Here is an 83,567-nt window from a genome sequence, read left to right as displayed (position 1 = left end):
GTCGACCGCGTGATGCTGCCGAATGGCGAGATCAAGGCGGTATCGGAAGTGTCGGCTTCTCCTGAATTTAAGCCTGTTGCCGACAAGCTTCAATCCGCGCAGCAGCTGGTGATCGCGACGCCGCGCCGTGCGACGCTTGCGCCGGGCAAGGGCCAGACGATCCGCATCCGCGTGTCGCCGCCGCCGGCGGCTACCGGCGAATATCGCACCCATCTGACCGTCACCACAATTCCGCCCCGCGACGTGGGCCTTACTGCCGAGCAGGCGGCGAACCAGCGTCCCGGCGAACTTAGCTTCCGGATCCAGTCGGTGTTCGGCCTTTCCATCCCGGTGATCGTCCGTCCGGGCGATGTGGACGTGAAGGCCGCCATCGAGAATGTATCGATGAGCTATGCGGACATCTCGCCCGACGGCGTTGCGCCGCCGAAGCGAACGCCGGTCCTCAGCTTCGATCTTACCCGCGCGGGCAGCAATTCGCTGTTTGGCAATGTGGAAATCCATGGCGCTGGCGGGCAGAAGGCGCCGATCGGCCTCGCCCGCGGCGTCGGCGTCTATCCTGAAATTGATCGCCGTTCGATTCGGATCCCCCTCCAGCGCGCGCCGCAGGCGGGCGAACAGCTCAGCATCGTCTTCACCGATGACGACGCCAAGCCAGGGAGTGTGATAGCGAGGTCGTCCTTCACCGCCTCATAAAGATGCTGGGAGGGCTTACTCTCCTCTCGCTGCAATTGGTGGGGTTGGGGGCGGCGGAAGCGCAGCCCGCGCCGGCCGCTGAAGCAGGCGCTACGGCCGTGAGCGAGGAGGAACTCATCCTCTTTGCGGTCAAGCTCGACAATCTGACGCTGACGGAAACGCTCACCTCCTACGGCGATCCGCAGGACCCTCTCCTCCCTGTCGGCGAGCTGGCTCGCCTCCTTGATCTCGACATCAGCGTCTTTCCGCCCGAGCAGCGCGTTACCGGCCGGCTCGGGGAGGAAGCCCGTGCGCTTACGGTCGATCTCCGCCTCGGCCTCGCCCGCATCGGGGGCAAGGATGTGCGGCTTGCGCCTGGAGAGGTGGCCCTATCGCAGACGGATATGTTCATCCGTGCGTCGGCGCTGGAGCGGCTGCTTCCGATCGACATCCAAGCGGATGCGGAGGCGTTGGAGATAAAGCTCATCGCACTCGAAAAGCTTCCGGTCCAGGCGCGGATGGAGCGGGCGGGGCGCCTTGAGGGTATCAACAACAGCCTTGGCACGGTCGAGCCTATGCTCCGCATCGCATCGCCGTACAATCTGTTTACACCGCCTGCTTTCGACATTGCGCTGGAAAGCGGCAGCGACAGCCGCTCGGGCTTCATCCAGCGCCGTTATGACGTGCGGGTTGCGGGCGACGTCCTCTACACCGGCTTCAAGGCTTATGTGGGGTCCGACGAAACCGGCGATCCTTCCACTGCCCGGGTCGAGTTCTCGCGACGCTCTCCGGAAGGCGGCCTGCTGGGGCCGCTCGACGCCACCTATGTGGCGGGGGGCGACGTCTATACGCCGCAGCTCGGCCTCGGTCCCCACAGCGCGGGCGGGCGCGGCATCTCCTTCACCACCGCGAAGCTCGAAAATGCCAGCGTCTTCCAGCGCATCAACCTTCGCGGCGAGCTTCCCATCGGCTACGATGTCGAGCTCTATATCAACGACGTTCTGCGGAGCGGACAGCGCCAGCCGGTGGACGGCCGCTATGAGTTTTTGGACGTGCCGCTGGTCCGCGGTCTCAACGTCATCCGGATCGTCACCTACGGCCCGCGCGGCGAGCGGTCGGAGGAAACGCGCATCATCAATGTCGGCGGCGGTCAGCTCGCCCAGGGCGAGACGGCGATCGACTTCGGCGTTGTCCAGCAGGGCCGGAACGTCATCGATCTCCAGCAGGAATCGGAGATACTGCCCGGCAATGGCGGCGTTCGTGCCGTGGCGAGCCTTGCCTATGGCCTCAGCGAAGAGCTGACGCTGATCGGCGGCGCCGCTCTTTTCCCCGGCGGCGAAGGCCGCGGCAGGCGCGAACTCATGAGCCTCGGCGCTCGAGGCTCCCTGTTCGGACTCGCCGCGCAGGCGGACCTCGCACGCGACTTTGGCGGCGGAACGGGCGCAGCGTTCGGCATTGCGGGCCAGCCGTTCGGCGTCTCGCTGGTGGGGCGGCACGCGGAATATTGGGGCGGTTTTCTGGACGAGACGAACCGCGTCTATGATGCTCGGCGGCCGCTCCGGCGGCATAGCGAGCTGACGCTCGACTTCGCGCTTCCGCCGATCGGCGGGAAGATCATCCCCCTCTCCTTTCGGCTGGAGCGGGACGTATTCCGCGACGGCGGCACGAGCTGGACCGGCCTCGGCCGCGCCTCCACCACGATTGCCCAGACGCTGGTGTCGGCAGGTCTCGACTATACGCGCGACCAGCGTCCGGATTCGGACAGGCAGCAGCGGCTCACCGGCAACATCACGCTTTCCCGCTTCATCGACTTCAAATGGCAGGTGCGAGGCGTGCTAGATTACGATCTGGTGCCGGACAGCAGGCTTCGCGCACTGACGCTCCTCGCCGACCGCAACGTTTCCGAACGCCTCGGCTTTCGCCTGGGCGCCGGCAAGACCTTCGGCGAGGGCAAGGATCTGACAGTGCAGGGCGCGGCCTTCCTTCGCCTGCCCTTCGCCGACCTCGCTTTCAGCGGCGACTACGCCACGGCGCGGAAGGACTGGCGTTTGGGCGTCCGCCTAGCCTTCGGGCTGGCGTTCGATCCCGGTGCGCGGAACTATCGCGTCACAAGACCGGGCCCCGCCGCGGGCGGAAGTGCCGCTTTCCATGCCTTCACCGACAGGAACGGCAATGGCGTCTTCGATGCTGGCGAGGAGCCCGTTGCGGGCGTCGCCATTGACGGCGCCGAACGAAAAGCCGTGACCGGACCCGACGGCCGCGCATTCCTGACGGGGCTTGGCGACTCCGTCACCGGCCGCCTCAAGGCCGACATCGAGAATATCGACGCCTTCTTCGTTACCTCGCCGCCCGGCAATATCGAAATCTCGCCGCGGCCAGGCAAAGTGGTCGAAATCCCCTACCCGCTCGCGCCCATTTCCGAGGTGCTCGTCAGGGTGACGGTGCGGCAAGGCGACGGCCAGCCGGTGGGGCTTTCCGCACTCCGTGTCCGTATGGTTCGCGAAGGCGCGGAGCCGATCGAAGCGGTGACCGAGTTCGATGGATCGGTCGTGATCGGCAATCTTCGTCCCGGCACCTACCGGCTCGAGCTGGAGCCGGATCAGGCGCGGCGGCTTAACATGCGACTGGCAGCACCGGTCGAAGTGACGGTCCGGGAAGATGGTCGAACGCCGGACGTGAACGCAGAAGCGGTCTTCGGCACCCCCGCCGACTAAGCCTTTGATACACCAGCGCTCCCCTCTATAGTGCGCGTGTGGGGATCAGAGGCTGGATCAAACGCGCCGTAGCGCTCGGCATCATGCTGCTTGGCGCGTCTGCGCAGGCTCAGGATAATGACCGCGTCTGGGTGGAGTCGATCGAGACGCCGGCGCCGGTTCTCGGCAACGTCGCTTCGGCCGCATCTGGTACCACCGTCTTCACCGTCTCGCCGAGCACCGGCACCGTCACAAAGGTTAGCGGTAACGGATATCGAGTCAGCAATGCGTCAACTCGCGCGCTGGTGACTGTCGGCTGCGGCGGACCGGGCTATTGCAACAATTTTGAGGCGCGGATCACCGTCCGCTCTATCGGCTCCCCAACAGGACGGGCGGGACAGCTCACGAACTTCACCGTGTCGCCCATCACGGCCACTATCGTCGCACCGCCTTCCGGCACTAATCCGATGACCTTCACGATCGGACCGATCGGCCGCAACAGCACGAAGAGCTTCTATGTGGGCATGGACTTCCCGATCGAGGGCGACAGTAGCGGCAAACCAACAGGCGCAGCCACCAGCGCATTCGAGGTGCAGGTAGAGCTTATCCATACACCTTTCAGCGGTACCCGCTCCGGCCTCGCGACCGCCACCGTCTTTCGCCCGATCACCATCGGTCTCACCTCGAACCTCGCCTTCGGTACCGTGAGCCGGCCCTTCGCCGGCAGCGGCGCGATCAGCGTCGATGCGGCGACCGGCGCGCGGAGCGTCAGCGGCGCGGGCGTGCAGGCGATGAACACGCCCTCCGCAACTCGGGCCACTTACAGCGCCAATGGCGAGGGCGGGCAGGTCTTCTCCGTCTCGGTGCCGCAGACCTTCGCCATGAACCGCGCCGGCGGCGGCAGCCTCACCGTGACGACGAGCAACACGGCGGCGGGTACGCAGATATTGAGCGGCGCGATGGGATCGTCCGGGAGCTACAGCTTCTCAGTCGGCGGGTCGTTTCCGGTCACCGAAGCGACGCCGCTCGGCAATTACAGCGGCGCCTTTGCGGTGATGGTTCAATATAATTGAGGAAGCCTGGTGCCCCCGGTCGGACTCGAACCGACACTCCTCACGGAACTCGATTTTGAGTCGAGCGCGTCTACCAATTCCACCACAGGGGCACGGGCTGAAAGCTGACTAGCCGAGGCCGCCCCTTTCCCGCAACCGCTTGTTGCTTGCGGCCCGCCGAGCCGCCATTGCGGCGGCCATGCCGATCACCCTCATCTGCCTCGATGCCGACGACACGCTTTGGCACAACGAGACTTATTTCCGGCGTACATCAGGCCTGTTCGCCGATTTGCTCGCGCCGTTCGCCGACCGAGAGGAAGCGCTGCGGCAGCTGGAGGAGACCGAGCACCGCAACCTCGGCGCCTATGGCTACGGCGCAAAGGGATACGTGCTGTCCATGATCGAGACGGCGCATGCCGTCGCGGGCGAGCGGCTGCCGGCGGAGGTGGTCGGGCGCGTCCTCGCGCTCGGCAAGGAGATGCTCTCGCACCCGGTCGAGATGCTGGAGGGGATCGAAGCGGCGCTCGACGATTTGGACGAGCGCGGCCGCCTGATCCTCCTCACCAAGGGCGATCTGTGGCACCAGGAGGCGAAGCTCGCCGCCTCCGGCCTCGGCGACTATTTCACCGGCGTCGAGATCGTCAGCGACAAAAAGCCGGAAACCTACGCCCGCATCTTCGAGCGATACGGCGCCGCTCCGCACGAAGCGGTGATGGCCGGCAATTCGATGCGCTCCGACATCCTTCCGGCCCTCGAAGCCGGTGCGTGGGCGGCTTACGTGCCGTTCGAGATCGCCTGGAGCCACGAAGTCGCCGACGCCCCTGATGGTCATCCCCGCTATGTGGAACTTAAGAGCCTCAGCCAGCTGGCCGGTTGGATCGACAGCCTCAACTCCGCGGAACGCTTTCAGCCTTAATGAAGCGATTTTGCCGCACCACAACCCGTTTCGTACGCCAGAATGGCCACCGAAAAACACCGTAGACGCTAAGCGCGCGCCACTTCTCCCCATCCCATCTCTCAAGCTTGCTCTTCTGAAGTAGGTCGCCCCGCCACGTTTCGACGAGACGACACTCCTCTGATAAGCCGAAGGCAACATATTCCAGTGCTTCTTGCCCTTCGTCAAAATGAAGGTGCCCGCCTCCGTCGCCGTAGTAGACTGTCCACTCGTCAACCTCGTCCGATAGCGTGATCGGAAAACCTCCCTCGTCAGTGGCTTCAATTCGTAACCACCGCTGGCCGTCTTCTACACCTTCTTCAAACCTGAGCTCGGGGTAAGAGCCAATCTTCTCACGAAGCCGTTCAATCGGCGCGAGTCGCTCGTCCATGGTCAATTCCGTGGAGCCTGCCGCCGGTAGCTGAGGGCTTCGGCGACGTGGACGCGGGTGACGGTTTCGCTGCCGGCAAGGTCAGCGACAGTGCGGGCGACGCGGAGGACGCGGTGGAAGCCGCGTGCGGAAAGGCGCATCGCCTCCGCCGCCTGGGCAAGGAGCTTCCGGCCGGGCTCGTCGGGTGTAGCGACACTGTCGAGCAGGTCGCCGTCCGCTTCCGCATTGGTGCGGATGCCGTGGCCGGAAAAGCGGGCAGTTTGGATGTCGCGCGCCGCCTTCACCCGCGCCGCGACTTCGGCGGAGCCTTCGCTGGGCGGCGGGAGGACGAGGTCTGCGGCAGAGACGGCGGCGACATCGACGTGCAGATCGATGCGGTCGAGCAAAGGTCCTGATACCTTCGCCTGATAGTCGGCTGCGCAGCGCGGGGCGCGGGAGCAGGCGAGCGCCGGATCACCCAGATGTCCGCAGCGGCACGGGTTCATTGCGGCGACCAGCTGCACGCGTGCGGGAAAGGTCACATGCGCATTGGCGCGGGCGACGCTGACGCTGCCTGTCTCCAGCGGCTGGCGGAGTGAGTCGAGGACGCTGCGCTGAAATTCCGGCAGCTCGTCGAGGAAAAGAACGCCGAGATGGGCAAGACTCACCTCGCCCGGCCTTGCCTTGAGGCCGCCGCCGACCAGAGCCGCCATCGAAGCGCTGTGGTGCGGCGCGCGGAAGGGGCGCGTTCGGATCAGGCGTCCGTCCACCAGGGAGCCCGCGACGCTAGCGATCATCGAGACTTCCAGCGCCTCGGATGGCGCTAGCTCGGGCAGTATGCCCGGAACGCAGGCGGCAAGCAGCGATTTGCCGGCGCCCGGAGGGCCGCTCATCAAAAGGTTGTGGCCGCCGGCTGCCGCAATCTCGATGGCGCGCTTGGCGGTCTCCTGCCCCTTCACCTGCGCGAGGTCGGGCCCGCCGCCCGGCGGATCGGCCTCTCCGGGCTGCGGCGGGGACAAGGTGGATGTGCCTCGAAAATGATTGAGGAGCGAGATGAGGTCAGGCGGCGCGACCACTTCGATGTCGCCTGCCCAGGCTGCTTCCGCGCCCTGCGCGGCCGGGCAGATGAGGCCTAGGCTCCGCGAAGAGGCATGCATCGCCGCCAGCAGAACGCCGGGCGACGGCGTCAGCCGCCCGTCCAAGCCCAGCTCTCCCACCACCACATAGGCGCTCAGCGTCTCCGCATCGACCGCACCCATCGCGCCGAGCAGCCCCAGCGCGATGGGCAGGTCATAATGCGATCCTTCCTTCGGCAGGTCGGCGGGCGACAGGTTGACGGTGATCCGTTTCGGCGGCAGCGCGAGCCCGATCGCCGCCAGCGCCGCCCGCACCCGCTCCCGGCTTTCAGCGACCGCCTTGTCCGGCAGACCGACCACCACGAAAGCGGGAAGGCCGCTTGCGATCTGCACCTGCACCTCGACGGCGCGCGCTTCGAGCCCCAGGAACGCCACTGTGGCGACGTGCGCAACCATGTCTGTGAATCCCCCTTTGAAGCACTCACTTTGAAGGGGAAGTGGAAGGAAGTCGATAGCACCCACCGCTAAGCAGCTGGGAAAGGCTGCTCCAGCGATCGGGCCGGCTCGGTGAACCATTCGGCCCCATCTTCTGTGACGAAAAAGTGATCCTCGTGGCGAATACCGAATTTGCCGGGGACGACGATCATCGGCTCGTTGCTGAAGCACATTCCGGCCGCAAGCGGCGTACGATCGCCGCGCACCAGGTACGCGGGCTCGTGGATGTCGAGGCCGAGACCGTGGCCGGTGCGATGCGGAAGGCCCGGAAGCCGGTAATCGGGGCCGAGACCCGCTTTCTCCAGCACCGCCCGGGCGGCGGCGTCCACGGCCTCGCAGGGCACACCCGGCCGGACGGCGTCGAAGGCGGCCTGCTGCGCCTCCCGCTCCAGCGTCCAATAAGTGCGCTGCTCCTCGGTCGGCTGGCCGAATACATAGGTGCGGGTGATATCGGAATTGTAACCGTGAAGCTGGCAGCCCGTGTCGATGAGGACGACATCGCCCTCCTTCAGAAATTGCTCGCCGGGTAGGCCGTGCGGATAGGCGCTGCCCTCGCCGAAGGAGACGATGCAGAAGCTACTGCCATTGTCGGCGCCGAGCGCGCGGTGCGCCTCATCTATGAAGCGCTCCACTTCGACCGCTCCGATGCCGGGTCGCAGCATGCGCGCGGCGCGGCGATGCACTTCGAGCGTCATCTGCATCGCCTGGCGGATGAGCGCGAGTTCCGCCTTCGACTTATACATTCGGCAGCCATCGATGATCGCCGAGCCGTCAACCAGCTCCAGAGCCGGAGCGGCTTCGCGGAGGCGGAACTGGCACCAGAGCGGAAGCTGCGGGTCGAGCGCCAGTGTCTTCGCTCCCACGCCGCGTGCGGCCTTGCCGACGAGGGCGAACGGATTCTCATGCTCTTCCCACGTGAGAACCTGGCCCCGCGCCGCTAGGACTGCATCGAAGCTTCCGGTTTCAAAGGCGGGGCAGATGAAGACGGGCTCGCCGTCCCGCGGCAGCAGCATGGCGACAAGACGTTCGCTCATCCTCCACGGCACGCCGCTGAAATAGCGAAGGCTTGTTCCAGCCCCGACCAGCAGAGCATCCGCCGTCCCGGTCCGCGCCAGCAGGTCGCGCGCTTTCTGAAGCCGAGCCTGATATTCGGGCACCTGTATGGGTGCCGCCTTCGCCCTCACACTGCCGAGGCCTTCAAGCTCGCGAGCGGCATCCGAGCCGCCAATCTGTCCCGTCATGCCGTACCTCCCTGCCTGGGCCCGCTGATGCCCGCCAATGAGCGAAGCGCCCACAATCGGCAAGTTGCCTCGAAATATTGCTCCCCCGTCTTGCCCGACTAAGACGCTCTTCCCACATGGCGGCCATGACGTTGCGTGATAGATGGCGGGCGATCGAAACTGTGCCTGCGGTGCGGACCGGTCTCTTCGTCCTGGGCCTGCTCCTGATGTTGATCTCGCCTGCTCTAGGCGTTCTGCCGGGGCCGGGCGGCATCATCGTCTTCGGCGCGGGGCTTGGGCTTACGCTGAAATATAGCAGCTGGGCAAAGCGGCAGTACGCGATCTTCAAGCGCAAGCACCCGAACAAGGGGCGTTGGGCTGATTGGGGCCTCCGCCGCCCAAGCGCGAAAAGGCGCGAGGAACAGCGCAAGCTCAGGGAAGCCGAAGCCGGCGCTCTGGACGATTGACTTTGGCCGCTGCTTTCCTTATCCGCGCCACCAACAAGGCGGTCGCTCGTTCGGCCGCCCTTTTCATTCAAGTTCTTGAGGTATGAGCGATGAAGCGCACCTTCCAGCCGAGCAATCTCGTGCGCAAGCGGCGTCACGGCTTCCGGGCCCGCACGGCGACCGTCGGCGGACGCAAGGTTCTGGCCGCTCGCCGCGCCCGCGGCCGCAAGAAGCTGTCGGCCTAAACTCGCCCTCCGCAGCGCCGGCCTCGATCCGCCGGCGCGCCGATTTCCTTGCTGCTAACAAGGCGCTCCGGGCTCCGATGCCCGGCTTCGTCCTGCTCGTCCGCGATCGGGCCGACGGTGATCCTGGCATGCGCCTCGGCATCACCGTCACCAAGAAGATCGGCGGCGCGGTCGTCCGCAATCGCATGAAGCGCCGCTTTCGCGCCTTGGCCCGGGAAATCCTGCCGTCTGAAGGGTTTGCCGGCGCCGACCATATCCTGATCGGCCGCGAAGGCGGGGTCGAACGGGACTTCGAGGCGCTGAAGGCCGAGCTGTCGAAGGCGCTCGGAAAGCTTCGCCGATGATCGGTAAGCTCATGATCCTGGTCGCGAAGGGCTGGCAGAAGGGCCCTTCCGTCATTCTTCCGCCGAGCTGCCGCTATCAGCCGAGCTGCTCGGCCTATGCAATCACCGCAATTGAACGCTATGGGGCGCTGCGCGGCGGCTGGATCGCCACCAAGCGCCTGTTTCGATGCCACCCCTGGGGGGGAAGCGGCTATGACCCGGTACCGTAAGGGGATGTAAGTGAACGATTCACGCAATATGATCCTGGCGATCGTCCTGTCGGCGATCGTGCTGTTCGGCTGGACCTACATTGCCGAACAATGGTTTCCGACGGCCAATCCGCCTTCGACCAAGGTCGTGGACGGGAAGCAGGTGCCGGTCGCAAAGCCGCAGGCGGACCCCACCGCCGACGCGCCGGTCCAGATCAGAAGCCGGCAGGCCGTACTCGGCGAAACGCCCCGGATTCGCATTGAGACGCCGCGCCTTCAGGGCTCGATCAACCTTCGCGGCGCGCGGATCGACGATCTCGTCCTCACCAGCCATCGCGAGGGCCTGTCGCGGAGTTCCCCGCCGATCCGCCTGCTCTCGCCCGCCGGAGCGCCCGGCGCCTATTTCGCGAGCTTCGGCTGGTCGGGCGAAGGGCTGGCCGTGCCCGGGCCCGATACCGTCTGGCAGGCAAGCGGCACCCGCCTTTCGCCGGGGTCGCCAGTCACCTTGAGCTGGACGAGCCCGCAGGGGCAGCGCTTCGGCATCAAGCTCAGCGTCGACGACGGCTATATGTTCACCGCCGAGCAGAGCGTCGCAAATGCCGGAACCGGCGCAGTCGCTGCCCGACCCTATTCGCTTGTGAGCCGCGCCAGCGCCTCCGCTGACCCCGACAGCTGGACCACGCATGTGGGCCCCGTCGGTGTGTTCAACGATGCGGCCAATTACGACTGGGACTATGACGACCTTGCCGAAAGCGGTGACCAGCGCTTCTCGACGCGTGGGGGCTGGCTCGGCTTTTCGGACCAATATTGGCTCACGGCTATCGTTCCCGATCAGCGAAGCAATGTCGATGCTTCCTTCCGCCGCGGCCCGCGCGGCAGCTTCCAGGCGGATTTCACCACCGAGCCGACCATCGTCCCGCCGGGCCGCGCCGTTCGCACCACCTCCCGTTTCTTTGCGGGGGCGAAGGAAGTGCAGTTGCTCGACCGCTATCAGGATGGCGGCATTGCCCGCTTCGACAAGGCGATCGACTGGGGCTGGTTCGAATGGTTCATGAAGCCGATCTTCGCGCTCCTCAATTGGCTGTTCGCGGCCATCGGCAATTTCGGCGTCGCGATCATCTGCCTCACCCTCATCGTTCGCGCGCTCATGTTCCCGATCGCGCAGAAGCAGTTCAAGTCGATGGCGGGCATGCGCGTCCTTCAGCCGAAGATGAAGGCGCTCCAGGAACGTTACAGGGATGACAAGCCGAAGCTGCAGCAGGAGATGCTGAAGCTCTATCAGGAGGAGAAGGTGAACCCGATGGCGGGCTGCCTTCCGATCCTGATCCAGATCCCGATCTTCTATGCGCTTTACAAGGTGCTGCTGCTCGCCGTCGAAATGCGGCACCAGCCCTTCGCGCTCTGGATCAAGGATCTGTCCGCGCCCGACCCACTGACGCCGGTCAATCTGTTCGGCTTTCTCGACTTCACGCCGCCGGTGTTCCTCGCAATCGGTATCCTGCCCATCCTGCTCGGCATCACCATGTGGCTTCAGTTCCGGCTTAACCCGGCGCCGATGGACCCGGTCCAGAAGCAGGTTTTCGCGATCATGCCCTGGGTACTGATGTTCGTGATGGCGCCGTTCGCGGCGGGGCTTCAGCTTTACTGGGTCACCAATAACATCCTCACCATCGCCCAGCAGAAATGGCTCTACAGCCGCACGCCGGGGATGAAAGATCCGGTGCCAGCCTGATGACGGACGAGGCGCCGGATACCGAGGAAGTCGCCCGGAAGCTGTTTTCCGGGCCGATCGCCTTCCTGAAGTCGGCGCCCGGCCTTCAGTTTCTGCCCGACGCGGAGGTCGAGGAGATCGCCTTTGCCGGCCGCTCGAACGTCGGCAAATCCTCGCTCCTCAACAAGCTGACCAACCGGCGCGACCTTGCACGCACGTCCAACACGCCGGGGCGAACGCAGGAGCTCAATTTCTTCGATGTGGGACAGCCGCTCCGCTTCCGGCTCGTCGACATGCCCGGCTATGGCTTCGCCAAGGCGCCGAAGGATGTGGCGCGGAAATGGCGCTATCTCGTCAACGACTATCTCCGCGGCCGCCAGGCGCTGAAGCGTGCGCTGGTCCTGATCGACAGCCGCCACGGCATCAAGGACATCGACCTCGAAGTCATGAAGATGCTGGACGACGCGGCGGTCAGCTACCACCTCGTCCTCACCAAGGCGGACAAGATCAAGGCGTCCGAGCTTCAGGCGGTTGAGGCGAAAACCGCCGAGGAAGCCCGCAAGCATCCGGCGGCGCATCCGCAGATTATCACGACGTCCAGCGAAACCGGGCTCGGCATCGATCAGTTACGTAAGGCAGTGATCGAAGCGATCGGATAGCGGGACGAGGAATGCTCAAGCTCATCATCGGCAACAAGGCTTATTCTTCCTGGTCGCTGCGCGGCTGGCTCGCCTGCAAGCAGTCCGGCCTTCCTTTCGAGGAAATGACCGTTCCGATGTTCGACGAGGAGTGGAACAAGCGCACCGAAGGCGACGAGTTCGCGCCGTCGGGCGGCAAGGTCCCGGTCCTGTGGGACGATAAGACCGTCATCTGGGACTCGCTCGCGATCATCGAATGGCTTGCGGACAAGGTCGGCAACGAGCGTTTCTGGCCGAAGAACGATGCCGCCCGCGGCATGGCGCGGTCCATGGCGGCGGAAATGCACTCGAGCTATCCGAACCTTCGCCGCGAATGCCCGATGAACGTGCGCAAGCAGTTCGAGAAGTCCGAACTGAAGGAAGAGGTGCGGCGCGAGGTGATCCGCATCCTCGAGCTATGGGCGGAAGCACGGGCGCGCCATGGCGAAGGTGGCCCCTATCTATTCGGCACGTTCAGCGCGGCCGACATCATGTTTGCGCCGGTGGTGACGCGCTTCGTCACCTATTCCATTCCGGTGCCGCGCTTTGCCGCCACCTATATGGAGGCGATCATCCACCATCCGTGGATGGAGGAATGGATAGACGCGGCGCAGGAAGAGCCCTGGATCATCGAACAATATGAGCAGGCGGCTCAGTAAGGGCTGCCATCCTTGTGCTCGTAGCGGCCGGAAGGGCCGTTCCAAACAAGATCGATGTCGGGATAATACGCAACTCCGACCGCCTTCTTGCCGACTGCAAGAAAGATGCAGTCGCTATCGCTCTCATTGATTAGATGGTGACCGTCGCCCGTATTCTTCGGGAAGACAGCAACGTCTCCAGGCCGCATGATCGTGCGGCCCTGATCCTCCACCAGCACCGCCTCACCTTCAAGCATCACGACCAGTTCGTCCTCGTCGACATGCCAGTGGCGCTGGCTGGAGATACCGCCGGGTTTCAGCACCACATGGCTGGCGCCGAAATCCTGTAGGCCCGCAAAATCGCCGACGCGCCGAAACCAGCGCCCGCCCATGTCGGACGCGAACGGCTCGGGATAAGTGGTGCGGTTGGTCTGTTCGATCTGGTCGAGGTCGAGCTTCGGCATGAGAGTCTCCGCTGGGCAGGACGATGGCGCCTTGCTAGGCGAGCGGCATGACCGCTGCAATCGACCCGATCGAGCTCGCCTCCCGCCTCATCGCCGTTCCTTCGGTGACGCCCGCCAGCGGCGAAGTGTTCGACGTGCTGGAGGAGGCGCTGAGGCCGCTCGGCTTCGAGGTGCACCGCTTTACCTTGGGCAAAGCGCCGGACGGACCGGTCGAGAATCTCGTCGCCACGCGCGGGAGCGGATCGCCGCATATCGGCTTTGCCGGACACCTCGATGTCGTGCCTCCGGGCGAGGGCTGGACCGGCGATGCCTTCACTCCGGAAGTGCGCGGCGGCCTTCTCTATGGCCGCGGCGCGGTGGACATGAAAGGCGGCGTCGCCGCCTTCGCAGCCGCCTGCTCCGAGCTTGCCGAGCACAAGGGTACGATCAGCTTCATCATTACGGGCGACGAGGAAGGACCCGCCACCTACGGCACGCCGCGGATCATGGAATGGATGGCGGAGCGGAACATCCGCCCCGACATGATCCTGATCGGCGAGCCCACCTCAGTCGACCGTCTCGGCGATACGGTGAAGATCGGCCGCCGCGGTACGGTGAACATGTGGATCACGGTGCCCGGGGCGCAGGGGCATGTCGCCTATCCGCATAGGGCGGACAATCCGATTCCGAAGCTGGCGCGGGTGATCGCGGCGCTCGACGCTCTGCACCTCGACGACGGCACCGAGGGCTTCCAGCCGTCGAACCTGGAATTCACAGCTGCGGGCACGCCGACCAAGGCGACCAACATCATTCCGGGCTCTGCAACCACGCAGCTCAACATCCGGTTCAACAGTCTGCACAAGGGGGAAGAGCTGGTTGCGCTGGTGCGGCGAACGGTTGAGGAAACAGCGCCCGGCGCCACAGTCGAAGCCAAGATATCAGGCGAAGCCTTCCTGACGCCGCCGGGGCCGATATTCGACATCGTCACGGAAGCCATTCGAGCCGAAACGGGCGTGGAGCCGGAGCTGTCGACGAGCGGCGGCACGTCGGATGGACGGTTCCTGATCAAGCTCTGCCCGGTCGTGGATTTCGGTCTGCCGAACGCGACGATGCACAAACTCGACGAGGCGGCCTCGGTCGAGGATATTCGGGCGCTTACGCGGATTTACGCGCGAGTGCTTCGGACCGCGCTCGGCTGATCAAGCGCTCTTGGCGTCCGGCTGACCCTGACGAAGCCACTCGAAGAAACGCTCTTCCGGCATCGCCTCTGCGAAGGCATGGCCTTGAAAGGTGTCGCAGCCGACGGCGCGCAGTACGTCGATCTGGTCCTTCCGCTCCACGCCCTCGGCAACCACTTCGAGACCAAGGCCATGAATGAGGTGGATGACCGCCGCGATGATGGTGCGGGCATTTTCCGAACTGTCGATGTCGGAGATGAGGCTGCGGTCGAGCTTCACCCGGTCGATCGGCATGTCCTTCATACGGGCGAGGTTCGAATAGCCGGATCCAAAATCGTCGATGGCGATCGAAACGCCATCGGCGCGGAGCGCGGCAAGCTCGGCGATCACGTTATCGCTGCATTGCATCGCCATCGTCTCAGTGAATTCGAGCTCGAGCAGCCAGGGCGGTGAGCCCGTTTCCTCGATTTTCTCGCGCAGGCGCGCGAAGAAACCCGGCCGCTCCGCCTGACCCGGTGAGACGTTGAAGGTGAGCCGCTGCGTCGCGCCGGCGGCTTTCCACCTGCCTAGCGCTTCAATGACGGCGTCGATCACCCAATCGCCAATGGCCCCGATGAGCGTGCTTTCCTCGGCAATGGGGATGAAGCTGCCCGGGAGCAGGGTGCCACGGGTTGGATGGTTCCAGCGGAGGAGCGCCTCCCCCGCAACCACCTCGCCGCTCCGGGCGCAAACCTGCGGCTGATAGGCAAGGGTGAATTCGTCTCGTGCCAGCGCCTCGCGTAACGCTCGCTCGGTTTCGAGCCTGCCGGCGAAGGCGATGGCGAGTTCCTCATTATAGACGCAGACCTGGGAACGGCCGCTTGCCTTCGCGTGATACATAGCAATGTCCGCAGCCTTCATCAGGCTGGCAAGGTCGGTGCCATGGTTGGGGCAGAGCGCAACGCCGATGGAGGCGCCGATGCTGACGGAGTGCGTACCGGCCGCGAACGGCTCGGAAAGCTCGGCAAGCACCTTCTCGGCAATGCTGCGCGCCTCTTCCGTGCTGACGACAGACGGGAAGAGCAGAGTGAATTCGTCGCCGGCGAGGCGGGCAATGATCGGCTGGGAGAGGCGGCCGGGCTCGGCTTGCTCTGTCACGAGCAGGCGGAGGCGGTTCGCCACTGAAGCCAACACTTGGTCGCCCTGTGCATGGCCGAAGCTGTCGTTCACTTCCTTGAAGCCGTCCAGATCGATGAAGAGCAGGGCCGCACGCTCGGCGGGCTGCCGCGCCTCGAGAACAGTCTCACCCTCGCGCTTAAAATAGAGCCGGTTGGGCAGTGATGTTACGGGATCATACATCGCCATGGCCCGCACATCGTCGAGGTTAGATCGGACCTGGTCGAAGAGCGCGTCCACCGCAGTGGCGAGGGCCGGCAATTGCTTGCGAACGATCTTAGGTGCGGGCGACGAGAGGTCGCCGCGCTTCACGGCTAGCAGCCGGTCGATCAGCGCCTTGATCGCCCTCCCCTGCCCGCTGTTTGGACGTTCGGAGGCGATCCAGGTGATGAGCAGTGCGAAGGTACCCATCGTGATCGCGGCAAGGATCTTCTCGTCCAGTTCGCGGAGGACGAGCAGGGCCATCAAGGTGAAAACGAATGAGGAGAAGCCTGCCAGCACGGACAGGACGGCATTGCCGAACTTCTGCAGCCTTTCCTTGAGCATTCGCGCCGACGGTCCCCTTCCCCCCGGCATTTCTACCGGACAGGATGAATTAACCGAAAGGCGTTACGATTTCGTATTCACGTTCTCTTGCGGCGAAGCACGATGTAGAGCGCGCCCGCGCCGCCGTGGCGAGGGTGGGCGTTCCGCACCGCGGCGATGTCGCCGGCATGGCGGGAGGCGGCGAGCCAGTCACCGACCGCTGCCCTGATCTTGCCCCTACGCGCGGGCGGTTCGCCCTGCGGCGGCTTTCCCGTAACGAGGAGGAGGACGCGCGCGCCGGACGCGATCGCCTGCTCCAGACGGCTGTCCAGCAGCGAATAAGCGGTGGCGAGATTGTGCCCATGAAGGTCTAAGGTGAAGTCCGGCTGCACTGTGCCACGGCCGAGCCGCCGGTCCCAAGTTCCGTCGAGCGTGGTGCCGGGGCCGCTTTTCGGAGCAGGCGGCGCGGGAGGTGCCGGGCGGAGTGGCCGGACCTCTAGCGGCCTGGCCGCAGGCAGCGACTCCGGCGCTTCAGGCTCGGCTTCAGCGGCCCCATGGAGCGGCTGGACGGTTGCGACGACCTTTGCCCAGAGCGCCCGCTCCTCAGGGCTGAGGCGGCGGGGCATTGGCAAGGACCCGCGCGACGATTCCCTTCGGCACAAGAACGTAGGCGGTGCCCCGGCCGGACATTCCGCCGGCGATCCGTTCGGCCTCCGCGCCCGCGCCCCAGAAGGTGTCGAAGCGGTTCGCGCCCTTGATCGCGCCCCCGGTATCCTGCGCGACCCAGAGGCCGTTCGCCTCTGGCCGGTCGATCTGGAGGAAGACAGGCGCACCCAGGGGTACGAACATCGGATCGGCGGCGACGGTGGCGCGCGGCGTGACCGGAAGGCCGAGCGCGCCCAAGGGGCCGGGCCCGGTCAGTTCCTTGAAGAAGATGTAGCTCTTATTCTCGCGCATAATTGCGCGGCCTTCCTCCGGATTGGCACGAAGCCAGGCGACGATATGCTGCATCGACGTGCCGCCGGTCTGGAGGATGCCGCGGTCGCGCATGATCCGCCCGATAGCGAGATATTCGCGGCCGTTCTGATTGTCGTAGCCGATCCGCATGACGTTGCCGTCCGGCAGGATCAGCCGGCCCGATCCCTGGATGTGGAGGAAGAACAATTCGATCGGGTCGGCGGCCCAGCCGATCTCCAGCCCCTTGTTCGCAAGCGCCCCATCTTCAATCTCGGACCGCTCGTAATAAAGGACGTACTCGCCTCGCTCATTCAAGCGTCCGCGACCACGCTCGCCGGTCAGCGGATTGGTGGTGAGAAGGTCGGGCGGCGTCCGATAGATCGGCGTCTCATAGCCCGGCTGGCGCGTGCGGGAGCCGCGGATCTCCGGCTCGTAATAGCCGGTGGCGTGGGCGTCGCCCGTGACCGCGGCGGTTTCGAAATGGGTGGTGAAGAAGCCGAGTGCATTGCTCTCCGGCCAAGTGGGAGCAGCGGCGCAAGGGGTCGCCCAGTCGCTGCCACGCGTCAGGCCCGATGCATCGGTCCGGCGCTGAACGGACGGGCAGGAAATTCGGAAGGCGCGGAGGGCGGCGGAGGCCGAAGCGGGCGTGATGCCGAGGCTCTCGATGGCTGGACCGGCGCGGACGCCTGCAAGCACGGCGTTATGCGGCTTCGGCTGCGCCGGAGGCTGCTGGACCGGCGGCTGCTGAACCGGAGGCTTTTCCGGCGGCGTCGGCTCGCCCACCGGCGGAGTCGGTTTCGGAACGCACGCGGCCACGGCCACCAGGCTCGCGACGCACAGCCGTTTCAGCCAAAGGTCACAAAGGTCACACCAACGACGCTTCGAAATGGACCAAATCGAACTGAAGTGATCGATCGAAGAAGCGGCAAGGCTTGAGTCGCGCGTAATCATCCGCCCGGCATAGCGCGGGCGGCAAGCGATAGGAAAGCTGGAGATCAGGCGACTTCGTCGGTTTCGACGAGCAGCCAGTTCGGGTCGTCGCTTCCGAGCGTCCGCTCGAAGGTCCAGACGTCGTGGGTCTGGACCGCGTCGCTGAGCGATCCGGCGACCACCTCGCCCGCTTCGTTGCGGGTGACGGCGGCGATGTCGGCGTCGAAGCGGACTTCGATACGGGCTGTGCGGCCGTTAAGCTCCGCATCCTCGATCACCGCACGCTCGATGGCGATCAGGCGGTTGTCGAGCTTGTAGCCCTGAGCGTCGCGCTCAGTGATCGCTTCCTCAAAGGATGCGCGAACGTCGCCGCCGACGAGATAAGCAAGCTCTTCGCGGTCGCCTTTCCAGAAGGCTTCGAGGATCATGCGGTAGGCGGCCTGCGCGCCTTCGAGGAAACGGGCGACGTCGAAGGCCGGATCGGCCGAGACGATGGCGCGGATGCCGGTTGCGGCGCGATCCTCGTAGACGAGGCCGCTGCCTTCGCTGCGTTCCGGAGCGATGTCGGTGATCGGCGCGGGCGCTTCGGAGCCCGGAACGGCGTCGGGCCGGGTCACCGGCTGCTGCTCATGCCCCGTCCGGCGGCCGAGGACGGCGTAAAGCCGAAGCCCGACGAAGAGGGCCACCATGGCAAGCAGGACGATTTCAACGGTCACCGGTCACGCACTCCAGAGAATTTCGGCATCCTACATAGGCCGCAAGCATGAATGTTTCAAATGGACGAAGGATGAACGATCGGAACCTCAGCATTGTTGCGTGCCGGTAGCGCTCCTGCTACCCGCCGCTGCGACATCGTCGGCTCCTAAGCCGGCGCTTTCCACACCATATCCCGGGGTAACAGAAGATCATGGCCGAAGAAGAAGGCGCACAGGGCGCGGAACAGCTGACCAATGGCGAGAACAACCTTCCGGAGGTCGGCCTCATCTCGCAATATGTGAAGGACCTTTCGTTCGAAAATCCGAGCGCTCCGGCCGTCTATCAATGGCAGGGCGCGCCGCGCATCGACGTCCAGTTCAACATCGGGTCGCAGCAGGTCGGCGACGGCGTTTACGAAGTCGTTCTGAAGATCGATGTGACGGCGAGCGCAGATCAGGGCACCGCCTTCAAGGTCGACCTTCTTTATGCGGGCCTGTTCGGCGCGCGGAACCTGCCCGAAGAGCAGCTTCAGCCCTTCCTCCTCGCCGAAGCACCGCGCATCCTGTTCCCCTTCGCCCGCCGCATCGTTGCCGATACGGTCCGTGACGGCTCCTTCCCGCCGCTGATGCTCGATCCGATCGATTTCGGCGCGCTCTACATGCAGCGGGCGGCGCAGGCGCAGGCGGAGAATGGCGGCGCGCAGGCGCCGGAAATCACCGGCCAGGCTTAAGAACGAAGGGGCGGACAGCCCATGAACCTCTGGAAGGCGACCGGAACGATCGGCGGACTCACCATGGTGAGCCGCGTGCTCGGCTTCGCGCGCGAGATGATCTTTGCACGGGTGATGGGCGCCGGCATGGCGGCCGACGCCTTCGCCCTCGCCTTCCTCATCCCCAATCTCTTCCGCCGCCTGTTCGGCGAAGGCGCGTTCAGCCAGGGCTTCGTGCCCCTGTTCAGCGGCCGGATGAAGGACGGGGACAACGAGGAAGCGCGCCGGTTCGCGGAGGAGGTGCTGGCGGTCTTCATGCCGGTGCTGATGATCATAACGGTCATCTTCATGGTCTTCATGCCGGCCTTCATCGCCCTGATCGGGGCGGGATGGACTGACGAGCCGGAGAAGTTCGGCCTGGCCGTGCTGCTGACGCGGATCACGATGCCGTATCTGGTCTTCATCTGCCTCGTCTCGCTCTTTTCCGGTGTGCTCAACTCGCTGTCGCGCTTCACCGCGGCTGCATTCGCGCCCTCCCTGCTCAATATCGCGCTGATCGCGGCCTTGCTGATCGTGCCGGAAGGCGGGCCTGAGACCGCGCGGGCAATGGCTTGGGGCGTGGTCGCGGGCGGCGTCCTTCAGCTCGCGCTTTGCTGGGGCAGCGCGCATGCGGCGGGCGTGAAGCTCCGGCTGACGCGGCCTCGCCTGACGCCGGGCGTGAAGGAGCTGGTGGTCCTCATCCTTCCGGCGACGCTCGGAGGGGGCATCTATTATATCAGCCAGGCCTTTTACGCCTATTTTGCCACCAGCCTCCCCGAAGGCTCCCTCGTCTATCTGGGCTTTGCGGACCGCCTCAACCAGCTTCCGCTGGCGATCATCGGATCGGCGCTCGGCACCGCCATCCTGCCGGCGCTCAGCCGCTCGGTCATCGCCGCCGACAATGAAGGCGCGGCGCGGGTGCAGAGCCAGGCGATCGAGCTTGCCATGCTGCTGACGCTTCCGGCTGCCGTCGCGCTCGCCGTCACCGCGGGCCCTATCGTCGCGGCGCTGTTCCAGGGCGGCAAGTTCACTGCCGAAGATGCCCGCACCACCGCGCTCGTCCTGTCGATCATCGTCAGCGGCCTTCCCGCCTATGTCCTCATCAAGGTGCTGGCGCCGGGCTTCTATGCGCGAAAGGACATGAAGACGCCGATCATCATCGCGGCCTCGATGTTGATCGTCGGCATCGCCCTCAATTTCATCCTAATCCCGGTGATGGGGATCGCCGCCCTCGCCTTCACGACCGCGCTTGCAGCGTGGCTCAATGCGCTGGCGCTCTACGGCATCCTCGCCCGCCGCGGCCATTTCCGCATCCAGAGCTGGCTCTGGAGCCGCATCATCCGTCAGATCATCGCCGCCGCGATCATGGCGGCTGCGCTCTATTTCGTCCGGGAGGCGCTGGACGGCTTCTTCGCCGGCTCGACCGGACGTCGCCTGATCGGCGTCGGCACGCTCGTATCGGTCGGCGGCGCGGTCTATTTCGCCGTCGCCTGGGTGATCGGCGCGATCAACAAGGAAGACATCCTCATCCTCCTCCGCAAGAAGAAGGTGGACGCCTGATGCGCGTCGTTTCCGGCATCCAGCCGACGGGCAACCCGCATCTCGGCAACTATCTCGGGGCGATCAAGCGCTGGGCGGAGATGCAGCATCAAACCGAATGCTTCATCTTCCTCGCCGATCTCCACGCGATAACCGTCTATAACGATCCGAAGGAGCTTGCCGCCACGATCCGCGAGGCGTCGGCGACCCTGATCGCCTGCGGCATCGACCCGGACAAGGCGGTTTTGTTCAATCAGGCGCGGGTTCCGGCCCATCCGGAGCTTGCCTGGATATTGAACTGCACGGCCCGGATCGGCTGGTTGAACCGCATGACGCAGTTCAAGGAGAAGTCGGGCAAGAACCGCGAAGGCTCCAGCGTGGGCCTCTACGCCTACCCGATACTGCAAGCAGCCGACGTGCTTCTCTATCAGGCGACGCATGTTCCGGTCGGCGAGGACCAGAAGCAGCATATCGAGCTGATCCGCGACATCGCGACCAAGTTCAATACGGATTACGCGGTCGAATTGTTCACGCTCCCGGAGCCGCTGATCGGCGAAACGGGGGCGCGAATCATGAGCCTTCGCGACGGTTCGGCCAAGATGTCGAAATCCGATCCTTCCGACATGAGCCGGATCAACCTCACCGACGACAGCGACACGGTCGCGCAGAAGATCCGCAAGGCCAAGACCGATCCGGAGCCGCTGCCGGGCGACTGGGACGCGCTTGGCGAGCGGCCGGAGGCCCGGAACCTCGTCACCATCTTCGCGGTGATTTCGGGGCGTACGCCTGCGGACGTGCTGAAGGAGTTCGAAGGCCAAGGGTTTGGCACTTTCAAGCCAGCGCTGGCCGATCTTGTCGTCGAAACGTTGCGGCCGATCAAGGCGCGGCTGGACCAGCTACTTGCCGATCCTGCGGAGATCGACCGTATCCTGGTCACGGGATCGGAGCGCGCTGCCGCTACGGCGAGGCCGACGCTGGACGGCGCGTACAAGGCGCTCGGCCTCCCGCGCTACTGAACGAAACGGCTCATCGCCCTTCAGTCACCGTTCAGCGTCTTGGCGGTACGACCAAGTTGTTGTATATTCTCCACAATATGAAAATCGCTGAAAGGACGCGTACCATGTCCGTTTCCAAGAAACTCCTGATGCTTGCCGTTCCGGCGGCGCTTCTTACCCTCGGCGGCTGCGCCACCGGGCTTCCGACGCAGGTCTCGCGCTTTCAGGCGATGCCGGCGCCGCAGGGCCAGAGCTTCGTCATTCAGGCCACGGATCCGATGAACCGCGGCGGCCTCGAATTCTCGCGCTATGCGGACCAGGTTCGTCGGCACCTGATCGCTCAAGGGTATAGCGAGGCGCCGTCCGCGCAGGCCGCCACCCTCATCGTCTCTCTCGATTACGGCGTCGACCAGGGCCGTACCGAGATTGTCGAGACGCCGGGCTTCAGCCGTTACGGCCGCTACGGCTATGGCGGGTTCTACGATCCGTTCTACCGGCCTTACTACTCGCGGTTCGGCTATTACGGCCACCGCGCCCGTTCGCCATTCTACTACGGCTGGGACGACCCGTTCTGGTATTCGCCGATGGGCTATGGCTACGGCGATGTCCGCAGCTACACCGTCTATACGAGCCATCTCGACATGGACATCAAGCGCGCGGCGGACGGCCAGTCGGTGTTCGAAGGCACGGCCAAGGCGCGTTCGCGCACCGACGAGCTCCAAACGCTGGTGCCGAACCTCGTCGAGGCGATGTTCACCAACTTCCCCGGCCGCTCGGGCGAAACGGTGAAGATCACCGTGCCGCCGGCGCCGCGGAACCGCTAAAATTGATCGGCTCAAAGTGATACTTTGAGCCAGCGAAAGAAGAAGTTAGGGGAGGGCCGGTGACGGCTCTCCCCTTTCTCTTGGCAGCCGTATTGGCGGCGCCGGCGGCGGAAACCCTGCCGGAGGGCGTGACGCGGGAGGAGGTCGTCTGGATGGGTACGCTGCCGCGCCGACCGCTGCCGAACGAGGATATCGTCGTCACGACGCCGGAAGGCGGACCACCGCGCTTATCGCTCCGCGCCCGGACGAGCAGGCCGGAGCCGCTTCATCCGCTTCCACTCGGGACGAACCTGCTGACGCAGGCTCGGGCTGTTTCGTTCGGCGTGGACGGCCGTTGTGCCGTCAGTCTCGCGAGTGGGCAGCTGGTGCTCGAATGCACGCCCGGTGCAAGCGTGGCCGGAGCGGTGCTACGCTTCGAAGGCGCGCGGCTCCCGCAGGGCGGAAGGCTGGTGCTACAAACGGCAGCGAGCGGATCGGATAACTTCAGAGCGGAGCTGGTGCCGGCTGGCGCCGATGCACGTGCGCCTCGGCCTTTGGACGAGCCACTTCCCCTCCCGGCGATTGCGGGCCCGGCACAGCTTACCGTCCTGGCGCCGTGGCAGGGCGGAAAGTTGGTTCTCAACAACCTTCGTATTGCTCCGGCGGCAGCCTTTGCTCCGACCTCCAACGCGTCTGCTTGGGCGTGGTCGCCGTCGCTCTGGCGGCAGGACCCACAGGCGCTGATCGCTTCCGCCCGCGCACGCGGGGTGAACCGGCTCTTCGTGTCGCTGGAGGTTGAGGACGGCAAGGTTGCCAACCAGCGGAGCTTACGCCGCTTCCTTGAAGCAGCGTCCGATGCTGGCCTAGCGGTTGAGGCGGTGGAGGGCGACCCTCGCATGGTGCTGCCGGCTGGACGTGCCGCTGCCGTGGAACGCGCGCGGGCTATCGCAGCCTATCAGCGGGAAGCCTCTCCCGCCGCGCGGCTGGCAGGAATCCAATATGATGTCGAACCCTACACGCTCGCCGAATGGGGAGAGACCGGCGCGGCGACCTATGCCGGATGGGCCGAGACAATGCTGGCGCTCGCTGAGGCGACGGGCGAACCCATCCACCTCGTCCTCCCCTTCTGGATCCCGAACGAGGAAGCGGGCCGGGCGATGCTCGAGAGGATCGCCCCGGTCGTGCGCGAGGTGACCGTCATGTCCTACCGCACTGATCCCGCGCTCCTGAGCCAGATCGCGGAGCCCCTGCTCGCCTGGGGCGCTGCGAACGGCAAGCCGGTGCGGCTCGGCCTTGAGGCGGAGCGGCTTCGGGACGAGAAGGAACAGCTTTTCACGACTGCTGCCGAGGGTAACCTTGCCGTCGGAGCAGGAGAGGCACCGCAAGTCCTTCTTCTCGATGGCAGCCGCGCGGTGCCGGGCGCGGCAATGTACCGGGGCCAGCGCACGGTCGACATTCCGGCCCAGAGGCTGAGCTTCCTCGGCGACGAAGTGCGAATGGCGGCACTGGCGCGCGAAACTGCGCATCTGTTCGCCGCATGGCCGAACTTTGCGGGCTTCGCCTTTCACGGGCTCGAGTGGCCCGAAAAGTAAAAGGGGAGAGGCGGGCAATTTCGGCGCGCCTCTCCCCTTCCCCTTTGCCCTTTCGGGCCCCGCTTCTTAGCTTTCCAGCTGCCGCGTCAGCAGACGGATGTCGGCGTCGAGTTCCGCATCCTGCTGCCGAAGCTTTTCGATCTGCCGCACCGCGTGGATGACGGTGGTGTGATCGCGCCCGCCGAAGCGGCGGCCGATTTCCGGCAGCGAGCGCGGAGTCAGCTGCTTCGAGAGATACATCGCGACCTGCCGGGGCCGCGCGACCTCCCGCGCTCGGCGGGCCGAGGTCATCTCGGCCTTCCGGATGCGGTAATGGTCCGAAACCTTGCCCTGGATCTCGTCGATGGAAATGCGGCGCTGATTGGCGCGGAGGATGTTGGCAAGCACTTCGCTGGTGAAGTCGAGGTCGATCGGGCGGCTCTGCATCACCGCATAAGCGGCGATACGGTTTAGTGCGCCTTCCAATTCGCGGACATTGGAGCTGATCCTCTTGGCAAGGAACATCGCCACGTCCTGCGGCACCTCGACTTCGGGAAGCGCTTCGAGTTTCTTCATGATGATCGAGAGGCGAAGCTCGAGGTCAGCCGCATTGATGTCGGCGACGAGGCCCCAACTGAGGCGCGACAGGATGCGCGGCTCGATGCCGTCCAGGTCCTGCGGCGCACGGTCCGACGAAATGACGAGACGGCGGCCGGCCGAGATGATCTCGTTCATCGTGTGGAAGAATTCTTCCTGGGTCGATTCCTTGCCGGCGATGAACTGCACGTCGTCGATCATCAGCAGGTCGGCGGAGCGAAGCTGCTGCTTGAACTGGATCGTCTCGTTGGCGCGTAGCGCGGCGACGAATTCGACCATGAACTTTTCGGCCGACATGTAGATGATCTTGGCGCCCGGGCGGCGGGCGCGGAATTCGTGGCCGATGGCGTGGAGAAGGTGAGTCTTGCCCCGGCCGGTGCCGCCGTGAAGGAAGAGCGGGTTGAAGGCGACATTGTCGGCGGTTGCGAGCGTCCGCGCCGCGTTGAAGGCAACCTCGTTGGCCTTGCCGACCACAAAGGTCTCGAAGCTGTAGCGGGGCTCCAGCTGCGCGGCATAGAGCCCGCCTTTATCCTCCGGCTGCTCCTCTTCGAGGATCTGCGCCGGGATCTCGGCCGCGGTGCGGGACGCGCCCGCACCGACGCCGATCACGACGTTCCGGATCGACGGCGAAGCAGCGCGCCATGCGAGCGACAGCCGCTCCTGAAAGTGCGTGCGCACCCAATCGGCCATGAATTGCGACGGAAGGTCGAGCTTCACCGTGGACGTCAGCGCATCGTAATTACCGAGCGTGATCGGACGAAGCCAGCCGTCGAAGGTGCGGGCGCCACAATCGCGGCGAAGGCCGGTGCGGATCTGCTCCCATGCATGAGCGATGGGATCGACCGGTCCTTTAGTCAAAGCTTCGCCTCTGGCTGGCGTCTGGTCCACGCGAGCACCCCCTCATAAATCCGTTGCCGCTACCCTCGCGGCTATATTTTGAGCAAACGGTCCCCCTCACGGCGAATCACCCCCCGGCGCCGCCGATTCAGTTTCGTTATGCTGTGTTGCGCTCCGTTGGGGAGATTCGCCCCGCCGGAGACGTGTTTTTTGGAAGCAGATCGGGAGTCGATCAAGAGCCAAAAATTGTCGTGGATGAAATAAATGGCGTTGACATGGAAAGTGCCCGCTTTTCCGTCAGAACCTCAGAAAACCGCTGAAAACGCAGCGGTTTGGAACCGTCGTCGATCTGTAACGGAACTGCAATGAAGGCGCGAATCGCAGGAAAACCTAGGGTTCCGCAGCAGGTTTCATTTTGGCACGAAAAAGCCCGCCGGAATGACCGGCGGGCCGAACTCTTTGAAAAGCTTTGAAAGGCTCAGCCGAGCGCTGCGACCCTCTTCGTCAGGCGCGAAAGCTTGCGGGCGGCGGTGTTCTTGTGAACGACGCCCTTGGCAACGCCGCGGGCCAGTTCCGGCTGCACCTTCTGCATGGCGGCGCGGGCCTGATCCTTGTCGCCGGACGCAAGCGCGGTTTCGAGCTGCTTGATGAAGGTCCGGATGCGGCTGACGCGCGCGCCGTTGATTTCCGCACGGCGGTCGTTGCGGCGGATGCGTTTCTTTGCCTGCGGCGTATTCGCCATCGTAAGTGCCTCGTATCGCTGAAAAGAAAACGGCGCGGAATCGAGGCCGCACCGGTCAGGGGCGCTCTCTACGCAGCAAGCGCTGAAAGGTCAACCGCCTAGCGCTGGCAAATGGCGCAATAGAAAGTCGATCTGCCGCTGTCGACGCGGCGGCGAATCGGCGCGCCGCATTCGCATGCCTCGCCTTCCCGCCCATAGACCCGCCATTGCTTGGAGAAATAGCCCAGCTCGCCGTCCGGCCGCGCATAGTCGCGAAGGCTGGATCCGCCCGCTTCGATGGCCGCGAGCAGCACCTGCTTGATTGCCTGCACCAAAGCTTCGAGGCGCGGCCTGGAGATGCGTCCGCCGGCGCGGCCTGGCGCAATCCTCGCCAGATGGAGGGCTTCGCAGACGTAGATATTGCCGAGGCCGGCGACAATGCGCTGGTCGAGCAGCAGCGCCTTGATCGGCGCGGAGCGGCCTGCCAGCACCTCTTTCAGATAGGCGGCGTTGAAGTCGGTGCTCAGCGGTTCCGGCCCCATCTGAACGAACGGCTTGTACGCAGCGACCTCCTCCGTCCGCACGAGATCGAGCGAGCCGAAGCGGCGGGGATCGTTGAGGGAAAGTCGCCTCCCCTCCTCCGTCTCAAGAAGGAAATGGTCGTGAAGGCCGATCTCGGCCGGGTCAATCCGCCAGCGACCGGACATGCCGAGGTGGAAGATGAGCGTATCGCCGCGATCCGTATCGATATGCCCGTATTTCGCGCGCCGGCCGAGCGTCGTTACCCGCGCGCCGGTGAGCCGCTGGCGAAGGTCGGGCGGAAAGGCCCAGCGGAGGTCCGCCCGTCGCGCCTCGACCGAGGTCAGCCGCCGCCCCTCCAGCACCGGAACAAGTCCGCGCACCGTGGTTTCGACTTCGGGAAGCTCAGGCATGGTTGCTTCTATTCATGTCGCCCGCTTCCCTGCTAGAGGCCCCGGCAATGGACAAGGTTTCTTTCGGCTACGAAGAGGTTCCGCCCGAGGAAAAGACGCGGCGGGTGCGCGGCGTCTTCTCTAACGTCGCCTCGCGATATGATCTTATGAACGACCTGATGTCGGGCGGCATGCACCGGCTCTGGAAGAACCAGTTCGTGCGCCGGGTGAAGCCAAGGCGGGGCGAGGCGATCCTCGACATGGCAGGCGGCACCGGCGACATCGCCTTCCGCATGGTGGGTTCCGGCGCGCAGATCACCGTCGCCGACATCAATCGCGAAATGCTGGACGTCGGCATTGAACGGGCGCGGCGGCAGGGGATCGAGGGCTTGGTCTGGGCGGAGGAAAATGCGGAGGCTTTGACCTTCGTCGACCAGACGTTCGACGCTTATACGATCGCCTTCGGCATCCGGAACGTGACCGACATTCCGGCGGCGCTCCGCGAGGCGCACCGCGTGCTCCGCATCGGCGGCCGCTTCTTCTGCCTTGAATTCTCGACCTCCACCTGGCCGGGCTTCCGCGAGCTTTACGACAGCTACAGCCACAATATCGTGCCGCGGGTCGGCCGCGCCGTTGCCGGTGACGAGGACAGCTATCGCTACCTGATCGAATCGATCCGCCGCTTCCCCGATATGCCGACCTTCGCCGGGATGATCGAGAAGGCGGGTTTCGCTCGCGTGAGCGTCGAACCGATCCTCGGCGGCGCGGTCGCCATTCACAGCGGCTGGAAGATTTGACCGCACCGGCAGTCCATATCTGGCGGCTCCTGAAATGGGGCCGAGTGCTTGCGCGGCACGGGGCGCTGCGTGGGATCGAGCGCGACCCCAATACGCCGGCGCCGGTGCGGCGGCTCGCCCGCATCGCCCGCTTTGGTGCGCGCGTGCCGAAGGTGCCGACCTACGCCACCGCCTTTCAGGATATCGGGCCGGCGGCGATTAAGTTCGGCCAGGCGTTGGCGACGCGGCCGGACCTTGTCGGGCCGGAAGCGGCCAAGGACTTGCAGCGACTTCAGGACAGTCTTCCGCCCGCGCCCTTTGATCAGATCAGGGCGAGCATCGAGGCCGCTCTCGAAGGCCCTCTTGAGCGCTTCTATTCGGAATTCGACCCGGACCCGGTCGGGGCCGCCTCCATTGCGCAGGTGCACCGCGCCGTCACTACTGACGGCCGGCTAGTCGCGGTGAAGGTGCTGCGGCCGAACATCGAGGAGGAATTTTCGAAGGCGCTCGATACTTACGAATGGGCGGCGGCGCAGGTTGAAGCGATGGGCGGCGAGGCCGCGCGCCTTCGCCCGCGGCTCGTCATCGCGCATTTCCGCCAGTGGACGGCGCGCGAGCTAGACCTTCGCCGCGAAGCCGCCTCTGCCTCGGAGCTTCGCGAGGGGATGGAGGCCGAGAGTGGCTTTTTCGTGCCTGAGATCGACTGGAGCCGCACCGCCCGGCGCGTGATGACGATGGAGTGGATCGAAGGCATCAAACTCACCGACCGCGATGCTTTGGTCGCTGCGGGGCATGACTTGAAGGCGCTTGCCGCGACTTTGGTCCGTGCTTTTCTCCGCCAGGCGGTGGTGGACGGCTTCTTCCATGCCGACCTTCACCAGGGCAATCTGTTCGCGCTCCCCGATGGTCGCCTGGCGGCCATCGACTTCGGCATCATGGGCCGGGTGGACCGGCAGGCGCGGCTGTGGCTGGCCGAAATCCTCTACGGCCTCATCACCGGCAATTACCGCCGCGTGGCCGAAATCCATTTCGAGGCGCAATATGTGCCCTCGCACCACAATATCGAGGAGTTCGCGACCGCGCTCCGCGCCGTCGGTGAGCCGATCCGCGGCCTTCCGGTGAAGGAAATTTCCGTCGGGCAGATGCTGGACGGGCTTTTCACCATCACCCGCGACTTCGACATGCCGACGCAGCCGCACCTCCTCCTCCTCCAGAAGACGATGGTGATGGAGGAAGGCGTCGCGACCGACCTCGACCCCGACATCAACATGTGGGAGACGTCGGAGCCGTTCCTCCGCGAATGGATCAGGAGTGAGCTTGGGCCCGAGGCGCAGCTTGCGGACGAGATCGTGCGCAATTTTCGAACCCTTCGTAAGCTTCCGGAGCTCATCCGCCGCATCGATTATTATTATCCTCCGCCCGGCGCCGCCCCGCCGCAGCCGCCGCTTCCCGATGTGGTGGTCGTGCAGCCCCGCCATTACGGCCGCTACGCGCTGACCGCGATCGTTTCGGCAGCGGCTGGCGCGGCGGCGGTGTTGCTCCTAAATTAGGCCCATGCGGGGCAAGCGCATCCTTCTCATCGTCGGCGGCGGCATCGCGGCCTACAAGGCAGCCGAGCTCATCCGGCTGATCCGGAAGGCGGGTGGTGAAGTCACCTGCGTGCTGACGAAGGGCGGCGCGCAGTTCATCACCGAAATGACGCTCGGCGCGCTGTCCGAAAACAAGGTCTATACCAGCCTCTGGGACCTCAAGGACGAGGTCGAGATGGGGCACATCCAGCTGTCGCGACAGGCGGATTTGATCGTGATCGCGCCGGCAACCGCCGACCTCCTCGCCAAGATGGCGGCCGGCATGGCCGACGACCTCGCCACCACTATCCTTCTCGCCACCGACAAGCCGGTGCTCGCCGCGCCGGCAATGAACGTCCGCATGTGGGAGCATGCGGCGACGAGCCGCAACGTCGCGCAGCTCAAGGCGGACGGCATCCAGATTATCGAACCCGACGAAGGCGATATGGCGTGCGGCGAATATGGTCCCGGTCGCCTTCCCGAACCCGCGGCCATAATGGAGGCGATGGAGCGGGCGCTGCGGGCATGAGCCTTCAAGGCAAGCACGTCATCATCACTGCCGGCCCAACGCATGAGCCGATCGACCCCGTCCGCGTCATCGCTAACCGCTCCTCCGGCAAGCAAGGCTTCGCCATCGCGGAGGCGCTGGCGGCACTCGGCGCCCGAGTCACGCTGATTGCAGGACCGGTAGCACTGGCGACCCCTCAAGGCACGACGCGGCTCGATGTTGAGACGGCGGTTCAAATGAACAACGCCGTGGAAGCGGCGCTTCCTGCCGATGTCGCAGTCATGGTGGCGGCCGTTGCCGACTGGGCGGTGAACCCGGCCACCTCTAAGCTCAAGAAGGCAAATGGTCCGCCGCAACTCGAATGGCGTGCCAATCCCGATATTCTGGCCAGCCTCACGGGCCATACTCAGCGCCCCCGCCTCGTTGTCGGCTTCGCTGCCGAGACGGAGAATGTCATCGCTGAAGCGGAAGCGAAGCGTGCGCGTAAGGGTGCCGATTGGATTATCGCCAACGATGTGTCCGGCGACGTGATGGGCGGCGACACGAACGAGGTGCATCTCGTCACATCCACTGGCACCGAAAGCTGGGACCGCATGTCGAAACAGGAAGTCGCACGGCGGCTGGCCGAACGGATTGCGGAGGCATTGGGGGAGGAAGGGAAATGAAAGCCGACTGGCTGTTGCTGACGCCGCTGGCCCGCTTTGGAGACCTCGGGCTGTTGCTGCTCCGGTGGATAACCGGCGCCTTCCTCATCTATCAGAGCTACGACAATATCTTCAGCGCCGCGGGGATGGACGAGTTCGAGAAGTTCCTGACGCAGTTCGGCTTTCCCGCCCCCGAATTGACGGCGCCGCTTTGCGTCTGGGCGCAGTTCCTCTGCGGCATCCTTTTCATTCTGGGGCTCCTCACCCGCTGGGCGGGGCTCCTCACCACCTTCGTCTTCATTGTCGCGGTGTGGATGGTGCACTGGCCGCAGGATTTCCCCGGCTGGTGGCCGGCGCTGATCCTCGTCTTCCTCGGGATTCTCTTTGCGACGGCGGGCGCGGGCCGCTACTCCGCCGACGCACTTATCGAGCGCCGGAGAAGCCATGATCGACATCCAGCTTAAGCGCCTGCCGCACGGCGAGGACCTCCCCCTCCCTTCCTATGCGACGGAACATGCTGCGGGCCTTGATGTCGTCGCGGCGGAGACGCTGACGCTCGCTCCCGGAGCGCGCCACGCCGTCGCCACCGGCTTCGCCGTCGCCATACCGGAAGGGTACGAAGTCCAGGTCCGCCCCCGCTCCGGCCTCGCGCTGAAGCACGGCATCACCTGCCTCAACACTCCGGGCACTATCGACTCCGACTATAGGGGTGAGGTAAAAGTGATCCTCGCCAATCTCGGCTCAGATCCTTTCGAGGTCGTGAAAGGCGAACGCATCGCGCAACTGGTTCCGGCGCCGGTGCTGAAGGCTCGGTTTGCAGAGGTCGCGGACCTCGGCGAAACGGGTCGCGGCTCGGGCGGCTTCGGCTCTACAGGGAGGTGAAGATGATATTATCGACTCTCGCGGCAATTTTTCTCAGCACGTCGACGCCGGCGCCTGTGACGATCGAAGTCGGGCGCGCGCAATGGGATCGCTTTCCGAGTCTCGAAAAAAGAGGCCGGGAACTCCCTGTCAGCACGATGGTCGGACTGGTTGAGGAAATGCTGGCATCGAAGCAATGTGAGCTTGAGGGCCAGTCCGCAAAAAGGTTCGATATCACAGTCCCTTATGCGGTGATGCTGGGCCCGGACGGTTATGCGCAAAGGATCGTTGTTGCGGACGTGGGCTGCGCTCCCCTCGAAACAATGATCGGGCAGGCCGTATATGGGTTGTCGTCAAGCGGCAATTTCTCGAAGAGCGGCGCGAAGACAGGCCGCTGGTATGTGGATGAGGTCAGCCTTATCTTGCAGTGATCGGCGTGCATGCGCCGGAAGCCCTGAATAAGTGCAGTTTTAGCCATTCGTGAGATTTCGGACCGTCAGCTTGACCGTTACGCCCGCCATATCGTCCTGAAGGAGATTGGCGGGCACGGTCAGCGCCGGCTGCTTGCGGCGACGGTAGCGATCATCGGTGCAGGCGGAATCGGATCCCCCGCCATTCAGTATCTCGCCGCCGCCGGTGTTGGGCGGCTTCGGGTCATCGATAACGACGAGGTAAGCCTCAACAATCTGCAGCGGCAGATTCTGTTCGGAATAGAGGATGTCGGGCGGGAAAAAGCGGATGTGGCGGCCGACGCTGTTGCGCGGCTCGATCCAGAGATCCGCTTTGAGAGCCTGAAGCGGCGGCTCGACGCGGGGAATGTCGCCGACCTCCTCCAAGGCGCGGACATCGTCCTCGACGGCAGCGACAATTTCGCGACCCGGCTTGTCGTCTCCGACTTCACCACCAGGGGGCAGGTCCCGCTCGTGTCAGCGGCGATTGGGCAGTTCCAGGCGCAGATCGGGACGTTCCGTGGCTGGGAAGAGAACAGGCCCTGCTACCGCTGCTTCGTCGGTGACGCATTCGATGCCGAGGATTGCGACACCTGCTCGGGGCTTGGCGTGCTCGGCGCGATGTGCGGCATCGCCGGTAGCTTCGCCGCGCTTGAAGCAATCCGTCAGATCGTGGGCTTCGGCGATGAGGCCGCGGGCAAGCTGCATGTGTTCGACGGCCTGAAGCCCGAAATGCGGACCCTTAGGATTGTGAAGGATCCGGCCTGCCGCGGATGCGGCGGTCAGGGCCTGAGCAGAGCCTCAAGCTGAAAGAGACTCGGCACAGCGAGCAGCAGGCCGAGCGCGATGTCGAAGATACGGATGCGGTGCATCAAAGTGCCGCGCGAGCGGCTGTAGATGTCCTTCAGCGTGATGAGCAGGATCGAGAGGCCGCAGAAGGCGGTGACCACGAGCGCCGCGACGAACGGCACGAGGAGCTGTTCTGGCCACGACGCGAAGATCGGCCACAGGATCAGCGACAGGACGCCGGCCGTGATGCCGAGCCCCGTCGCCCGCCCGATCGTCCACTGCTTCACCGTCATGGCTGCGGCGGGATGGCGATCAGTTCAATGGTGAAGAGCAGGGTCGAACCGCCGGGGATCGGGCCCTTCCCCTTCGGGCCGTAGGCGAGCGTGTAGGGGATGGCGAATTCGTAGGTGTCGCCGACGCTCATCAGCGGCACCCCCTCCTGCCAGCCCTTGATGAGGCGCGGCAGCGGAAAGGTGGCAGGATCGCCGCGGGCGATCGAGCTGTCGAACTCGACCCCGTCGATGAAGCGGCCGGCATAGTGGATGGTGACGGTGTCGGTGGGGCTCGGCTTCGGGCCGGTGCCGTCCCCCTTTACGCGGCGGTAGCGGAGGCCGCTTGCCGTCTGCATCCAGCCGTCGGACGGTTTGAGGCCGTAAAGGTAGAGCATCTGCCGGTTGAGGTACTCGGCCGTCACCTCCGTGGCAGGAGCGGGCGGCGGCGAAGCCTGCGCGGATGTAAGTGCGAGAGCGAGCAGAGCAATCATCTTCAACCCTTCTTCTTTGCGGCAGCCGCGTTCTTCGCGGGCGCCTTCTTTTTTGCCGGAGCCTTGCGGCCCTTCTTCGCCGGCGCCCGTGCGGCGCGTTCGTCGATCAGCTGCGCCGCCTCTTCGAGCGTCAGCATGTCCGGCTGGATGCTCTTCGGCAAAGTCGCGTTGGTGGTGCCGTCGGTGACATAGGGACCGAAGCGGCCCTCCATCAGCTTGATCTCGGCCTCCGTGCGCGGATGGGGCCCGAGCACCTTCAGCGGTTCACGCGATGCGCCGCGGCCGCGGCCGCCACCTGCAGCCGCTTCCGCGAGTTTCACGACTGCAGCGTTCATGCCGGTTTCGAACACCTCGGAGGTGGAGCCGAGCTTCGCATATTTGCCGTCATGCGCGAGATACGGCCCATAGCGGCCGATGCTGGCGGTGATCTCCTTGCCGCTTTCCGGATGCATGCCCACGGTGCGCGGCAGCGAAAGCAGCTTCACGGCGAGGTCGAGGTCGAGCTCGCCCGCATCCTTCGGAATGGACGCGCGCTTCGCCTCCTTGCCCTCGCCCATCTCGATATAGGGACCGAACCGGCCGGTCTTGCGGCTGATATCCTGCCCCGTCTCCGGATGCTGGCCGAGTATCTCCGGTCCGGTATCCGCCGCACCTTCCTCGCCGCCCTGGGCGAAGCGGCGGGTGAACTTGCAGTCCGGGTAATTGGAGCAGGCGACGAAAGCGCCGAAACGGCCGCCGCGAAGCGCCAGCCGGCCCTCGCCACAGGCCGGGCAAAGGCGCGGGTCCGAACCGTCCGCCTTGTCCGGGAACAGGAAGGGGGCGAGAAAGTCGTCGAGCGCTGCAGTGATGTCCGACGGCTTCTGCTCCATGATCTCCGCCGTTTTCGGCTTGAAGTCGCGCCAGAAGGCTTCGAGCACTTTCTGCCATTGCTCGCGTCCGCCGCTAATCTCGTCGAGGCTGTCCTCCAGCCCCGCCGTGAAATCGTAGGAGACGTAGCGTTCGAAGAAGCGCTCTAGGAAAGCAGTGAGAAGGCGGCCGCTTTCCTGCGGAATAAAGCGGTTCTTCTCCAACGTCACATAGTCGCGGTCCTTCAGGGTCTGCAGAATCGAGGCGTAAGTGGAAGGACGCCCGATGCCGAGTTCCTCCATCTTCTTGACGAGGCTCGCCTCCGAATAGCGCGGCGGCGGCTGGGTGAAATGCTGCTCAGCGTGGACGGATTTCTTTGCGGGCGCGTCGCCCACGCCCAAGCGAGGCAGCCGGCGGCTTTCTTCGTCCTGCTCGTCATCGCGGCCCTCTTCATAGAGCGCCATGAAGCCGGGGAAGAGCACCACCTGACCCGTGGCGCGAAGCGCCGTCTGACCGGTGCCGTCGGTCAGTTCGACCGTCGTCCGCTCCAGCCGGGCCGAAGCCATCTGGCTCGCCAGCGCGCGCTTCCAGATAAGGTCGTAGAGCCGCGCATGATCGCCGGAGCCGGCATGGCTGCGGCTGAAGTCCGTCGGCCGGATGGCCTCATGCGCTTCCTGCGCATTCTTGGCCTTGGTCTGGTAGCGCCGCGGCTGATCGGGGACGTAGCCCGCATCGTAACGCTCGACGACTGCGCGGCGGGCGGCGGAGATCGCCTCCGGCGCCATGTCGACGCCGTCCGTCCGCATGTAGGTGATCGCGCCATCCTCGTAGAGCCCCTGCGCCACCCGCATCGTGTGACTGGCGGAGAAGCCTAGCTTCCGCGCCGCTTCCTGCTGCAGAGTCGAAGTAGTGAAGGGCGGCGGCGGGTTTCGCGTCAGCGGCTTCGTTTCGACCGAATTGACGGTGAAACGCCCCGCCTCAACCGCCTGCTTGGCGGCTTCGGCCGTGCCCTGATTGCCAATACTGAGCCGGTCGAGCTTTTCGCCGCGGAAGCGCACCAGCCGCGCGAGGAATTCGGTGCCGTCGGCCTCCATCGTCGCGGCGACGCTCCAATATTCTTGGGGCTTGAAGACCTCGATCTCACGCTCGCGGTCGACGATCAGCCGCAAAGCCACGGACTGCACGCGGCCCGCCGACTTGGCGCCGGGAAGCTTCCGCCACAGCACGGGCGATAACGTGAAGCCGACCAGATAATCGAGCGCGCGGCGGGCGCGGTAGGCGTCGATCAGATCCTCGTCGAGCGCCCGCGGCCTCTGCATCGCTTCGGTGACAGCGGACTTGGTGATGGCGTTGAACGTGACGCGCTGAACTTCCGCCGGAAGCGCCTTCTTCTTTTGAAGCACCTCCTGAACGTGCCAGCTGATCGCCTCGCCCTCGCGGTCGGGGTCGGTGGCGAGGATCAAAGCGTCCGCCTTCTTGGCTTCGTCGGTGATGGCCTTCAGCTGCCGCGCCTTGTCGGCGTAGGCCTCCCATTCCATCGCGAAACCGTTGTCCGGATCGACCGATCCGTCCTTCGGCGGCAGGTCGCGGACATGGCCGTAGGAGGCGAGCACACGATAGCCGCCGCCCAGATATTTCTCGATCGTCTTCGCCTTGGCCGGCGATTCGACAACAACCAGTTTCATGTAAATTCAAAACCCCTCACGCGTACGCGTATAGGGTGGTGAGGCTACGGGGCGCCCGTCAAGCGCCCCGTTCTCATTGCTGGTATTGAGGGTCGAAATCCGCCGGCAGAATGCACTTGCCGCCGTCGTAGCGGCCGACCGAGCGGATCACCTCGCCTTCGCGCGGTTCGATGCGGCGGCCGGAAATCTGCCCGTCGAGGACGCGGCGGACGAGAGCATCGAGCTTGGTGACTAGGTAGCAGTCCACCGCAGGCGGGGCGTGCGGGTTGCCGATGCCGCTGTCGTCGGTGAGGAAGATGTAGCGGGACTGGGTCGCCGCGGCCATCGCCCGCATCACGTATTCGGCCGTGTCGGCAACGCCCGAGGCTGCGACAGGCACGATCTGGATCCGCTTCGCCCGAGCCGCTTCGGCGGCGACCCAGGTCTTGCCGATATTTTCGTCATGCGGCGGCGCGTCGGCGACGAGGAGAAGCGACTTCACCGCGTCCGGTCGCCAATCCTGCGTCACCGCCCGGTGAAGGGCGAGGTCCATCGCCTCCGGATAATCGCCGCCGCCGTTCGCATAATGGCGGCTGAGCGTCGCCTGCATCTGCCCGAGGTCGCGGGTGAAGGGCATTGTCCAGGTGACGTAATCGTCCCCAATGTCGCGATAGGCGACCAGCGACAGGCGCATGTCGAGGCCGGGGTGGCTCCGCGCCAGAGCGCCGAGGATCGAGCGAAGCTCCGACTTCAGGAACTGGATTTCGTCGCCCATGCTGCCGGTGGTGTCGATAGCGACGAGGAGGTCGAACTTCCGCACCGGCTGCACGCCGCGTGAAAGCGTCACCGTCTGCCGCTGACCGCCCGCACCTTGAAGCATGACGCGGCGGACGCCCTGATTGCCGACGCCGAGCGTCACATAGGTGCCCAGCCGGTCCAGCTCAGGATAGAAGACGGCGGTGCCGTCCGCCACGGTGGCGAGTGTCAGGCTGTTGCCGTCGGCGCAGGTAATGCGGACCGGCGCGAAGGGAATGGGACGGCCCGACGGATCCTGCACTGCGACGGTCAGCGCATTGGCGGTATCGACCCGCGGAACACCCTGCATACCGATCGTGCGGAGAAAGCGGTTCACATAGCGGGCGTAGAGTGCCGGATTGAGCAGATCGTCATAGTCGCCCGCTGTCAGCAGCCCCGACTGCGGCTGATAGCGTGGGTAGTAGCCGGGCGGCGGCGGAGGCGGGAGCGACGAAACCGCGGGCGGCGGCGGCGCCGAGCGTGCTTCTCCTCCGTCCACGACCGTGACGGGCGCAGCCGACTCCACGCTCGGGCGCGCGATGCGGCTGCCGGTCACCGCGACTTCCGAAGCTTCTCCGGCATCGGCAGAGGCGGACGGCGCCGCTGGGGCAGCTACGGGCGGTGGCGGAGGTGGCGGCGGAGGCGGTGGTGCGAGCGGCCCAGAATAGACGTCGCCGCGCCTTTCTTCGCGATACTGCCCCTGCTGGTCCTGAACTGGCCGGACCTCCGGCGGCAAAGCGGGAAGAACCGCCGGGCGGCGACAAAGCGGCTCGCTTTGTCCCTGCGTTGACGTTGATGCTATGAGCATCGACGCACTTCCAAGCGCTCCCGCAGACAGGAACGCAATCGCAAGCCCCTTACGCATCACACTCTCCTGAAGCGTTCTTTTTATAATGTAATGTTATAACAATATTGACGCTCAGGCAAGACTCACCTTGCCTCCTGCATGGCGCTCCAGCCGTCCGGCAAGCTCCAGCTCCAGACGCACGGTCTGCAAGGTCGCGGGCGCAAGGCTCGACTGGCGGACGAGCTCGTCCACCGGCACCGCCGTTGGGCTAAGGAGATCGAGCACCGCCTGCCGCTCGCGCTCGCTCGCGTCCGCGGCTGCTGCAGGGGCGGAATAGTCGAAACTCTTTTGCGCGAATGGGCGGTGTCCGACCGGCCGTGTCGCCTCCAGCACGTCCTCGGCATTCTGGATCAGGGTTGCGCCTTCGCGGATCAGCTGGTTGCAGCCCTGCGCCCGCGGATCGAGCGGCGATCCCGGCACCGCCATCACCTCGCGCCCATATTCGGCGGCATAACGGGCGGTGATAAGCGAGCCGGACTTCGGCGCCGCCTCCACCACCACCGTTCCTTGCGCGAGGCCCGCAATGATGCGGTTGCGATAGGGAAAATGCCGCGCCCGCGGCTCCACACCTGGCGGCTGCTCGGCGATGAGCAGGCCGCGCTCCGCGATCGCCTGCTGCCGCGCCTCATTCTCGGGCGGATAGACGATGTCGATGCCGCCGGCGATCACCGCCACCGTGCCGCTTTCCAGCGAGCCGTCATGGGCCGCCGTGTCGATGCCGCGGGCGAGGCCGGACACCACGACGGCACCCTCCTCCCCAAGCTTCTGCGCCAGCATTCGGGCGAAGCGGCAGGCGGCTGCGGACGCATTCCGCGCGCCAACCATGGCGACGGCGGGCTTGTCGAGCAAAGTCAGATGCCCTTTGACGATCAAGGCCGGCGGCGCGCTCTCCAACTCGGCGAGCAGCGGCGGGTACATGCCCTGCCCCAGGAACAGGTAGCGCGCACCCAGTGCCTCGACCCGCTCCATCTCGCGCTCCACCAGCGCCCGCGGCGCGAGCTTCGGCGCGCGGCCCCCGCCCCGTGCGGCAAGATCGGGGATCGCGTCTAGCGCGGCCGACGCCGAGCCAAAGCGGGCGAGCAGCTGGAAATAGGTGACGGGCCCGATATTGTCGGAGCGGATGAGGCGGAGGCGGGCGACCTGATCCTCGGTCGCGGAGCGTTCAAGCATTCGTCTGTTCGGCCTTGGCCCCGCCGACGCGCGGTTCGCTGCCGTCGAGCAGCCGGTCGAGATTGGCCCGGTGCTTCCAGAAGACCAGAAGCGCAAAACCGAGATAGAGTAGCGCAAGATCGAAGCGGCCAAGCGCCGCCGCACCGACAGGCGCCGCAAGAGCCGCCGACATGCCGGCCAGCGAGGAATAACGGCTGATGCCGAGCACGCCCAGCCAGACGGCGGCATAGATAAGCCCGGAGGGCCAGTGGAGGCCGACCATCACACCGAACAGCGTCGCGACGCCCTTGCCGCCGCGGAAGCGGAGCCAGACAGGCCAGAGATGCCCGACCACCGCGCCGATCGCCGCAATCTCCTCGCAGCCCGGCCAGATTGCGCGAACGATCAGCACCGCTGCAGTGCCCTTCAGCATGTCGAGGAGAAGCGTCAATGCGGCGAGACCCTTGCGGCCGGTCCGAAGCACATTGGTTGCGCCAATATTGCCGGACCCGATTGCGCGGAGATCGCCCGCGCCGCTCATGCGCGTCAGGAGGATGCCAAAGGGAATCGAGCCGAGCAGATAGCCGAGCAGCAGCGACAGCAACGGCTCTGCGTAGACTTCGGCGCTCATGGCTCTCCCCTCGCCTGCAGCCTATCAAATTGTGAAGGCCGCGCAACAATTTGCATCAAGATGCTGCGCTGAGGACTTTGCAGCGCCCCTTATGCCCGTCTAAGCGCCGGATATGACGGACATGCGGCCGCTCCTGATTTTCGACTCCGGCGTCGGCGGCCTTTCCGTGCTCCGTCCGATCCGCGCGCTGCTGCCGACCGCGCCCATCGTCTATGTCGCCGACAGCGCCGGCTATCCCTACGGCACCAAGCGCGCCGCAGAGATCGAGGCACGCGTGCCTGCGCTGCTCGGCCGCATGGTCGAGCGCTTCGATCCGGAGCTGATCGTCATCGCCTGCAACACAGCCTCGACCATCGCGCTGGACGCGGTACGCTCCGCACTCGATCTGCCGATCGTCGGGACGGTCCCCGCCATCAAGCCCGCCGCCGCTCTCTCGAAGAGCCGCGTTATCGGCGTGCTCGGCACCGAAGCGACGGTTAAGCAGCCTTATGTGGATATGCTGTCCGGCGAGTTCGCGTCCGACTGCATCGTGCTCCGCCACGGATCGGCGGAGCTGGTCGACCTCGCCGAGGCAAAATTGCGAGGCGAAGCGACCGACGCCGCCGCCTATCGCCGCGTCCTTGCCGGCCTGCTCGACCAGCCGGACGGCGACCGAATGGACGTCGTCGTCCTCGCCTGCACGCATTTCCCGCTCGTCCAGGAAGAGCTGGAGGCCGCGGCGCCGCACCCGCTACGCTTCGTCGACGGCAGCGAGGGGATCGCCCGCCGCACCGCCTGGCTGACTCAAGATCATGTCTGGCCGACGGAGCCTTCGGAAGGATTGGCCCTCTTCACCAGCCGGGACCCAGAGCTTCAGGCCTATCGCCCCGGCTTTGAGCGGTTCGGCCTGAGGCTGGTTGAGCCTCAAGCATCCACTTGCGAGCCGTTTGCACTGGCCTTCCGTGGCGACAAAGTTTATGGGCTGCCGGAGCGACCCCGGGGAGCAGAGTTTCTTGGATTATCAGCGCATTTTCGCGGCTGCGATTGATCGGCTTCATGCCGAGGGGCGCTACCGCGTGTTCATCGACATTCTGCGCAACAAGGGCGCCTATCCCAACGCGCGCTGCTTTGCCGGCCATAACGGACCAAAGCCGATCACCGTCTGGTGCTCGAACGACTATCTCGGAATGGGCCAGAACCCGAAGGTAATCGCGGCGATGGAAGAGGCGCTGCACGATGTCGGCGCAGGCTCCGGCGGCACACGCAATATCGGCGGCAACACCCATTACCATATCGAACTCGAGGCCGAGCTTGCCGACCTTCACGGCAAGGAAGCGGCCCTGCTGTTCACTTCGGGCTACATTTCGAACGAAGCTGCCCTTTCCACGCTCGGCAAGCTGCTTCCGGGCTGCATCATCTTCTCGGACGAGCTCAATCACGCCTCAATGATAGCCGGCATCCGCAGCTCCGGATGCGAGAAGAAGATCTTCCGCCACAACGATCTCGCCCATCTCGAAGAGCTTCTGAAGGAAGCGCCCGCGGACGCGCCGAAGCTGATCGCCTTCGAAAGCGTCTATTCGATGGACGGCGACGTGGCGCCGATTGCGGCCATTTGCGACCTCGCGGACCGCTACAACGCCATCACCTATCTCGACGAAGTCCATGCCGTCGGCATGTACGGCGCGCGGGGCGGCGGCATTTCCGAGCGGGACGCCATCGCCAGCCGCGTCACAATTATCGAAGGCACGCTCGGCAAGGCCTTCGGCATAATGGGCGGCTATATCGCCGCCGACAAGAATATCGTCGACGTGGTCCGGAGCTATGCGCCGGGCTTCATCTTCACGACCTCGCTGTCCCCGGTGCTGGTCGCGGGGGCGCTTGCCAGCGTTAAGCACCTTAAAGCCTCGTCCGAGGAGCGCGAGGCGCAGCAGGCGAGCGCCACCCGGCTGAAGACCTTGTTCGAGGAAGCTCACCTGCCGGTGATGCCATCCACCACTCATATCGTGCCACTGATGGTCGGTGATCCGGTGAAGGCAAAGCGGATCAGCGACATCCTGCTCGCAGAATACGGCATTTACGTTCAGCCGATCAATTTCCCCACCGTCCCCCGCGGCACCGAGCGCCTCCGCTTCACGCCGGGCCCGACCCACAGCGAAGCGATGATGCAGGAACTCACCGCCGCTCTCGTCGAGATCTGGGACCGGATGGAGATGCGGCTCGCCGCTTGAGCCGCGAACCCACTGCACTTTCCCCCGAGTGCTCAATGGGTTCGGCGATCGTCGCTGACGTTCGGCGGATAGGCACCTTCGCCGCATCGCCTGCGCCAACGTCTGGACGATCAGAATTCTTGTTCTTACGAACGGATCATGTCGTGGAAGACAGCGAATGAGCAGACGGCAGAGCAAGGGGGCTAAGTGAATATGGAAACGACGAAAACACGGACTGCGTGGATCGGCAAATGGATCGCGGCGGTTGGTTTCTTTCACTCGATGGGCGGCTTTTTCCTTTTCTATACACAAGGATGGCAGATGATTGCCGATCGCGGCCTCATTGCCTCGGTCAACGATTACGACATCACCGCCACTGCCTTCTGGTTTCTTATCACCGGCCTGCTCCTGATCTTGCTGGGCATGCTTATGGACGGGATGGAGCGCCAGGGCTTTTCCTATCCGAGCTGGCTCAAATGGGCTCTGGCGGCATTGGTTTTCATCCTGATTGCGCCAATGCCAGCCACGGGCGCGTGGCTGCTTATTGTACCCGTCGTCGGCCTATTTCTGCGGAAATAGGCTTGAAACCTTCGACATGAGGTGGAGCAAGCTCCGTACGCTCGTTCGTGAGCGACTTGCCGACAGCGTCGCGGACCGCGTGGATATTCACAGCGCGCGTTACGGCGCATGCGGTTGCGGCCATGCCTGGATCACGCTGGACGGCAAGGTGATCGCCAACTTCTGCACAAGAGCCAAATATGTCGCGCTGGGCTTGGAGCCCGGGAAACCGAACCGGAAGCAGATCTATGCGTTGGCCGATTTCGGCGAGTTCAGCCGACAGGACGCCTACGAAGCGTGCTGGGCGTTCGTGCACGAGCTTTCCGCAGAACAGGCGCTCGGCGATGAGGACCCGCTCGTCCAAAGCTTGGCGATGCTCGATAGGCGCGTCGGCAAGCGGCGCCTTCGTGCCTTGGATGAGGCCAGCCTCCATCCGCTGGCACGACGTCTGCTTCTGATCCGGCTGGAAGCGGAGCAAGGGGCTCCCCTCACCTCAGCCTCAGTCGCCTGACCCTCAGTAACGGCATAAGGGAGGCCCCCTTACCCTTTCGGGTGAATAGAGGCCGTTAAATTGTGGCAAATGGCGCCCGCCTCCACTAGAGGATGTGGATCACTAGATTCCTGGAGACGGAGCGTGCCTCAGCGCATTGCCATTGCTTCCGATCATGCCGCCTTCGAGCTGAAGGCGGCGCTTGCCGAGCATCTGCGCAGCGCCGGGCACGAGGTGCTCGACCTCGGTCCCGAAGGAGCGGACCCCGTTGATTATCCGGACTATGGCTACAAGCTGGCGGAGGCGGTCGCCTCCGGCAAAGCGACTAGGGGAGTGGCTATCTGCGGCTCCGGCATCGGCATCTCTATCGCCGTGAACCGCAACCCGGCTGCGCGCGCGGCTTTGGTGTCGGAGCCGCTGTCGGCGCGGCTCGCCCGCGAACATAACGACGCGAACGTCATCGCCATGGGCGCGCGCCTGATCGGCATCACGATGGCGAAGGAATGCGTGGACGTGTTCCTTGCAACCCCGTTCGGCGGCGACCGCCACCTTCGCCGCGTCGAGAAACTGTCCAACCCCGTCTTTACGAAAGAGCCCGCATGAGCAGCCGTCCCGCCAACGACCTCTCCGACGTTCAGCCCGCGGGCTTCTTCACCCAGGAGTTGCAGCAGGCGGACGGCGCAGTGGCCGGCGCTATTGCCGCCGAGCTCGACCGGCAGCAGAACCAGATCGAGCTGATCGCCTCCGAAAATATCGTCTCGAAGGCGGTGCTCGAAGCGCAGGGGTCGGTGCTCACCAATAAATATGCGGAGGGCTATCCAGGCCGCCGTTACTATCAAGGCTGCGCCCCGTCGGACGCGGTCGAGACGCTGGCGATCGAGCGGGCGAAACAGCTGTTCGGCTGCGGCTTCGCAAACGTTCAGCCGCACTCCGGTGCGCAGGCGAACGGCGCGGTGATGCTGGCTCTGACCAAACCCGGCGACACGATCATGGGCCTCAGCCTCGATGCCGGCGGCCACCTCACCCACGGCGCCAAACCCGCGCTTTCGGGCAAATGGTACAATGCGGTGCAATACGGCGTCCGCGAGGAAGATCACCAGATCGATTTCGATCAGGTGGAAAGCCTCGCCCGCGAGCACCGTCCGACGCTCCTTATCGCTGGCGGCTCCGCCTATCCCCGCCACATCGATTTCGCACGCTTCCGCGCCATTGCGGACGCGGTGGGTGCGACCTTCATGGTCGATATGGCCCACTTCGCTGGACTCGTCGCCGCGGGCGAGCACCCCTCCCCGTTCGGGCATGCCCATGTCGTCACCACGACGACACACAAGACGTTGCGCGGCCCGCGCGGCGGCATGGTGCTGACGGATGAGGAGGACATCGCCAAGAAGATCAACTCGGCCGTGTTCCCGGGTCTTCAGGGCGGGCCGCTGATGCACGTCATCGCCGCTAAGGCGGTGGCGTTCGGCGAGGCGCTTCAGCCGGACTTCAAGACCTATGCCCGCGCCGTGATCGAGAACGCCAAGGCGCTTGCCGGTCGCCTGAAGGAGCGCGGCGCTGACCTTGTCGCCGGTGGTACGGACACGCATTTGGCGCTCGTCGATCTCCGCCCGCTCGGCATCACCGGCCGCGATGCGGACGAGGCGCTGGAGCGCTCCGCCATCACCTGCAACAAGAACGGCATCCCCTTCGATCCGCTGCCGCCGATCAAGACCAGCGGCATCCGCGTCGGATCGCCCGCCGGCACCACGCGCGGCTTCGGTGTCACCGAATTCCGGGACATCGCCGACATGATCGCCGACGTGCTGGAGGGTCTTCGCGCCAACGGCCATGAAGGCAATGGCGCGGTCGAGGCGGACGTGAAGGCGCGGGTGCGCGCGCTCTGCACCCGCTTCCCTATCTATCGGGACTGATCCTTGCGCTGCCCGTTCTGCTCCCATGAAGACAGCCAGGTAAAGGACAGCCGCCCAAGCGAGGACGGCTCGTCCATCCGCCGCCGCCGCCAGTGCGAGGATTGCGGCGCCCGCTTCACCACCTTCGAGCGCATCCAGCTCCGCGAGCTGACTGTGGTAAAGTCGGAAAACCGGCGGGAGCCCTTTGACCGGGAAAAGCTCGCCCGCTCCGTCGAGATCGCGCTCCGCAAGCGCCCGGTGGCACAGGAGCGGACGGACAAGCTCCTCTCCTCGATCCAGCGCCAGCTCGAAACCAGCGGCGAGAGCGAAGTCTCCTCCGCCACCATCGGCGAGATGGTGATGAACGGCCTCAAAGCACTCGATCCCGTTGCCTATATCCGCTTCGCCTCAGTCTATAAGGACTTTCGCGAAGCCAAAGATTTCGAGAATTTCGCCGGCACGGTCAGCGAGGCCGCCAAGGAGTGATGCCGCCCGCAATCGTGCTGGTCCGGCCGCAGCTTGGCGAAAATATCGGCAAAGCGGCGCGGGCTATGCTGAACTTCGGTCTCACCGACCTCCGCCTGGTAAATCCACGCGACGGCTGGCCCAACCCGTCTGCTGGCCCCGCGGCGTCGGGCGCTGACATCGTGCTGGAAAAGGCGCGGGTCTTCGGCAGCGTCACCGAAGCAGTGGCGGACTGCCCTTTCGTCTATGCAACTACCGTCCGGAAGCGTGGCCTAGTCGTGCCGGTCATCGATCCCGAAGAGACGGCGCGCGAGATCCGCACCCAGAACGGCGCCTCCGCAATCCTGTTCGGCGCTGAACGCTCGGGTCTTGAAACCGAGGAAGCCGCAGTTGCGCAGAAGATCGTCACGGTCCCGATCAACCCGGAGTTCCGCTCCCTGAACCTCGCCCAGGCAGTCATCCTCCTCGCATACGAATGGTCTAAACATTCCCGCCTCGTCATGCCCACGGAAAGCGAGGGCACCGAACCACGGGCGACGCAGGAACAGCTCGAAGGCCTGATCGGACAGCTCGATAAGTCATTGGAGAAAGCCGGCTATTACTTCCCGCCCGACCGTACGCCCGCGACCAAGAAGACACTGCGCACCATCCTCAGCAAAGCGGGATGGTCCAATCGAGAGGTCCAGGCACTGCGCGGTATGATCAGAACCCTAGTTAACCCGCGTTCCCGCTAGAACGGATCGCGTCCCACTGATCGAACTCGTGGGCGATCGAACTCTCGATCAGCGCCTCATAAACCGTTTCGATCCTTCCCACCGGCGCCATTTCCTGCGCACCGTGAAAACGGGCCTTCGTTAGCACGTCCGCTTTCCGCCACTCGTCGCGCACGGCCGTGCGATCCGTCTTTATACGTGCGGCGGCGTCCATGTAGCGGAAGCGTTCCGCGAGGAGTCTCACGATCTGTTCGTCGAGCCGATCGACTCCGTCACGAACTTCGACCATCGTCCGGCAATCGGCCGGTAGTACTCGTCCCTTCGTCATGACGCCCCTTTACCTCGGCTCAAGCTCCTGTCGAGCTTGACTTATCGGCCTTCAGCCGCCATGTGCCCGCCTTCGCAATTGGCTCCGCACTCCTGGTGAAGCGGCGGCCGCGTTCGGCATTTTGGCTGAACGGTGCGGTTCCAGGGACTTAACCGCCTCTCGAAGGCACAGCAAATTGGAGTAGACTTATGTCGAAGCGCTCTAGCGCCAAGTACAAGCTCGACCGCCGCATGGGCGAAAACGTCTTCGGACGCCCCAAGAGCCCGGTCAACAAGCGTGAATATGGTCCCGGTCAGCACGGCCAGCGCCGCAAGGGCAAGATGTCGGACTTCGGCATTCAGCTCCGCGCCAAGCAGAAGCTGAAGGGCTATTACGGCGACGTCACCGAGAAGCAGTTCAAGCAGACCTTCCAGGCCGCAAGCCGGATGAAGGGCGACGCTTCGCAGAACCTTATCGGCCTGCTCGAGCGCCGCCTCGACATGATCGTCTACCGCGCCAAGTTCGCGCCGACGATCTGGTCCGCGCGTCAGATGGTCAGCCACGGCCACATTCGCGTCAACGGCGTGAAGTGCAACATTGCGTCGCGCCGCGTAAACGTTGGCGACGTGATCGAGCTCAGCCCGAAGGCGCAGGAAATGGCGCTGGTGATGGAGGCGCAGGCCCTCGCCGAGCGCGATATCCCGGATTACGTGGTTCCGGACGGCACCGCCAAGGCCACCTTCACCCGCGTCCCGACGCTCGATGAAGTGCCCTATCCGGTGAAGATGGAGCCGAACCTCGTCGTCGAGTTCTACTCGCGCTAAGCTGCCTGGCAGATACGGAGTTCTATGGGGCGGCGCCGCAAGGGGCCGCCCTTTTCGCGCCTCCTTGCGACTCCCTCTGCTTGCTGCCAGAAGCCCGCCGTAACTCGTCACGGGAGAGACCAGTGTCCTTGCGAACCGCCGCCGCCCTCCTTGCCGCTTTCGCCGCCTCCGCCTGCACTACTATCGATACCAGCGCCCCCGCAGCCGACGGGCAGATATCGGTCGACACGCTGAAGACGGTTACCGAACAGCTTTCCTCCGATGCATTCGAAGGCCGCGCGCCAACGACGCCGGGCGAAGAGAAGACGGTCAATCTGATTGCCGAGCGCTTCCGCACCGCCGGACTGCAGCCCGGCAACAGGGGCAGCTGGTTCCAGGATGTGCCGCTTGTGGAGACGACCGCCACCCCGACCGCGCTCCGCATCCGAGGCGGACAGTCGCCGCTCGACTTCCAATGGCGGACGGACATGGTCGCGAACAGCTATCAGGTGCAGCCGTCGATCAGCCTCGACAATAGCGACATCGTCTTCGTCGGCTACGGCATCAACGCGCCGGAGCGCGGCTGGAACGACTATGCAGGCGTCGACGTCCGCGGCAAGACGGTCATTATCCTCGTCAATGATCCGGATTATCAGGCGGAAGGAACGGAAGGACCCTTCAACGGCCGCGCCATGACTTATTACGGCCGCTGGACCTACAAATATGAGGAAGCGGCCCGGCAGGGCGCAGCCGCCGCTTTCATCGTCCACGAGACGGAGCCCGCCTCCTACGGCTGGAACGTCGTCCGGTCGTCCTGGACCGGCGCCCAATATAATATGGACGATCCGGACAATCATATGGACCAATCGAAGGCGATCGGCTGGCTCACCCGCGACGCGGCGGTACGGCTGTTCAACGATTCCGGGCTAGACCTCGATCAGCTGAGCCAGGCGGCGAAGCAGAAGGGCTTCCGCCCCGTTCCGCTGAAGAGCAAGGCGTCGATCGGCCTCACCAACACCATCAAGCGGCAGGCGTCGAAGAACGTGATCGGCATCCTGCCAGGCAGCACGCGTCCCAATGAATATGTGATCTACACCGCCCACTGGGACCATCTCGGTGTCTGCGACGCCGACGCTACGGGTGACAACATCTGCAATGGCGCGCTCGACAATGCGACCGGTACCGCCGGCCTGATCGCGCTAGCTGAGGCGCATGTTCGCGCTGGACGTGCGGACCGGTCGATCATCTTCCTAGCCGTGACGGCGGAGGAATCCGGCCTGCTCGGCTCGCGTTATTATGGCGAGAACCCGATCTATCCGCTCGCGCAGACGGTCGGCGGCATCAACATGGACGGCCTCAACATCTTCGGAAACACGCGCGACTTCGTCGTGATCGGCAAGGGCAAGTCGGAAATCGAGGATTATCTGAAGCGTGCAACCGATGATCTCGGGCTTGAGCTCAAGAACGAACCAACGCCGGAAGCGGGCTATTATTACCGCTCCGACCACTTCAGCCTCGCCCGCTTCGGCGTACCGATGCTCTATGCCGAAGGCGGCGAGGATCTGGTGAACGGCGGGCTCCAGGCTGGGCGCGCCGCAACCCAGGATTATCGCGCCAACCGTTACCACCAGCCAAGCGACGAATATGATCCGAGATGGGATTGGTCCGGCGCCGTCCGTGACCTTCAGGTTTATTATCGCATCGGCCGCGAGCTTGCGGAGGGCACGGCTTGGCCGAACTGGTATGAAGGCGACGAGTTCCGCGCCATCCGCGACCGCTCGCGCGCCGGGCAATAGTCGCACATGAGCTGGCGTCAGCCGCCGGAATGGGCGGAGCATGAATGGGTCTGGATCGGCTTTCCAAGTCATGCCGAGCTTTGGGAGGACGATCTTGAGCCGGCGCGCGGGGAAGTGATCGCCTTCGCCCGAGCCGTTCGCGCCGACGGTGCGGGTGAACGCGTGATCCTGGTCGCTGCCGACGACGAAGCAGCGGCAACCGCGCGCGAAATGGCGGGTCCCGGCATCGAGGTGGTGAAGGAGCCGTTCGGCGACATCTGGCTCCGCGACACCGGGCCGATCATCGTCAAGCGTGGCGATACCCGTGCCGCGCGCAGCTTCGGCTTCAACGGCTGGGGCGGAAAATATGAGCTTGAGGGTGACGACACGGTCGGCCTTGGCCTCGCCACCGCCGCGGGTTTCGAGACGCAGCGGCACGACTGGATCCTGGAAGGCGGCGCGATTGACGTGGACGGCACGGGTCTTGTGGTCACGACCGAACAATGCCTGCTCAACCCTAACCGCAACCTCGGCCTCAGCCGGCAGGACATCGAGGCACGGCTTCGCATCGATCTCGGCGCTCAGCGCTTCCTTTGGCTTGGCCAAGGCCTCCTCAATGATCACACCGACGGCCACGTCGACAATCTTGCTCGCTTCGTCGGCGAGAATCGCCTCGCTATTCCCGTCGCCTCCGGCCCGGGCGATCCCAATGCTGCGGTCTATGAAGACGCCCACCGCCGCGCCGAGGCCGCCGGTGTTGACGTGGTCGCACTCCCATCGCCGGGCCGTGTGCTGCGCGATGGGGAGATCATCCCCGCCTCCTATATGAACTTCTATATTGGCAACGCGGCGGTCGTGATTCCCCTCTACGGAACGGCGCATGACGATGCGGCGGTTGAGGCAGTCAGCGCTTTGTTTCCAGACCGGAACGTTGTAGGTTTCCGGGCTGACCATGTGCTCACCGGCGGTGGAAGCTTCCACTGCATCAGCCAGCAGGTGCCCGCTTGAGACGCTTTCCAACCGGTTTCTACCGTGCAGCCGCTGTCGCCTCGTTCCTGACTGCCCTCACCACCGTCGCGCTCATCTTCCTGCCGGATTTCTACGGCCCGGCGGACGGTTTAGAAGGTCGAATGGGGCGGGTGCAGGATCCCGCCTATCAGCTTCGAGCATGGATTTACCTCTTCCACCCGCTGCTCGTCTTCGCTGCCGCTCTTGCCGTCTTCCTGCGTTTTCGGGACCGGCCGGCGTTGGTTCTTCCGGGGATCATCGGCTTCGGCCTTTGGGCCGTCACCGAAGCCGCACAGCAGGCGATGACCCTCTTCATGTTCGACCGCTGGCGCCGCGCATGGTTGGCAGGAGACGAAGCGATCCGGGCCACGATGGACGTCCGGGCCGCAATCTATGATGGCCTCTGGGACGCAAGCTACGTCTTCCTGCTGATCGGCTTCCTTATCGGCTGCGCCTTCTACGCCGCTGAGCTGCTGCGGCACCGCCGCCTGACGCGGGTAGTTGGCGCCTTCTACGCCGCCGCCGCCCTCCTCACCCTGATCTTCCTCGTCGCGGACCTTGGCGGCCCGTCGCTTCCGCCCTCGCTCGGCGCTTGGCTCTATCCTGCCATCCAGCCGCTCGGCCGTTTCCTGATCGGCCTCTGGCTCTGGAAAAATGCGGACGAGGCCTCACCTATAGCGGGATCTTCCCAGCAAAGAGCCGTCAATGAGTGAAGTAACTGTCGCCGCCCTTCAGCTCGCCTTTTCGGACGAGGTGGCCGAGAATGTCGCCGCGGTGTCCGAGCTCGTCCGCGAAGCCGCGGGCAAGGGCGCGAAGGTCATCCTGCCGCCAGAGTTGTTCGAGGGCCATTATTTCTGCCGTACGCAGGATGAGGGGCATTTCGGACGCGCACTCTCGGTGTCGGAGCATCCCGCCGTGTTGGCGATGCAGAAGCTCGCGGCAGAGCTTCAGGTCTATATTCCGACCAGCTTTTTCGAGGCGGACGGGCACCATCATTACAACAGCCTCGCCATGATCGACGATAAGGGCGCGGTGATGGGCGTCTACCGGAAGAGCCACATTCCTGACGGTCCCGGCTATTCTGAGAAATTCTATTTCCGGCCTGGCAATACCGGCTTCAAAACCTTCAAGACGCCGTACGGCCGCGTCGGCCCCGCCGTCTGCTGGGATCAATGGTATCCCGAAACGGCCCGCGCGCTGATGCTCGACGGCGCCGAGATCCTGCTCTTCCCGACCGCGATCGGCAACGAGCCGCACGATCCCGACCTCGACACCAGCCGCATGTGGCGCCGGGCGATGATCGGCCACGCCGTTTCGAACGTCGTCCCGGTCGTCGCCGCCAACCGTATCGGCACCGAGGACGGCCAGACCTTCTACGGCCACAGCTTCATCTGCGACGAACGAGGCGACATTCTCGCGGAATTCGGCGCCACCGAAACCGGCGTCATCACCGCCGACTTCGACCTCGCCCAAGCCCGCAAGCACCGCGCCGCCTTCGGCTTCTTTCGCGATCGTCGGCCGGAGCTTTACGGCCGCCTGACGCAGGACATTTGATCGCAGCTACGGCCGATCAACTTCCTCGGGTCAAAGCGAGCCTGATCGCGGCGGTCCAAAGCACGGCCGCGAAGACCAGATCAATGAGGGCCCGTGCCCGCTCGTAGATGCGGCGGGCCGGTGCGGCCGTCAGGATCGTGGTGACCACCGCATACCAGCCGAGCGTGACGCCGGCCACGATGGCGAGCACGATGCCGACAAGGTCCAGCGTCAGCTTTGGAAACATCGTGATGAAGACGGTTACAAAGAAGAGGATCGCCTGAGGATTGGCAATGGCGGTGGTATATCCGGCGCGAAAGGCGGTGAGGCCGTTCACTGCCCTCGCCTCCGCCCGCTGCAAGGCTTTGCGCCCCCTAATGGCGCTGAGCAGCAGGCGGGTTCCGAACCAGGCGAAATATGCGGCCCCGAAAAGGGCGAGCGCTTGCCGTGTGAGCGGATCCTGCATCAGCAAGGCTGCACCGACCGCGGCGGCGATGCACCAAGAGCAATTCCCTGCCGTCGTGCCAGCCGCGGTCGTCATCGCTGCGCGGCGGGAGACGGTCAGGGCCATATGGCTGATGCGGACGAAGTTCGGCCCCGGCGTCATGACCTGTGTCAGCCAGATGAGCGCAAAGAAAGCGAGCGAGCTGAGCTGGGCGAGCGACATGCTTCCTGATCGCGAGCAGGAGCCGGATCCACAAACGCGGCTTCATTATACCCGCCATAAGCCCTACTAATGCCAATGATGCTGCCGGCCCGCCTTTATCCGTCCCTCTCCATGCTTCGCGCTGCGGATGCGTCCGCGCGGCTGGGCGGTTTCACGGCGGCGGCAGAAGAGCTCAACATCAGCCAGTCGGCCGTGAGCCAAGCCGTTCGACAGCTCGAAGCGCAGCTTGGCATCACTCTGTTCGAACGGACCTCCGGGGGCATTCGCCCGACCGGTCAGGGCCGCCGCTACCTGGAAGCCATCCGGCCTGCGCTCGACATCATAGCCGCTGCCGGAGAGTCGATATCCGAACCGCGCCAGCGACGTATCGTGCTGGGCTGCGTCCGTTCGCTGCTGCACAATTGGCTTCTTCCCCGGCTTCCCGGCTTTGCTGAGACCAAGCGAACTTACGAACTCAGCGTCATCGGTCTCTGTCGTGGGTTGGAAGAGGCGCGAAACTGTGACGTTGCGCTCATACTTGCCGAGCGCGGCGATCAGCCCGAAGCAGCCGTAGAGGTCGCGCGGGAGGTGCTCGTGCCGGTCTGTCTGCCTTTGATCGCGAGCAGCTTGGGTGGTGATTTGGAAGAAGCGAGCAGCAGGCTACCGCCCCTGTTGGGCAGCGGCTGGGACGCCTGGAGCCGGGCTGCCGGTCTTGCCGACCCGCTTAAGCCTGCCGGCATACGCTTCCGCGATACGAGCGCCTCGCTGGAAGCCGCTCGTGCGGGCCAGGGCATTGTGCTCGCCCCGGAGATCATATGCCGCGATGACCTGGCCCACGGCAGGTTGGCGAAGGTATCGGCAGTGAGCGCCGAGCGCGGCCGGGCTTACTGGCTCGTGGGCAAAGGCGATGCCCTGCCCCTCGTCTCAGCTTTTCGCGAGTGGCTCCAGCCGCTCGTGGAAGATGTCGGCAGCTGAGCAATGGCCCCACCCATTTACGCTATCGCCTTAGGCTCCAACCGCCGCAGCCGTCATGGCTCACCTGCCGACACTGTAAAAGCCGCCGCCGAAGCGCTTGGTGTCGAGCGGCTCTCCGCGTTGCATTCTACCACGGCGCTCGGACCCGCCGGACGCGGCTTCACAAACGCGGCAGCGCTCGTCTCCTCCGCTCGCGATCCTGCCGACTTCCTGGCGGAGCTGAAGGCGATCGAGCGGAGCTTCGGCCGCCGCCCCGGTCGGCGCTGGGGTCCACGCGTACTCGATCTGGACATCATCCTCTGGTCGGAAGGCTTCTACGAGGCGCAGGGGCTGGTGATCCCCCACCCCTCCTTCCGAGAACGCCGGTTCGTGCTTGATCCGCTCGCCGAAATCGCGCCCAACTGGCGCGATCCGCTCACCGGCCTCACCGTCCGCCAGCTTTCCGCGGGCCTTGCCGCCAGAAGGCCGGTTGACCGCCACCCGCCCCGCGCCTAGGTGAACGCACCTGGTCAGGGCCCTTAGCTCAGTCGGTAGAGCAACTGACTTTTAATCAGTAGGTCGCTGGTTCGAATCCAGCAGGGCTCACCAAAGGCAGCATGACCGCTCTCACCCGCACCCTCGCCTTCGCCGCTCTGGCCCTCCTCTGGCTGGTGATGCTGATGGCCGGCACCTCGCCTGCCGACCGGGCGTTGCTCGGCCTTCTCTATGCTGGCGATGCAACTCCGCTCGCGCACGCTGCGGGCCTTCTGACGCATCTCGGCGGCTGGATCGTCCTTACCGCCGTCACGGCGGCTGCCGCACTGTACCTCCTCCTCAAGCGGCGCCTGCACGACGCCCTGCTCCTCCTTGCGGTAACGATGGGCGGACGGGCTATGATGGAGCTACAGAAATATGTGGTCGGCCGCGCCCGCCCGGACGAGCTGGAGCATCTCGCGTCCTTCCACTCGCTCAGCTTTCCCAGCGGGCACGCGACAAACGCCACCACCGTCTATCTTGCGATAGCGCTTCTGCTCTTCCCCAGCCGCTGGAGCGTCGCCGCAGCCCTCCTGCTCGCCCTGCTGATCGGCCTCACCCGGCCCATCCTTGGGGTTCACTGGCCGAGCGATGTTGTTGGCGGCTGGGCGTTTGGGCTCCTCTGGACGCTCGGCCTCATTCGGCTCGTCGGCACGCGAGGAACGCCCGCGCCCGTCCGTCATTGATCTTCGAAAGGAGAGTGCAGATGGCTAATGAGAACGACCGGGGCGCAGAGCGCGCCGAAACCGCCCGCCGACATGACGACAGCGAACTGATCGAGAGCATGGAAGATGCGCCGAGCCACGGCAACCGCTCCGGTCACCGCGTAGGGCATGAGATCGGCAGCCGCGACGAACTGAAGCAGGAAGTCGGCGAAGGCAGCGCCACCCGCGTCCGCGACAGCGACAAGCCTGAGGAAGCGAACCTACCCCGCTTCAACGAGAGCAACTAACGCTTCCGGAAAACGATCGACAGATTGCTCGCCGGCATCGGCACGACCGCGTCGAGCACAAGGCCGTGCCGATCCGCTTCGGCCGTTACGTCCTCAAGGGTGCGCACGCCCCATTCAGGGTTCCGCTCCTTCAGCGATCGGTCGAACGCTTCATTGCTCGGCGCCATCTCCGCGCCTTGCTGCCGATAGGCGCCGTAGAGATAAAGCGGGCAGTCGCTGGCGAGCAGCCGCCCGGCGCCCCGCATCAAACCCTCAGTTGCTGCCCAAGGGCTGATATGCACCATATTGATGCAAAGGATCGCGTCCGCCTGTTCCACCGGCCAATTGTCGCCGGACGCGTCGAGATGTACTGGCGCCAGCAAATTGGGTGCGCTGTCGGCCGTCCGCCACGCCTCAACGGAACGCAGCGCCACCGGATCGGCATCGGTCGGTTGCCAGAGCAGATGCGGGAACTCGCGCGCGAAATGGAGCGCATGCTCGCCGCTGCCGCTCGCCACCTCCAGCACCAGACCTTCGTCGGGAAGGATGCCGCGCAGTACGTCGGCGATCGGCCCCGCCGTCCGCGCCACATGCGGCGCCGAGCGGCGGGCGTCGCTCATTCGGCCGCTTCCGCCTGGCGTGGCTCCCGATAGACCAGAATCGGCTTCCGCGCTGCCTGCGTCTCATCGAGACGGCGGCGGGGGGCGTGTATCGGGGCCGCCTTCAGCGACTGGTCGCCGGCCTTGGCGCGCTCGGCGACGCTGCGAAGGGCACCGATGAACTGGTCCAGCGTCGCTTTCGACTCCGTTTCGGTTGGCTCCACCAGCATGGCGCCGTGGACGACCAGCGGGAAGTACATGGTCATCGGATGATAGCCCTCGTCGATCAGCGCTTTGGCGAGGTCGAGCGTGGTCAGGCCCTCGGCAAAGCCTTTGTCGCTGAAGAGCGCTTCGTGCATGCACGGGCCGCTCGCGCCGAACGGGGCGTCTAGGACGTCCTCGAGGCTGCGGAGGATGTAGTTTGCGTTCAGCACCGCATCCTCCGACACCTGTCGCAGACCGTCGGCACCGTGACTGAGAATATAGCTCATCGCGCGGGTGAACATGCCCATCTGGCCGTGGAAGGCGGTCATGCGGCCGAAGCTACGCCCATGATGCTCGCCCGCAGTCTCTTCCTCGATGAGGGCATAGCCGTCACCCTGCTTTTCAACGAAAGGCAGCGGAGCGAACGGAGTCAGTGCCTCCGAAAACACCACCGGCCCCGATCCCGGGCCGCCGCCGCCATGCGGAGTCGAGAAAGTCTTGTGGAGGTTGATGTGCATCGCATCGATGCCGAGGTCGCCCGGCCGGACGCGGCCGACGATCGCGTTGAAATTGGCGCCGTCGCAATAAACGAGCCCGCCTGCTTCATGCACCGCCTTCGAAATCTCGGTCATGTCGGGCTCGAACAGGCCGCACGTGTTCGGATTGGTGATCATCACCCCGGCAACGTCCGGCCCAAGCCGCGCCTTCAGCGCATCGATGTCGACACGGCCGCGCTCGTTGGCTGGGATATTCTCGACCCGGTAGCCGGCGAAGGCTGCGGTCGCGGGATTGGTGCCGTGGGCGCTTTCCGGGACGAGGATCACCTCGCGCGCATCGCCGCGTGCCTCCAGCGCCGCACGCATCGCGAGCAGGCCGCATAATTCGCCATGCGCGCCCGCCTTGGGGCTCATCGCGACCGAATGCATGCCGGTGAGCTTGATCAGCCACTCCCCAAGCATCTCGATCAGCGCCAGCGCGCCCTGCACGGTATCGACCGGCTGCAGTGGGTGGATGTCGGCAAAGCCAGGCATCCGCGCCACCTTCTCGTTGAGGCGGGGATTATGCTTCATCGTGCATGATCCCAAGGGGAAAAGCCCGAGGTCGATCGCATAATTCTGCCGGGAAAGGCGCGTATAGTGGCGCACCGTCTGCGGCTCCGACAGGCCGGGAATATTCATCGGCCTGTTCCGCTCGAGCCCGCCGAGACGGCTCTGAACCTTCGGCGCAGGCGCGAAATCGACGCCGGTTCCACCCTCTTCCTCCATCTCGAAGATCAAGGGCTCTTCCAGCATCAGCGCACGGTTGCCGGTGAAGGTCTCCGCCCCGCCGGTCCGTTCGCCCGATCCCATTTCGGGCTTCCATCCGCTCTGATTGATGCTCACGCCAACACCTCCTGAAGCGCGTTCGCCAGCGCCTCCACATCTTCATCCGTCACGACTTCGGTGACCGCGACGACAAGCCCGTTCTCCAGCGCCTCCGCCCCAGGATAGAGCCGCCCGAGCGACACGCCGCCGAGCACGCCTCGCTCCGCCAGCGCCCGCACCACCGGGCGCGCTTCCTTCGGCAGCCGGAGCGTGAATTCGTTGAAGAAGCTCTCGTTGACGAGGCTGACCCCCGGCACCTGGGAGAGCCGCTCCGCCGCCTGCACCGCCTTGCCGTGGTTGAGTTCGGCGAGTTGCCGTAGCCCCTTCTCACCCAGCAAAGTCATGTGAACCGAGAAAGCCAGCGCGCAGAGGCCGGCATTGGTGCAGATGTTCGACGTCGCCTTCTCGCGGCGGATATGCTGCTCGCGCGTCGAAAGCGTCAGCACGAAGCCCCGCGTCCCTTCCGCATCCACCGTTTCGCCGCAGAGCCGCCCCGGCATCTGCCGCACGAACTTCTCCTTGCAGGCGAAGAGGCCGACATAGGGCCCGCCGAAATTGAGGCCGACGCCGATCGCCTGCCCTTCGCCGACCACTATGTCCGCGCCCATCTCGCCGGGGCTGCGGATCGCGCCAAGCGCCACCGGCTCCGTCACCACCGCGATCAGGAGCGCTCCGTTCGCATGCGCCTTATCCGCAATCTCGCTGAGATCAGTGATGCGGCCGAGGATGTCAGGATATTGCACGACGACGCAGCTCGTACCGCCGTCGATGCTGGACAGCAGCCGCGCCGCATCCGTCTCCGGCTTCAGCTCGGGAAGAGCGGTTTTGATCACGTCGCCGGTGAAGCGCGCCATCGTCTTGGCGACCGAGATGTAATGGGGATGGAGCCCAGCCGACACCAGAGCCTTGCCGCGCCGCGTGATGCGCCGCGCCATCGCAATCGCCTCCCAGCAGGCGGTGGAGCCGTCATACATGGAGGCGTTGGCAACATCGCAGCCGTAGAGCCGCGCCACCTGCGTCTGGAACTCGAACAAGGCCTGGAGCGTGCCCTGCGCGATTTCCGGCTGATAGGGCGTGTAGCTGGTCAGGAACTCGCCACGCTGGATCAGGTGATCGACGCTCGACGGGATATGATGCTTGTAGGCGCCGCAGCCGAGGAAGAAGGGCACTTCGCCCGCAACGAGGTTCTGCCGCGCAAGAGCGCCAAGCTGCCGCTCGACGGCGAGCTCACTGGCATGGTCGGCGAGCCCCTCGATCTTCCCTGAAAGCCGCCCGGCCTCTGGGACGTCGAGGAAGAGGTCGTCGATTGTCTTTGCTCCGATCACACGGAGCATTTCCTGCCGGTCTTTGTCGGCAAGCGGTAGGTAACGCATCAGCTTGGCTTTCTCATGGTGAAGCGGAGACGGACGTAATCGGCGAACCAGTTGCCGTCGGAGCGTTGGAGAATGGTAGCGACGCGGCGCTCGACGGCGGCAGCGATGGCGGGACGCTCCTCATCGGGCACGCCGGCCATGTCCATGAAGCCGGCGCGGAAGGTCAGCACCCAGGGGCGGACGCCGCCCTCAAGATCGGTTTCGCGGGGGATCAAAGCCGACTCGATCTCTTCGAAACCGGCGCCTTCGTAGACGCGGGTGAATTCCTCGATGCCCGCATACCATTGCGGGTCTTCCGCGGGCAGAGCGTAGCCGCGCACCTCAAGCTCCTCGCGGAGGGCGGAGCGCAGGGTGCGGAGATTGCCCTCGCCGCCCATCTCGCCGACGAAGCGGCCGCCGGGCTTCAGGGCGCGAAACACGCCGCGTGCGACCGCATCGGCATCCAGCATCCAGTGCAGGGCCGCGTTGGAAAAGACGGCGTCGAACTGCTCGGTAAAGTCGAGCGCCTGCCCGTCCTTCACATAAGCTTCGATACCGCGCGCGTCGCCCGCCTCGATCATCGCCTCAGAAGCATCGACCCCGATCACCTTCGCGCCAGCGGCCGCAATCTTCTCCGTCAGCACGCCGTCGCCGCAGCCGAGATCGAGGATCGTCTCGCCCGGCCGGGGATCGAGCAGTGCAAGCACCGGCTCCCCCAATGCCGGCACGAAGGCGGCATTGGCTGCATAGGCCTCCGGCGACCAGCGGCTGGCGGCGTTGACGCTCACTGGCTGTCGACGAACGCCTTATATTCGTCGGCGCCCATCAGCCCTTCAAGCTGGCTGTTGTCGCTTAGGCGTAGCTTGAAGAACCAGCCTTCGCCTTCCGGGTCGCTGTTGACGAGCGAGGGATCGGCTTCGAGCGCCGCATTGCCCTCGACCACTTCGCCGCTGACCGGCGCATAGACGTCGGAAGCCGCCTTCACCGATTCCACCACCGCGGCGTCGCCGCCCTGGGTTACCTGCGTCCCCGCCTGCGGCACTTCGACGAAGACGATGTCTCCGAGCTGGCCCTGCGCGAAGTCCGTGATCCCGACCGTGGCCGTGTCGCCTTCGATGCGGATCCACTCATGTTCCTTGGTGAAATAGAGGCTCATTTTTCAGGCTCCCTTGCGGTGATAGCGATGGGGGACGAAGGGCATGGGAACGACCTTCGCCTGGAATATCTTGCCGCGCTGGGCGACGCTGATCGCCGCGCCCTCTTCCGCGAGGGCGGCGGGCACATAGGCCATGGCGATGGGCGCTTCGAGGATCGGCGAGAAGCCTCCGCTCGTCACCTTGCCGACCTCATTGCCCTCCGCATCGACCACCATCGCGCCTTCGCGAACAGGCTGCCGCCCCTCGACGGCGAGACCCACGCGGCGGCGGATCGCGCCATTCTCGATTTCCTGGATGATCCGGTGCCAGCCCGGAAAGCCGCCCTCCCCCCGGCGGCGCTTTGAAATGGCGAAGCCGAGGTCCGCCTCGATCGGGGTCGTCGTCGTGTCGAGGTCATGCCCATAAAGCGGCAGCCCGGCCTCTAGGCGGAGAGAGTCCCGCGCGCCGAGGCCGATCGGCTTCACTTCAGGCTGCGAGGCGATCAGATCGGCAATGCCGGTGACCTGTGTCGCGGGCACTGAAATTTCAAACCCATCCTCGCCCGTATAGCCTGAGCGGCTGATCCAGGCGGTGAGGCCGCCGAGCTGGAAGGCGCCGCCCTGCATGAAGCTTAGCTGCTCGACGCCCGGCGCGAGCCGCGAAAGCGCCTCGACCGCCTTGGGCCCCTGCAGCGCCAGCAGCGCCTGCTCCTTCATATGGTCGAGCACCACGTTCGGCGGCAGCTTGTCCGCCATATGCGCGATATCGCCTTCCTTGGTGGCGCCGTTCACGACCATGTAGAAATGGTCGCCGCGGCGCGTGACCATCAAATCGTCGATGATGCCGCCATCTTCCGTCAGCAGCAGCGAATAGCGAAGCCGTCCCTCCTTCAGGATCGACAGGTCGGCGGGAAGCAGGGTCTCAAGCGCCTTTTCCGCACCTTCGCCGGCGATGACGAGCTGGCCCATATGGCTGACATCGAACAGGCCGGCCGATTCGCGGGTCCACTTATGCTCGGCCATGATGCCTTCATACTGGATCGGCATCGCATAGCCGGCGAACGGCACCATGCGGACGCCGCGCGCCACGTGCCAGTCGTTCAGCGGGAGGGTTTTGTCGGCGGCGTCGCTCATTCCAGTCTCCAGGCGTGCAGTGGACGGCGCCGCTTGCCGGCGAAACCCACGAACTGCACCCCCTCTGTCACTGGACCTGAGAGCTTTCACCGGCCTTGCGGCGGCTTACCCCTTCGGTGGGACGCGTCGCCGCATCCGCTTTCCAGAGTGCCTAAGACCACGCGGTCCTTTTGCCTGAGAGATTCCGGGGCGGTTGCTCCTTCGGCGGCAGCTTTCCGCTGCCCTCTCCCGCGTGGCCAATCCGGAGCGAGCCCCGGCGACGGGGCAAGCTCTGAAGGTTCAGCTTATATGAGTCAACGCACTATCTGGTGGCGTTGTAGCGAAGCTGCTCTTCGGTCAGCTGGAAGCCGACCAGCACCTCGAAGCTGGCGCGGGTCACGGCGGCGCGGACCGCCGGATCGGCCATCGGGTCGAGGGCAGCATCGGGATCGCCAGCCTTGCGGCGGCGGGTGATCTGCTGGCGGATCGCTTCGGGCAGGGTCGCCGCCGAACGGAGCACTTGGCCCGTGGCAGTGCCGGAGGTCTGGGCGCGATACTGGCCGTCAGCGAACTGGAGGCCGATGCGGCTGACGCTCTTCGCAACGACGTTGTTGCCGGCGTGCACGACGACGGTGAAGTATGGGAGTGTCACGTCACGCGCGCCGCGATTGTCGCGGCGCTGCGCCTGCACATCGAATGTGACGTTGGTTGTAATGAACTCGCCCGTCTCGTCGCAGGTGCTGCGGACGTTGGTGATGGTCGCAACCACGTCGATCGCGTTTGCGTCACGGCTGGTGGTGGGGTTGAACAGCGTGATGTCGCCAGTGCCGGCCGGAATGGCGACTGCGGGACAGGCGGATCGGGTGACCGTGATGCCTTCCGTCGTCAACTGTCCGTCGGTGCTGCAAGCAGCCAAGGCCAAGGTCGTGAACGCAAGGAAGGCGGCTTTGGTCTTGAACACTGGCGGTTTTCCCCAAACATACAAAGAAAGCGCGAGAACCGCGCTTATCCGAGGTGCGGGATCATAGGAAGCGGGTTCCGCCGAAGCAAGCAATTGGGTAGAGCCGCCGCATGGCCATATCGAAACGCCCCCTCCACCTCCTGATCGCGGCGCCGCGCGGCTTCTGCGCGGGCGTGGACCGCGCCATCCGCATCGTCGAGCTGGCGCTCGAGAAATATGGCGCTCCGGTCTACGTGCGGCACGAGATCGTCCATAACAAATATGTGGTGGACAGCCTCAAGGCGAAGGGCGCGATTTTCGTGCCGGAGCTGGACGAAGTGCCGGACGGCGTGCCGGTGGTCTTTTCCGCCCACGGCGTTCCGAAGGCGGTTCCAGCCAAGGCGGAGGAGCGCGGCCTCGACTATCTCGACGCCACCTGCCCGCTTGTGTCGAAGGTGCACCGCCAGGCCGAGCGGCTGATCGAAAGCGGCCATCACATCCTCTTCATCGGCCATGCTGGCCACCCCGAGGTGATAGGCACCTTCGGCCAGGTGCCGGAGGGCCGGATCACGCTTGTCGAGGATTTGGAGGACGCGGAAAGCGTCGTCCCGCCGGAGGCAGGCAGCCTCGCCTACCTCACCCAGACCACGCTGTCGGTCGACGATACCGCCGAGATCATCGACGTGCTTCGTCGCCGCTTCCCGGCGATCAAGGGGCCCAAGAGCGAGGACATCTGCTACGCCACCTCCAACCGGCAGGCAGCAGTGAAGGATATCGCCCGCCGGAGCCAGGCGGTGCTGGTGATCGGCGCCCCCTACAGCTCGAACTCGGTCCGGCTTGTTGAGGTCGCGGAGCGCGAGGGCGTGCCGGGGCGGCTCGTCGGCCGCGCCGATGAGATCGATATTGGCTGGCTTGGAGGGGTTTCGACGCTAGGGCTCACGGCCGGGGCGTCAGCGCCGGAAGTGCTGGTACGCGAAGTCGTCGATTTCCTCTCCGGCCATTTCGAAGTTACCGAGGAGCAGATCGACGGCGTCGACGAACGAATGGTGTTTAAACTCCCCGTCAGCCTTCAGGCCGCCTGACCAGCTTCATCGATGACGCGCGTCGAAATCTACACGGACGGCGCCTGCAAGGGCAATCCGGGGCCGGGCGGCTGGGGCGCGGTCATTCGCTCCGGCACCCACGAGAAGGAACTGTCCGGCGGCGAGCCAACCACGACCAACAACCGGATGGAGCTGCTCGCTGCGATCCGCGCGCTCGAAGCGCTGAAGCGGCCCTGTGCAGTCGATCTCTATACCGACAGCGTCTACGTGCGCGACGGCATCACCAAATGGATCCACGGCTGGCGGCGAAACGGCTGGCGGACTGCCGACAAGAAGCCGGTAAAGAATGCCGAGCTCTGGCAGGCGCTGCTCGACGCTGCGGCGCCGCACAAGATCGAATGGCATTGGGTGAAGGGCCATGCGGGCCATCCGGAGAATGAGCGAGCGGACAAGCTCGCCTGCGACGCGGCGCTTCAGTTCGTGAAACGGCCGGGCGCGTAAGGCGCCGGATCGATGTGGGCGACCGCAGGGTCGGGATCGCGCTCAAGCAACAAGGCGGCCGCCAGTTTGGACGCGGCGGGCGCGGTCTGGATGCCGAAGCCGCCCTGTCCCGCGCACCAGAAGAAGTCCGCTGCCTCAGGCGCGAAGCCGTAGACCGGCACCCGGTCCGGCGCGAAGCTGCGAAGGCCGGCCCAACTATGCTCCACCCGCTCCACCTGCCAGTCCACAACCCCCTGCAGGCGGTCAATCGCAACGGCGATGTCCAACTCCTCCGGCGCGCAGTCGGACGCTTCGCAGGGTATCTCGTCATGCGGGCTGAGCCACAGCCTCCCGCTTTCCGGCTTGAAGTAGAAGCGGCCGAGCGCGTCGATCACGACCGGCAGATCGGGCGGCACTTCAGGGGCAACGCGAAGCTGAACCATGGTGCGCCGATAGGGTCGAATGCCAAGCGGCCGAGCCCCGGCCAGCGTCGCTACTTCGTCCGCCCAAGCTCCCGCCGCATTGACGATCGTCGCGGCCTCGACCTCACCATTGGAAGTGGCGATGCGCCAGCGGCCGCCCCGGTGCTCGATCTCCTTTACGCGCGCATCGGTGATCAACTGGGCACCGGCTTGCCGCGCCGCCTTCAGGTAAGCGGCATGAAGTCCGCCAACGTCGATGTCGGCGCAGCTCGGCTCCGCCAGCCCCCTATCCCACCCTTCCCGCAGGCCGGAAATGGTGGATGCAAGTGCCCGTCGGTCGAGCGGCCTTAGCTCGAGGACGCCTCCGAATTCATCCGCAAGCGCGCGCAGTGCCTCGTCACCCTCGGCATCCGCGACATGGATCGCGCCGCGCGGCTTCAGGAAGCCGCCGTCGGAAAGAAACGGTCTGGAGGCGCTGGTGAGGGGCTGAACCAGAGGCCCCCCGTAGCTTTCCGACCAGAAGGCAGCGGAGCGGCCGGTGGAATGATAGCCGGGCTGCGCTTCGGCTTCGAGGATGAGGACAGAGCAATGCGGCGCAAGCTCCGCAGCCATGCCCGCACCCGCCATGCCGGCGCCGATGACCGCCACGTCCACGCGCTTCATGCGGATGCAAACCGGTCGAGAAAATTGTCGATGCGGCTGAAAGCGTCGAGCCGCACCGGATCGCTCTCCCGGAGTATTTCGTGCGCGGCTTCCGGATACATATGCGTCTCCGCATTGGGGAGGAACGACGCAGCGCGCCTTATCGCGGCGGGGCTGACCAGCCGATCGCGGTAGGTGCCCAGGATCAGGATGGGCGTTGAGACCTTCCGCAGCATGTCGGGCGTGACGGCTCCCGTGGAGCGGTAGGCGGCATTGAGCCAGCCCCAGCTCGGCGGGCCGAGGTCGAAGCCCGGCTGCTGCGCCTTCCACCAAAGTTCGTCCTCGTACCGCTCTTCACAGTGGGTGAGGAAGCCTTGGCGGAAGCGGCCGCTGCCCGGCCTTTGCTTCCACAGGCGCCGCGACTTGAGGCCGATCGTGCTCAGGACGCGGGCGATAAGGCCGCCGATGCCGGGTGACAGCTTCCCCGAATTGACGCCCAGCATTGGAGCGATCAGCACCGCCACGGTCACATCGGGCCGGTGCTTAGCCAGATAGCGGAGCAGCAGATGTCCGCCCATCGAATGGCCGATCAGGATGTGGGGTCCGGCGTGGCCCGCACGCCAATCCCGCACTAGCGCGTCCATGTCGGCCACCAGCGGATCGAAGCTGTCGACATTGCCGCCGATTATGGCGCCACTCGACGCCCCCTGCCCCCGCCAGTCGAAGCTCGCCAAGTTCCAGCCCCTCTCATGCCAGTGGCCGAACGCCTCCAGATATTTCTCGATGAAATCGCCGCGGCCGTTGGCGAAGAGGATGCTGCCGCGAGCTTTCCTTCCCTCCGGCTGTGGCCAGTCCATGCGCCTGATCGGCCAGCCGTCCGGCGCCTCCCATGTGGAGAAGGCTGCGCCTGCTGGATGCGCCCTGCGGTCGAAGCCCTCAACTTTCATGGCGGCTGGTTACGTTTTCGAAAGTAACCACGTCTAGATACTTAATTATGCAAGGGGATATCTCGACTTTTTTCACCTGCGCGCTTGCCGTCCTGCTGCTGATCGCGGCGATCGGCGACCTGCGCACGCGCGAGATCCCGAACTGGCTGAACGGCGCGATCGCGCTGCTCGCCATTCCCTATTGGGTGACGGCGGGCCTGCCTTTCTGGCCCGACATGCTGATCCAGGTCGGCCTGGCGGGCGCGGTGTTCGTGTTGTTCGCGCTCCTTTTCCATTTCGGCGCCATGGGCGGCGGCGACGTGAAGATGGTCGCGGCACTGGCGCTTTGGCTGCCGTTAATGGCCCTGCTTAACCTGTTGGTAATCATGTCGCTGGCCGGCGGCGTGCTGACGATCGGCATGCTGATCCGTCACCGGCTCCAGAAAAACGAGGCGCAGCTTGAGATTCCGTACGGGGTCGCGATCGCCTTTGCGGGTTTCTGGGTGATTGCCGAACCGTTTCTTAACCAATTTGCGTGATGAATGGCCTGAGATTTCAGGACTCCTGAGGAGGCGACTGGCGCCATGGATATGAAGAAGATTTTGCTGCTGGTAGGCGCGCTGGTGATCGCGGCGGTCACGGCTGTGATGGCCAAGAACATGTTCACCGGAGCTGCCGCCCCGAAGGCCGAAGCTGCCGAAGTCGCAGGCCCCGAAGTGCTGGTCGCCACCCGCGCTCTTGCTGTCGGCACCATCATCGATGCCGAGGCGCTCCGCTACCAGCCCTGGCCGAAAGGCCTGGTGCAGGAAGCCTACTTCATGAAGGGTGAGGCCGGCCTCAGCCCGCAGGACCTCCTCGGCACGGTGGTGCGGACCGAAATCACCGCCGGCCAACCGCTTACTCAAGGCGCGCTCATCAAGCCAGGTGAACGGGGCTTCCTAGCCGCGGCGCTTGGCCCCGGCATGCGTGCCGTCACCGTGCCGGTGAACATCACCAGCTCCGTCGCAGGCTTCGTATTCCCGGGAGATCGGGTCGACATCGTCCTGACCCAGTCCGTTTCTGGTACGGGCGAAGGTCCGCCGCTGAAAGCCTCCGAGACGATCCTTCGCAACCTTCGCGTGCTTGCGACGAACCAGAACATGAAGTCGGTCGACAAGGAGGGTAAGCCGGTGGTCACCAAGATCTCGACCGTCACTCTCGAAGCTACGCCGAAGATTGCGGAAAAGATCGCCGTCGCGCAGACTCTGGGCAAACTCTCCCTGACCCTGCGGGCCCTGGCAGACACGCCTGAGGAACTCGATCAGGCGATCGCGTCCGGTGAAATCAATGTCCCTGACGGGGTTGATCCCGCCAAGGAACGCAAGATGCTCGCGTCACTCGCTGCTAAGCCAATGGACGGCGGCACGACTGTGACGGTGGGAGGCGATGTATCTCGCTACCAGCGCACCACCGTTCCAGTATCGGCCAAGAAAGATCCGAAAGACGGCACCTACAAAGGGCCTCTCGTTGCGATCGCTCGCGGCGAATCCGTTCAAGTCGTTCCTGTTGGAGCAATCAAATGAATATGCGTATCCGCATCAGCCGTACTCTGATCGGCACTGCTCTTTCGGCGCTGGCCGCGGCAGGAACGGCAGTCGCAGTCCCCGCTCCGGTTGCAGCCCAAACAGTCGCTCCGCAGCCTACGAACAGGCTAATTCTAGCGGTGAGCGAAGGGCGTCTCGTTCGGCTCCCGGCTAACATGACTGATCTTTTCGTCGCAAATCCGGGGATTGCCGACGTTCAGGTCCGCTCGGCAAACCAGCTTTACATCTTCGGTAAAAGCGCCGGAGAAACGACGCTCTATGCCACCAATGCTGCCGGCAAGGTGATCTACTCAACCAACATTCGCGTCGGGAACAACATCACCTCGGTGGACGACATGCTGCGCGTGACGATGCCCGAAGCCAAAATTCAGGCGACGACGCTGAACAATACCGTCCTGCTCACTGGCACTGTCGCCACCCCTGCTGATGTCGAGGATGCCGAGCGGCTCGTGCAGGCCTATGTCGGAGAAGGCACGCAGATCATCAGCCGCTTGAAGACCGCAACCCCCCTTCAGGTTATGCTGAAGGTAACGTTCGCTGAGGTAAGCCGCTCGCTGCTGAAGAATGTCGGTGTAAACCTGCAAAGCACGGGCGACTTCGGGAATACTGGCGGCTTCAACTTCGTGCGCGGCCGCGATTTCCTTAATAATAACGGCCAGTATACCTACACGGAGGGCAGCTCAGCTCTGGGTATCTTCGGCACTTTGTTCGGAGCCAACATAGCCAGCGATATCGATCTTAACGAAACCAGCGGCCTATCCAGCATCTTGGCAGAGCCAACCCTCGTCGCGCTTTCCGGGGAAACCGCGAGCTTCTTAGCCGGTGGCGAGTTTCCGATCCCGATCTCTAACGGCATCAACGGGGTTTCCGTAGAGTTTAAATCCTACGGTGTCGGCTTGGCTTTCACACCGACGGTGCTGGAGAATGGCCGCATATCCATGCGCGTACTTCCGGAAGTGTCAGAAATCTCTGCAGAAAATTCCGTAACGTTGAATAGCTTCGAAGTGCCTAGCCTTATCACCCGCCGAACTGAAACCACTGTAGAACTCGGGTCAGGGCAAAGCTTCATGATCAGCGGTTTGCTACGTAATAACTCCAGCAACAGCGTCGAGCGTACGCCATTCCTCGGCAATCTGCCGATTCTAGGCTCGCTATTCCGCTCGAATGGGTTCCGGCGGAATCAGACGGAGCTCGTGATCATTATCACTCCCTATTTGGTGAAGCCGGTCAACGCCTCGCAGGTCGCGTTGCCGACAGACGGTTTCCGAACATCAAGCGATCCCGACCGGCTGCTGCTCGACAAGATGCACGACAGCCGCAGCGGAGAGACGCGCCCGATGCCGCGGATGGCGCCGCCGCAAACGGCCACGCCGACCCTCGCCCCCTCTAGCGCCAGTGTCGCTCCCGCCGCTCCCACCGTGCCGCCGAGCAGCACCGTCGTTGCGAAGCCGGGCTTCGGCTTCTGATGATTGATCGAAAGGATATCTCGCTCATGGCACATCCTATTTTTTCGCTCGCCCTCTTGGGTATCGGCAGTGCTTTGGCTGGATGTGCAGAGCTAACGCCGGAGCTTGCCGCCAAGCATAATCCCGGCGTCTATTCGGTGCATCAGCCGGTAGTGCAGCGGCATGATTATGCGATTGACCTCGCCACCGGAAGCGGCGGGCTTGCCTCAGGGGAGGCAGCGCGGCTGCACAGCTGGTTTCAGTCACTCGGCCTGGGGTATGGCGACCGCGTTACTCTAGATGATGAATCTGGCTACGGCGCCGACGCGCGTGCGGATGTCGCCCGCATCACAGAAAATTATGGCCTTCTCTTGAGCGAAGGAAGCCCGATCACGGCGGGTGCCGTTCAACCCGGCGCAATTCGCGTGATCGTAAGCCGCGCCAGCGCAGCTGTGCCTAGCTGCCCGGACTGGTCATACGCACAATTGTCGGGCGCGCCGGTATCCACCGACTCCAATTACGGCTGCGCCTACAACAAGAACCTCGCGGCCATGGTCGCCGATCCAACTGACCTGGTGCTTGGCCAAGCCGGGTCCGGCACCGATCCCAATGCGGCCGCCAAGCCCGTTCGTGCCCTTCGCAACCGCGCCGGCACGGGAGCCGGCGGTACAGTTGCAGCCCCTGGAGTGAACTAATGAACGCGCCCTTCAAAGCTTCGCTTCGCGATCCCTTCACCGCCTTCGTCTGCGACGAAGCCACAGCGGACCTCATCCGTCCGGTCGCCGTCGAGCACGGGTGGTCACCCGAAAAGGTGAACAAGGGTGGACTCCGTAATGCGGTCCAGTCTCTCTCCGTCTCGGCAAGCCCGAACATCCTGTTCGTCGACCTCTCGGAATCGGGCGATCCGCTCAACGACATCAATGGGCTAGCCGAGGTTTGCGAGCCCGGTACGGTCGTCATCGCGGCGGGACAGGTGAACGACGTCCGGCTCTATCGGGATCTCGTTGCAAGCGGCATTCAGGATTATCTGCTGAAACCCTTTACTCAAGATCAGCTGCGCGAGGCTTTTGCTCATGCCCAGCACACGCTCACGGGCCCCCGCGGCAACGATCCGGTCGCGGACCGTCCGCACCTAACAACGGCTGTGATTGGCGCGCGCGGTGGCGTCGGCGCGTCCACTCTAGCATCTTCCCTTGCCTGGCTAATGGGTGAGAAAGCCGGTCGTTCGACCGCGCTCCTTGACCTTGACGTGCACTTCGGGACTGGAGCACTGTCGCTAGACCTCGAGCCGGGCCGAGGCCTTACCGATGCGATCGAAAACCCCAGCCGCATCGATGGCCTCTTCATCGAACGTGCTATGGTTCGAGCAAACGAGAAGCTGAGCGTTCTGTCCGCTGAGGCGCCAATCAATCAGCCAATGCTGACCGATGGCGCCGCCTTTCACCAGCTTCAGGAAGAGCTTCGAAACGCCTTCGAAGGCATGGTCATTGACCTGCCCAGGCCGATGTTGATCCAGCACCCGCATCTTGTGCAGGACATCCACGTGGCGGTCGTCGTCGTGGAGTTTACCCTCGCGGCCACACGCGACGCGATAAGGATCCTTTCCTGGCTCAAGGCTAATGCACCTCAATGCCGCGTGGTGGTGGTCGCCAACAAGACGCAGGCCGCCGGCGTGCAGGAGGTCAGCAAGAAGGACTTTGAACAGTCGATCGAGCGCAAGGTGGACGTCGTGATCCCGTTCGATCCGAAGACCGCGGCCCTGGCTGCGAAGCTGGGTCAGCCGATGGCAAAGGTGGCGACCACCGGCAAACTCGGTGCTCCGCTCAATCAGCTGATGAACATGGCGGTTTCCGCCGTAGACGCAGCCGGTGAGGCCGAGGGAGGGGCGGCCGCTGGCGGATCGCTGCTCGGCAAGCTCGGACTCAAGTCATTTGTGGCGAAGAAAAAGAAAGAGGCGGAGGCCGCTTAATTGGCGCCAGGCTGAAGCAGAGGCGACGGAAGATGCCGAGTTTTACCATCATTATGATTGCCGGCGCATTGTTCACAATGCTTGGGCTCGTCATCTTCGCCTTTGCCGGGCCATCGGCGGCGAAAGCAAAAGCGCGCCGGCTCGAAGGCCTGCGCGAACGGCACAGTAAATCCTCGGAAGTTGCAGCCCAGGTTCAGATGAAGCGGATCCTCGCGGGCCGCTCCGACACCAAGATGGATGGCATAGCCAAGCGGCTTCTGCCGAACCCTGCCCTTCTTCGTCTCCGCTTGTCCCGTACGGGCCGCTCCTGGACGCTGGGACAGTATTTGATGGCTTGCGGCGGGTTGGCGATCCTCGTCATGACCTTGTTGACGATGAAGGGACTGCCCTTCATCCTAGGGCTCTTCGTTGGTCTCTTTGCCGGTCTCGGTATCCCCCACTTCGTCGTGGGCTTCCTCATCAAACGCCGGATCAACCAGTTCACTTCCAAATTTCCGGATGCCATCGAGCTTATGGTGCGCGGCCTCCGATCAGGCTTACCCATCTCCGAAACGCTCGGCATCGTCGCGAGCGAAGTTCCGGGACCCGTGGGCATCGAGTTCCGCTCCGTGTCAGACAAGATGAAGATCGGACGCACTATGGAGAGTGCGCTCCAGGACACTGCAGACCGGTTAGGTACTCCCGAGTTCCAATTCTTTGTGATCACGCTTGCAATCCAGCGTGAAACGGGCGGCAATCTTGCGGAAACGCTCTCTAATCTTGCGGACGTGCTGCGCAAACGCGCTCAGATGAAGCTGAAGATTCGGGCGATGTCGTCGGAAGCGAAGGCCTCGGCGATGATCCTCGGCATTCTTCCTTTTGCCGTGTTCACCCTGCTCTACTTGATGAACCCGGGATATATGGGCGGCTTCTTTTCCGATCCGCGCCTCATCGTTGCCGGGCTCGGGGGCATCCTGTGGATGAGCATCGGCGTGTTTGTGATGGCCAAGATGGTCAACTTCGAAATCTAGTGGAAAAAGGCGTTTAGTTCGATGGCATCTGCGAGCGGCCCGACACTTCTAGGCATCGACGTGGTCATGGTGGCCACGATGCTTTCTGCCGTCGCGACAATGGCGGTGCTGGTAGCAATTTATGCCGCCACCACCGTTCGTGATCCGATGGCGAAGCGGGTGAAGGCGCTGAATGAGCGGCGCGAGCAGCTTAAAGCGGGCATCATTGCCTCCACTTCAAAGCGGCGGGCGAAGATCACTAACCGTCATGAAGCGACAGATAGAGTCCGGACATTCCTCAGCAAGTTCAAAATGCTGCAGGATGATCAAGTTCAAAAGGCGCAATTAAAGCTGCTCCAGGCTGGATATCGGTCAAAGGATCTCGCCTTTGTCGTTATCTTCGCCCGCTTCATTCTCCCGCTCGTATTTGGCATCATCGCGATCCTTGGCGTGCTGGTCTTCGACTGGTTTCCAGAATGGGGAACTCTCAAGAAGGCGGCATTCGTCGCGGGCAAGATCATCGGCTGGTATAAGGCGCCGGACGTCTTTCTGAAGAACAAGATCACCAAGCGCAGCGCTAAAATCCGCAAGGGGCTTCCCGACGCGCTCGACCTGATGGTGATCTGCGCCGAAGCCGGCCTTACGGTCGACGCGTCCTTCAGCCGCGTGGCGCGCGAACTGGGTAAGGCTTATCCCGAACTCGGCGACGAATTCGCGCTTACCTCGATTGAATTAGGGTTCCTCACCGAACGTAGGTTGGCGTTCGAGAATCTTGCCAAGCGTATCGACCTTGAAGCTGTTCGGGGCGTCGTAACGACCATGATTCAGACGGAGAAATATGGCACGCCGCTCGCGTCGGCCCTTCGGGTGCTGTCGGCCGAGTTCCGGCACGAGCGCATGATGCGGGCAGAGGAGAAAGCGGCGCGGCTTCCCGCCATTATGACGGTACCGCTCATTATGTTCATTCTGCCGGTGCTGTTCATCGTCATCCTTGGCCCGGCGGCGTGCGACATCTCCGATTCCTTCATCAACCGCTAAGGAACCGGCTGCCCCGTCGCCGATTGTAGCGCCGTAACGAATTTACGGAGGATGCAAATGGCCTGGAGCACGACCGAGTGGTTCATCGTCGGATTGGCTTTCCTGATCGGCCTGTGCCTGGGCCTGATGATGTGCAGCGGCCGCAAGTGGAAGCGGCGGTACAAGGATGAGTCGCGGATCCGTGCCGAGCAGGAAAAGCGGCTCACGGAGCTTGAGCGCTCGCACAAGCATCATGAGGCCGAGCTGATCGCCGCCCGCGCCCGGGCCGGCGACGCTACGCCGCCGCCGCGGACCTAGATTTCAGCGCCGCCTGCGCCGCCGCGAGCCGGGCGATCGGCACGCGGTAGGGCGAGGCACTAACGTAATCGAGACCCGTTGCCTCGCAGAAGGCGATGGAGGCCGGATCACCGCCATGCTCGCCGCAAATGCCGAGCTTCAGGCCAGGCGCGGTTCCCCTGCCCCGTTCGGCAGCAAGACCGATGAGCTGACCCACGCCGTCCACGTCGATGCTGACGAACGGGTCGCGGTCGAAGATGCCCTTTTCGACATATTCGGTGAGGAAGCGGCCGGCATCGTCGCGGCTGACGCCGAGGGTCGTCTGCGTCAGATCATTGGTGCCGAAGCTGAAGAATTGCGCTTCCTCGGCAATCTCGCCCGCCATCAAGGCCGCGCGCGGAAGCTCGATCATAGTGCCGACCAGATAGTCGATCCGCCTCCCCTGCTCCTCGAACACCGCCTCGGCGGCCTGATCAATCAGCGCGCGGATCGTCTTCAACTCCGCCTTGGTGGCGACGAGCGGCACCATCACTTCAGGGATCGGCGCTTCGCCACTCTCGTTGGCGACGGCAACCGCAGCCTCGAAGATGGCGCGGGCCTGCATCTCGTAGATTTCAGGATAGGTGATGCCGAGCCGGCAGCCGCGATGGCCGAGCATCGGGTTGAATTCATGCAGCTCGGCGGCGCGGGTGCGGAGCTTCTCGGACGTGGTGCCGGCGGCATAGGCGACCTCAGCAAATTCCTCGTCGCTGTGCGGTAGGAATTCGTGGAGTGGCGGATCGAGCAGGCGGATGGTGACGGGCAGCCCCGCCATGATCCGGAAAATCTCTTCGAAATCGCCACGCTGGGCGGGGAGCAATTTGGCGAGCGCGGCGCGGCGGCCGGCCTCATTGTCGGCAAGGATCATCTGCCGGACGTTGGTGATCCGCTCGGCATCGAAAAACATATGCTCGGTGCGGCAGAGGCCGATGCCCTCGGCGCCGAATTCCCGCGCGGTGCGGCAGTCGAGCGGCGTTTCCGCATTGGTGCGGACGCGGAGGCGGCGGACCTTGTCGGCCCACTCCATCAGCACCGCGAAGTCGCCGACCAGCTCCGGCTGAACGGTCGGCACCGCGCCCAGCATCACCTCGCCGGTCGAGCCGTCGATGGTGATCACATCGCCTTCGCGCACCTCGTGCCCGGCGACCCGCATTATCCTCGCCCGATAGTCGATGGCGATGCTGCCCGCGCCGGAGACGCAGGGGCGGCCCATGCCGCGCGCCACCACCGCTGCGTGGCTGGTCATGCCTCCTCGTGCGGTGAGGATGCCACGCGCCGCGTGCATGCCGTGAATGTCCTCGGGGCTGGTTTCGATGCGGACGAGGATCACGTCCCGGTCCTGGCCCTTCAGCCGCTCGGCCGTGTCGGCGTCGAACACCGCCTGGCCGGAAGCTGCGCCCGGTGACGCCGGCAGGCCCTTGGCAACGACGTTGCGATCGGCATTCGGATCGAGCGTCGGGTGGAGGAGCTGGTCGAGCGCCTGCGGATCGACGCGGAGCACCGCTTCCTCCTCCGTGATCAGCCCTTCCTGCGCCATGTCGACGGCGATCTTCAGAGCCGCCTTGGCGGTGCGCTTGCCGCTGCGGGTCTGGAGCATCCACAGCTTGCCGCGTTCGACGGTGAACTCAATGTCCTGCATGTCGCGATAGTGGCGTTCGAGCAGGTCGAAGACGCGGGCGAGCTCGCCATAGACCTCAGGCATCGCCTCTTCCATCGAGAGCGCCTTCGCCCCCGCCGCCTCGCGCGCGCTCCGCGTGAGATATTGCGGGGTGCGGATGCCCGCGACGACGTCCTCGCCCTGCGCGTTGATCAGATATTCGCCGTAATAAGCGCGGTCGCCCTTGGACGGATCGCGGGTGAAGGCGACACCGGTGGCGGACGTGTCACCCATATTGCCGAACACCATCGCCTGGACGTTGACGGCGGTCCCCCAATCGTGAGGAATGTTGTTCAGGCGGCGATATACCTTGGCGCGTTCCGACTGCCAGGATCCGAATACCGCGCCGATTGCGCCCCATAGCTGTTCATGCACGTCCTGCGGGAAGGGCTTGCCCCAAAGTTCCTCGACCAATTCCCTGTAGCGGCGGGTGAGGCGCTGCCAGTCGTCGGCGTCCAAGTCCGTGTCGAGGTGGACGCCCTTATCCTCCTTCGCGATCTCCAGCGCTTCCTCGAACGCACCGTGATCGAGGCCGAGCACCACGTCCGAATACATCTGGATGAAGCGCCGATAGCTGTCCCAGGCGAAGCGCGGATCGCCGGACGCGGCGGCAAGTCCCTCCACCGTCGCGTCGTTGAGGCCGAGGTTGAGGACGGTGTCCATCATCCCCGGCATCGACACGCGGGCGCCGGAGCGGACGGAGACGAGCAACGGATCGGCCGCATCGCCGAAGCTCTTGCCGGTGATCCGCTCGATATGCTCAATGCCCTCCGCGACTTCGGCGCGAAGGCTGTCGGGGAAGCGCTCGCCCTCCTCATAATAACGGGCACACATCTCTGTGCTGATCGTGAAGCCCGGTGGCACCGGCAGGCCGATCGAGGCCATTTCGGCTAGGTTCGCGCCCTTGCCGCCGAGTAGGTTCTTGTTCCCGGCCTCACCGTCGGAAGCGCCGCCGCCGAAGCGGTAGACGTAGCGCGTCATGCCCGTGCTCCACGTCCGAAATTCACGATGTTCATGGGGTACGCCGCCTTTTCCGTAAACTTCCAGCAGTTATGGAAATGATTTTCCGTAGCTTAGGCCATTTTTGCGCATGCGCGCCCGTGTCGGCTCACCCTTCGATCTTCGAGAAATCCGCAACGCGGTGAACGGCGGCGCGCATGCGGGCGAGAAGGCTAAGGCGCGCAGCGCGTTTGGCCGGATCGGGATCATTCACGGTCACCTTGTCAAAAAATGCATCGACCGGCGCGCGGAGGCTTGCGAGCGCCGCCATTGCAGCGCCGAAATCCTCGGCTTCAACCGCAGCTTTCGCCTTGGGTTCCGCGGCATCGAGCGCCGAAATGAGGTCAGCTTCCTCTTTCTCCGGCATGTAGGAAAGTTCATTCTGCTCCGCCGCGTCCGCGTCCCAATCCTCCTTTTTCAGGATATTGGCCGCGCGCTTGTAGCCGGCGAGGAGATCAGCGCCTTCCCGCGTCTCGACGAAGGCCTGCAGCGCCTTCACCCGAGCGAGCGAGCGGACAAGATCGTCCTCGCCGCCGAGAGCGAACACCGCATCAATCAGATCGTGGCGTACGCCTGCTTCGCGCTGCTGAACTTTGAGGCGGTCGGCGAAGAAGTCCAGGAGATGGTTCAAAGCATCCGCATCCGTTGGAGACGCTTCCCGCAGCCTAAGTTCTCCGAACCTTGCGTCCATCATCCTGACGAACTGATCTGTAGTGGGAGAGACTCCATGCAACTGTTCGAAGCCAAAGAAGATGTCGGTCGCTAATGCCTTCACCTTCGCCTGCGAACCCTGCTGATAATACCGATATCCTGCTGCCAATAACCCGATCGGTAGGCGTAGCCTAAGCTGGTTCTCAAGAATGAGCCGGACAGCTGAAAGCGCTGCCCTACGCAAAGCGAACGGATCCTTAGAACCCGTGGGAGGCATTTGCTCTTTAAAGAACCCAAAGAGCGTATCAAACTTGTCCGCTAGGCTCACCGCCATCGTTACCGGGGCGGTCGGCACCTCGTCCCCCTGTCCTAGCGGCTTATAGTGGTCGCGGACGGCGTCGGCGACGGCGTCGGGCTCGCCTTGAGCGCGCGCGAGATAGCCGCCGATTACGCCTTGAAGCTCGGGGAATTCGCCGACCATGCCGGTGACGAGGTCGGCCTTGGCGAGGCGGGCGGCGCGTTCGGCTTGATCGGCGTCCGCGCCTTTGACGATCCCCTCGTCCACCAGCCAGCGGGCCAGTTTGGCGACGCGTTCCACCTTGTCGGCGACAGTACCGAGCTTTTCGTGGAAGACGATCTGGTCGAGTTTTTTGGCCTGCTCCTCGAGCGGAACCTTGAGGTCCTGTTCCCAGAAGAACTTCGCGTCGGAGAGGCGGGCGGCGAGGACTTTCTCGTTGCCAGCCACGATGGCCGCGCCGCCGTCGGAGGCTTCGATGTTGGCGGTGCAGATGAAGTTCGGCGCCAGATTTCCGTCCGCGTCGGTGCAGGCGAAATATTTCTGGTTGGTGCGCATGGTGAGCTGGATCACCTCGCGCGGGACGTCGAGGAAGCTTCTGTCGAAGCTTCCGAGCAAAGGCACCGGCCATTCGGTGAGGCCGGCATTTTCCGCGAGCAGGCCTTCGTCCTCGACCAACGTCAGCCCGGCGGCCGAAGCGGCCGCTGCCGCGCCTTCTGCGATGATGCGGCGGCGCTCGGCAGGATCGATGATGACGTGGCAGGCGCGGAGCTTTTCCGCATAATCGTTGGCGCTGCCGATGGTGATGATGCCGGGATGGTGGAAGCGGTGGCCGACGGTTGCCGCGCCCGACCGGACGTCGGCGACTTCGAAGTCCACGATCTCCTCGCCGAGCAGCGCGACGATGCCCTGCAGCGGGCGCACCCAGCGGATGCTTTCGGTGGAGACGGAGGCCGCGCCCCAGCGCATCGACTTTGGCCAGGGGAAGGCGCGGATTACGGCAGGAACGGCTTCAGCCAGCACGGAGGCGGTGCTGCGGCCGGGCTTGTCTATGATTGCGAAGAGGACGCCGTCGCGCTCGACCAGCTGCTCGCGCGTGAGGCCGGTCTTGCGGAGGAAGCCTTCGAGCGCCTGCGGCGGCGCCGACGAGCGCGGGCCCTTGACCTCCTCGCTGATCTCTGCGGTTTCGGCCGGAAGATTGCGGGCGATCAGGGCGAGGCGGCGGGGTGTGGAGTAGGTTTCGATCGCCTCCGCCTTTAGACCCGCCTGGCTGAGCTGTTCGGTGAACAGGTGCGCAAGGTCCGTCTCCGCCTTCGCCTGCATGCGGGCTGGGATTTCTTCGGACAGAAGTTCGAGAAGGAAGTCGGCCATTATGCCGCCCACCCGTTCTTTTCCATCCAGGCGGCGCAGGCGCCTTTGGCGAGGTCGCGGACGCGGCCGATATAGGCTTGGCGTTCGGCGACGGAGATGACGCCGCGGGCCTGAAGCGTGTTGAAGATGTGGCTGGCCTTGATCGCTTGGTCGTAGGCGGGAAGCGGGAGCTTGGCGCCAAGGCAATTCTCGCATTCGGCCACGGCCTTGCGGAAGCCTTCGAACAGGGTTTCCGTGTTCGCCGTTTCGAAATGATAGGCGCTGAATTCCACCTCATTCTCGTGGAAGACGTCGCGGTAGGTGACGCCGGTATCGTTGAACTGGAGGTCGAAGACGTTGTCGACGCCCTGGATGTACATAGCGAGGCGTTCGAGGCCGTAGGTGAGTTCGCCCGCGACCGGCTTGCAATCGAAGCCGCCGACCTGCTGGAAATAGGTGAACTGCGTCACCTCCATGCCGTCGCACCAGACTTCCCAGCCGAGGCCCCAGGCGCCGAGCGTGGGGCTTTCCCAATCGTCCTCGACGAAGCGAATATCGTGCTTGGTGAAATCGATGCCGATCGCCGCAAGCGAGCCGAGATAAAGCTGCTGAAGATCGGGCGGGCTCGGCTTCAGGATCACCTGATATTGATAATAATGGCCGAGCCGGTTCGGGTTCTCGCCGTAGCGGCCGTCGGTCGGGCGGCGGCAGGGCTGGACATAGGCCGCCTTCCACGGATTGGGGCCGAGCGCGCGGAGCGTGGTGGCCGGGTGGAAGGTCCCTGCCCCCATTTCGAGGTCATAGGGCTGAAGGATGACGCAGCCCTGGTCGCTCCAATAATCGTGGAGCGTGAGGATCAGCTTCTGGAAAGAGAGAGGTCGGTCGCTCAAGATCGGCCTTCATGCGCGTGCGGGTAAAGGAGAGGTTTCGCTTTGACGGATGGTTTGGGACGGGTCAAGGAAGCGGGCGAAGGAGAGTGCGCGTGATCTGGACCAAGCTTCGAAACGCCGTGGCCGCGGTGGCGGCTCTGGGCGCTGCCGCCTGTACGACCGTGCCGCAGCCGCGGAGTGCGGCGGCGGCGGGAACGGGACCGGCTCTGTGGAAGGTCTCGGACGCGGACACGACAATCTATTTGTTCGGCACGTTCCATATGCTTCCGGAGGGGACGCAGTGGCGGACGCCGGCGCTCGAACAGGCGATCGCGGCTTCGGACGAACTCGTCATCGAGACATTGATCGGCGACCAGATGGCGGCGGCGCGGACGATGGCGCAGATCGGCACTTCGCCGGGGCTGCCGCCCATCCTGGAGCGGGTGCCCGCGGACCGGCGGGACGATCTGGAGTGGGTCATCAAGGCCAGCGGAGCGCCGATGGCGGCATTGGACCGGCTGGAGACTTGGGCGGCGGCGATGGCTTTGTCCGGCGCGACCTTCCGCTCGCTGGGGCTGAACCCGGAACTGGGCGTCGAGAAGGGCTTGGAGGGCACGTACAAGCAGAGGTCGCGGCCGGTGCTTGGCCTCGAGACGGTCGAGGAGCAGCTCGGCTATTTCGACCGGCTGTCGGAGGATGCGCAGCGCAAGTTCCTGATGGGCGTGCTCGACGATCCGGAGGAAGTGCGGCGGCAGTTCGCCGAGATGCTCCGCACCTGGAGCACGGGCGACGTGGAAGGGATCGCGCGGACGTTCGACGCCGACCTCAAGGAATCGCCGGAGCTGCGCGACGCCCTGCTCCTCCGCCGCAACCGTAACTGGGCGGAATGGATCGACGAACGGCTCGACCGGCCGGGCACCACTTTGGTGGCGGTCGGGGCCGGGCATCTGGCCGGAAACGAGTCGGTTCAGCGGATGCTGGAAGGCCGCGGAATCCGAGTCGTCCGGGTGCAGTAAAAAAGCTTCAAAATAGCGCTTCGTCCAACCGGATAGCCGGGTTACGCTCCCCTTGATTCGCCGGGGGGTTGGATCTGATGAAGCTGAAGAAGTTGCTTGCCGCACTGGCTGCGGCGGCCGCCATACCTGTCGCCGCTCCGGCCAATGCGCCGGTCATGGATGCGGACCCTGCCCTGTGGGTGGTGAAGGACGCGGACACGACCATCTATCTGTTCGGGACGATCCACCTGCTCGACGGCCGGCACGACTGGTTCAACGGCGAGGTGAGGAGCGCGTTCGACGCCTCGTCCGAGCTGGTGTTGGAGGCGGATCTGCCTGAAAATCCTGCCGACCTGCGGCCGATCGTGATGAAGTATGCGGTGGACCCGCTCGGGCGGACGCTGTCGAGCAGACTGACGCCCGAGCTTCGGGCGCAGTTCGCGCGGGAGGTAGGGACGATCGGGCTTCCTGCGCGGAACATGGAGCGGCTGGAGCCCTGGTTCGCATCGATGGTGCTGACGGCCTATAGCGGCCAGAAGCTCGGTCTGAAGACTGGGATCGGCACCGAGGCGGTGCTGAAGAGGGCCGCGACTTACGCCCGCAAGAAGGTGAGCGAGCTTGAAGGCGCGGAAGACCAGATCCGCATGATGGACGCGCTTCCGGAGACGAGCCAGCTTGCCTTCATGAAGCAGACTTTGGACGCCAACGTCACTTCGCGCAGCCGCCTGCAGCCGATGATGAACGCCTGGTCGAGCGGCGATGCCGAAGGTTTGGCGCGGCTGGTGAAACAGGGGATCGGCAGCGATCCCGGCCTCTACAAGGCCATCATTTCCGACCGGAATGCGCGCTGGGCCGACTGGGTCGGCGAGCGGCTTCAGACGCCCGGCACCGTGTTCGTTGCGGTGGGCGCCGGGCATCTGGGCGGTACCGACAGTGTCCAGACGATGCTCCGCGCCAGAGGCGTCGGCACGGAGAGAATTGGGTAGGTTCCTCCAAAGCAGCGTCAGCTTAACATGACTTGATGTCATGGAAGCTTGACATACTCGAATCGTGTATGCATATGTAAGGTACACTTGACATGAGGTCAGGTGTTGCTGACAAGGCAGAAAGCAGATGACTGTCGGGGGCTGGGTGCAAAACAGGTTGAAGGTGCTGAGGGCGGAACGCGACTGGAGCCAGGCGGAGCTTGGCGGCCGGCTCGGCGTGTCACGCCAGGCGGTGAATGCGATCGAAACCGGAAAATACGATCCGTCGCTGCCCCTCGCATTCAAGATCGCCCGGCTGTTCGGCCTCAAGATCGAGGATATCTTCAATGATGGCGAAGGCGAGGATGCGCGTCGTGGATGATCTGGGCCGCGGCGCGGGCGAGGAGATGGAGCGGGCGCAAAGGCGCCGACGGGGCGTGATCGTCGGCACCTTATTCGTGCTGGGGACGATCACCGGGGCCTATGGCGGCTGGACGATGGCCGAGACGGATTTCGATCTGTCGCAGCCTTGGTCCCCCACCATCTGCCTGATCCTCGCCGGCATTTATCTGGCGGCGATGCTGTTCGGCAGCATCGCACTCTCGAAGCAGATGGATGAGGTCGAGCGGCAGGTCCACTACAAGGCCGCGGGCGTCGCGGGCGGCACTTATGCCGTCGTCTATCCGACTTGGTTCCTGCTCTGGAAGGGCGGCTTCGTCCCCGAGCCTATCCATTGGGCGCTTTTCATCCTTTTCTGGGTGGCTCTGGCCGCCTCCACTCTCTACTACCGTTTCCGTTAAATCATTAGGGCAAAAGGGGTTTTATGATGATGAAGAAGTTTCTCCTGGGCGCGCTGCTGGCCGCCGTTTCCGCTCCCGCAATGGCGCAGGCGCCGCTTCCCGACGCCGATCCCGCGATGTGGGTGGTGAAGGACGAGGATACGACCGTCTATCTGTTCGGCACCTTCCACCTGCTCGACGGCAAGCAGGACTGGTTCAACGACGAGGTCAAGGCCGCGTTCGACAAGAGCGAGGAAGTGGTTCTGGAAGCGCTGATCCCCGACGATCCGGCCGAGCTTCAGCCGCTGGTCGTCAAATATGCGGTGGACTCCACCGGCAGGACGCTGTCGAGCAAGCTTCCGCCGGACGTGAAGACGAAATTCGACGCGGAGCTGAAAACCGCGGGTATTCCAGGCGAAGCGCTGGACCCGATGGAGCCTTGGTTCGCGGCGATGACCTTGACCAGCGTTGCTGCGATGAAGCTGGGCCTGAAGCCGGAGCATGGCCCGGAGACGATCCTTAAGAAAGCGGCGACTGACAGGAAGCTGGCGCTCGGGGAACTCGAGGGCACGGAATTCCAGCTCTCGTTGTTCGACAAGATGCCGGAGGCGCAGCAGATCAAGTTCCTCGGCCAGACGCTCGACAGCATGTCGAAGATCGACGAGACGCTGACGCCGATGCTCACCGCCTGGGCGAAGGGCGACACGGACGGGCTCGTCAAGATCATGAACGACGGCCTTGCCGAAGATCCGGAGCTTTACGACCTGCTCTTCACCCAACGTAATGCCGAATGGGCGGAGTGGATCGACAACCGGCTCGACAAGCCCGGCACCGTCTTCGTCGCCGTCGGCGCGGGCCACCTCGCGGGCAAGGGCAGCGTTCAGGACATGCTCCAGAAGCGCGGCATCAAGAGCGCGCGCGTTACGCAATAAGCGTCGCCCTCCGCCAAGGGGGCTGAAGCTTGCAAGGAGGGGAAAGCTCCGACCGTACGGGGCTTCTGATACCGATGTGGGAGGTCTTGGCCCCCGGCAAGACCTCCTTGGACACACCCTTGCTCGCACGAGAGCTTTCGTATAGAGGCCGCCCCTTCCCCGTTCATGGTCATCCCTGGAGGCGTGAGCGGCGGATTTTTATCAATCCAAGTTTTGGAGACATGCACATGAGCGAACAGCTTACGCTGTCGGCCGAGACGCGCGAACGGGCAGGCAAGGGAGCCTCCCGTGCAATGCGTCGCGAAGGCCGCGTCCCCGCCGTGATCTACGGCGAAAAGCAGGAACCCCTCGCCATCCACGTCGAGGAAAAGGTCCTCATGAAGATGCTGAACACCGGCCACTTCATGAATTCTGTGATCATGATCGACGTCGGCGGCAAGGCCAACCGCACGCTGCCGAAGGACGTTCAGTTCCACCCGGTGACGGACCGCCCGCTGCATGTCGACTTCCTGCGCATCGGCGAGCATTCGAAGGTGCACGTCAACGTGCCCGTCCGCTTCATCAATGAAGAAGAAGCGCCGGGTATCCGCAAGGGCGGCGTCATCAACGTCGTCCGTCACGAGCTTGAGCTCATTTGCGACGCCGCGGAGATCCCGGACGATATCGTGATCGACCTCGCCGGCCGCGAGATCGGCGATTCCATTCACATTTCGGCGGTCGTACTGCCGAAGGGCAGCGAATCCGCGATCACCGACCGCGACTTCACCATCGCCACGATCGCTCCGCCGACCGTCACCCGCGCGACCGAGGAAGCCGATGCAGCTGCCGATGCGGCCGCTGCCGACGTTCCCGCGGACGAAGTGCCTTCGGAGCAGGGCCCCGGCGGCGAAGAGGATTCGACGCCTCCCGAGACTTCAGAGGGCTAAGACTTCTTGTCCTTCCTGCGCTGGCTCGGCAATTTCTTCGGCGCGAAAGCCGTGGAAGTGCCGGGCCAGCCGCTCGAAGCCGAAGAGGCCGGGAATTGGGGGGATTTCGAGCCCATGCAGATCTGGGTCGGCCTCGGCAATCCGGGCGCGCAATATGCGATGCACCGGCACAATGTCGGCTTCATGGCGGTAGACGCCATTGCCGAAACCCACAATTTCGAGCCACCGAAGAAAGCCTTTCATGGCTGGGCGCAGCAGGGTCGGATCGGCTCCACGCGCATCTTGATCCTGAAGCCAGCGACCTTCATGAACAAGTCCGGCCAGGCGATCGGCGAAGCGATGCGCTTCTTCAAGCGCGGCTTCGGCGACGTCACCGTCTTCCACGACGAGCTCGATCTCGCCCCCTTCAAGGTAAAGGTGAAGACCGGCGGCGGCACCGCCGGACATAACGGCCTTCGATCCACCGAGCAGCATATCGGCAACGAATTCCGCCGCGTCCGGATCGGCATCGGGCACCCCGGCCACAAGGACAAGGTAACCGGCCATGTTCTCGGCAATTACGCGAAGGCGGAAACGGACCGCCTCGCCGACATGCTGGGCGCCATTGCCGCCGAAGCCGAATGGCTCGCCACCGGTGACGACGCCCGCTTTATGAACGAAGTGGCGCTCCGGCTGCAGGATTGATTTGCGCTTTCGGGGGATACGCGGCAGCAGCACTTCATGCAGCCGACCGACGTGAACGAGAGCAACCTCACCATATTTCGCGGCCGGTGCGGCGATCGGAATGATAGGGCAATGGCGGGCGCGTATATGCTCGGCCAGGCGCTCGCCCGGCAGACAGGATCAACGCCGGTGGAGATCGGCCGGCCTGAGCCGCACCTTGGCGTGGGATGGGAAGAGGAGCTTTCCGCCGCCCTTCCCGCGCTCCGCTTACTCTCGCAACGGATCGAGGACGTACTGGGCCGGAAGGAGAGGCCTCTCACGGTGCTGGGCCGCTGTGCGGCGGGCCTCGCTACGATCCCAGTGATCGCCAGACACCGGCCCGATGCGCTGATCGTGTGGTTCGACGCGCATGCGGACAGCAACACGCCCGAGCATTCTACCACCAATTATCTCGGAGGCATGGTCCTGAGCGGTG

General features: G+C 64.4%; 89 protein-coding genes, 2 tRNA genes, 1 pseudogene and 1 riboswitch (1 of these 93 running past the window's edge). Of the genes and pseudogenes, 60 read left to right on the top strand and 32 right to left on the bottom strand.

Annotation, left to right across the window (positions count from 1 at the left end; genetic code table 11):
* From VGD10_RS13310 to VGD10_RS13300, 3 genes are all read left to right on the top strand, one after another.
* On the top strand, positions 1-693 hold a 693-nt coding region (locus tag VGD10_RS13310), incomplete at its 5' end, for a fimbria/pilus periplasmic chaperone (RefSeq protein ID WP_331041298.1).
* 98 nt (positions 694-791) lie between these two features.
* Positions 792-3,386 (top strand): hypothetical protein, encoded by a 2,595-nt coding sequence (locus VGD10_RS13305; protein WP_331041297.1) that lies wholly within the window; start codon positions 792-794, stop codon positions 3,384-3,386.
* A gap of 38 nt (positions 3,387-3,424) precedes the next feature.
* A complete protein-coding gene (locus VGD10_RS13300; RefSeq protein ID WP_331041296.1) occupies positions 3,425-4,438 on the top strand; it encodes a DUF4402 domain-containing protein in 1,014 nt (337 codons plus the stop codon).
* 7 nt (positions 4,439-4,445) lie between these two features.
* On the opposite strand, the gene VGD10_RS13295 is transcribed toward VGD10_RS13300, so the two are convergent.
* Positions 4,446-4,530: transfer RNA gene (locus tag VGD10_RS13295), tRNA-Leu, on the bottom strand.
* Between the two features lie 86 nt (positions 4,531-4,616).
* Between VGD10_RS13295 and VGD10_RS13290 the strand changes: the two genes are divergently transcribed.
* Positions 4,617-5,333 (top strand): HAD family hydrolase, encoded by a 717-nt coding sequence (locus VGD10_RS13290; RefSeq protein ID WP_331041295.1) that lies wholly within the window; start codon positions 4,617-4,619, stop codon positions 5,331-5,333.
* Here the strand turns inward: VGD10_RS13290 and VGD10_RS13285 are convergent.
* The 3 genes from VGD10_RS13285 to VGD10_RS13275 all read right to left on the bottom strand — a co-directional run bounded on the left by VGD10_RS13285 (position 5,305) and on the right by VGD10_RS13275 (position 8,533).
* Positions 5,305-5,742, bottom strand: a complete 438-nt coding sequence (locus tag VGD10_RS13285; RefSeq protein WP_331041294.1) for a hypothetical protein — start codon at positions 5,740-5,742, stop codon at positions 5,305-5,307. The two genes, VGD10_RS13290 and VGD10_RS13285, sit on opposite strands and share 29 nt — an antisense overlap.
* 2 nt (positions 5,743-5,744) lie before the next feature.
* On the bottom strand, positions 5,745-7,253 hold the full coding sequence (locus tag VGD10_RS13280) for a YifB family Mg chelatase-like AAA ATPase (RefSeq protein WP_331041293.1): 1,509 nt from the start codon (positions 7,251-7,253) through the stop codon (positions 5,745-5,747).
* Between the two features lie 68 nt (positions 7,254-7,321).
* Positions 7,322-8,533, bottom strand: coding sequence for a Xaa-Pro peptidase family protein (locus tag VGD10_RS13275; RefSeq protein ID WP_331041292.1), 1,212 nt, complete (start codon positions 8,531-8,533; stop codon positions 7,322-7,324).
* A 131-nt stretch (positions 8,534-8,664) separates the two neighbouring features.
* Between VGD10_RS13275 and VGD10_RS13270 the strand changes: the two genes are divergently transcribed.
* The 7 genes from VGD10_RS13270 to VGD10_RS13240 all read left to right on the top strand — a co-directional run bounded on the left by VGD10_RS13270 (position 8,665) and on the right by VGD10_RS13240 (position 12,782).
* Positions 8,665-8,979 (top strand): hypothetical protein, encoded by a 315-nt coding sequence (locus tag VGD10_RS13270; protein ID WP_414639533.1) that lies wholly within the window; start codon positions 8,665-8,667, stop codon positions 8,977-8,979.
* An 89-nt stretch (positions 8,980-9,068) separates the two neighbouring features.
* Positions 9,069-9,203, top strand: coding sequence for a 50S ribosomal protein L34 (gene rpmH, locus VGD10_RS13265; protein ID WP_331041307.1), 135 nt, complete (start codon positions 9,069-9,071; stop codon positions 9,201-9,203).
* A gap of 26 nt (positions 9,204-9,229) precedes the next feature.
* On the top strand, positions 9,230-9,547 hold the full coding sequence (rnpA, locus tag VGD10_RS13260; RefSeq protein WP_331041306.1) for a ribonuclease P protein component: 318 nt from the start codon (positions 9,230-9,232) through the stop codon (positions 9,545-9,547).
* Entirely contained in the window at positions 9,544-9,756 is a 213-nt protein-coding gene (yidD, locus tag VGD10_RS13255; RefSeq protein ID WP_331041290.1) for a membrane protein insertion efficiency factor YidD, read from the top strand. Before rnpA ends, yidD begins: the two co-directional genes overlap by 4 nt.
* 10 nt (positions 9,757-9,766) lie before the next feature.
* A complete protein-coding gene (gene yidC, locus VGD10_RS13250) occupies positions 9,767-11,467 on the top strand; it encodes a membrane protein insertase YidC (RefSeq protein ID WP_331041289.1) in 1,701 nt (566 codons plus the stop codon).
* On the top strand, positions 11,467-12,105 hold the full coding sequence (gene yihA, locus VGD10_RS13245; protein WP_331041288.1) for a ribosome biogenesis GTP-binding protein YihA/YsxC: 639 nt from the start codon (positions 11,467-11,469) through the stop codon (positions 12,103-12,105). Before yidC ends, yihA begins: the two co-directional genes overlap by 1 nt.
* A gap of 11 nt (positions 12,106-12,116) precedes the next feature.
* A complete protein-coding gene (locus VGD10_RS13240) occupies positions 12,117-12,782 on the top strand; it encodes a glutathione S-transferase family protein (protein WP_331041287.1) in 666 nt (221 codons plus the stop codon).
* On the opposite strand, the gene VGD10_RS13235 is transcribed toward VGD10_RS13240, so the two are convergent.
* A complete protein-coding gene (locus tag VGD10_RS13235; protein WP_331041286.1) occupies positions 12,776-13,225 on the bottom strand; it encodes a cupin domain-containing protein in 450 nt (149 codons plus the stop codon). The two genes, VGD10_RS13240 and VGD10_RS13235, sit on opposite strands and share 7 nt — an antisense overlap.
* Positions 13,226-13,272: 47 nt before the next feature.
* On the opposite strand from VGD10_RS13235, the gene dapE reads away from it, so the two are divergent.
* Positions 13,273-14,403 (top strand): succinyl-diaminopimelate desuccinylase, encoded by a 1,131-nt coding sequence (gene dapE / locus VGD10_RS13230; RefSeq protein WP_331041285.1) that lies wholly within the window; start codon positions 13,273-13,275, stop codon positions 14,401-14,403.
* Here dapE and VGD10_RS13225 read toward each other — a convergent pair whose 3' ends face one another.
* The 4 genes from VGD10_RS13225 to VGD10_RS13210 form a co-directional block, all read right to left on the bottom strand.
* Positions 14,404-16,083 (bottom strand): putative bifunctional diguanylate cyclase/phosphodiesterase, encoded by a 1,680-nt coding sequence (locus VGD10_RS13225; protein WP_331041284.1) that lies wholly within the window; start codon positions 16,081-16,083, stop codon positions 14,404-14,406. It lies immediately after the preceding gene.
* Between the two features lie 77 nt (positions 16,084-16,160).
* Positions 16,161-16,688 carry a Smr/MutS family protein gene (locus VGD10_RS13220; RefSeq protein WP_331041283.1) on the bottom strand — a complete coding sequence of 176 codons (528 nt, stop codon included), beginning with the start codon at positions 16,686-16,688 and terminating at the stop codon, positions 16,161-16,163.
* Positions 16,666-17,841, bottom strand: coding sequence for a murein transglycosylase A (locus VGD10_RS13215; RefSeq protein WP_331041282.1), 1,176 nt, complete (start codon positions 17,839-17,841; stop codon positions 16,666-16,668). Before VGD10_RS13215 ends, VGD10_RS13220 begins: the two co-directional genes overlap by 23 nt.
* A gap of 173 nt (positions 17,842-18,014) precedes the next feature.
* The gene (locus tag VGD10_RS13210; RefSeq protein ID WP_414639535.1) at positions 18,015-18,638 is read right to left on the bottom strand and encodes a Tim44/TimA family putative adaptor protein; all 624 of its coding nucleotides are present in this window, start codon (positions 18,636-18,638) and stop codon (positions 18,015-18,017) included.
* A 218-nt stretch (positions 18,639-18,856) separates the two neighbouring features.
* On the opposite strand from VGD10_RS13210, the gene secB reads away from it, so the two are divergent.
* The 5 genes from secB to VGD10_RS13185 all read left to right on the top strand — a co-directional run bounded on the left by secB (position 18,857) and on the right by VGD10_RS13185 (position 24,322).
* Positions 18,857-19,375, top strand: coding sequence for a protein-export chaperone SecB (gene secB, locus VGD10_RS13205; RefSeq protein WP_331041280.1), 519 nt, complete (start codon positions 18,857-18,859; stop codon positions 19,373-19,375).
* 21 nt (positions 19,376-19,396) lie between these two features.
* Positions 19,397-20,953 (top strand): murein biosynthesis integral membrane protein MurJ, encoded by a 1,557-nt coding sequence (gene murJ / locus VGD10_RS13200; RefSeq protein WP_331041279.1) that lies wholly within the window; start codon positions 19,397-19,399, stop codon positions 20,951-20,953.
* The gene (trpS, locus tag VGD10_RS13195; protein ID WP_331041278.1) at positions 20,953-21,948 is read left to right on the top strand and encodes a tryptophan--tRNA ligase; all 996 of its coding nucleotides are present in this window, start codon (positions 20,953-20,955) and stop codon (positions 21,946-21,948) included. Before murJ ends, trpS begins: the two co-directional genes overlap by 1 nt.
* A 104-nt stretch (positions 21,949-22,052) precedes the next feature.
* Entirely contained in the window at positions 22,053-22,751 is a 699-nt protein-coding gene (locus VGD10_RS13190) for a DUF4136 domain-containing protein (protein ID WP_331041277.1), read from the top strand.
* Positions 22,752-22,810: 59 nt separating this feature from the next.
* Entirely contained in the window at positions 22,811-24,322 is a 1,512-nt protein-coding gene (locus tag VGD10_RS13185) for a hypothetical protein (RefSeq protein WP_331041276.1), read from the top strand.
* Positions 24,323-24,388: 66 nt separating this feature from the next.
* Here VGD10_RS13185 and dnaA read toward each other — a convergent pair whose 3' ends face one another.
* The 3 genes from dnaA to mutM all read right to left on the bottom strand — a co-directional run bounded on the left by dnaA (position 24,389) and on the right by mutM (position 27,388).
* Positions 24,389-25,756: a chromosomal replication initiator protein DnaA gene (gene dnaA / locus VGD10_RS13180; RefSeq protein WP_331041275.1), complete on the bottom strand. Its 1,368-nt coding sequence runs from the start codon at positions 25,754-25,756 to the stop codon at positions 24,389-24,391.
* Positions 25,757-26,213: 457 nt separating this feature from the next.
* Entirely contained in the window at positions 26,214-26,477 is a 264-nt protein-coding gene (rpsT, locus tag VGD10_RS13175) for a 30S ribosomal protein S20 (protein ID WP_331041274.1), read from the bottom strand.
* Between the two features lie 98 nt (positions 26,478-26,575).
* A complete protein-coding gene (mutM, locus tag VGD10_RS13170; protein WP_331041273.1) occupies positions 26,576-27,388 on the bottom strand; it encodes a bifunctional DNA-formamidopyrimidine glycosylase/DNA-(apurinic or apyrimidinic site) lyase in 813 nt (270 codons plus the stop codon).
* A gap of 47 nt (positions 27,389-27,435) precedes the next feature.
* Between mutM and VGD10_RS13165 the strand changes: the two genes are divergently transcribed.
* From VGD10_RS13165 to VGD10_RS13135, 7 genes and pseudogenes are all read left to right on the top strand, one after another.
* Positions 27,436-28,164 (top strand): class I SAM-dependent methyltransferase, encoded by a 729-nt coding sequence (locus VGD10_RS13165; protein ID WP_331041272.1) that lies wholly within the window; start codon positions 27,436-27,438, stop codon positions 28,162-28,164.
* A complete protein-coding gene (gene ubiB / locus VGD10_RS13160; RefSeq protein WP_331041271.1) occupies positions 28,161-29,693 on the top strand; it encodes a 2-polyprenylphenol 6-hydroxylase in 1,533 nt (510 codons plus the stop codon). The genes VGD10_RS13165 and ubiB overlap by 4 nt, the downstream gene beginning before the upstream one ends.
* A gap of 4 nt (positions 29,694-29,697) precedes the next feature.
* Positions 29,698-30,884: pseudogene (gene coaBC / locus VGD10_RS13155) on the top strand (bifunctional phosphopantothenoylcysteine decarboxylase/phosphopantothenate--cysteine ligase CoaBC).
* Positions 30,881-31,327 carry a DoxX family protein gene (locus VGD10_RS13150; RefSeq protein WP_331041270.1) on the top strand — a complete coding sequence of 149 codons (447 nt, stop codon included), beginning with the start codon at positions 30,881-30,883 and terminating at the stop codon, positions 31,325-31,327. The pseudogene coaBC and the gene VGD10_RS13150 overlap by 4 nt, the downstream one beginning before the upstream one ends.
* Positions 31,308-31,745, top strand: a complete 438-nt coding sequence (gene dut / locus VGD10_RS13145) for a dUTP diphosphatase (RefSeq protein WP_331041269.1) — start codon at positions 31,308-31,310, stop codon at positions 31,743-31,745. The genes VGD10_RS13150 and dut overlap by 20 nt, the downstream gene beginning before the upstream one ends.
* 2 nt (positions 31,746-31,747) lie before the next feature.
* Complete coding sequence (locus tag VGD10_RS13140; RefSeq protein ID WP_331041268.1) at positions 31,748-32,155, top strand: hypothetical protein; 408 nt, start codon at positions 31,748-31,750, stop codon at positions 32,153-32,155.
* Positions 32,156-32,200: 45 nt separating this feature from the next.
* Entirely contained in the window at positions 32,201-32,983 is a 783-nt protein-coding gene (locus tag VGD10_RS13135; protein WP_331041305.1) for a HesA/MoeB/ThiF family protein, read from the top strand.
* Here VGD10_RS13135 and VGD10_RS13130 read toward each other — a convergent pair.
* The 6 genes from VGD10_RS13130 to plsY all read right to left on the bottom strand — a co-directional run bounded on the left by VGD10_RS13130 (position 32,956) and on the right by plsY (position 39,657).
* On the bottom strand, positions 32,956-33,255 hold the full coding sequence (locus tag VGD10_RS13130; RefSeq protein ID WP_331041267.1) for a hypothetical protein: 300 nt from the start codon (positions 33,253-33,255) through the stop codon (positions 32,956-32,958). The genes VGD10_RS13135 and VGD10_RS13130 overlap by 28 nt on opposite strands.
* Positions 33,252-33,725 carry an FKBP-type peptidyl-prolyl cis-trans isomerase gene (locus VGD10_RS13125; protein WP_331041304.1) on the bottom strand — a complete coding sequence of 158 codons (474 nt, stop codon included), beginning with the start codon at positions 33,723-33,725 and terminating at the stop codon, positions 33,252-33,254. The genes VGD10_RS13130 and VGD10_RS13125 overlap by 4 nt, the downstream gene beginning before the upstream one ends.
* A gap of 2 nt (positions 33,726-33,727) precedes the next feature.
* A complete protein-coding gene (gene topA, locus VGD10_RS13120; protein WP_331041266.1) occupies positions 33,728-36,256 on the bottom strand; it encodes a type I DNA topoisomerase in 2,529 nt (842 codons plus the stop codon).
* 73 nt (positions 36,257-36,329) lie between these two features.
* The gene (locus tag VGD10_RS13115) at positions 36,330-37,895 is read right to left on the bottom strand and encodes a vWA domain-containing protein (protein ID WP_331041265.1); all 1,566 of its coding nucleotides are present in this window, start codon (positions 37,893-37,895) and stop codon (positions 36,330-36,332) included.
* A gap of 54 nt (positions 37,896-37,949) precedes the next feature.
* Positions 37,950-39,047: a DNA-processing protein DprA gene (gene dprA / locus VGD10_RS13110; protein ID WP_331041264.1), complete on the bottom strand. Its 1,098-nt coding sequence runs from the start codon at positions 39,045-39,047 to the stop codon at positions 37,950-37,952.
* Positions 39,040-39,657 carry a glycerol-3-phosphate 1-O-acyltransferase PlsY gene (gene plsY / locus VGD10_RS13105; protein WP_331041263.1) on the bottom strand — a complete coding sequence of 206 codons (618 nt, stop codon included), beginning with the start codon at positions 39,655-39,657 and terminating at the stop codon, positions 39,040-39,042. The genes dprA and plsY overlap by 8 nt, the downstream gene beginning before the upstream one ends.
* 112 nt (positions 39,658-39,769) lie before the next feature.
* Here plsY and murI point away from each other — a divergent pair, with 112 nt between their 5' ends.
* The 8 genes from murI to VGD10_RS13065 all read left to right on the top strand — a co-directional run bounded on the left by murI (position 39,770) and on the right by VGD10_RS13065 (position 45,982).
* A complete protein-coding gene (murI, locus tag VGD10_RS13100) occupies positions 39,770-40,684 on the top strand; it encodes a glutamate racemase (protein WP_331041262.1) in 915 nt (304 codons plus the stop codon).
* The gene (gene hemA / locus VGD10_RS13095) at positions 40,650-41,864 is read left to right on the top strand and encodes a 5-aminolevulinate synthase (protein WP_331041261.1); all 1,215 of its coding nucleotides are present in this window, start codon (positions 40,650-40,652) and stop codon (positions 41,862-41,864) included. Before murI ends, hemA begins: the two co-directional genes overlap by 35 nt.
* 192 nt (positions 41,865-42,056) lie before the next feature.
* Entirely contained in the window at positions 42,057-42,422 is a 366-nt protein-coding gene (locus VGD10_RS13090; protein WP_331041303.1) for a DUF6463 family protein, read from the top strand.
* Positions 42,423-42,438: 16 nt separating this feature from the next.
* Positions 42,439-42,912, top strand: a complete 474-nt coding sequence (locus tag VGD10_RS13085; RefSeq protein WP_331041260.1) for an SF0329 family protein — start codon at positions 42,439-42,441, stop codon at positions 42,910-42,912.
* Between the two features lie 123 nt (positions 42,913-43,035).
* Positions 43,036-43,494: a ribose 5-phosphate isomerase B gene (gene rpiB, locus VGD10_RS13080; RefSeq protein WP_331041259.1), complete on the top strand. Its 459-nt coding sequence runs from the start codon at positions 43,036-43,038 to the stop codon at positions 43,492-43,494.
* Positions 43,491-44,804, top strand: a complete 1,314-nt coding sequence (gene glyA / locus VGD10_RS13075) for a serine hydroxymethyltransferase (protein WP_331041258.1) — start codon at positions 43,491-43,493, stop codon at positions 44,802-44,804. The genes rpiB and glyA overlap by 4 nt, the downstream gene beginning before the upstream one ends.
* Positions 44,805-44,807: 3 nt before the next feature.
* Positions 44,808-45,269, top strand: coding sequence for a transcriptional regulator NrdR (nrdR, locus tag VGD10_RS13070; RefSeq protein ID WP_331041257.1), 462 nt, complete (start codon positions 44,808-44,810; stop codon positions 45,267-45,269).
* Complete coding sequence (locus VGD10_RS13065) at positions 45,269-45,982, top strand: RNA methyltransferase (protein ID WP_331041256.1); 714 nt, start codon at positions 45,269-45,271, stop codon at positions 45,980-45,982. The genes nrdR and VGD10_RS13065 overlap by 1 nt, the downstream gene beginning before the upstream one ends.
* Here VGD10_RS13065 and VGD10_RS13060 read toward each other — a convergent pair.
* Positions 45,963-46,289, bottom strand: coding sequence for a chorismate mutase (locus tag VGD10_RS13060; RefSeq protein ID WP_331041255.1), 327 nt, complete (start codon positions 46,287-46,289; stop codon positions 45,963-45,965). The genes VGD10_RS13065 and VGD10_RS13060 overlap by 20 nt on opposite strands.
* A gap of 188 nt (positions 46,290-46,477) precedes the next feature.
* Here VGD10_RS13060 and rpsD point away from each other — a divergent pair, with 188 nt between their 5' ends.
* The 5 genes from rpsD to aguB all read left to right on the top strand — a co-directional run bounded on the left by rpsD (position 46,478) and on the right by aguB (position 51,408).
* Positions 46,478-47,092 (top strand): 30S ribosomal protein S4, encoded by a 615-nt coding sequence (gene rpsD / locus VGD10_RS13055; protein WP_331041254.1) that lies wholly within the window; start codon positions 46,478-46,480, stop codon positions 47,090-47,092.
* A gap of 128 nt (positions 47,093-47,220) precedes the next feature.
* The gene (locus tag VGD10_RS13050; protein ID WP_414639534.1) at positions 47,221-48,867 is read left to right on the top strand and encodes a M28 family metallopeptidase; all 1,647 of its coding nucleotides are present in this window, start codon (positions 47,221-47,223) and stop codon (positions 48,865-48,867) included.
* Between the two features lie 6 nt (positions 48,868-48,873).
* Positions 48,874-49,854 (top strand): agmatine deiminase family protein, encoded by a 981-nt coding sequence (locus tag VGD10_RS13045; protein WP_331041253.1) that lies wholly within the window; start codon positions 48,874-48,876, stop codon positions 49,852-49,854.
* Positions 49,851-50,567, top strand: coding sequence for a hypothetical protein (locus VGD10_RS13040; protein ID WP_331041252.1), 717 nt, complete (start codon positions 49,851-49,853; stop codon positions 50,565-50,567). The genes VGD10_RS13045 and VGD10_RS13040 overlap by 4 nt, the downstream gene beginning before the upstream one ends.
* Complete coding sequence (aguB, locus tag VGD10_RS13035; protein WP_331041251.1) at positions 50,560-51,408, top strand: N-carbamoylputrescine amidase; 849 nt, start codon at positions 50,560-50,562, stop codon at positions 51,406-51,408. The genes VGD10_RS13040 and aguB overlap by 8 nt, the downstream gene beginning before the upstream one ends.
* 16 nt (positions 51,409-51,424) lie before the next feature.
* Here aguB and VGD10_RS13030 read toward each other — a convergent pair whose 3' ends face one another.
* On the bottom strand, positions 51,425-52,054 hold the full coding sequence (locus VGD10_RS13030) for a LysE family translocator (protein ID WP_331041250.1): 630 nt from the start codon (positions 52,052-52,054) through the stop codon (positions 51,425-51,427).
* A gap of 69 nt (positions 52,055-52,123) precedes the next feature.
* On the opposite strand from VGD10_RS13030, the gene VGD10_RS13025 reads away from it, so the two are divergent.
* The 5 genes from VGD10_RS13025 to VGD10_RS13005 all read left to right on the top strand — a co-directional run bounded on the left by VGD10_RS13025 (position 52,124) and on the right by VGD10_RS13005 (position 54,473).
* Positions 52,124-53,008 carry a LysR family transcriptional regulator gene (locus VGD10_RS13025; protein ID WP_331041249.1) on the top strand — a complete coding sequence of 295 codons (885 nt, stop codon included), beginning with the start codon at positions 52,124-52,126 and terminating at the stop codon, positions 53,006-53,008.
* Positions 53,009-53,011: 3 nt separating this feature from the next.
* Positions 53,012-53,503, top strand: coding sequence for a 2-amino-4-hydroxy-6-hydroxymethyldihydropteridine diphosphokinase (folK, locus tag VGD10_RS13020; RefSeq protein WP_331041248.1), 492 nt, complete (start codon positions 53,012-53,014; stop codon positions 53,501-53,503).
* Positions 53,504-53,520: 17 nt separating this feature from the next.
* A tRNA-Lys gene (locus tag VGD10_RS13015) sits at positions 53,521-53,596 on the top strand.
* 8 nt (positions 53,597-53,604) lie between these two features.
* Positions 53,605-54,207 (top strand): phosphatase PAP2 family protein, encoded by a 603-nt coding sequence (locus tag VGD10_RS13010; protein ID WP_331041247.1) that lies wholly within the window; start codon positions 53,605-53,607, stop codon positions 54,205-54,207.
* Between the two features lie 20 nt (positions 54,208-54,227).
* Positions 54,228-54,473, top strand: a complete 246-nt coding sequence (locus VGD10_RS13005; RefSeq protein WP_331041246.1) for a hypothetical protein — start codon at positions 54,228-54,230, stop codon at positions 54,471-54,473.
* Here the strand turns inward: VGD10_RS13005 and VGD10_RS13000 are convergent.
* The 7 genes from VGD10_RS13000 to VGD10_RS12970 all read right to left on the bottom strand — a co-directional run bounded on the left by VGD10_RS13000 (position 54,470) and on the right by VGD10_RS12970 (position 61,180).
* A complete protein-coding gene (locus VGD10_RS13000) occupies positions 54,470-55,072 on the bottom strand; it encodes a DUF938 domain-containing protein (RefSeq protein ID WP_331041245.1) in 603 nt (200 codons plus the stop codon). The genes VGD10_RS13005 and VGD10_RS13000 overlap by 4 nt on opposite strands.
* Positions 55,069-56,604, bottom strand: a complete 1,536-nt coding sequence (gene gcvPB, locus VGD10_RS12995; protein ID WP_331041301.1) for an aminomethyl-transferring glycine dehydrogenase subunit GcvPB — start codon at positions 56,602-56,604, stop codon at positions 55,069-55,071. The genes VGD10_RS13000 and gcvPB overlap by 4 nt, the downstream gene beginning before the upstream one ends.
* Before the next feature lie 29 nt (positions 56,605-56,633).
* Entirely contained in the window at positions 56,634-57,992 is a 1,359-nt protein-coding gene (gene gcvPA, locus VGD10_RS12990) for an aminomethyl-transferring glycine dehydrogenase subunit GcvPA (protein ID WP_331041244.1), read from the bottom strand.
* Positions 57,992-58,759 carry a class I SAM-dependent methyltransferase gene (locus tag VGD10_RS12985; RefSeq protein WP_331041243.1) on the bottom strand — a complete coding sequence of 256 codons (768 nt, stop codon included), beginning with the start codon at positions 58,757-58,759 and terminating at the stop codon, positions 57,992-57,994. The genes gcvPA and VGD10_RS12985 overlap by 1 nt, the downstream gene beginning before the upstream one ends.
* Positions 58,756-59,127 (bottom strand): glycine cleavage system protein GcvH, encoded by a 372-nt coding sequence (gcvH, locus tag VGD10_RS12980; protein ID WP_331041242.1) that lies wholly within the window; start codon positions 59,125-59,127, stop codon positions 58,756-58,758. Before gcvH ends, VGD10_RS12985 begins: the two co-directional genes overlap by 4 nt.
* 3 nt (positions 59,128-59,130) lie before the next feature.
* Positions 59,131-60,240, bottom strand: a complete 1,110-nt coding sequence (gcvT, locus tag VGD10_RS12975) for a glycine cleavage system aminomethyltransferase GcvT (RefSeq protein WP_331041241.1) — start codon at positions 60,238-60,240, stop codon at positions 59,131-59,133.
* A 152-nt stretch (positions 60,241-60,392) separates the two neighbouring features.
* A riboswitch (glycine riboswitch) is annotated at positions 60,393-60,481 on the bottom strand.
* A 60-nt stretch (positions 60,482-60,541) separates the two neighbouring features.
* Positions 60,542-61,180: a hypothetical protein gene (locus tag VGD10_RS12970; RefSeq protein ID WP_331041240.1), complete on the bottom strand. Its 639-nt coding sequence runs from the start codon at positions 61,178-61,180 to the stop codon at positions 60,542-60,544.
* A gap of 110 nt (positions 61,181-61,290) precedes the next feature.
* Between VGD10_RS12970 and ispH the strand changes: the two genes are divergently transcribed.
* Both ispH and rnhA read left to right on the top strand, forming a co-directional pair.
* Positions 61,291-62,241, top strand: a complete 951-nt coding sequence (ispH, locus tag VGD10_RS12965) for a 4-hydroxy-3-methylbut-2-enyl diphosphate reductase (RefSeq protein WP_331041239.1) — start codon at positions 61,291-61,293, stop codon at positions 62,239-62,241.
* 12 nt (positions 62,242-62,253) lie between these two features.
* Positions 62,254-62,703, top strand: coding sequence for a ribonuclease HI (gene rnhA, locus VGD10_RS12960; RefSeq protein ID WP_331041238.1), 450 nt, complete (start codon positions 62,254-62,256; stop codon positions 62,701-62,703).
* On the opposite strand, the gene VGD10_RS12955 is transcribed toward rnhA, so the two are convergent.
* Positions 62,676-63,767, bottom strand: coding sequence for an FAD-dependent oxidoreductase (locus tag VGD10_RS12955; protein WP_331041237.1), 1,092 nt, complete (start codon positions 63,765-63,767; stop codon positions 62,676-62,678). The genes rnhA and VGD10_RS12955 overlap by 28 nt on opposite strands.
* Positions 63,764-64,693, bottom strand: a complete 930-nt coding sequence (locus tag VGD10_RS12950) for an alpha/beta hydrolase (RefSeq protein ID WP_331041236.1) — start codon at positions 64,691-64,693, stop codon at positions 63,764-63,766. The genes VGD10_RS12955 and VGD10_RS12950 overlap by 4 nt, the downstream gene beginning before the upstream one ends.
* Before the next feature lie 47 nt (positions 64,694-64,740).
* Here VGD10_RS12950 and VGD10_RS12945 point away from each other — a divergent pair, with 47 nt between their 5' ends.
* From VGD10_RS12945 to VGD10_RS12910, 8 genes are read left to right on the top strand one after another with little or no spacing between them, the layout of a single operon-like run.
* Positions 64,741-65,211, top strand: a complete 471-nt coding sequence (locus tag VGD10_RS12945; RefSeq protein ID WP_331041235.1) for an A24 family peptidase — start codon at positions 64,741-64,743, stop codon at positions 65,209-65,211.
* A gap of 45 nt (positions 65,212-65,256) precedes the next feature.
* Entirely contained in the window at positions 65,257-66,234 is a 978-nt protein-coding gene (cpaB, locus tag VGD10_RS12940; protein ID WP_331041234.1) for a Flp pilus assembly protein CpaB, read from the top strand.
* Entirely contained in the window at positions 66,231-67,721 is a 1,491-nt protein-coding gene (locus VGD10_RS12935; RefSeq protein WP_331041233.1) for a type II and III secretion system protein family protein, read from the top strand. The genes cpaB and VGD10_RS12935 overlap by 4 nt, the downstream gene beginning before the upstream one ends.
* A gap of 26 nt (positions 67,722-67,747) precedes the next feature.
* A complete protein-coding gene (locus VGD10_RS12930; RefSeq protein WP_331041232.1) occupies positions 67,748-68,395 on the top strand; it encodes a CpaD family pilus assembly protein in 648 nt (215 codons plus the stop codon).
* Positions 68,395-69,669: a pilus assembly protein CpaE gene (locus tag VGD10_RS12925; protein WP_331041231.1), complete on the top strand. Its 1,275-nt coding sequence runs from the start codon at positions 68,395-68,397 to the stop codon at positions 69,667-69,669. Before VGD10_RS12930 ends, VGD10_RS12925 begins: the two co-directional genes overlap by 1 nt.
* A gap of 32 nt (positions 69,670-69,701) precedes the next feature.
* Positions 69,702-70,679 carry a type II secretion system F family protein gene (locus VGD10_RS12920; RefSeq protein WP_331041230.1) on the top strand — a complete coding sequence of 326 codons (978 nt, stop codon included), beginning with the start codon at positions 69,702-69,704 and terminating at the stop codon, positions 70,677-70,679.
* A 21-nt stretch (positions 70,680-70,700) separates the two neighbouring features.
* On the top strand, positions 70,701-71,696 hold the full coding sequence (locus VGD10_RS12915) for a type II secretion system F family protein (RefSeq protein ID WP_331041229.1): 996 nt from the start codon (positions 70,701-70,703) through the stop codon (positions 71,694-71,696).
* Positions 71,697-71,753: 57 nt separating this feature from the next.
* Complete coding sequence (locus tag VGD10_RS12910; RefSeq protein WP_331041228.1) at positions 71,754-71,993, top strand: hypothetical protein; 240 nt, start codon at positions 71,754-71,756, stop codon at positions 71,991-71,993.
* Here the strand turns inward: VGD10_RS12910 and ppdK are convergent.
* The 3 genes from ppdK to VGD10_RS12895 all read right to left on the bottom strand — a co-directional run bounded on the left by ppdK (position 71,971) and on the right by VGD10_RS12895 (position 77,853).
* Positions 71,971-74,649, bottom strand: a complete 2,679-nt coding sequence (gene ppdK, locus VGD10_RS12905) for a pyruvate, phosphate dikinase (RefSeq protein ID WP_331041227.1) — start codon at positions 74,647-74,649, stop codon at positions 71,971-71,973. The two genes, VGD10_RS12910 and ppdK, sit on opposite strands and share 23 nt — an antisense overlap.
* Positions 74,650-74,776: 127 nt before the next feature.
* Positions 74,777-76,984, bottom strand: coding sequence for a glycine--tRNA ligase subunit beta (gene glyS, locus VGD10_RS12900; protein ID WP_331041226.1), 2,208 nt, complete (start codon positions 76,982-76,984; stop codon positions 74,777-74,779).
* Positions 76,984-77,853, bottom strand: coding sequence for a glycine--tRNA ligase subunit alpha (locus VGD10_RS12895; RefSeq protein ID WP_331041225.1), 870 nt, complete (start codon positions 77,851-77,853; stop codon positions 76,984-76,986). The genes glyS and VGD10_RS12895 overlap by 1 nt, the downstream gene beginning before the upstream one ends.
* Before the next feature lie 92 nt (positions 77,854-77,945).
* On the opposite strand from VGD10_RS12895, the gene VGD10_RS12890 reads away from it, so the two are divergent.
* The 8 genes from VGD10_RS12890 to VGD10_RS12855 form a co-directional block, all read left to right on the top strand.
* Positions 77,946-78,848: a TraB/GumN family protein gene (locus tag VGD10_RS12890; protein WP_331041224.1), complete on the top strand. Its 903-nt coding sequence runs from the start codon at positions 77,946-77,948 to the stop codon at positions 78,846-78,848.
* Positions 78,849-78,925: 77 nt separating this feature from the next.
* On the top strand, positions 78,926-79,813 hold the full coding sequence (locus VGD10_RS12885; protein WP_331041223.1) for a TraB/GumN family protein: 888 nt from the start codon (positions 78,926-78,928) through the stop codon (positions 79,811-79,813).
* A 145-nt stretch (positions 79,814-79,958) separates the two neighbouring features.
* Positions 79,959-80,174, top strand: coding sequence for a helix-turn-helix transcriptional regulator (locus VGD10_RS12880; RefSeq protein ID WP_331041300.1), 216 nt, complete (start codon positions 79,959-79,961; stop codon positions 80,172-80,174).
* Positions 80,158-80,592, top strand: a complete 435-nt coding sequence (locus tag VGD10_RS12875) for a hypothetical protein (RefSeq protein WP_331041222.1) — start codon at positions 80,158-80,160, stop codon at positions 80,590-80,592. Before VGD10_RS12880 ends, VGD10_RS12875 begins: the two co-directional genes overlap by 17 nt.
* 29 nt (positions 80,593-80,621) lie before the next feature.
* The gene (locus VGD10_RS12870) at positions 80,622-81,503 is read left to right on the top strand and encodes a TraB/GumN family protein (RefSeq protein ID WP_331041221.1); all 882 of its coding nucleotides are present in this window, start codon (positions 80,622-80,624) and stop codon (positions 81,501-81,503) included.
* 227 nt (positions 81,504-81,730) lie between these two features.
* Entirely contained in the window at positions 81,731-82,429 is a 699-nt protein-coding gene (locus tag VGD10_RS12865) for a 50S ribosomal protein L25/general stress protein Ctc (protein ID WP_331041220.1), read from the top strand.
* A 114-nt stretch (positions 82,430-82,543) separates the two neighbouring features.
* Positions 82,544-83,113 carry an aminoacyl-tRNA hydrolase gene (gene pth / locus VGD10_RS12860; RefSeq protein WP_331041299.1) on the top strand — a complete coding sequence of 190 codons (570 nt, stop codon included), beginning with the start codon at positions 82,544-82,546 and terminating at the stop codon, positions 83,111-83,113.
* A 36-nt stretch (positions 83,114-83,149) separates the two neighbouring features.
* On the top strand, positions 83,150-83,567 hold the beginning of the coding sequence (locus tag VGD10_RS12855; protein ID WP_331041219.1) for an arginase family protein. Its footprint extends 425 nt past the window's final position; only the first 418 of its 843 coding nucleotides appear in the window; it begins with the start codon at positions 83,150-83,152; its stop codon lies beyond the right edge, outside the window.

Source organism: Allosphingosinicella sp. (assembly GCF_036402135.1).
Taxonomy (GTDB): domain Bacteria; phylum Pseudomonadota; class Alphaproteobacteria; order Sphingomonadales; family Sphingomonadaceae; genus Allosphingosinicella.
This window is presented reverse-complemented; position numbering and strand designations above follow the sequence as displayed.

Bases quoted from the DNA above. Each gene is read 5' to 3' on its own strand.
- VGD10_RS13290 (WP_331041295.1), top strand. From the start codon at position 4,617: ATGCCGATCACCCTCATCTGCCTCGATGCCGACGACACGCTTTGGCAC.
- VGD10_RS13285 (WP_331041294.1), bottom strand. From the start codon at position 5,742: ATGGACGAGCGACTCGCGCCGATTGAACGGCTTCGTGAGAAGATTGGC.
- VGD10_RS13280 (WP_331041293.1), bottom strand. From the start codon at position 7,253: ATGGTTGCGCACGTCGCCACAGTGGCGTTCCTGGGGCTCGAAGCGCGC.
- VGD10_RS13275 (WP_331041292.1), bottom strand. From the start codon at position 8,533: ATGACGGGACAGATTGGCGGCTCGGATGCCGCTCGCGAGCTTGAAGGC.
- rpmH (WP_331041307.1), top strand. From the start codon at position 9,069: ATGAAGCGCACCTTCCAGCCGAGCAATCTCGTGCGCAAGCGGCGTCAC.
- yidD (WP_331041290.1), top strand. From the start codon at position 9,544: ATGATCGGTAAGCTCATGATCCTGGTCGCGAAGGGCTGGCAGAAGGGC.
- yihA (WP_331041288.1), top strand. From the start codon at position 11,467: ATGACGGACGAGGCGCCGGATACCGAGGAAGTCGCCCGGAAGCTGTTT.
- VGD10_RS13240 (WP_331041287.1), top strand. From the start codon at position 12,117: ATGCTCAAGCTCATCATCGGCAACAAGGCTTATTCTTCCTGGTCGCTG.
- VGD10_RS13235 (WP_331041286.1), bottom strand. From the start codon at position 13,225: ATGCCGAAGCTCGACCTCGACCAGATCGAACAGACCAACCGCACCACT.
- dapE (WP_331041285.1), top strand. From the start codon at position 13,273: ATGACCGCTGCAATCGACCCGATCGAGCTCGCCTCCCGCCTCATCGCC.
- VGD10_RS13225 (WP_331041284.1), bottom strand. From the start codon at position 16,083: ATGCTCAAGGAAAGGCTGCAGAAGTTCGGCAATGCCGTCCTGTCCGTG.
- VGD10_RS13220 (WP_331041283.1), bottom strand. From the start codon at position 16,688: ATGCCCCGCCGCCTCAGCCCTGAGGAGCGGGCGCTCTGGGCAAAGGTC.
- VGD10_RS13210 (WP_414639535.1), bottom strand. From the start codon at position 18,638: ATGGTGGCCCTCTTCGTCGGGCTTCGGCTTTACGCCGTCCTCGGCCGC.
- secB (WP_331041280.1), top strand. From the start codon at position 18,857: ATGGCCGAAGAAGAAGGCGCACAGGGCGCGGAACAGCTGACCAATGGC.
- murJ (WP_331041279.1), top strand. From the start codon at position 19,397: ATGAACCTCTGGAAGGCGACCGGAACGATCGGCGGACTCACCATGGTG.
- trpS (WP_331041278.1), top strand. From the start codon at position 20,953: ATGCGCGTCGTTTCCGGCATCCAGCCGACGGGCAACCCGCATCTCGGC.
- VGD10_RS13190 (WP_331041277.1), top strand. From the start codon at position 22,053: ATGTCCGTTTCCAAGAAACTCCTGATGCTTGCCGTTCCGGCGGCGCTT.
- rpsT (WP_331041274.1), bottom strand. From the start codon at position 26,477: ATGGCGAATACGCCGCAGGCAAAGAAACGCATCCGCCGCAACGACCGC.
- mutM (WP_331041273.1), bottom strand. From the start codon at position 27,388: ATGCCTGAGCTTCCCGAAGTCGAAACCACGGTGCGCGGACTTGTTCCG.
- VGD10_RS13165 (WP_331041272.1), top strand. From the start codon at position 27,436: ATGGACAAGGTTTCTTTCGGCTACGAAGAGGTTCCGCCCGAGGAAAAG.
- VGD10_RS13150 (WP_331041270.1), top strand. From the start codon at position 30,881: ATGAAAGCCGACTGGCTGTTGCTGACGCCGCTGGCCCGCTTTGGAGAC.
- dut (WP_331041269.1), top strand. From the start codon at position 31,308: ATGATCGACATCCAGCTTAAGCGCCTGCCGCACGGCGAGGACCTCCCC.
- VGD10_RS13140 (WP_331041268.1), top strand. From the start codon at position 31,748: ATGATATTATCGACTCTCGCGGCAATTTTTCTCAGCACGTCGACGCCG.
- VGD10_RS13130 (WP_331041267.1), bottom strand. From the start codon at position 33,255: ATGACGGTGAAGCAGTGGACGATCGGGCGGGCGACGGGGCTCGGCATC.
- VGD10_RS13125 (WP_331041304.1), bottom strand. From the start codon at position 33,725: ATGATTGCTCTGCTCGCTCTCGCACTTACATCCGCGCAGGCTTCGCCG.
- topA (WP_331041266.1), bottom strand. From the start codon at position 36,256: ATGAAACTGGTTGTTGTCGAATCGCCGGCCAAGGCGAAGACGATCGAG.
- VGD10_RS13115 (WP_331041265.1), bottom strand. From the start codon at position 37,895: ATGCGTAAGGGGCTTGCGATTGCGTTCCTGTCTGCGGGAGCGCTTGGA.
- dprA (WP_331041264.1), bottom strand. From the start codon at position 39,047: ATGCTTGAACGCTCCGCGACCGAGGATCAGGTCGCCCGCCTCCGCCTC.
- plsY (WP_331041263.1), bottom strand. From the start codon at position 39,657: ATGAGCGCCGAAGTCTACGCAGAGCCGTTGCTGTCGCTGCTGCTCGGC.
- murI (WP_331041262.1), top strand. From the start codon at position 39,770: ATGACGGACATGCGGCCGCTCCTGATTTTCGACTCCGGCGTCGGCGGC.
- VGD10_RS13090 (WP_331041303.1), top strand. From the start codon at position 42,057: ATGGAAACGACGAAAACACGGACTGCGTGGATCGGCAAATGGATCGCG.
- VGD10_RS13085 (WP_331041260.1), top strand. From the start codon at position 42,439: ATGAGGTGGAGCAAGCTCCGTACGCTCGTTCGTGAGCGACTTGCCGAC.
- glyA (WP_331041258.1), top strand. From the start codon at position 43,491: ATGAGCAGCCGTCCCGCCAACGACCTCTCCGACGTTCAGCCCGCGGGC.
- VGD10_RS13065 (WP_331041256.1), top strand. From the start codon at position 45,269: ATGCCGCCCGCAATCGTGCTGGTCCGGCCGCAGCTTGGCGAAAATATC.
- VGD10_RS13060 (WP_331041255.1), bottom strand. From the start codon at position 46,289: ATGACGAAGGGACGAGTACTACCGGCCGATTGCCGGACGATGGTCGAA.
- rpsD (WP_331041254.1), top strand. From the start codon at position 46,478: ATGTCGAAGCGCTCTAGCGCCAAGTACAAGCTCGACCGCCGCATGGGC.
- VGD10_RS13045 (WP_331041253.1), top strand. From the start codon at position 48,874: ATGAGCTGGCGTCAGCCGCCGGAATGGGCGGAGCATGAATGGGTCTGG.
- aguB (WP_331041251.1), top strand. From the start codon at position 50,560: ATGAGTGAAGTAACTGTCGCCGCCCTTCAGCTCGCCTTTTCGGACGAG.
- VGD10_RS13030 (WP_331041250.1), bottom strand. From the start codon at position 52,054: ATGTCGCTCGCCCAGCTCAGCTCGCTCGCTTTCTTTGCGCTCATCTGG.
- VGD10_RS13025 (WP_331041249.1), top strand. From the start codon at position 52,124: ATGCCAATGATGCTGCCGGCCCGCCTTTATCCGTCCCTCTCCATGCTT.
- folK (WP_331041248.1), top strand. From the start codon at position 53,012: ATGGCCCCACCCATTTACGCTATCGCCTTAGGCTCCAACCGCCGCAGC.
- VGD10_RS13010 (WP_331041247.1), top strand. From the start codon at position 53,605: ATGACCGCTCTCACCCGCACCCTCGCCTTCGCCGCTCTGGCCCTCCTC.
- VGD10_RS13005 (WP_331041246.1), top strand. From the start codon at position 54,228: ATGGCTAATGAGAACGACCGGGGCGCAGAGCGCGCCGAAACCGCCCGC.
- VGD10_RS13000 (WP_331041245.1), bottom strand. From the start codon at position 55,072: ATGAGCGACGCCCGCCGCTCGGCGCCGCATGTGGCGCGGACGGCGGGG.
- gcvPB (WP_331041301.1), bottom strand. From the start codon at position 56,604: ATGGGATCGGGCGAACGGACCGGCGGGGCGGAGACCTTCACCGGCAAC.
- gcvPA (WP_331041244.1), bottom strand. From the start codon at position 57,992: ATGCGTTACCTACCGCTTGCCGACAAAGACCGGCAGGAAATGCTCCGT.
- gcvH (WP_331041242.1), bottom strand. From the start codon at position 59,127: ATGAGCCTCTATTTCACCAAGGAACATGAGTGGATCCGCATCGAAGGC.
- gcvT (WP_331041241.1), bottom strand. From the start codon at position 60,240: ATGAGCGACGCCGCCGACAAAACCCTCCCGCTGAACGACTGGCACGTG.
- ispH (WP_331041239.1), top strand. From the start codon at position 61,291: ATGGCCATATCGAAACGCCCCCTCCACCTCCTGATCGCGGCGCCGCGC.
- rnhA (WP_331041238.1), top strand. From the start codon at position 62,254: ATGACGCGCGTCGAAATCTACACGGACGGCGCCTGCAAGGGCAATCCG.
- VGD10_RS12955 (WP_331041237.1), bottom strand. From the start codon at position 63,767: ATGAAGCGCGTGGACGTGGCGGTCATCGGCGCCGGCATGGCGGGTGCG.
- VGD10_RS12950 (WP_331041236.1), bottom strand. From the start codon at position 64,693: ATGAAAGTTGAGGGCTTCGACCGCAGGGCGCATCCAGCAGGCGCAGCC.
- VGD10_RS12945 (WP_331041235.1), top strand. From the start codon at position 64,741: ATGCAAGGGGATATCTCGACTTTTTTCACCTGCGCGCTTGCCGTCCTG.
- cpaB (WP_331041234.1), top strand. From the start codon at position 65,257: ATGGATATGAAGAAGATTTTGCTGCTGGTAGGCGCGCTGGTGATCGCG.
- VGD10_RS12935 (WP_331041233.1), top strand. From the start codon at position 66,231: ATGAATATGCGTATCCGCATCAGCCGTACTCTGATCGGCACTGCTCTT.
- VGD10_RS12930 (WP_331041232.1), top strand. From the start codon at position 67,748: ATGGCACATCCTATTTTTTCGCTCGCCCTCTTGGGTATCGGCAGTGCT.
- VGD10_RS12925 (WP_331041231.1), top strand. From the start codon at position 68,395: ATGAACGCGCCCTTCAAAGCTTCGCTTCGCGATCCCTTCACCGCCTTC.
- VGD10_RS12920 (WP_331041230.1), top strand. From the start codon at position 69,702: ATGCCGAGTTTTACCATCATTATGATTGCCGGCGCATTGTTCACAATG.
- VGD10_RS12915 (WP_331041229.1), top strand. From the start codon at position 70,701: ATGGCATCTGCGAGCGGCCCGACACTTCTAGGCATCGACGTGGTCATG.
- VGD10_RS12910 (WP_331041228.1), top strand. From the start codon at position 71,754: ATGGCCTGGAGCACGACCGAGTGGTTCATCGTCGGATTGGCTTTCCTG.
- ppdK (WP_331041227.1), bottom strand. From the start codon at position 74,649: ATGACGCGCTACGTCTACCGCTTCGGCGGCGGCGCTTCCGACGGTGAG.
- glyS (WP_331041226.1), bottom strand. From the start codon at position 76,984: ATGGCCGACTTCCTTCTCGAACTTCTGTCCGAAGAAATCCCAGCCCGC.
- VGD10_RS12885 (WP_331041223.1), top strand. From the start codon at position 78,926: ATGAAGCTGAAGAAGTTGCTTGCCGCACTGGCTGCGGCGGCCGCCATA.
- VGD10_RS12875 (WP_331041222.1), top strand. From the start codon at position 80,158: ATGCGCGTCGTGGATGATCTGGGCCGCGGCGCGGGCGAGGAGATGGAG.
- VGD10_RS12870 (WP_331041221.1), top strand. From the start codon at position 80,622: ATGAAGAAGTTTCTCCTGGGCGCGCTGCTGGCCGCCGTTTCCGCTCCC.
- VGD10_RS12865 (WP_331041220.1), top strand. From the start codon at position 81,731: ATGAGCGAACAGCTTACGCTGTCGGCCGAGACGCGCGAACGGGCAGGC.
- pth (WP_331041299.1), top strand. From the start codon at position 82,544: ATGCAGATCTGGGTCGGCCTCGGCAATCCGGGCGCGCAATATGCGATG.